Source organism: Dokdonia sp., assembly GCF_039945015.1.
Taxonomy (GTDB): Bacteria; Bacteroidota; Bacteroidia; order Flavobacteriales; family Flavobacteriaceae; genus Dokdonia.
Window position 1 is genome coordinate 1 of sequence record NZ_JBDUXP010000026.1, and the last position, 115,343, is coordinate 115,343.

General features: G+C 35.1%; 90 protein-coding genes (1 of these 90 running past the window's edge). 23 read left to right on the forward strand and 67 right to left on the reverse strand.

Annotated features, from left to right (window positions below; translation table 11 throughout):
* Positions 1–315 precede the first annotated feature (315 nt).
* The 10 genes from ABJD27_RS18815 to ABJD27_RS18860 form a co-directional block, all read right to left on the reverse strand.
* Positions 316–2,700, reverse strand: a complete 2,385-nt coding sequence (locus ABJD27_RS18815; RefSeq protein WP_348172006.1) for a T9SS type A sorting domain-containing protein — start codon at positions 2,698–2,700, stop codon at positions 316–318.
* A gap of 23 nt (positions 2,701–2,723) precedes the next feature.
* Entirely contained in the window at positions 2,724–3,611 is an 888-nt protein-coding gene (locus ABJD27_RS18820) for a hemagglutinin protein (protein ID WP_348172003.1), read from the reverse strand.
* A 145-nt stretch (positions 3,612–3,756) separates the two neighbouring features.
* Entirely contained in the window at positions 3,757–7,581 is a 3,825-nt protein-coding gene (locus ABJD27_RS18825) for a glycosyl hydrolase (protein WP_348172000.1), read from the reverse strand.
* A 64-nt stretch (positions 7,582–7,645) separates the two neighbouring features.
* Entirely contained in the window at positions 7,646–10,849 is a 3,204-nt protein-coding gene (locus ABJD27_RS18830; RefSeq protein WP_348171997.1) for a hypothetical protein, read from the reverse strand.
* 139 nt (positions 10,850–10,988) lie between these two features.
* Complete coding sequence (locus ABJD27_RS18835; protein WP_348171995.1) at positions 10,989–14,810, reverse strand: hypothetical protein; 3,822 nt, start codon at positions 14,808–14,810, stop codon at positions 10,989–10,991.
* Between the two features lie 409 nt (positions 14,811–15,219).
* Positions 15,220–16,857, reverse strand: a complete 1,638-nt coding sequence (locus ABJD27_RS18840) for a tetratricopeptide repeat protein (RefSeq protein ID WP_348171992.1) — start codon at positions 16,855–16,857, stop codon at positions 15,220–15,222.
* Positions 16,858–17,141: 284 nt separating this feature from the next.
* Entirely contained in the window at positions 17,142–18,452 is a 1,311-nt protein-coding gene (locus ABJD27_RS18845) for a DUF3570 domain-containing protein (protein ID WP_348171989.1), read from the reverse strand.
* 95 nt (positions 18,453–18,547) lie between these two features.
* Positions 18,548–18,760, reverse strand: coding sequence for a DUF4266 domain-containing protein (locus ABJD27_RS18850; protein ID WP_348171987.1), 213 nt, complete (start codon positions 18,758–18,760; stop codon positions 18,548–18,550).
* A complete protein-coding gene (locus ABJD27_RS18855) occupies positions 18,757–19,737 on the reverse strand; it encodes an FAD:protein FMN transferase (RefSeq protein WP_348171985.1) in 981 nt (326 codons plus the stop codon). Before ABJD27_RS18855 ends, ABJD27_RS18850 begins: the two co-directional genes overlap by 4 nt.
* Positions 19,738–19,741: 4 nt before the next feature.
* A complete protein-coding gene (locus ABJD27_RS18860) occupies positions 19,742–20,173 on the reverse strand; it encodes a thioredoxin family protein (RefSeq protein WP_348171983.1) in 432 nt (143 codons plus the stop codon).
* 134 nt (positions 20,174–20,307) lie between these two features.
* Here ABJD27_RS18860 and ABJD27_RS18865 point away from each other — a divergent pair, with 134 nt between their 5' ends.
* From ABJD27_RS18865 to ABJD27_RS18875, 3 genes are read left to right on the forward strand one after another with little or no spacing between them, the layout of a single operon-like run.
* Positions 20,308–20,829, forward strand: a complete 522-nt coding sequence (locus ABJD27_RS18865) for a sigma-70 family RNA polymerase sigma factor (protein WP_348171981.1) — start codon at positions 20,308–20,310, stop codon at positions 20,827–20,829.
* Positions 20,830–20,876: 47 nt separating this feature from the next.
* Positions 20,877–21,794, forward strand: coding sequence for a FecR family protein (locus ABJD27_RS18870; RefSeq protein WP_348171979.1), 918 nt, complete (start codon positions 20,877–20,879; stop codon positions 21,792–21,794).
* The gene (locus ABJD27_RS18875) at positions 21,766–24,465 is read left to right on the forward strand and encodes a TonB-dependent receptor (protein WP_348171976.1); all 2,700 of its coding nucleotides are present in this window, start codon (positions 21,766–21,768) and stop codon (positions 24,463–24,465) included. Before ABJD27_RS18870 ends, ABJD27_RS18875 begins: the two co-directional genes overlap by 29 nt.
* 76 nt (positions 24,466–24,541) lie before the next feature.
* Here the strand turns inward: ABJD27_RS18875 and ABJD27_RS18880 are convergent, their stop codons facing one another.
* From ABJD27_RS18880 to ABJD27_RS18915, 8 genes are all read right to left on the reverse strand, one after another.
* The gene (locus tag ABJD27_RS18880; RefSeq protein ID WP_348171973.1) at positions 24,542–26,932 is read right to left on the reverse strand and encodes a T9SS type A sorting domain-containing protein; all 2,391 of its coding nucleotides are present in this window, start codon (positions 26,930–26,932) and stop codon (positions 24,542–24,544) included.
* 63 nt (positions 26,933–26,995) lie between these two features.
* Positions 26,996–31,996 carry a BspA family leucine-rich repeat surface protein gene (locus ABJD27_RS18885; RefSeq protein WP_348171970.1) on the reverse strand — a complete coding sequence of 1,667 codons (5,001 nt, stop codon included), beginning with the start codon at positions 31,994–31,996 and terminating at the stop codon, positions 26,996–26,998.
* A gap of 161 nt (positions 31,997–32,157) precedes the next feature.
* Positions 32,158–33,807: a tetratricopeptide repeat protein gene (locus ABJD27_RS18890; protein WP_348171967.1), complete on the reverse strand. Its 1,650-nt coding sequence runs from the start codon at positions 33,805–33,807 to the stop codon at positions 32,158–32,160.
* A 142-nt stretch (positions 33,808–33,949) separates the two neighbouring features.
* Positions 33,950–36,349: a T9SS type A sorting domain-containing protein gene (locus ABJD27_RS18895; RefSeq protein WP_348171964.1), complete on the reverse strand. Its 2,400-nt coding sequence runs from the start codon at positions 36,347–36,349 to the stop codon at positions 33,950–33,952.
* A gap of 23 nt (positions 36,350–36,372) precedes the next feature.
* Positions 36,373–37,248, reverse strand: coding sequence for a hemagglutinin protein (locus ABJD27_RS18900; protein WP_348171961.1), 876 nt, complete (start codon positions 37,246–37,248; stop codon positions 36,373–36,375).
* The gene (locus ABJD27_RS18905; RefSeq protein ID WP_348171958.1) at positions 37,245–39,008 is read right to left on the reverse strand and encodes a tail fiber domain-containing protein; all 1,764 of its coding nucleotides are present in this window, start codon (positions 39,006–39,008) and stop codon (positions 37,245–37,247) included. The genes ABJD27_RS18900 and ABJD27_RS18905 overlap by 4 nt, the downstream gene beginning before the upstream one ends.
* 1 nt (position 39,009) lies before the next feature.
* The gene (locus ABJD27_RS18910) at positions 39,010–41,016 is read right to left on the reverse strand and encodes a tail fiber domain-containing protein (RefSeq protein ID WP_348171956.1); all 2,007 of its coding nucleotides are present in this window, start codon (positions 41,014–41,016) and stop codon (positions 39,010–39,012) included.
* Positions 41,006–43,216: a tail fiber domain-containing protein gene (locus tag ABJD27_RS18915; RefSeq protein WP_348171953.1), complete on the reverse strand. Its 2,211-nt coding sequence runs from the start codon at positions 43,214–43,216 to the stop codon at positions 41,006–41,008. The genes ABJD27_RS18910 and ABJD27_RS18915 overlap by 11 nt, the downstream gene beginning before the upstream one ends.
* A 214-nt stretch (positions 43,217–43,430) precedes the next feature.
* Here ABJD27_RS18915 and ABJD27_RS18920 point away from each other — a divergent pair, with 214 nt between their 5' ends.
* Together ABJD27_RS18920 and ABJD27_RS18925 are read left to right on the forward strand one after the other, a co-directional pair.
* Positions 43,431–43,991, forward strand: a complete 561-nt coding sequence (locus ABJD27_RS18920; protein WP_348171950.1) for a sigma-70 family RNA polymerase sigma factor — start codon at positions 43,431–43,433, stop codon at positions 43,989–43,991.
* Positions 43,984–44,694: a hypothetical protein gene (locus tag ABJD27_RS18925; protein WP_348171948.1), complete on the forward strand. Its 711-nt coding sequence runs from the start codon at positions 43,984–43,986 to the stop codon at positions 44,692–44,694. The genes ABJD27_RS18920 and ABJD27_RS18925 overlap by 8 nt, the downstream gene beginning before the upstream one ends.
* On the opposite strand, the gene ABJD27_RS18930 is transcribed toward ABJD27_RS18925, so the two are convergent.
* From ABJD27_RS18930 to uvrB, 3 genes are all read right to left on the reverse strand, one after another.
* A complete protein-coding gene (locus ABJD27_RS18930; protein WP_348171946.1) occupies positions 44,677–47,301 on the reverse strand; it encodes a CHAT domain-containing tetratricopeptide repeat protein in 2,625 nt (874 codons plus the stop codon). The two genes, ABJD27_RS18925 and ABJD27_RS18930, sit on opposite strands and share 18 nt — an antisense overlap.
* A 230-nt stretch (positions 47,302–47,531) precedes the next feature.
* Entirely contained in the window at positions 47,532–47,927 is a 396-nt protein-coding gene (locus ABJD27_RS18935) for a hypothetical protein (RefSeq protein ID WP_348171943.1), read from the reverse strand.
* 127 nt (positions 47,928–48,054) lie between these two features.
* Entirely contained in the window at positions 48,055–50,055 is a 2,001-nt protein-coding gene (gene uvrB / locus ABJD27_RS18940; RefSeq protein ID WP_348171940.1) for an excinuclease ABC subunit UvrB, read from the reverse strand.
* A gap of 252 nt (positions 50,056–50,307) precedes the next feature.
* On the opposite strand from uvrB, the gene ABJD27_RS18945 reads away from it, so the two are divergent.
* The 6 genes from ABJD27_RS18945 (at position 50,308) to ABJD27_RS18970 (ending at position 53,688) form a co-directional block, all read left to right on the forward strand.
* Complete coding sequence (locus ABJD27_RS18945; protein ID WP_348171937.1) at positions 50,308–50,592, forward strand: 2TM domain-containing protein; 285 nt, start codon at positions 50,308–50,310, stop codon at positions 50,590–50,592.
* A 13-nt stretch (positions 50,593–50,605) separates the two neighbouring features.
* Entirely contained in the window at positions 50,606–50,905 is a 300-nt protein-coding gene (locus tag ABJD27_RS18950) for a 2TM domain-containing protein (RefSeq protein ID WP_348171934.1), read from the forward strand.
* Positions 50,906–50,907: 2 nt separating this feature from the next.
* Complete coding sequence (locus ABJD27_RS18955) at positions 50,908–51,255, forward strand: 2TM domain-containing protein (protein ID WP_348171931.1); 348 nt, start codon at positions 50,908–50,910, stop codon at positions 51,253–51,255.
* Between the two features lie 21 nt (positions 51,256–51,276).
* On the forward strand, positions 51,277–51,621 hold the full coding sequence (locus tag ABJD27_RS18960) for a 2TM domain-containing protein (RefSeq protein WP_348171928.1): 345 nt from the start codon (positions 51,277–51,279) through the stop codon (positions 51,619–51,621).
* Positions 51,622–51,704: 83 nt separating this feature from the next.
* Entirely contained in the window at positions 51,705–52,835 is a 1,131-nt protein-coding gene (locus ABJD27_RS18965) for an amidohydrolase family protein (RefSeq protein WP_348171925.1), read from the forward strand.
* A gap of 94 nt (positions 52,836–52,929) precedes the next feature.
* A complete protein-coding gene (locus ABJD27_RS18970) occupies positions 52,930–53,688 on the forward strand; it encodes a LytTR family DNA-binding domain-containing protein (RefSeq protein WP_348171922.1) in 759 nt (252 codons plus the stop codon).
* A 14-nt stretch (positions 53,689–53,702) separates the two neighbouring features.
* On the opposite strand, the gene ABJD27_RS18975 is transcribed toward ABJD27_RS18970, so the two are convergent.
* The 7 genes from ABJD27_RS18975 to ABJD27_RS19005 form a co-directional block, all read right to left on the reverse strand.
* On the reverse strand, positions 53,703–54,731 hold the full coding sequence (locus ABJD27_RS18975; RefSeq protein WP_348171919.1) for a PQQ-binding-like beta-propeller repeat protein: 1,029 nt from the start codon (positions 54,729–54,731) through the stop codon (positions 53,703–53,705).
* Between the two features lie 129 nt (positions 54,732–54,860).
* Positions 54,861–55,505 carry an alpha/beta hydrolase gene (locus tag ABJD27_RS18980; RefSeq protein ID WP_348171916.1) on the reverse strand — a complete coding sequence of 215 codons (645 nt, stop codon included), beginning with the start codon at positions 55,503–55,505 and terminating at the stop codon, positions 54,861–54,863.
* Positions 55,506–55,556: 51 nt separating this feature from the next.
* The gene (locus ABJD27_RS18985; RefSeq protein WP_348171913.1) at positions 55,557–56,753 is read right to left on the reverse strand and encodes an LETM1-related biofilm-associated protein; all 1,197 of its coding nucleotides are present in this window, start codon (positions 56,751–56,753) and stop codon (positions 55,557–55,559) included.
* 189 nt (positions 56,754–56,942) lie between these two features.
* Entirely contained in the window at positions 56,943–57,215 is a 273-nt protein-coding gene (locus tag ABJD27_RS18990; protein WP_348171910.1) for an HU family DNA-binding protein, read from the reverse strand.
* Between the two features lie 181 nt (positions 57,216–57,396).
* The gene (gene fmt / locus ABJD27_RS18995; protein WP_348171907.1) at positions 57,397–58,365 is read right to left on the reverse strand and encodes a methionyl-tRNA formyltransferase; all 969 of its coding nucleotides are present in this window, start codon (positions 58,363–58,365) and stop codon (positions 57,397–57,399) included.
* Between the two features lie 59 nt (positions 58,366–58,424).
* Positions 58,425–60,320, reverse strand: a complete 1,896-nt coding sequence (locus ABJD27_RS19000; RefSeq protein ID WP_348171904.1) for an ATP-dependent DNA helicase RecQ — start codon at positions 60,318–60,320, stop codon at positions 58,425–58,427.
* Entirely contained in the window at positions 60,317–60,853 is a 537-nt protein-coding gene (locus tag ABJD27_RS19005; RefSeq protein WP_348171901.1) for an ATP-binding protein, read from the reverse strand. Before ABJD27_RS19005 ends, ABJD27_RS19000 begins: the two co-directional genes overlap by 4 nt.
* Positions 60,854–61,188: 335 nt before the next feature.
* Here ABJD27_RS19005 and ABJD27_RS19010 point away from each other — a divergent pair, with 335 nt between their 5' ends.
* Entirely contained in the window at positions 61,189–61,479 is a 291-nt protein-coding gene (locus ABJD27_RS19010; protein WP_348171898.1) for a DUF493 family protein, read from the forward strand.
* Between the two features lies 1 nt (position 61,480).
* On the opposite strand, the gene ABJD27_RS19015 is transcribed toward ABJD27_RS19010, so the two are convergent.
* Positions 61,481–62,134, reverse strand: a complete 654-nt coding sequence (locus ABJD27_RS19015; protein WP_348171895.1) for an SdpI family protein — start codon at positions 62,132–62,134, stop codon at positions 61,481–61,483.
* Between the two features lie 20 nt (positions 62,135–62,154).
* Complete coding sequence (locus ABJD27_RS19020; RefSeq protein ID WP_348171893.1) at positions 62,155–62,409, reverse strand: autorepressor SdpR family transcription factor; 255 nt, start codon at positions 62,407–62,409, stop codon at positions 62,155–62,157.
* A gap of 337 nt (positions 62,410–62,746) precedes the next feature.
* On the opposite strand from ABJD27_RS19020, the gene ABJD27_RS19025 reads away from it, so the two are divergent.
* The 3 genes from ABJD27_RS19025 (at position 62,747) to ABJD27_RS19035 (ending at position 65,454) form a co-directional block, all read left to right on the forward strand.
* On the forward strand, positions 62,747–63,391 hold the full coding sequence (locus ABJD27_RS19025) for a DUF4290 domain-containing protein (protein WP_348171891.1): 645 nt from the start codon (positions 62,747–62,749) through the stop codon (positions 63,389–63,391).
* Positions 63,392–63,413: 22 nt separating this feature from the next.
* Positions 63,414–64,727, forward strand: coding sequence for a UDP-N-acetylglucosamine 1-carboxyvinyltransferase (gene murA / locus ABJD27_RS19030; protein WP_348171888.1), 1,314 nt, complete (start codon positions 63,414–63,416; stop codon positions 64,725–64,727).
* Positions 64,728–64,953: 226 nt separating this feature from the next.
* The gene (locus ABJD27_RS19035) at positions 64,954–65,454 is read left to right on the forward strand and encodes an endonuclease V (protein ID WP_348171886.1); all 501 of its coding nucleotides are present in this window, start codon (positions 64,954–64,956) and stop codon (positions 65,452–65,454) included.
* A gap of 82 nt (positions 65,455–65,536) precedes the next feature.
* Here ABJD27_RS19035 and ABJD27_RS19040 read toward each other — a convergent pair whose 3' ends face one another.
* A complete protein-coding gene (locus ABJD27_RS19040; RefSeq protein ID WP_348171883.1) occupies positions 65,537–66,085 on the reverse strand; it encodes a hypothetical protein in 549 nt (182 codons plus the stop codon).
* A 262-nt stretch (positions 66,086–66,347) separates the two neighbouring features.
* On the opposite strand from ABJD27_RS19040, the gene ABJD27_RS19045 reads away from it, so the two are divergent.
* Both ABJD27_RS19045 and ABJD27_RS19050 read left to right on the forward strand, forming a co-directional pair.
* Positions 66,348–67,988 carry an ABC-F family ATP-binding cassette domain-containing protein gene (locus tag ABJD27_RS19045; RefSeq protein ID WP_348171881.1) on the forward strand — a complete coding sequence of 547 codons (1,641 nt, stop codon included), beginning with the start codon at positions 66,348–66,350 and terminating at the stop codon, positions 67,986–67,988.
* A gap of 139 nt (positions 67,989–68,127) precedes the next feature.
* Positions 68,128–69,876 carry an FG-GAP-like repeat-containing protein gene (locus ABJD27_RS19050; protein ID WP_348171878.1) on the forward strand — a complete coding sequence of 583 codons (1,749 nt, stop codon included), beginning with the start codon at positions 68,128–68,130 and terminating at the stop codon, positions 69,874–69,876.
* A 9-nt stretch (positions 69,877–69,885) separates the two neighbouring features.
* Here the strand turns inward: ABJD27_RS19050 and ABJD27_RS19055 are convergent, their stop codons facing one another.
* The 12 genes from ABJD27_RS19055 to ABJD27_RS19110 form a co-directional block, all read right to left on the reverse strand.
* A complete protein-coding gene (locus tag ABJD27_RS19055) occupies positions 69,886–70,383 on the reverse strand; it encodes a hypothetical protein (protein ID WP_348171875.1) in 498 nt (165 codons plus the stop codon).
* A 6-nt stretch (positions 70,384–70,389) separates the two neighbouring features.
* A complete protein-coding gene (locus ABJD27_RS19060; RefSeq protein WP_348171872.1) occupies positions 70,390–70,857 on the reverse strand; it encodes a VOC family protein in 468 nt (155 codons plus the stop codon).
* Complete coding sequence (locus tag ABJD27_RS19065) at positions 70,858–72,579, reverse strand: FG-GAP-like repeat-containing protein (protein WP_348171869.1); 1,722 nt, start codon at positions 72,577–72,579, stop codon at positions 70,858–70,860.
* A gap of 32 nt (positions 72,580–72,611) precedes the next feature.
* Positions 72,612–74,042, reverse strand: a complete 1,431-nt coding sequence (locus ABJD27_RS19070; protein WP_348171867.1) for an amidohydrolase — start codon at positions 74,040–74,042, stop codon at positions 72,612–72,614.
* 97 nt (positions 74,043–74,139) lie between these two features.
* The gene (locus ABJD27_RS19075; protein ID WP_348171864.1) at positions 74,140–75,036 is read right to left on the reverse strand and encodes a hypothetical protein; all 897 of its coding nucleotides are present in this window, start codon (positions 75,034–75,036) and stop codon (positions 74,140–74,142) included.
* A gap of 29 nt (positions 75,037–75,065) precedes the next feature.
* Entirely contained in the window at positions 75,066–75,422 is a 357-nt protein-coding gene (locus tag ABJD27_RS19080; protein ID WP_348171861.1) for a hypothetical protein, read from the reverse strand.
* 287 nt (positions 75,423–75,709) lie between these two features.
* Positions 75,710–76,369, reverse strand: coding sequence for a hypothetical protein (locus ABJD27_RS19085; protein ID WP_348171858.1), 660 nt, complete (start codon positions 76,367–76,369; stop codon positions 75,710–75,712).
* A 93-nt stretch (positions 76,370–76,462) separates the two neighbouring features.
* The gene (locus ABJD27_RS19090) at positions 76,463–77,773 is read right to left on the reverse strand and encodes a deoxyribodipyrimidine photo-lyase (protein WP_348172029.1); all 1,311 of its coding nucleotides are present in this window, start codon (positions 77,771–77,773) and stop codon (positions 76,463–76,465) included.
* Positions 77,774–77,813: 40 nt separating this feature from the next.
* The gene (locus ABJD27_RS19095; protein ID WP_348171855.1) at positions 77,814–78,512 is read right to left on the reverse strand and encodes an SDR family oxidoreductase; all 699 of its coding nucleotides are present in this window, start codon (positions 78,510–78,512) and stop codon (positions 77,814–77,816) included.
* A gap of 17 nt (positions 78,513–78,529) precedes the next feature.
* Positions 78,530–79,006 (reverse strand): SRPBCC family protein, encoded by a 477-nt coding sequence (locus ABJD27_RS19100; protein WP_348171852.1) that lies wholly within the window; start codon positions 79,004–79,006, stop codon positions 78,530–78,532.
* Positions 79,007–79,097: 91 nt separating this feature from the next.
* Complete coding sequence (locus tag ABJD27_RS19105) at positions 79,098–80,210, reverse strand: Gfo/Idh/MocA family oxidoreductase (RefSeq protein ID WP_348171849.1); 1,113 nt, start codon at positions 80,208–80,210, stop codon at positions 79,098–79,100.
* Between the two features lie 96 nt (positions 80,211–80,306).
* Complete coding sequence (locus ABJD27_RS19110; RefSeq protein WP_348171846.1) at positions 80,307–80,975, reverse strand: MIP family channel protein; 669 nt, start codon at positions 80,973–80,975, stop codon at positions 80,307–80,309.
* A gap of 171 nt (positions 80,976–81,146) precedes the next feature.
* Here ABJD27_RS19110 and ABJD27_RS19115 point away from each other — a divergent pair, with 171 nt between their 5' ends.
* Entirely contained in the window at positions 81,147–81,992 is an 846-nt protein-coding gene (locus ABJD27_RS19115) for a DUF2911 domain-containing protein (protein ID WP_348171843.1), read from the forward strand.
* A 132-nt stretch (positions 81,993–82,124) separates the two neighbouring features.
* On the opposite strand, the gene ABJD27_RS19120 is transcribed toward ABJD27_RS19115, so the two are convergent.
* The 22 genes from ABJD27_RS19120 to ABJD27_RS19225 form a co-directional block, all read right to left on the reverse strand.
* The gene (locus ABJD27_RS19120; protein WP_348171840.1) at positions 82,125–82,583 is read right to left on the reverse strand and encodes an OsmC family protein; all 459 of its coding nucleotides are present in this window, start codon (positions 82,581–82,583) and stop codon (positions 82,125–82,127) included.
* 122 nt (positions 82,584–82,705) lie between these two features.
* Positions 82,706–83,173 carry a hypothetical protein gene (locus ABJD27_RS19125; protein WP_348171838.1) on the reverse strand — a complete coding sequence of 156 codons (468 nt, stop codon included), beginning with the start codon at positions 83,171–83,173 and terminating at the stop codon, positions 82,706–82,708.
* An 80-nt stretch (positions 83,174–83,253) separates the two neighbouring features.
* A complete protein-coding gene (locus ABJD27_RS19130) occupies positions 83,254–84,309 on the reverse strand; it encodes an AraC family transcriptional regulator (RefSeq protein ID WP_348171835.1) in 1,056 nt (351 codons plus the stop codon).
* Between the two features lie 66 nt (positions 84,310–84,375).
* The gene (locus tag ABJD27_RS19135) at positions 84,376–86,082 is read right to left on the reverse strand and encodes a sodium:solute symporter (protein WP_348171832.1); all 1,707 of its coding nucleotides are present in this window, start codon (positions 86,080–86,082) and stop codon (positions 84,376–84,378) included.
* Between the two features lie 113 nt (positions 86,083–86,195).
* Positions 86,196–88,727, reverse strand: a complete 2,532-nt coding sequence (locus ABJD27_RS19140; RefSeq protein ID WP_348171829.1) for a PIG-L family deacetylase — start codon at positions 88,725–88,727, stop codon at positions 86,196–86,198.
* A 115-nt stretch (positions 88,728–88,842) separates the two neighbouring features.
* Complete coding sequence (locus ABJD27_RS19145) at positions 88,843–89,376, reverse strand: hypothetical protein (RefSeq protein WP_348171826.1); 534 nt, start codon at positions 89,374–89,376, stop codon at positions 88,843–88,845.
* Between the two features lie 63 nt (positions 89,377–89,439).
* On the reverse strand, positions 89,440–90,399 hold the full coding sequence (locus ABJD27_RS19150) for a septum formation inhibitor Maf (RefSeq protein ID WP_348171823.1): 960 nt from the start codon (positions 90,397–90,399) through the stop codon (positions 89,440–89,442).
* A 33-nt stretch (positions 90,400–90,432) separates the two neighbouring features.
* Positions 90,433–91,020 carry a Maf-like protein gene (locus ABJD27_RS19155; RefSeq protein ID WP_348171820.1) on the reverse strand — a complete coding sequence of 196 codons (588 nt, stop codon included), beginning with the start codon at positions 91,018–91,020 and terminating at the stop codon, positions 90,433–90,435.
* Positions 91,010–91,930, reverse strand: coding sequence for a geranylgeranylglycerol-phosphate geranylgeranyltransferase (locus ABJD27_RS19160; RefSeq protein WP_348171817.1), 921 nt, complete (start codon positions 91,928–91,930; stop codon positions 91,010–91,012). The genes ABJD27_RS19155 and ABJD27_RS19160 overlap by 11 nt, the downstream gene beginning before the upstream one ends.
* A 172-nt stretch (positions 91,931–92,102) precedes the next feature.
* Positions 92,103–92,765: a type II CAAX endopeptidase family protein gene (locus ABJD27_RS19165; RefSeq protein ID WP_348171814.1), complete on the reverse strand. Its 663-nt coding sequence runs from the start codon at positions 92,763–92,765 to the stop codon at positions 92,103–92,105.
* 10 nt (positions 92,766–92,775) lie between these two features.
* The gene (locus ABJD27_RS19170) at positions 92,776–94,488 is read right to left on the reverse strand and encodes a hypothetical protein (protein ID WP_348171811.1); all 1,713 of its coding nucleotides are present in this window, start codon (positions 94,486–94,488) and stop codon (positions 92,776–92,778) included.
* Positions 94,489–94,519: 31 nt separating this feature from the next.
* Positions 94,520–95,164 carry a hypothetical protein gene (locus tag ABJD27_RS19175; RefSeq protein WP_348171809.1) on the reverse strand — a complete coding sequence of 215 codons (645 nt, stop codon included), beginning with the start codon at positions 95,162–95,164 and terminating at the stop codon, positions 94,520–94,522.
* Between the two features lie 65 nt (positions 95,165–95,229).
* Positions 95,230–95,754, reverse strand: coding sequence for a hypothetical protein (locus ABJD27_RS19180; RefSeq protein ID WP_348171806.1), 525 nt, complete (start codon positions 95,752–95,754; stop codon positions 95,230–95,232).
* Between the two features lie 104 nt (positions 95,755–95,858).
* Positions 95,859–96,221, reverse strand: a complete 363-nt coding sequence (locus tag ABJD27_RS19185; protein ID WP_348171803.1) for a four helix bundle protein — start codon at positions 96,219–96,221, stop codon at positions 95,859–95,861.
* Between the two features lie 80 nt (positions 96,222–96,301).
* The gene (locus ABJD27_RS19190; protein WP_348171800.1) at positions 96,302–96,601 is read right to left on the reverse strand and encodes a hypothetical protein; all 300 of its coding nucleotides are present in this window, start codon (positions 96,599–96,601) and stop codon (positions 96,302–96,304) included.
* A 55-nt stretch (positions 96,602–96,656) separates the two neighbouring features.
* On the reverse strand, positions 96,657–97,895 hold the full coding sequence (locus tag ABJD27_RS19195; protein WP_348171797.1) for a DUF6638 family protein: 1,239 nt from the start codon (positions 97,893–97,895) through the stop codon (positions 96,657–96,659).
* A 310-nt stretch (positions 97,896–98,205) separates the two neighbouring features.
* Positions 98,206–100,167 (reverse strand): AAA family ATPase, encoded by a 1,962-nt coding sequence (locus ABJD27_RS19200; RefSeq protein ID WP_348171794.1) that lies wholly within the window; start codon positions 100,165–100,167, stop codon positions 98,206–98,208.
* Between the two features lie 3 nt (positions 100,168–100,170).
* Positions 100,171–101,223 carry a hypothetical protein gene (locus ABJD27_RS19205; RefSeq protein ID WP_348171791.1) on the reverse strand — a complete coding sequence of 351 codons (1,053 nt, stop codon included), beginning with the start codon at positions 101,221–101,223 and terminating at the stop codon, positions 100,171–100,173.
* Positions 101,224–101,423: 200 nt separating this feature from the next.
* Positions 101,424–101,894: a hypothetical protein gene (locus ABJD27_RS19210; RefSeq protein WP_348171788.1), complete on the reverse strand. Its 471-nt coding sequence runs from the start codon at positions 101,892–101,894 to the stop codon at positions 101,424–101,426.
* A gap of 374 nt (positions 101,895–102,268) precedes the next feature.
* Positions 102,269–103,618, reverse strand: coding sequence for a microtubule-binding protein (locus ABJD27_RS19215; protein ID WP_348171785.1), 1,350 nt, complete (start codon positions 103,616–103,618; stop codon positions 102,269–102,271).
* 488 nt (positions 103,619–104,106) lie between these two features.
* On the reverse strand, positions 104,107–104,634 hold the full coding sequence (locus ABJD27_RS19220) for an HAD-IIIA family hydrolase (RefSeq protein WP_348171782.1): 528 nt from the start codon (positions 104,632–104,634) through the stop codon (positions 104,107–104,109).
* Positions 104,618–105,382 (reverse strand): DUF2520 domain-containing protein, encoded by a 765-nt coding sequence (locus ABJD27_RS19225; protein WP_348171779.1) that lies wholly within the window; start codon positions 105,380–105,382, stop codon positions 104,618–104,620. The genes ABJD27_RS19220 and ABJD27_RS19225 overlap by 17 nt, the downstream gene beginning before the upstream one ends.
* A gap of 226 nt (positions 105,383–105,608) precedes the next feature.
* On the opposite strand from ABJD27_RS19225, the gene ccsA reads away from it, so the two are divergent.
* Positions 105,609–108,989 carry a cytochrome c biogenesis protein CcsA gene (gene ccsA / locus ABJD27_RS19230; protein ID WP_348171776.1) on the forward strand — a complete coding sequence of 1,127 codons (3,381 nt, stop codon included), beginning with the start codon at positions 105,609–105,611 and terminating at the stop codon, positions 108,987–108,989.
* On the opposite strand, the gene ABJD27_RS19235 is transcribed toward ccsA, so the two are convergent.
* On the reverse strand, positions 108,986–110,326 hold the full coding sequence (locus ABJD27_RS19235) for a hypothetical protein (RefSeq protein ID WP_348171774.1): 1,341 nt from the start codon (positions 110,324–110,326) through the stop codon (positions 108,986–108,988). The genes ccsA and ABJD27_RS19235 overlap by 4 nt on opposite strands.
* A 107-nt stretch (positions 110,327–110,433) precedes the next feature.
* Positions 110,434–111,828: a class II fumarate hydratase gene (gene fumC, locus ABJD27_RS19240; protein WP_348171771.1), complete on the reverse strand. Its 1,395-nt coding sequence runs from the start codon at positions 111,826–111,828 to the stop codon at positions 110,434–110,436.
* Between the two features lie 149 nt (positions 111,829–111,977).
* Between fumC and ABJD27_RS19245 the strand changes: the two genes are divergently transcribed.
* The 4 genes from ABJD27_RS19245 to ABJD27_RS19260 all read left to right on the forward strand — a co-directional run.
* Positions 111,978–112,151, forward strand: coding sequence for a hypothetical protein (locus ABJD27_RS19245; RefSeq protein ID WP_348171768.1), 174 nt, complete (start codon positions 111,978–111,980; stop codon positions 112,149–112,151).
* A 152-nt stretch (positions 112,152–112,303) separates the two neighbouring features.
* Complete coding sequence (locus tag ABJD27_RS19250; protein WP_348171765.1) at positions 112,304–113,395, forward strand: hypothetical protein; 1,092 nt, start codon at positions 112,304–112,306, stop codon at positions 113,393–113,395.
* Between the two features lie 202 nt (positions 113,396–113,597).
* Positions 113,598–114,929: a signal recognition particle protein gene (gene ffh, locus ABJD27_RS19255; RefSeq protein ID WP_348171762.1), complete on the forward strand. Its 1,332-nt coding sequence runs from the start codon at positions 113,598–113,600 to the stop codon at positions 114,927–114,929.
* Positions 114,930–114,979: 50 nt separating this feature from the next.
* Positions 114,980–115,343, forward strand: the 5' portion of a protein-coding gene (locus tag ABJD27_RS19260; protein ID WP_348171760.1) for a bifunctional 5,10-methylenetetrahydrofolate dehydrogenase/5,10-methenyltetrahydrofolate cyclohydrolase. 524 nt of this gene lie beyond the right edge of the window; the window shows 364 of its 888 coding nt (coding positions 1–364); the start codon lies at positions 114,980–114,982; its stop codon lies beyond the right edge, outside the window.

Below are 115,343 nucleotides of genomic sequence, written 5' to 3' on the forward strand. Positions count from 1 at the left end.
TACATAAGATAATGGTAAAGAGAAGAAGTGTCTTTTTGTTTTTAATGTAACGACCTTGAATACTATCTTTAGGATTGTTACTTAGTGTCTTACATACATTAGATAACGTATTTGAAAAAAAAGAGTCAGAAATAATATGGTTCAGTGTTTCCATGAAATTAAGAGTATAAATTATCTGCAAGGTATCTCGACCCTTCTGTATATGGAATACGCAGAAGTACGTATTATATACGTGTCAATACGTATATATAAGAAACAAAAAAAGGAGACTACTTAGAGTCTCCTTTCCCATATACTATAGTACACTGAATAAACCTACTTAATTATCAATTTTTGTACTATAGTCTCACTATTCGATTGAATTTGCATAAAATACATCCCTTTAGCTAGTTCACTAGTTTGAATGCTTTGTGAGTTATTAAAATTGGCAAGACTGATTGTTTTTATATGCTTTCCATTAACATTTGTAATGATTACTTGTTGTAATTGTTGTGCGCCCTGATAACTCAGTGTTACTTGGTTTGTAGCTGGGTTAGGGTAGAGGGTTACGCTTTCGCGAAAGCTACCTCCGTCACTTATCCCTAAAGCGTCACGTTCTTCAAATACGACTGTGAAACGTTCTGATTGTATGCCTCTAACAGCTATAAAAGAATACGCCTGTTCTTTTAAGTTGGTAGTTGTCCCTAATAGATGATCAATTAAGAATACAGGCGCATTCTCTATACCTATTCCTTCTAGATGATCAATACTAATGGTATGTGTTTCCTCTGTCTCTACTGTGGTGGAATATCCTAGTGTAAGTTCGATACTTGTGTCAAAAACTTCACGTCCTTGAATCGCAAGATATTGTCCATCTAGATTTGTAAATAACGAAAGAAAGGTTCCTAATCTCGGGCTGTCATATCCAGGATCAAATCCAGGGGTTGCATTTGGTGTAAACCCGATCGCCGTTTGTGATACCGCTCCTTCAAAAGCAGATGTTGTTAAGTTTAACCATAGTTTGTCTACAGTTGTTGTTTGTGTTCTAAAATCATCATTATTTCCAGTCACACGAATACTATTTGTAAAGACCACAGGTGTATTTGCCATGGCCTGTGCTTGATCTGCTTTGATTCCAAATCCTTGTCCAGATGCCATAAATTGTCCAGGCGCTGTTCCTCCATTTACGGCTGGAATTCCTAGTAATGCATTACGTATAGAAATATCATTCATAGAGAAGTTACTGGTTCCAAACCCTGGTAATGCAGCCGATGGATCAGTAAGATGTTCCCAATAGTATACTTGATTTACCGCATCATTGGCATTGATAAAAGCCTCTACATCAATCGCTGACGCATATGGATTTCCTAAAAGGTTATAATTATTAATAGTCGCAGGTCCATTGTAATTGATAGGAATAGAAATCGTTCCTGAGTTTAATGTTCCTTGCGTATAATCCAAATCATAGGCTGCCATAGGCGAGTCGTGAGAAGGAGATGGGAATACCAATTGACCGATTCCTGGCGTAGGTAACGGATCACTTCCTAAGGATTGTGATAGGAAATCATTGTCATCATCTAGGAAGTTTTCTGCAAATTCAAATTCTGGGAAAGTATCAAAGTCAATCGTAAAAGGCACAAAGTTGCTCGGGATGATATTAAATACAGCACGAGAGTTTGCATATACACCATCTCTTGTTTCTGCACTCATTGGACTACTCATGGCTACATAATTACGAGCGATGATAGAAGGTGTTGTTTTAGAAACGGTAATAGATCCATTATTGGTTGTAACGGCATCTTCCTCTACTTGTACAACACTTCCTTGATGATCTACAGTGAGTGTTCCATTGACAGTAATATCATTTTGAATATTGATGAAGTTTCCATCGGTTACGGTAAAGGTTGCCATGGCATCTATTGTAAGCTCACAAGCATTGATATCACCTAGTCCCATAGTAGCTGTACTATAATCTTCTGCAATGACAGCAGTCATGGTTGCATCTGGTGTTCCATTATCCCATCCACCCGCAATGGTATAGGTTGTAGTTCCTCCAGTACATACAAGTACTGGTAACGTAGACCCAGAACAGTCTGGAGTGTAATTAAGGATTTGACTTCCTGCTTCATTAATACAATCGGCATTTACAAAAGTGAATCCTACGAGTGGATCAAAAGGTCCACAAGCAGTAAAGAATTGATCATCAAAAGGGTTTGTAGCATCAAAGCAAAGATCTGGTGATACGGCAGATGCTCCATCTAAAAACTGTATTTTCACATGCACTAGTGCTGTAGGAGTATTGGCTGGGATATTCGTTCCTATCATACCACCACTTCCATTTTGTTGCCAAATGAAAGATACTTTAGAAGTCGTGGCATCATTGACAAAGAATGAATTGTAATGAGAGCCAAGAGGAATGATAACCCCTGGAGCAGCTTCTACGGTGGTTTGTCCTCCTAAGATGGATGTATCTGGGCGTTCATAGGTAATTCCTCCAGCACCATTAACAAGTGTTCCAAAAGCCGTTGCATTATAATCTAAGAAGAACTGTCCTGATCCTTGACTATATGCCGCATCACTAGTGATCATAACATCGACTTCATAAAAGTCGTTCATGCCATCATTGGTAACTTGAGGGTTTTCAAAAGAGAGCTCGATGTTTTGAGCATTGATAGAGATACATCCTAGAAGTATCACTACCCAAAGAGTAATTTGTTTCATTGAGAATTGATTTAAGTAGGTTATTAAAATTGCTGGATCCGTCCAGCGTTTGGTTGAATGATTAGAGCGATATCGGTATTTAATATATTTCCATCCATATCTGCATCGGCGCCAGTATAGACAGTAATTCCTCCCGATGCTGCAATGGCATTAGTGATATCTGTATTTAGAATACTGCCATCATTATTGACATCACCTGCATACATAGCATATAGTCCGTTGCCCATATCTCTTAAAGCTAATGACCCTCCTGTTGCTACTGCAACATCTGTACTGAGATCAAGAGTGGTTACTGCTCTGGAAAGTGCTAGAGTACTAGCGGTAAGAATTCCTAAATGGTTACGATGCTTTACAGCTACATAATAATCGCCAGATGTAACATCTATAGAAACTGCCGAAGTACCATCGGTAGCGACAATGTCTCCATCACGTTGTAATAAAGCCGATTGTGAAGCTATGATAATAACAGGATTTGTTGCATCTCTAAGTTCTATAAGTATCCAATCTACAATAGCATTTGTGCCAGAAGTTGTAAAAATAGCTGCGTCACAAGTCGTACTATCATACGGACTTGTTGTGGGAATGAGTATGGTACTTGCAATACGTAAATCATCACGCATCAGCATTTCTTCTCCTGTATTAGGATTGGTAAATGCTCCTTGTAAGAATACAATGGGGCTTATCTGGATTGCTAGATTTACTTCAGCTTGCTGAAATCCTTGTGTAAATGTTGTTGTTCCATCTGTTATGGTTGTTACGGCAAGTTCTCCCACAGTAAAATCAAGTGTTGTTGTTCCATTAGTGATCGTACTGCCAGAAGAGGCAATCACACTACGTTCTATGGATTGGCCATAACTATGGGTTATACATACCATCGCTAATACCATAAAGATAAGGGGGCACTTTATCATGGTTGTTTTGATTTGGGGTTGTATACGCTTTCGTACTTCGATTGGACTCAGCATAAACTTCATCGTCGTTATACTCCTTGAAAGTGTATAAAAATTAGTTTTTATTCTGTTATACATAGTTTAGACAGTTATACGTTGTTTTACCCTATTCTTGTTCTATTTTTCCTGCATTAGGTTGGATGATGAGTTGGATATCATTATTGAGAATAAAAGTGTCCATATTTACATCACTACTTAAATATCCAGAAGCTCCCGACTGTTGAAGTGCATTTAAAATATCTGTATTGAGAATACTTCCATCTGTATTTCCATCACCTGCATACAGTGCAAGTTTGCCACTAGCTAGATTGGTTACAGCTACGGTTCCTCCGTTAATAATTGTACTGTCTGCAGTAAAATCTATAGTAGAAGTAGTAGTACCTATCGTTATTGGGTTTGAGGTAGCTATTCCTAAATGATTACGATGATTAAGTTTAATATGATAATTGCCAGGAGTTAATGAAAAAGATAATGGAGAAGTGCCATCAATACTTACAATATTTCCATCTCTTTGTAATAGTGCAGATTGACCAGCAATAATTGTTGCACGATTACTACCATCTCTTAATTCTACCCATACCCAATCTACAATAGCATCAGTTCCAGAGATACTTAATATTGAAGGATCAATCGTCAATCCATCTGTATACGGACTTGTTGTAGGAATAATACCAGCTACTCGTAAATCATCTCGCATTAAATTTTCTTCTCCAGTTACAGGATTTACACCAGCTCCTTGTAAGTAAGCTACAGGACTTATTTTACTTACAATAGGAATTCCTTCTATTGTAAAGTCGTCAATGACCATTCCTTCTTGATTAATGACACTATCTGAATGCAGCGTAATTCTAAATATAATATTATCTGCTGTGGTCAGGTCGGTTTCTCCTAGGGTAGCATTTGCTGCAAAGTCATAGGCATATTCTGTCATCGTTGTATTAGTGCCTGTCCATTGCGCTCCTGGACATCCCGGACAATCAAAACTTGCTTCAGTACGATCACTATTGTACCAATTGGGTTGACTGTTTATACTTCCTAAATTGTTCCAGTTTTGTGCTCCATTTAGTGAATATTGTACGTTAGCCCAATCCCAATTTTCTTCAATATCAAATGCCATTTGGAATTTAAGTACTGGGCTTTCAATAAGCGTAAAATCATAACAATTAGATAGTAAACTTGCATTAGTATTTGTAGGATAGTTTCCTGATAGATTAGTAGCGTATGCTTGAGTTCCTGTAGCGGCAGTATTTAATAGGCTGCCGCTAGGAACTCCGCGCTCCCAAACGCCATTTTCTGTAAGTAATATATCAGAAGTGTTTTCAAAAGAATTAATACTATTTACTTCACCAGATGCATTGATATTAAAGTTTTTAGTACGTTGGTTATTGGTGGCAGTGGCATCATTAGGAATCGTAGTTTCTACTTCTAATACATGACTTCCTGCAGGAACACTAATACTTGGTAAATCAATGGTCGCTTCTTCATTAGATGCTAAAGATCCATTCCAAGTATAGGTTTGTGGCGTATCTCCAGAGACGCCATAAGTAACTGTTATTTCTGTAATGAGATTGATCCCATTACTACGTACTCTAATTTGTGGAGATACATCTCCGCAACTGGCACCTTGGGATGCATCAGGATTGTTGATGGCTACTAAACTTACATCATTAGGAGCTAGTTGTACTGGAATAGAAGATCTCCATAGTCCACGACCATAGGTAGCCGCTGTAATGGTTTGATCTAGTAAATTGATTTCTAAATCTTCAATTTTAGTATTTGGTAAGTTGGTCATAAATGGTTGCCAATCGGGACTACCATCATCTAAACGGTAAATTCCAAGGTCTGTAGAAACATAGAGTGGATTTAATGGATGGTCGCCTTGGTGTACAATATCTTCTGGATATTCTGTTGCTACAGGAAAGTTTCCTGTAATATCCACCCATGTAATTCCTCCATCTATTGTTTTAAAAATTCCTTTATTTTCATAATCTCCATCAGTGGTGATCCACATAATATCCGGATTGTCTTTATGTATTGCAATTCCTGCAATGGCATTTCCTACTACATTGGTGTTAAAATCTAAAGTTTGTCCACCATCTGAACTTACACGTAGATCTTGATGTCCAGATGATACAATCCTATTAGGGTCAGAAGGTGCTATTTCCATGATATCTGTATAACCTCCTAAAGAACCTACTAACTCCCATTCATAATTTGTTCTATTAAGCTTAAATAAATTGCTCCAAGCCGCGTATACATCTCCATTACTATCTGCAGATAAAGGTGCTACCCAAACTCCTTGACCAGAATTTGAAGGTTTAAAAACACGTGTAAACCAACCATCGCCATGATTGGAGACATATAAAGTGCCTCCATTTTGAATAAACCCATAATACGTATCATCATCGGTTGGCGTGATTAACGTATTTACTCCATCACCAGGATGATAAGCTCTCCATTCGCCATTGAACCCTACACCAAAACCACCATTGTCTTGTAAGCCTCCTGAAATGTTGTTAGAATTTCCTTGAGCAACTGCTACATTAAAAAACTCGCCAATTTGTAAATCTTGGTAGTGTGGTGTGAAGTTTGTACCGTTGTCTTGACTACTGTAAATTCCACCATCAGAAGCTACAAATACGTTGCCTTCATGAACACGAATGCTATGAATATCTGCATGGGTATATGCTTCTGTTAACTGATCCCAACGATTCAATTTATTCCAATTTTGTCCTCCATTGGTAGATCTCCAAACGTCCATAACACCAACATATAGTTCTTCAGGATTTGTATCAGAGACTCCCATGGCAAAATTGTACCATACCTGTCCGTTTCCTATTAATGTGTAACTGTCTTCTTGACGCGTTGAAAAACTTTGTCCGCTATTTGTAGATCTATAGATTCCGTGAACTCTATTGTCTGTAGCATCTGAACTAAAAATGTATACATAATTAGGATCTGCAGGCGTTACATCAATCACCATTCTACCTGTGTTGGTCGGTACACCACTGGTTATTTGGCTAAAGTTAGTTCCACCATTGGTAGAACGATAAAAAGTAGATGGACTTACACAGTATACAATACTAGCGTCACCAGGTTTAATTCTTAAATCACGAATATTTTCTCCAGCAAGTGTTTGTGTCCAAGTTGTTCCTGCATCATTAGATATATAAACGCCATCATCGGTAGCACATACTAATTTATTGGAGTTAGCTGGATCAATAAAAAGTTCCCCCATCCTGCTTGCATTTCCAATGGTATTTACATTTAGTCCTGTGGTATTCCAAGTACTACCTCCATCGATTGACTTCATAACTCCAATAGTAGGGGTTTGATCGGCATCATCATCACCAGTGGCAATGTAAATGATGTTGGAATTGTTATAATCAATAGCTATAGCAGATACACCTACTCTTGGTAACTGATCTGTCATCGGTATCCAATTACTTCCTGCATTGATTGTTTTCCATAGACCACCATTAGGTGATCCAACATACCAGATGTTGTTATTATTGGGATCAATAGTTACTGCATTTAATCTTCCTTGACCTGAAGGTTGTGCATTTGCTTGCACATGATTGTTTGGACCGATAGGCAACCAATTGCTTAGATCTGCCATTCTATTACCACTAGTTTGAAATCTATTTTTAGCTTCCCATGCTTCATAGAAATCTTTTCCATTAGGTAATGACCCATCTGCTTTTACACGACGTTTCCATAGTTGTTCCCAGCGTTTAAAAGGTTTGTAACCACTTCCTTTAGCATCTTTGTCATGGGTTTCCCAATATGCATTAAATGCTTGTTGTACTTCTTCAAAAGTGGGATCTTGTTGCCTTCCTTCGAAGGTTTTCATCCAAGGAGTGTCTTTATGTTGTTGGGAGATACTAATAGTACTCCAGAGCAGTAAGAGTAAAATGATTGGTTTTTTCATGAGTTAGTGATTGGGGGTTATAGGTATTGTATCTGAGTACGCTTTCGCGAAAGCGTACCCTTGATTATTCCTGTTCTATTTTTCCTGCGTTAGGTTGGATGATCAACTGAATATCACTATTGAGAATAAAACTGTCCATATTGGCATCATTGTCAAGATAACCTGAAGTCCCAGAGGCTTGTAAAGCATTTACAATATCTGTATTCAAAATACTTCCATCTCCGTTTCCATCTCCAGCTAGTAAGGCTAAATTTCCGTTACTAAGAGGTATTAAAGCAATTGCTCCTCCATTGGTAGTAGCTGTATCTACCGTAAAATCAAGAGTGGTAGTCATTGCATCTAAAGCAATTGGATTTGCGGTTGTAATTCCTAAATGACTACGATGATTAATCTTTATATGATAACTAGCGATTATTCCAGAAAAGGATAGTGAAGAAACACCATCTGTAGTCACAATATCTCCATCGCGTTGTAATAAAGCTGATTGCCCAGCAATCACTATCGTACGATCTGTAGCATCTCTTAATTCTACCCAAACCCAATCAACAATAGCATCATTTCCTGTCACAGTAAATACAACAGGATCTACAGTCAAGGAATCACTATAAGGACTTGTAGTAGGAAGTACTCCGTTGGTACGTAAGTTATCACGCATCAATGTTTCTTCTCCAGTGACAGGATTTATACCTGCTCCTTGTAAGAATACTTTAGGAGCAATATTAAGATCAGAACAAACATCTAATGTATCTGTGATCGTTACAATGGCTGTTTTTTCTGTGATATTCCCATTGGTGTCTGTAGCTGTAACAGTTACTGTATTTTCTCCTACGTTTGAGCAATCAAAAGTAGTTTGCGAAGCGACTAAGGTATCTACACCACATCCATCTATAATTCCAGAAATGGGTATAAAAGCAACCACATCATTTGTAGCAGACCATTGTGCTGCATTACGTCCAGGAACAAGGATAGCAGCTGTTCCATCTATATTTTCGAGACCTTGTGTTTTATCATCAGCTGTTAATGGAATAATAGTGGTATGAATTTCAATACGATTTGAAGTTTCAAATAGTTTTACCTGAGTAGTCGTAACATCATTTGAATCATCTATATGGGTAACGTTATCCCAATCCATTATTAAGGTACGGTTAGGAGAAGTTCCAATGGTTTCATAACGAATTGTACCTCCATCTTCAGGATTAATATCATTCCAATCAAAAGCAATCAAATTATTTGGTGTGGATATGTTAGGAAGTAATTGTCCATTACAACACCCATCATCACTGTTTGTCGTAAACGTGATAAACCCATTAGAAGAAATATAAAAATCGTTATATAAGTTTCCATAAAATGCAAATTCAAAACCAATAGGTAATGCTGATGAAACTTCATCATCATTAAGTATAATTTCTGTACCTGTTGTTGAAATATCTTCTCTATTAAGAGTTGCTGTTTGATCTACTGTATAATCAGGAGCCAAAGGATCTGGCCCTAAAAGATCGGTTGCGGTAAGAGAAGCCATTCCATTCATGGCAATATCTAGCGTTATATTTTGCGCTTCAAAAATAGGTCCATCTTCATCTATTACCGTCACATCATAACTACAAGATACTGTAGCGCCCATATTATCTAGAGTGTCATAGGTGAACGTAGTGGTTGTGCCCACATCTAAAAATGTTCCACTTGGAGGTCCAGCTGTAATGTTACTTGCGCAAGGGTAATTGTAAGTCACGCCACAGGTATCTGTTTCTGCTTGTAACGTTAGATCTCCAGGACATGATGGTATCGTAATCGTAACTGTTGTAGTACATGTTGTTTCATTACCTCCTTGATCTCTTGCAGTTATCGTAACCAAATTATCTCCGATATCTGCACACGTAAACACCGATTTATCTAATGTTACTTCTCCTGCACCACAATTATCTGTAAAACTCGCTAATAGACTATTTGGATCTAGCGTTACACTTCCTGTGGTATCTAATTCTATAGAGAAAGGTGCTACACATTGTATGATTGGAGGTACAGGATCTGTTAGTACAAAAAATAAGTTTTCAGTTGTTACATTTCCATTGACATCTGTTGCCGTAATGGCTACCGAATTAAACCCAATATTACTACAATTAAAGTCTGTTTGGCTAATGATTGTACTTGCAATACCACAATCGTCAGTAACAGCTGTGTTTAGTATTGTTAAATCTAATGTTACTTCTCCATTGCTGTCTAGTTCTACTTCAAAAAATGGAAACGTTGGAGGTGTATTTATGATAGGAGGGGATTCTACAATAGTGACAGTGGCATCTATGGTCACATTATTGTTTTGTTCATCTGTAGCAGTAAATTGTATGGTATTAGCTCCAATATCTGCACAGGTGAAATCGGTTTGACTTAAACTTATGTTGATGTTTGCTTCCGCACTACAATTATCAGTTACTACCAATCCAAAATCAGTGGGATTTATAGTGATATTTCCTGTAGTATCTAGTGTAGTGGTTAGTGTTGTTGTAGCTGTTGGTGAAAGATCTCCACGTACCCAAACACGATGAATTGTACTTTGGGTATTTAATGCACTATCATCAACTTCCCAACGATTTCCCAATCCACGAATTCCCCAGTGAAATTGCCCACTACGAAAAAATGGAAATTCTGTTAATGCGTTATCTCCTTGACTTGAGAATGCGTTAATAGCCTGTGCTGGTATATTAGCGGTATGTCCAGAGAGCGCTGTAAAATTAGTAGCATTCATAATGCTAGCAAAGTTGCCTAAACCCGTTTTAAGGTAGGTTAAAACATTAACGTAAGACGTTTTAAAGTTAATAATACGGCCATGTCCAGTAGTTTCTCCATAGAGACGAACTTCTTCAAAATCGATGGCAGTTGCTAGGGCATTACCCATGTGTCCCCAGTTTGCTGTTCCAGCTTCGTTGTCTCCAACAGTTGAAGAGCCTAATAATGGGAGGTCTGTATTTCTCACTGTAAGATCTGTATTATCTCCAGCTAGATGTACATAGTTGAGCACCATTAACCAACCACCACCATCGGTGTCGTTATCTAGTGCTCCCTGAAAAGTGCTCCCATTAAAATTAAAATAATAAGTCCCGCTTGGTACTCCTCCTACGGTAGCTAGTAATAAGTTTCTAAAAGGATTGGCCATTGTGCCATCGCCTGCATCTCCAAATACGGGGGCTTGGGTATCTTCACCAGGTCCGCATTGTGCGATACTGAGTTGAGGTAATAGTAAGGCAAAACATATAATGAGTAATAATTTTTTCATGCTGTATAGGTTAATTAGTCTTGGGGACTATGGTTATAAGTAAGATCTGATTGGTGAGAATTATTCTATTTTTATTTGAGAGTACGCTTTCGCGAAAGCGCACTCATCATGATTTATATCTTCAGTAATTTATTTTGTTTTATAATTTGTTTACTAGATATCCATTAAATCCAGATTCTATTTGAAGCGTAAAAACTGTATCTCCTGTTGATTCTACAAATACAGATACATAATCTCCAGCCTCAAGTTTTAGAATACCACTTACGTGTTGCGTGTCCCAATTTGCTGTTCCCGCATCTGCATTTCTAATAGAGTGTAAACCATTTCGAAAACCTTGTTTATTTCCATTTTTTACAATCATTAATCGAGAATATGCAGATCCATTTGCGCCATTAATTGCATCAATTCTTGTTTGTGCAGAGAAAAAATACAGTCCGTCAACAGGAGCCGTAAAACGACCATTCGTAATATTTAAATGACTTCCATCATTAAAAAGATCTGCATTCACAGAGCTATTCCAGTTGCCAACTTCTTTTGCTCCAGCACTTGTATATGCTGTAGCATTAGAGGTTACATTAAACGCGGGTAAGCTTGGTATTTTAACACTTGTTGCTTCTATAGTATTAGTCCAACTTGGAGTAGTCCCATCTGTTGTTAAAATTTTCCCTGATTCTCCTGTTTGTGTTGGTAATTCAATTTCATTAGTAGGGCTGTCATCTGCAATTACTTCACTGGCATCTAACCACTGTATCCCTGAGCCAGAAACACCAAGTAATTGCCCGTTAGTACCTCCTGCTGGTAATTCGGTGGGTGCATCTACCCATGAAGGAGATGCTCCGTTTGTAGATAACACTTTTCCTGATTCTCCTGTTTGAGTAGGTAATTCTATTTCATTGGTTGGATCATTATCGGCATCATTTACAGCATCGGTAACCCAAGCATAATTTCCAGACCCATCTGTTTTTAATAGCTGCCCATCGGTTCCTCCGCTTGGAAGCATGGTTCCAGCTGCCACTGCTGCCCAAGAAATATTTCCAGACCCATCTGTAGTCATGACTTGATCTGCAGCACCATCTTGTGCAGGTAAGGTATAGGATGCTCCAGCACCTGTATTATCTCCATCAATCGTTAATTCTCCGTTTAGCGTAGTATTACCATTTTTGAGTACCACTAATGCATCGCTACGAAATGAAGGCCCAGTACCATTTCCAATGACCATTAGACGATCTGTTGCCTGAAAATTATTTGTATTTAAAGGTGTTGCACTTGTATTGTATAACCCTAATGATATTTGTGAAAAGCTCTCTGCTGTTAAATTATTTCCCCAAGTCATTGACGAACTACCCGAAGCTGTTACGCCGCTTCCCACAGCAATAGATGAAAGCCCAGTAGCATTTGCGTTACTTCCAATGGCAACTGTAGCAGCACTGGATGCGTTTGCGTTACTTCCAATGGCCACGGAATTAGTAGCAGTTGCAGAAGAATTATTTCCAGCAACAAAACTACTTGTTCCAGAAGCGGTTGTGTTTAAACCAAAACCAGCAGAATAATCCCCAACGTTTGTCTCATCATATTGCGTTCCTGAAACACGACCAACTCTAAAGGCAGCTTTGCTTTTATCAAAATACATACGTCTATCATCATCCGTAGTATTTGTGTCATTTGCTAATTGCGAACTACCAAATACAAAATCATCTGTGGCAATTGTTCCATTTGCATTGCTAGTTACGTTTGCTGTAGTTGAGAATGTTGTACTTGATGCCATTGTTTGATCTACCCAACTGTACACTCCAGAACCATCAGTAGCTAGTACTTGTCCATCTGTTCCTCCAGCTGGTAGCGTTGTTCCACCACCAGAAGCAGCAGTCCAAGACACATTTCCTGAACCATCTGTTGTCATTACTTGATTTGCAGTACCATCTTGTGCTGGAAAAGTATAACCAGCTTCCATTTCTTGATTATCACCATCAATAGTCAATGTACCGTTTAAAGTTGTATTACCATTTTTCAACATAACCAATGCATCAGATGGATATGTCCCATCAAAATCGGCGGTACCATTACCAACAACCAATAGACGGTCTGTTTCTACATACGTATTAGCATTTCCAGCTACCGCAGTATTTCGATATCCAATACTGATCTGCCCAACGCTTTCTGCGGTTAAGTAGCCTCCTAGTGTTGTGGAGTTAATACCTGAAGCTGTATTATCTCTACCTAATGCTACCGAATAGTTAGATGAAGCTGTATTATTATCTCCCATCGTTAAACTATACCATCCTGATGATGTATTACGCTGCCCGCCTAACGTAGATGAGTAGAAACCTGAAGCAACATTTCGTTGTCCAAATCCAACAGAGAATGGGCCAATATTAGCTTCATCCATTCCTGTAAAACCATCTACATCATTACCTGCTCTAAAAGCACCTCTACTTTTATCAAAAAACATTCTTGAGTTATCATCGGCTCCTGATACATTATCTAGTTGGGTACTTCCAAAAACAAAGTCGTCTGTGGCAATAGTACCATTAGTATTACTTGTTACATTCCCTGTAGTAGAAAAGCCAGCTGTGGCTGTTTGGTCTGCCCAGCTGTATACTCCAGATCCATCTGTGCTTAAAACCTGACCATCTGTTCCTCCTGTTGGGATTTCATTTGGAACATCTTGCCAAGCGACAATCGTTCCGTTTGTAGTTAAGAATTTTCCTGATTCGCCAGTTTGAGCAGGTAATTCAATTTCGTTTGTTGGATCAGCATCTGTATCTTCATTGGTAACCCAAGACAATGCTCCTGAACCGTCCGTTGACAGTACATATCCATTGGTTCCTCCATTTGGAATCGCAGCAGCGGCAGGGGATACCCATGCTACGTTTCCAGCACCATCAGTACTCATAATTTGATTTGCCGTACCATCTTGAGCAGGAAGTGTAAAAGAAGCTCCAGATCCCTGATTATCACCGTCTATAGTTAATTGCCCATTTAAGGTAGTATTTCCGTTTTTGAGCATCACTAAAGCATCACTATTTAATGCTAGGTTGATATCTTCTTGTCCATTACCAATGACAAATAAACGATCGGTTGGTACCCACGTATCTGTCGAACCAGAAACAAAATTACTGTATTGCCCCAATTGAATTTCAGCCATAGAGTTCGCATTTAGTTGTCTTCCAATGGCAGTTGCATGTTGCCCAAAAGCCCTGGCATTAAGTCCAAATCCTTTGGCATAATCTGCAAACCCTCCTGCATTTAATCCAAATGCAAAGGCTTCATTACCAGTAGCATTGGCATTACGTCCCATAGAAAATGAATTACGACCACTAGCAATTCCTCCTTCTCCAAAACCAACGGAGTAATCTCCTATTTTATCTTCATCCCACGCATCACCGAAAGTAAATCCAGCTCTAAAAGCGCGTTTACTTTTATCATAAAACATACGAGCATTAAAAGGACTATTAGACGAGAAATGATCTAATTGACTCGCTCCAAAGACAAAGTCATCAGTTAAATTATTACCGTTACCATTACTAACTATAGTACTGTTTACGGAAAATACACCTGCATTTCCTGCTTGATTACTGTTTAAGGCATACATCGCATAGGGTACAAATCGTAATTCTGAAGTTCCTATCTGTGTATAACTGGTGCCACCAGAAAGATCTACTTGAATATCAATCCAATGATTTTGAGTACTCCAATCAATGGCTAAAAAATTAGCTCCTGAAGTTCCACCTCCAACAGGTAGTGTAATCACTCCTTGATCATTAGAAGTTACAGTATGTGCTTCATTATAGAGCACACTTCCAGTAGGGCTACCAGCAATGATTCTTACCAATACACCCATAGATTGATTGATAACTGGATCTCCTGAGGCATCTCTTACGACGGCCTGATAATTAAATGTTTGTGAAAAACTGAGGCTGTAGCATAGTAATGCTAGAGCAATGAGTAGATTTTTTTTCATGGTTAAGTAGGTTGTGAGTTTTATTGTGTTTTTTTAGACATACGTTATTGCAGATGAATAGTGTATGTATTGATTTGGGGTTAATACGTTTTTATCATTTGTTATTCTATGTCTAAGACAGTCAAAAATGAATACACCCTATTTTTATTTAAAAAAATGATTTGGGGAAAGGGGATATTATTTATGTTGTTATTTCCTTCTAGGCATTCTATTGCACGAGACGAAAATAGCCGTAGGAAGTAGACGATTTATACAAAAGTACCTATACAATTACATAGACAAAAATTTAAATATCTAATAATCAGCACTTTAAAATGAAATAAAATACTTTTACGCTTTCGCGAAAGCGTAAGATAGATTCATGAAAACCGATGAAAAACATCTATTTATAGATAATGTGAAGAGTAGACTATTCTTTGTGTAAGAAATCACTTTCGAAATAATCAACAATTGGAATCTCCTTTGGGGCATTTATTTTTTTACGTAATCGATACCTATTTGTCACAACACTATCAAAAGAAATCCCTAACAAATTTGCAATCTCACCGGAGTCTAAATTTAGTTTTTCAAGAGCGACCAATCGTTCTTCAGACTTCGTAAGTTTATATCCTTTTTTTGAGATGTTTGGAAAGAATAAAGGGTATACAGAAGTGAACTTTTGTTTAAATGTGTACCAATCTTCCTGAGTGAGTATTTTTGAGCTAGCGAGTTCTTGTAAACTTCGCATAGAAACTTTCTCGCCTACTTCTTGTTTTAAAACGTCCAGCTCTTTTTTAAACTGCTCTTGTTCTTTACTCTTTATAATCAAGCGATTCATAAATAGATGTAACTCTTCTTTCTTTTCTTCTAACTTAACTTGAGAGGCTTTTATTTTATTCTTATACATACGACGAATTAAGAATGTAATAATAACTCCAGCAATAACGGTTATAGTAAATAGTAAGAGATATAGATTTTTTTTAGCACTTTCTGCATTATTTTGTATTTCTAGTTCGCGTTTTTCGGAAACAAAGTGTAAACTATCGAGTGCTTTTTCTTTTTCATATTTAAAAGACTCTTCAAGCACGGTCATTTTTTTAACCTCTTTTATATCATTGCGTTTTTTTAGAAGTTTGCTATATGTTAGATAGGCACGATGACTTTCTTTATAATTTTCTAATCCATCATATGCTTTACTCAAAGCCAAGTATCTAAATGGTAATACAGCTTCGCTTTTTAATGTGTTACAAATCTCAATGGCTTGTTTTAAATAGGGAATGGCTTTCTCAGGTTGTCCAATTTTAGTGTAATGAATCCCTAACGCATATAAACCAGACTCTAATCCAATTTGATTATTGCCTTTTTTATGTAGTTTGATTGCCTTTTGAACGTAAGGCATTCCACCTTGATAATCACCAAAACGTCTCAGAATACTTGCATAGTTAGCATATATGGTAGCTTTCTGATAATCAGTTCCTATAGAGTCAACAAGATGTAATGACTTGTTATAATACGTCATTGCATTGAGGGTATCTTTTATTGCTCCATATGCAGAGCCGAAGGAACTATATATTTCGAGTAATTGATTTTTTTGTTGGTATTTTTCGGCAACTTTTTCAGCGACTTTAAGTTGTTTGACTCCTTCATCTATAGAGTTTAAAACAGCAAGCCAAGCTTTGGCTTTTTGATGATAAGAAGTCGCTAGTAAAGAATCTAACTCATTTGCAATTTTTATATCGATACTTTTTTGAGCAAGTAATGCCGCTTCATCATAGTTATTTTCTCTACGTTCATAATAACTTAAAAAATGATATGCATCTGCTTTTCTTTTATTAAAAAACAGATTCTTTGAATGCCTTAATGCAACTAGACTATCAATGTGATTTACGAGTTGGTATAAATACTTTTTAGCTTCTGTTGGATGTCGATCAGAGTTTTTGACCGCAAGGGCATAGATTTTTTCAACCTCTAGACTATCTAGAGTATGAATAGTTGAAGCATTTTGTTGTCCATAAACACTAGAAAATGTATAAAAAAGAACGCAAAAAAATAGTAGGGGAAACCTCATAATGACAAAAGTGCTATAGTTTAGTTTTTTACTATGGATATACATTGGTAAATGTAGTTTATCTATAATGGTTTTGTTGTTTAAATACATATACAAAAACATATACAGTCGTTACCTAGAAATTTTATATATAAGCGTCTTTATACGTTTTCACACTTCGACGTAGTTCAGTATAAACTTCTTCGTCACTATGTTCCTAGAAAGCGTATAAAGCGTATTTTATTTAAAACCAAAACCTGCCCCATAGCAGTGAGGCAGGATCATCATAAACAAATCAACTCGCCTTAATCAAGGTTAAACTTAAATCCAGTAGTAATAATCGTTGAGCTAAAAGAAGTGTCTCTATCATATTGATACACTTTGAGATCTATGCTTTTAAGTCCAATCTTCCAAAGTTTTAATTTTGTCAAAATATCAGTGTAACTTATTCCAAACCCAAATTGATTCGAACTATAGGTAGACAAATCAAAATCTGAAGTATAGAATTGAGCAGTAGACAAATGCTGATTATATGGTTGAAAATAATCTGCTGCCGTTTGTTGATAATAACGGTAGGATGGATAGATGGTAAATTTATCACCTAGTTTGATCGGTATTTCTATACTTGCGGTATGAGAAGTAATCCCCCAATCATCAAAATAATATCTATAAAAACTACGTACAGTAACTACTTCATTAATGTAATAATTAAGACGACCTCCTACAGCTACTTTAAAACGAGTATCTGGTAGACGCTCAATATCTTCTGCAAGATGAAAATCTTCTATAAACGAATCTTCTATATCTGAAAAATAAACTCTCTGAAATGGGGTGGATAACAATCCATTTTGACTTACAAAGTCCAATGCTAATGATCCTTGTAATTTTTTGGATAAAATTTGAGAGAATCCAAAACCTAATGAATATGAATTTCTCTTGTCTGTTGGAAGCGCTACAAAATTAGGTGCATAATTTGTATTTCCAGTAATTGTAAAATTATTAATGTCAAAATCATCATCATCATCTCCGCTTCCTGGAGCTCTTAATTCAGCAGGGGAAATAATACTCCAAGAATCTAGATATGCATTTGCACTAATACTAAGTTCTGTATTTTTCTCATTGAAAAGCTTTGTAAAACTTCCTCCAACACCAAATGAAAAATAATCATACTCGGCAGATATGGATACTTTTCCAGACCAGAGCGTATTACGATCATCTGAGCTATGACTGTATACTCCTGTAATATTAGACCATACATCTGCGCCAGAAGCTCCTGAAGAAGCAACAAAGGCATTGGCAACTCCTGAGCCATCAAATGGATCTACATTACTGGAAGATGCAGAAGTATAGGCTGAGATTCCAGCATCTATAGTTAATACATCATCAGCATTTAGTGGAATTGAAATGACAACAGTTGCTGTTGCATCTGTAAGTTCTTCGGTCCCGATACCACCACTTACCGCGGCATTATCTCCATCTTGTGTGTAATAACTACTTAGAAAATCTATTTCGGCAGTTTCAAGTACTCTCTTTTTATATTGAGAATCTTGTGTTTGTGCTACGCAGTGAACACTGAATAGTATACAAATACATATACAAATTGTTTGATACTTCATTAATTAGAATGTCTTATAAATGGATAATCTATGAGATGATTGGTTATTTGTTTATTAGATATAAAAAGGGGTTGTGGTTTTGCTGTTTTTTAAGGCTAATTACAACCACAACCACCTCCTGTTTTTCCACCATTGGCACCTACAGCAGCTTCCCTGTATGCATGGGATGTACTGAGGTTACGATCACATTTTTTATCGGCTAGAATCATATCTGGATCATTGATTGCTACTTTTTCATATTCTTTCACAACTACACAGGATTGTATGGTTAACAAAAGAATGAGAAGTAAGAAGATGGGTTTTTTCATAGGGTATCGATTTTTATGTTTTTTGATGTATGAACATTTCCAGAATCATCAATGATGATACATTCTATGTCAGGAAGTTGATTAATGCGATTAAGACCTGTATCGATTCCCATCACAAATAGGGAAGTGGCAAGTGCATCTGCGAGTTCTGCTTTTGGAGCAAATACAGTGACACTTAAAATTCCAGAAGCTGGATATCCTGTTCTTGGATCTATAATATGTGTGTAACGTTTTCCTTCAAAAGAGACATATTTTTCATAATTCCCCGAAGTGACTACGGCTCCTTCATTAATAGGAAGTAATCCAAAATTCTTTGTCTTATCCATTGGATTAGTAATGGCTACTTTCCAAACATCACCGTTAGGTTGCCTGCCCCAAGTATTCATATCACCAGAGGCATTAATGATCCCTGCCGTTGCACCTTCTTTAATTAAAAGCGCTTTTGCCATATCTGCCGCATAGCCTTTACCAATCGCCCCAAAACCAATTTTCATGTTTTTGTTTTTAAGGAATACATTATGTGTTGTTTTGTCGAGTATAATATTTTCGAACCCTACATTAGTTACAGATGCATGAATAGCTTCTTCAGAAGGCATTTCCTTCATACTTCCATCAAATTTCCAGATCCGATCCATAGATGCATAGCTTACATCAAAGGCGCCATCTGTAAGTTTAGAAATACCTAATGAGCGTTGTATAAGATTAAATAATTCAGGATCTACTTGTATAGCAGCGATTCCCGCTTGTGCATTAATAGCACTTGTTTGAGAAGCAGCATCCCAAGATGAGATGAGTTTTTCAATACGTGTAATCTCATCGATAGCTATATCAATATACCTGTTGCCAGTCGCTTCATCTTGAGCAACAACAATAATATCAAAACGTGTTCCCATTAATTTGAGCGTACGTTTGTAGGTTTCTTGAGAGATACAGATACTACTTAAAAGCAGTACAATACAGGTGAGTGTCGCTTTCAATAGACTATATTTTAAAAGATTCTATATGATTGATATATTCCTTTGGAGCTATTTTTTTATAGCTAGTTTGTCCTAGTACATTGCCTTTGGCATCTAGTACTACGACAAATGGAAAAATACCTTGTCTATTATATGTCTCTGCGAGTTGTGCATTAGCAGTAGCTTGCGCTTCTGGAAGTGCATTTTTCTTTTTTCTAGGGAAATCTGCTTGAAGCATGACATAATGATCTTTTGCGTAGGACTTAAAAATATCTGTACTCCAAATCTCTCGATCCAATTTGATACAAGGTGCGCACCAATCTGATCCCTGGAAGACCAAAATGATCTTTTGTTCTTTAGCAATTGCTATTTCTTTTGCTTCTTCAAAATCAGTAACCCAGTCTTGACCATAGCTTATAGTAGTTATAAAAAATAGGAGATATATTATGTTTTTCATGTAGTAAAGAGATTGCTTATTACTAGTAAGACCGTTAAAAAAGGATATACCCTATTTTTTTAACAAGTTTTATAAATCATAGATTTTAAATACACTAAAGGAATGTTTATTTTTGCGATTCTATAACCCCCCACATGTCTGATAAAGAACCTTCCATATGTGAAGAAAAAAACTATAATCAGCTGTTTCATAAGTTTTATGAACCAGTCACTCGTTATATTTATTATAAGTGTGGTAGTTTACAACAGGCAGAAGATATTGTTCAGAATGTATTTGTAAAACTTTGGCAGTTATGTGAGACTATTGCTTTCGCGAAAGCAAAATCATATATCTATACCGCGTGTACTAATATGTTTAGAAATGAAGTTGCCCATCATAAAGTGGTTTTAAAACACAAACAAAGCAAGGTCGAAAATACAGATCATGAAAGCCCTGACTTTTTAATAGAAGTCGATGAGTTTAGAGAAAAACTAAAAACAGCAATTGCAAATCTTCCTGATAAAGAACGTGAAGTATTTTTATTAAGTAGAATAGAAAAGAAGACTTATAGAGAAATTGCAGAAATTACTTCACTCACAGTAAAGGCTATAGAACGAAGAATGAGTAAAGCATTATTGCAATTAAGAGAAGAATTAGGAAAAGAAATCAAAATATAACTAGGGTAGTTCCCTTTTTACTTGTCTTAATATAAACGCAGGTATGAATGATGAAAAATTACGAAACAGATGATACTTTTTTAGGACGATGGATAGCAGGGGAGCTTTCTGAGGAAGAGCGTATTGCCTTTGAAAAATCAGAAAGCTATAAGCAATTTGACCTTATTAATAAAGAATCTCAATTATTAGAAGCCCCAAGTATAGATACAAATGCTGCCCTACAAAAAGTAAAAGCAAGATTAGGAAAACAAGAGAAGAAACCTAAAGTAGTTTCTATAAAGCGATGGTATGCTATTGCTGCTACTGTTATTATACTTGTTGGGTTAGGTATCTTTTTACAATCTTCAAAAACATATACCACAGGTATAGGAGAGAAGATGACAGTGACTCTAGCAGATGGATCTACAGTAGACCTTAATGCAAATTCAACGCTATCACATAAACGTTTCTTCTGGGATAGTAATAAAGAAGTTTCTCTTATAGGAGAAGGGTATTTTACAGTAACAAAAGGCGATTCTTTTAAAGTACATACTTCTCAAGGTACAATAGCAGTTTTAGGAACCCAATTTACAATTAAAGACCGATCTATTTTTGAAGTAAAATGTTACGAAGGGCGTATACAGTTTACAGATATAAATGATACCTTTACTTCTAAAATATTAACTAAAGGGATGAGTATTAGTATTGTAGATGATACATTAATTGAAGATTCCTTTGAAGAAAATGCCCCAATATGGAAATCTGGAACATCTGAATTTATAGATCAACCTATTTCTGTAATTTTAGAAGAGTTAATGAATTATTATCCTATAACATTTGAGTATGCTACTATAGATGCGACTCGATTATTTACAGGAACTTTTACTCATAATAACTTGGAAAAAGCATTACAAGCAACCCTCGTACCTATGGGAATTACGTACAAAAAATCTGCCCTTGAAAACACCCTTATTTTATCAGACTAATCTGAGTAAAATTCTTTTTTATTGCCTTGTTTTTTTTGTCACCTTTATAAGTAGTGCACAAGAGGAACAAGATTTTGTATATACTAATGATTCATTAATTGATATCCTTAATGACCTTCAAGAACAGCATGCTATTCGCTTTTCGTATGCTACTGAAGCTATCGAGGGTAAAAAAGTGACACTTACAATAGATCGAGTTACTTGGGTAGAATTACTGCCTATACTAGAAGCGCATACAGGATTGGTATTTAAGAAAATTTCAAATACTCAAGTAATTATTACTCCTAGAGCTTCTAATGACCAGTTGTGTGGATACTTAATTGATTTAGAAACACAGCTTCCACTTACGTATGTTTCGGTGGCAATTTCAGAAGATATACACGTACTGACAGATAATACTGGTTTTTTTGCTTTCGCGAAAGCGGACTCAGGATCAAATACCTATACCATAAGTAGTCCAGGATATGAAGAAATTAATTTCATACCTACAGAAGGATGCTCGCAGGTATTTGTATCCCTTAATAATGAAGCCTTGGATGAGGTGATTATTACAGGATATGTTACCTCTGGTATCGATAGAAATAAAGATGGATCTCTTGATGTAACACAAAAAACATTAGGCATCTTACCAGGACTAGTAACCCCAGATTTATTACAGAGTATTCAATTGATACCCGGTGTGAGTACATTAGACGAATCTGCTTCTGGTATTCAAATACGAGGAGGATCGCCTGACCAGAATTTAATTTTATACGATGGGATCAAGTTATTTAATTCGGGATATTTATATGGGATTTTTTCAGCATTTAATCCATATGCAACAGAAAAGGCACGTATTTATAGATCAGGAACTAGTGCCATATATGGAGATCGTGTTTCAGGAATTATTGATATTTCTACAGGAGATAAAATTCCTAAAAAAACAAATTTTGGTTTTGGAATAGATGGCCTCAGTGTAGATGGATATGTAAAAACACCCTTATCAGAAAAAAGTGCGTTATATGTATTTGTAAGACGATCGTATACAGATATCATTGAAACACCTACGTATAGAGGATATGAAGATAAAATATTTACCAATTTTGGAGTCGTAAGAGATATTAACGGGAATATCCTTGAATTAGAAACGGATGATGATTTTAATAGAGAATCCAGTACTAATGATTTTTCTTTTGCAGATGTAAGTGCAAAATATATTGCAAAAATCAATGATAAAAATACCCTTTCTGTAAGTAGTTTGTACACTCGTAATCGTTTGGATTTTAACTTTACAGGAGGAGATGAGCTTATTGTAGATTCCTTAATTACACAAAATAAAGGCTTGAGTGTAGATTGGAAACATAAGACAAGTGATAGACAAAAAGAAAGAATCACTGCTTATTATTCTGATTACAATTCTTTTTATCAAAATAATGAGATAAAAGATGAAACAGGTGATGGTATTCCAGAGTTAGCACAAATTAATATCCGTGAGAATACCATAAGAGATATTGGAGTAAACTTTAGTGTCACTAGAGAAATCAAAGAAAGGCAACAACTTAATCTTGGCTACCAATTTTCTTATACAGACCTTGATGTTGTCATCCGTGAGGAAAACCCTATTGATAACGAGATAGAAGATTCAGGACAAGATGATAACAATCTAAAAAACGCTGTCTTTGGAGAGTATACGTTTAATTTTAAGAATAAAGGACATATCAGTGGTGGTATTAGATTGGTACACTATAATTCTGTAAATCAGTTTTTAATAGAACCTCGTATCAATTTGGAATATCCTATAGGTGATCGTTTTAGATTTAAAACAGCATTAGAAAGAAGGAATCAACCCATCTCACAATTAGTAGAGTTTAATAATACAGAACTTCGTCTAGAGAATAATTTATGGCGTCTATCTGATGATGAACAATTTCCTTTATTGAACAGTAATCAAATTTCAGGAGGATTATTATACTACCATAATGGATTAAATATAGATGTAGATGCCTATTATAAAGAATTAGACGGACTTACTACATTTACTAGCGGATTTAGTAATCCACTAGAAAACCTAGAGAAAGGAGAAAGTACGATCAAAGGACTTGATGTATTGGTAAAATATACATGGAATCAATACAAAATATGGGTAGGATATAGCTATAATGATATTACATTTCAGTTTCCTAATTTACCAGAAACCCCTTCTAAATTTCCTGGAAATAATGATATTACACACCAGTTTAGGATTTCTAATACATTAACACTAGATAAATGGCAGTTTTCTTTAGGATGGCAATATAGAACAGGAAGTCCTATTACTCCTGTAAATAGTTTTGATATTAATATTGATGCAGATGGTGAAAATGCAGGTGTCGTAAATTTTGGAGCTATTAATAGTGGTAGATTACCAGATTTCCATAGACTAGATGCCTCAATATTATATGACTTTCCAATTAATTTTGGTCGTAAACAACTCAAATCACAAATAGGTTTCTCGTTGCTTAATATCTATAACCGTGTTGTTCCTTTAAACCTTATATATAAGGCAGAACGTAAACCATTAGATGACGGTGGTATTGCAGTTCCTGGAACAGATGGTTCTTCTCCAGAAGAATTAGAACCTATTTTAGAACAAGTCATACAGCGTTTTTCATTAGGAATCACACCTAATGTTTCGTTTAGAGTGTTTTTTTAACTTGAAAACTACTTTGTATTATAAAAAAAGGAGACTAATCATTAGCCTCCTTTTTTTATGACATATTATTTATAGTTTACTTAATGATCAATTTTTGTACTATAGTCTCACTATCCGATTGAATTTGCATAAAATACATCCCTCTTGCTAGTTCACTAGTTTGAATGCTTTGTGAGTTATTAAAATTGGCAAGACTGATTGTTTTTATATGCTTTCCATTAACATTTGTAATAATCAATTCCTGTAATTGTTTTGTCCCTTGATAACTCAGTGTTACTTGGTTTGTAGCCGGGTTAGGGTAGAGAGTTACGCTTTCGCGAAAGCTACCTCCGTCACTTATCCCTAAAGCGTCACGTTCTTCAAATACGACTGTGAAACGTTCTGGCTGAATACTATTTGTAGTTACAAACGAATAATTGTTTTCTTTTAGATTCGTTATTGTACCTAATAGATGATCAATTAAAAATACGGGTGCATTTTCGATATTAATCCCTTCAAAATGATCTATACTAATGGTGTAATTTTCTTGTGTTTCTACAGAAGTAGCAAACCCTAGTGTAAGCTCTATAGCAGAGTCAAAAGCTTCTCTACCTTGAATAGCAAGTTGTTCTCCAGTTTCCAGCGTTGTAAATAGAGAAATGAATGTTCCTAATCTCGGGCTATCATATCCAGGATCAAATCCAGGGGTTGCATTTGGTGTAAATCCAATACCAGTTTGCGAGGTGACCTCTTGATAGGCATTAGTGGTTAAATTTAACCATAATCTGTCTATGGTATTACTTTCAGCATTTCTGAAATCATCATTATTTCCAGTTACACGAATACTATTTGTAAAGACCACTGGTGTGTTTGCCATGGCCTGAGATTGATCTGCTTTGATTCCAAACCCTTGTCCAGATGCCATAAACTGTCCAGGCGTTGTTCCTCCATTTACGGCTGGAATTCCTAGTAATGAATTGCGAATAGAAATATCATTCATAGAGAAGTTACTGGTTCCAAACCCTGGCAATGCAGCCGATGGATCAGTAAGATGTTCCCAATAATATACTTGATTTACCGCATCATTGGCATTAATAAAAGCCTCTACATCAATCGCCGACGCATATGGATTTCCTAAGAGGTTATAGTTGTTTATAGTCGCAGGTCCATTGTAATTAATAGGAATAGAAATCGTTCCAGAGTTTAGTGTTCCTTGTGTATAATCCAAGTCATAGGCAGCCATAGGCGAGTCGTGAGAAGGAGATGGGAATACCAATTGACCTATTCCTGGCGTAGGTAATGCCGTAGACCCAGTGACAGCTACTAAGTAATCTAGATCATCATCTAGGAAGTTTTCTGCAAATTCAAATTCTGGGAAAGTATCAAAGTCAATCGTAAAAGGCACAAAGTTACTCGGGATGATATTAAATACAGCACGGGAGTTTGCATATACACCATCTCTTGTTTCTGCACTCATTGGACTACTCATGGCTATATAATTACGAGCGATGATAGAAGGTGTTGTTTTAGAAACGGTAATAGATCCATTATTGGTTGTAACGGCATCTTCCTCTACTTGTACAACACTTCCTTGATGATCTACAGTGAGTGTTCCATTGACAGTAATATTGTTTTGAATGTTGATGAAGTTTCCATCGGTTACGGTAAGGGTTGCCATGGCATCTACAGTAAGCTCACAAGCATTGATATCACCTAGTCCCATAGTAGACGTATTATAGTCTTCTGCAATGACAGCAGTCATGGTTGCATCTGGTGTTCCATTATCCCATCCACCTGCAATGGTATAGGTAGTAGTTCCTCCAGTACATACAAGTACTGGTAACGTAGATCCAGAACAGTCTGGAGTGTAATTAAGGATTTGACTTCCTGCTTCATTAATACAATCGGCATTTACAAAAGTGAATCCTACGAGTGGATCAAAAGGTCCACAGGCAGTAAAGAATTGATCATCAAAAGGATTTGTAGCGTCAAAACAAAGATCAGTAGCTATTGTCGTCATTCCTGGCGCAAATTGCATTTTTACGTGGACTAGTACAGTAGGGGTATTAGCTATGATATTATCACCTATCATCCCTCCGCTACCATTTTGTTGCCAAATGAAAGATACCTTAGAAGTTGTAGCATCATTGACAAAGAATGAATTGTAATGAGAGCCAAGAGGAATGATAACTCCAGGAGCTGGTTCAACAGTTGTTTGTCCACCAAGAATAGATGTGTCAGGACGTTCAAAGGTAATTCCTCCAGCCCCATTGATAAGTGTTCCAAAGGCAGCAGGGTCATAATCTAAGAAGAATTGTCCTGATCCTTGACTATAAGTTACATCACTGGTGATGATGACATCTACTTCATAGAAGTCAATCATTCCTTCAGTAGTAATCTCTGGATTAGCAAAGGAGAGTTCGATGTTTTGGGCATTGATTGTAAAAACAGTGCATAAAGCAAGGAGAATAAGTGTAATCTGTTTCATGATAATTGTGTTAGTAATTTGAGGTTGTATACGCTTTCGCGAAAGCGTATATATTTTAATAGATTAGAATTGCTGAATACGTCCAGCGTTTGGTTGAATAATTAATGCGATATCAGTGTTTAGAATATTTCCATCCATATTGGCATCTGCACCACTATAGATGTTAATTCCTCCTGAAGTACCTATAGCATTAGAGATATCTGTGTTTAGGATATTTCCATCACCTGTAGCATCACCCGCATACATGGCATAGATACCATTGCCCATATCTCTTAAGGCAAGTGCTCCACCTGTTACAGTAGTAGTATTTGAACTAAGATTAACAACGGCTGTACTGGTAGAAAGTGTGATCGTATTTGAAGATAACACCCCTAAATGATTACGGTGTTTAACAGCTACATAATAGTCTCCAGAAGCCACTCCTATGGCTACCGCCGAAGTTCCGTCGATATCTACCACATCTCCATCACGTTGTAGTAAGGCAGATGTTGAGGCAAGAATAGTAGTATTATCTGTAGGATCTCTTAATTCTATAAGAACCCAGTCTACAATAGCATCATCTCCAGTAACGTCAAAAACAGTAGCGTCACACATAGCGCCATCTGCATACGGAGATAATGTAGGTATCAATCCTGCAATTCTCAAATCATCGCGCATCAATAGCTCTTCTCCTGTATTAGGGTTTGTATAAGCACCTTGGAGGTATACTTTTGTCGCTAATTGAAGGTCACACGATAATCCAGCATCTGTAATGGTCCAATTGTATGTTGATTCTAATAGATCTCTTTCAACTTGACTTGCACAATATTGAAGCTCTTGAGCACCTAAGTTTATGTTAGAAGGGATTTGTGTTTCGCTAGCATCTAGCGTTGCCCAACCAATTAAAGTAGTATCATAGTTTTCTATAGACATACTAGTGTTTTTAAGCATATTCTCCATATTGTTAACTCCACTAATATCCCAATCTCCTAAATCTTGATTAAAAGCTGTGGCATTAGCAAAGGTTCTATGTAGGCTTACATCATTAGAAAGTTTCCAGTTGTTTAGTGGTTGATTAAAGTATGAATTATCTTTAAACATAAAGCCCATAAATTCCACATTACTCACATTCCAATTATTAATATTTTCGTTGAAAGTTGAGTTCTGAAACATATATCCCATTAATGTAATATTACGAGTATCCCAATCGGGGATACGTCCTCCATTATCAGCAAAATTCCCTGTCTCAGCAAACATAAAAAGCATACTAGTTACTTCGCTTAAGTCAGGAATATCTGTTGCATTGACAACTAAGTTAGTACAACCTCTAAAGGCTTTTGCCATACTATTCCATTCTATAACTCCCCATTGTTCAACAGATAATATTTTATCTCTGCTAGCTGCTCCTTCAAAGTCTAAACTTGGAAACTCTCCTGTGATTTTTACGTCATATATTCCGGCTGTTGCATATTCGTGGGTTGCTTCTGCATTTTCAGTCGCTCCTCCTGTTTCAAATGTAATAGCCGTACCATCTCCCCAATCTACATAATAACTATAGTTATAATTGTTAGCTGGATTAGCAGAAAAATGTGTAGGAATAGTAATTGTTTCATTAGCAGTGGTAGTTTCCCATTTAGTGATAAAAGGTTCATCAGTTGGGCAATTGATTCCTGCATCATTTAGATTCCAGTTTAAATCAGTATCTAAATAATCGTGTTCACTAACGGCATTACAATAGGTTAATCCAGAAGCACCTAAGTTTATGTTTGAAGGTGTATTTGGATTGTTTCGCCAACCTGTTAAGGTTAAATCATAACTATTACTACTCAAACCAGAATTATTCAACATATTTGTCATATTGGTTGCACTAGAAAGATCCCAATCACCTAAACTTCTACTGAATGACGTTGTATTTTCAAACATCGTATTAAAGTTTTCCACCGTACTTACATCCCAAGTGCCCATTTTGCCACCTATATCTTCTAAACTATTACAGTTTCTAAACATATCCGATATATCAGTTATTTGGCTTAAATCTGGTACATCTGTCGCTGTAACGATTACATTATCACAACCATAATAAGAATCTGCCATACGTTCCCATTGTTGTGCGCCCCATTGCTTAATTTCATAGAGTTTTAATCGTGTAGATGTTCCTGGTGGTAGATTGTTATAGCGTAAACCTCCTATATAGCCTGAAATTTTAACTTCATAAGTTCCTGCTTGTGCGTAGGTATGTTCTGCATTTGATACTTGATCTATACTCGTTGTTCCATCTCCCCATTCTACGGTAAAGAAACGTGATCCGTTAACTTGAAGTCGAATGTTTTCATTTGCAGAAGTCGTTTTCCATACCGTGATAAATTTGTCTTCTTCTGGACAACCGATACCGTCATCGGTAATAGTCCAATCATTAAAAAATAATAAATCTCTTTTTGCTAAGGATGCTTGACAGAATTGTACTCCTGTGGCTCCTAAAGTAAGATCAGTAGGTATTTGAGTTTCATCAACATCTAGAGTAGCCCAACCAATCAGTGTACTATCATAGTTTTCAATAGACATGCCACTATCATTAAATATTCCTTCTAGATTATTAACACCACTAATATCCCAATCACTTAAATCTTGATTAAAAGCTGTTGCTCCTGCAAATACTTGAATAAGGTTTACATCTACAGCAAGCTCCCAATTATTTAAAGGTTGGTTATAATTGGTATTATTTCTAAAAACAAATCCTAAAAAGTGGGCATTACTCACATCCCAATTATTGATGCTTTGATTAAAATTAGAATTTTGAAATACATAACCCATAATTTCTATTGTACCTGTATCCCAATCATCAATACGACCACCATTATCTACTAATGAACTTGTGTTTGTAAACATGTAATTCATATTCGTCACATTACTTAAATCGGGAGTATCTGTAGCATTAAGGACTAGGTTTGCACACCCAAAAAATGCTCTAGCCATACTAGTCCATTGATTTGTACCCCATTGCTCTACAGATAGTATTTTGTTTTTATCTACTGCATTATTAAAATAGATACTTGGAAAATCGCCCGCTATTTTAACTGTATGAGTTCCTGCAGTTGTATAGGTATGCGTAGCATTGCCAGTTTGATTAAAAGCTACGGTACCATCTCCCCAATCTATATAGTAATTATACCCAGTTCCTTCTGTAGGAATGGTAATGCTTTCGTTTGCAGAGGTAGTTTCCCAAGTAGTAATAAAAGCACTATCATCGCAATTGACTCCTGCATCAGTAATCGTCCAAGAGTACGTAGTATCTAATAAATCTCGCGAAAATATTGCTTCACAATACTGAAGTCCACTTGCTCCAAGATTCAAATTCGTTGGTATTTGAGTTTCTCCGTTTTCTAATGTAGCCCAACCTGTTAATGTTGCGTCATAATTTTCTATAGAAAGTCCTGAGTTGTTTAACATCCCAGATAAATTTGTAACCGAAGTGATATCCCAATTTGCCAAACTTTGATTGAAACCTGTAGCATCTCTAAACATATCTCTCATGTTTTCTACTTTGCTAACATCCCAATTATTAAGAGGTTTATTAAAAGTATTGTTCTGTCTAAACATATCCCTCATGGAACTTACAACGCTTACATGTTCTCCTATATTCCAATTGCTAATATCTTGATTAAAAGGTGTTTGCTCAAACATTGAAGAGAAGAATTGTACATTCCCAACATCCCAATTGCTAATATCTCCATCAAAATTGGATACAAAAAACATCTGAGTCATTTCTGTAATGTTTGATACATCCCAATTATTTAGATTTGGACTTCCAATATTAAAACAACCTCGAAATGTGCTAAAAAAGGTAATGATATTAGTCAAATTGGGTGCATCTGTTGCGTTTAATACTAAGTTTTCACAACCATTAAAGGCGTTTGCCATCTCTTGCCAAATAATATCTCCCCACTGCTCAATACTCTTTATTTTTAATTTATCTCCTGAATTGTTAAAGTTAATTCTTGTAAATAAACCACCAATTTTAACTGTATATGTACCAGCGTTTGTATAGGTATGTGTAGCATTACCGCTAACTGAGTTTTCTGTAGCTCCATCTCCCCAATCTATGTAATATCCGTTTCCTGTTGATGGAATTGTAATAGATTCGTTGGCAGTTGTGGTTTCCCAAGTTGTAATAAAAAAAGCTTCATCTGAAACAGTACTACAGTCTAAACCACTATCTGTAAACGTCCAATTGAAAGGAGTATTTGACAAAATGGTTCTTGCTGCTTCGGAGGTACAATAAGTACTGTTATCAAATCGTATATTTAAATCTGTAGGAATTTGTGTTTCTCCAGGATCTAAAGTTCCCCATCCAATAACGGTTTGATCATAATTACTTGTAGAAACACCCGCTTGAGCAAACATCGCATCTGTACCGTTTGAAGTTAAATTACTAACATCCCAATTTCCTAGATTTTGATCGAAAGCTGGCGCATTTTGAAACATTCTAGTAAAAGTTTCGGCACTGCTCGTATCCCAATTGCTTATATCTTCATTAAAAACAGTACAATCTCTAAACATGAATCCCATTCTTTCAACAGTACTCATGTCCCAAGAACCTATTGTATTTTCTACATCTTCAAGAGATGTTGCTCCAAAAAACATCTTTTGTGTAGATGTTAGATTAGAAAGATTTGGTGTGTCTGAAGCATCTAACTTTAAATTTGAACATCCTTCAAAAGCACTTTCCATCGTTACCCATGGATTATTTCCCCAATTTGTAATAAAAGTGATTTTTAGTTTATCCGGACTATTAGAAAAATTTATTCTTGGAAACACACTTCCATCCAATATTCTAATAAGATAGATACCTGGATTTCCAAATGTATGTGTTAATTCACCTGTTTGATTGGTATAAGAAACAGTGGCACTTGGAACGAAGGGATTTATAACATCTGCATTGTAATTGTAAGTAAGAGAGCCATCAACAGGTATTGTAAAACTCTCATTAGCAGTAGTAGTTTCAATAAAAAACCCAAAGTGTTGCGCATTTGCAGTACTAATGGACAATGAAAAACATAAAAAAAGTAGGAGGAATAATCGTTTCATGAATAGGATTTATTAGAAAATATGAGGCGTGAAAAATAAGTATAGAGCGTTGATGATCATTTATTTTTGAACTATAAACAAAGTAACTTAAATCTAAAATTCTAGGATTAGAAATCAGGTGGACAAATAGGTGGACAAGCTGTTAAAGTAGTTGAATTTGTTTATATACCTGTCATATAATCAGTGAGTTGTTTGGATTTGGGTAGTTCTAGTTTTTTGCGAAGACGGTATCTAGTTTTCTTAACCGAATCTATAGTAACACCTCGAAGCGCTGCAATTTCTTTTAGCGAAAGCTGGAGTAAAGAATAGTGTGCCATTTCTATTTCAGAAGGAGTGAGGTTAGGATGCTTCTTTTGTAGGCGTATTTTAAAATCGGCATTTTTTTGCTGGAGTGCTTTCCTAAATAACAATAGTTGTTCAGCATCTTTGGTATCTGCTCGTAATGAAAGTAAAATTGTTTTTATACTCTTTTCTGAATACCCAGTATTTGCCAAATCCTGGATGTCTGAGGTTAATTGTTTTTTACTTTCTAATTGCTGAATAGAGTCTTGCATTAGATCTGTAATAACCTCTTCTTTTACTTTTATTTTTTCTTCTTGATTTTCAACCTTTTCTTGTAATAACCCATTTTTTAAATGAATAAATGCCAGACGTTTTTTATTATATAAATACAGTATTACTAATAAAATGAATAGAATGCTAATAATAAGATAATTACGTAACGCAGTCGCTTTTTTACTTTCAAGCTCTTTTGCTATTAATGCTTTTTCGCTAGTGAGTAGTAGACTGTCAGCTATTCTTTGTTTTTCAAGTTCATGTATATTTAGCATTTGCTGAATTTCATGACTCTTTTTCACCTTGTTTAAAGAATCAGATAATTCGTTGTATCGTTTTTGATCTAAAAAAGCTTCATCATACCTTTGAAGGCTTCGGTATATAGTACTTCTGCGGATGTACCCTTTTTTTTGCCGCTCTACTAATTGATGTTGCTCTGCAAGCTGTATAGAAGCATTAATGTGATATAATGCTTTTTGATATTGGTTTAACTTACCATAATTTACAGCAATGCTATAATGCAAAATAGAAGTACTTTCCTGTTCATTACGTTGGGTATAGTATTCTAGACTTTTTAATTTTAATGCTAATGCTTTTTTATAGTTCTTCTGCTTAGTATATATAGAGCCCATATTATTGAGCAATTTATAATACCCTTTTTCATAGTCTAATTCTTCATAGATTTTTTCTGCTTTTTTATAATAATACATAGCAGAGTCTAGCATTTTTTGATTTCTATAAACTAACCCTAATCGATTATAAGAATGACCTAAACCAGTATTTAAAGGTTTCTTTTCTCTTAAATCAATAGTTTTTTTTAAATAATGAGATGCTTTTGGGTACTCTTTAAGTTCATAAAAGATAACTGCTATATTATAATACGTAGCATCAATATCTGGATCTTGCGCTTGTTTCATAATGTCAAGTGCTTCCAGATAATAGCTAATGGCTTTTGTATAATCAGTTTTTCTTCGGGAAATTATAGCAAGTTGTTGATGTAGCTTTACAAGTTGTCTATATTTTTTATAAGATGTAAGCTGTGTTAATTTTTCTTTTTGCGCTAAGAGTTGTGGTGTAATATCTTCATATTTTTCATTAATGAGATAGGAGTTCAATTGTAATCTAAGATCAAAGAATAAAGAATCATTAGGAGCAGTCTCTATTCTTTTCTGAAAAGCAACAATTGTCGAATCTTCGGTTTGTCCAATAAGGTTTATTGTATTGATAAATAGGAAGATAATCCAAAGAGGGCGCATAGGATTTTATTAATTTAGAATGGTGATGCAATTTAAGGAAAAGTAAAATCACTTTGAGGAATAGATCTCTTAGGTTTTTAATAAAAACAAAAAGGAGGCTAATTATAGCCTCCTTTTTGTAATCTATTGTATCGTTAAGAACCTACTTAATGATCAATTTTTTTACTATAGTGTTTCTATTAGATATGATGTTTAAGAAATAGATTCCTTTAGCTAATTTACTAATATCAATTGCTTGAGAATTTTGGAAATTTTCTAGAGAAATAGTACGGATTATTTTCCCATTCATATCTATAATAGTCAGATTTTGTAATTGTGCCTGTCCTCCATAAGTAATCGTGACTTCACTTGACGCAGGGTTAGGGTAAAGGGTTACGCTTTCGCGAAAGCGTATTTCGTCTGTATCCAATACATCACGATCTTGAAATACTAGTGTAAATCGTTCTGACTGTATGCCTTTACTAGCTGTAAATGAATAATCACTTTCTTTTAAGTCTGTGATGGTATTTGTTAGGTTATCAATTAAAAATACAGGAGCTTGTTCAATATTAATACCTTCTAAATGATCTATACTAATAGTGTAATTCTCCTCTGTTTCTACAGAAGTAGAAAAACCTAATGTCAACTCTATCTCTGGATCAAAAGCTTCTCTTCCTTGGATAGCAAGATATTCTCCATCTAGATTTGTAAATAAAGAAAGGAAAGTTCCTAAACGTTTACTATCATACCCAGCATCATATCCCTCTGTTGCATTAGGTGTAAATCCAATACCTGCTTGAGATATTGCTTCTTCATAAGTGTCGGTAGTTACGTTTAACCATAGTTTATCCAGATTGTTTTCTGCGGTACTAGACCTAAATCCATCATTATTTCCAGTCACACGAATTCTATTTGTAAATACCACAGGAGTATTACTAACCATCTCTGCTTGATCTGCTTTGATACCAAATCCTTGCCCAGAAGCCATAAATTGCCCTGGTTCTGTTCCAGTACCTCCATTTACTGCGGCTACACCCATCATGGCATTGCGCATAGAAATATCATTCATAGAGAAATTACTGGTCCCAAACCCTGGTAAATCTGATGTTGGATTAGTCAAATGATCCCAATAGTATACTTCATTTACTGCATCGTTTGTGCTAATAAATTCCGTCACATCAATAGCCGAAGCATATGGATTTCCTAATAAATTGTAGTTATTAATAGTAGCAGGTCCATTATAGTTGATCGGTACTGTAATGGTTCCTGAGTTTAAAGTTCCAGGATTGGAAGTATTTTGAGTATAGGTAAGCGTATACGCTCCATCACCTACATGAGGTTCAGGTTGAGGAAATACCAATTGTCCAATGCCTGCATCAGGTAATGCTGTACTCCCAGTGACAGACAATAGATAATCATTATCATCATCCAAGAAGTTCTCAGCTCCTTCAAATTCTGGGAATGTCATGAGATCAATAGGGAAAGGGATGAAGTTATCAGGGATAATACTAAAGACCGCTCTAGAATTTCCATACACTCTATCTCTGGATTCAGCAGTCACAGGGCTACTCATCGCTACAAAATTACGATCATCTAGTGTTGGAGTTGTTTTTGCCACAGAGATAGATCCATTATTAATAGTTACAGCACTTTCATCAGTTTGAACAACGCTACCTTCATGTAATATGTCCAGTGTCCCATCTATAGTAAGATTACCCGTAGTTTGTAAGTGTCTTCCAGCTGTTACTGTGACAGTAGTTTCAGGATTAATTGTACACGAACAAGCAACAATATCAGCATCAACGACAGAGGTGTCATAGTTTGCATCCACCACAGCATTCATAGAACCATCAGGAGTTCCATTGTCCCATCCCATTCCGTTATATGTAGTTACTGGTAATCCAGCACATAGGGGAGGAGTAGGGATGGTACAATCTGGTGTATAATCAAAGATTTGGGTGCCAGCTACATTAATACAATCTGCATTTACGAAGGTGAATCCTACGAGTGGATCAAATGGTCCACAAGCAGTAAAGAATTGGTCATCAAAAGGGTTTGCTGCGTCAAAACATAGATCTGGAGATATAGAAGAGGCTCCATCTAAGAATTGTATTCTTACATGTACTAATACTGTAGGAGTGTTAGCTACAATATTATCCTCAATCATTCCAGCACTCCCATTTTGTTGCCAGATAAAAGATACTTTAGAGATGGTGGCATCATTGATAAAAAAAGAGTTGTAATGAGATCCAAGTGGAATGATGGTTCCTGGTGCTACTTCCACGGTAGTTTGTCCTCCTAAAATAGAAGTCTCTGGACGTTCAAAAGTAATTCCTGTCGAACCATTAATGAGTGTTCCAAAGGCAGCAGTATTGTAATCTAAGAAGAATTGTCCTGATCCTTGAGAATACGTTATATCACTGGCGATCATTATATCTACCTCATAGAAGTCATTAGCTCCATCATTGGTGATGGAAGCATTGGCAAAAGAGAGCTCGATATTTTGAGCATGGATAGTCATACATCCTAGAAATATGGCTATATATAGAGTAATTTTTTTCATTGATAATTGATTTAAGTAGGTTTTTAAAATTGTTGAATACGCCCAGCATTCGGTTGAATGATAAGTGCGATATCTGTATTTAAAATATTTCCATCCATATTGGCGTCTGAACCTGAATACATATTAATCCCTCCAGATACAGAAAGTGCATTAGTTATATCTGTATTTAGGATACTTCCATCGGTATTTACATCTCCTGCATACATAGCAAAAACTCCATTGCCCATATCTCTAAGAGCAAGTGCTCCTCCAGTTACAACATTGATATCTGCACTGAGATCAAGATTGGTTACAGTTTCAGAAAGTGAAACTGTACTCGCTGTAAGAATGCCTAGATGATTGCGATGTCTGACTGCCACATAATAATCACCTGAGATACTATTTATTGTAACTGGAGATGTACCATCAGTAGCTACAATATCCCCGTCACGTTGTAATAATGCCGATTGAGATACTAATACATTAGAAGCATCATTAGCATCTCTGAGTTCAATTAATATCCAATCTACAATAGCATTTGCTCCTGTAGTAGTAAAAACGGACGCATTGCAGGTAGTGCTATCATATGGACTTGTTGTTGGAATGAGTATCGAACTGGCAATACGTAAGTCATCTCGCATCAATAATTCTTCTCCAGTATTTGGATTGGTATATGCACCTTGTAAGAATACAATAGGATGTATACGTATGTTTATTAATTGAGGAACGATAAAACCTTCAGAAATAGAAAGTGTAGCCGCCGTACGTTCAGCGATATGTGCTTCACCTATAGTGTACACAATATTAATTCCTCCAGCGGTTGCACTTGCACCACCACTATCAATACTAAAACGATCAATGCTCTGTGCATTGCTTGCACAAAAAATGCTTAAGAAAGTAAGTGTAAATAAAATTCTCATCTGATGGCGGTTTTAAGAGAAGCTTCTAACTGAGTCATTCGGTTTTTTAATTCCGCTATTTCTGTAGTTTTTGCTTCTAAGGTTTCTATCTTGGTTTGCTGTTTTAGAATGATTTCTTGTTGTTCTTGTACTGCTTTAATAAGCACAGGAATTAAATCTGAATAATACACACCCAATCTGTCCAATTCTTTTTTCTGTAATGTTCCTTCCTCATCTACCGATACGAATTCATGAGTTTTAACGACTTCTGGAATTACTTTCAATAAATCTTGAGCAATCAACCCCAATTTCTCTCCTTGTTGCGGATTATTTTTCCATTGGAAACGCACTGGATCTAACTGAAGTACTTCTGTTAAGCCGTAATTGAGGTCTCGAATGTTTTCTTTTTCTCGTCTGTCGGATGTATTAATAGTTCCATCTTGTGACCAAACGGCATTCCAACGAAAGCTAGAATTACCAAGATTGAAAGCGCCGTCATTATCAGGAAAAAGGCCCGCATTAAATGACAATTGATTCGTACCTGTATCTTCAATGGTTTCGGTACCTATACGGAGTATATTATCAATACGTATATTGCCGTTAACATGTAATAACTCTAATGGATTAGTGACACCAATTCCAATATTCCCATTTTTTAGAATCATAAGTGCTGTGCTCCTTTCTGAAAAACTGGTGCCGTTTCCTATCTGAAGTAAAGGATCTCCTGGTAAGAAAATAGATTCACTCGTCCCAGGAATAATCGTATTGTAAGTACCTAGAACAATGGATTGATACGAATCAGACCAAACATAATTACCAAGGGTAATGCTGTTATTTGCTCTGTTTGCATTTTCAAAACCTAACGCAATAGAACCAACGGCATCTGGGAAAATATTATTACCAAATCCAGCAGAAAAACTGCTATCTGCTTGCGCTGAGCAATCAGAACCTAAGGCAACTGCATTAAACCCTGAAGCAAAAGCATTATCTCCTAAAGCCACTGAATAATCTCCGTTAGCGCTTGCTTCCGGACCGGCAAACGAATAATCTCCATCGGCATCGCTTTGGCTTCCTAAAGACATGGAATGTGCTCCTGAAGCCTCTGCCGAAAAACCTAGTGCCACACTATTATCTCCAGAGGCACTACTTTGGACGCCTTGAGCAAAACTATGAGTTCCAAGTGCTCCAGCAAAATTTCCAGGAGCGGCAGAAAAACTTATGTCTACCGCATGTAAACCAATAGGCCCATAATTATCTGGATTACTACCAGCTAACCGCCGTCCTATACCATTTCCTTCATCAAGTAGTTCAAGTCCAGATATATTTTCAACATCGATTGCTATGGTTGCTGTTTCAGCAAGTACAGCTGTTTCGGCATTTAAGGCTGTTTGCGCATTTGTAGCTGTTTGCGCATGATACGAATAAGGCACCGAATATATGGGCGTACTTCCCAGATCTATAAGACCACTACCAGGATCTATTTGCACGTTTAATTCAAATCGATCATTCAACCAATCTAACGAAGAAAATGTCCCATTAATAGGTGTCCCTTCACCAATGGTAAGCATCATAAGGCCATTTTCGTCGGTAGTTACCATATGAGTTTCTATATAGGCTGGAAAATTAATGGTTAGAATATTCAAGGTGAGATCTACCCTTAGTTCTTGATTGGCCATGACCGTTCCTGTATCGTCTCGAACAATGGCTTTATAACTCATTCCTATGGTTTGAGAAATAAGAGTGATAGGGAATAATAGGATTAAAAATAGATACTTTTTCATGTTAGTTTACTTGTTTGTCCTCTAATTGAGATACTCGTGAGGCAAGCTCTCTGAGAAGGTTTTCTTGCGTTCCAAGGGCTCCTTTTTGTGTTTCAATAACCTTTTGCTGTTCCTGAATAGCTTTGATGAGTACAGGAATTAAATCTGAATAATACACCCCTAAGCGATCTAATTGTTTTTTCTCAAGAGTTCCTTTCTCGTCTACAGCGACCATTTCATGGGTTTTGACGACTTCAGGAATGATTTCTAATATATCTTGTGCGATAAGCCCCAATTTTTCTCCTTGTTCTGGTTTTGCTTTCCAGCGAAAACGTACTGGGTTGAGGTTTAAAATTTCGCGTAAGCCATAATTTAAATCTTGAATATCTCTTTTTTCTCTACGATCTGAGGTATTGATAGTTCCATCTGTTGCCCAAACCGCTTCCCATCGTAAGGCAGAGCCTCCCAATTGAAAAGAGTCATCGGTATCGGGAAAAAGACCACAATTCCATTCCAAACGATTAGATCCTGTATCTTCTACAGTTTCAGTTCCTATACGTAGACGTCCATTAGCCACATGAAACCGTTCTTGAGGACTGGATGTTCCAATACCTACATTTCCGTTTTTGAGAACGGTAACGGCATTACGTCTATCATCTGGAGCAGAACCATTACCAATTACAAAAAGGCGATCACCGCCAGAGTAATTTATAGTAGATGCAGGTGTGTATAGGGTATTAAATAAACCAACTACTGTTTCTCCAAAGGAAGGTGCATTTGTAGCAGTACCCATAGCTATAGCAGAATTTCCAGAAGCGTTTGTTGCAATTCCTAATGTTATTGCACCACTTCCAGAGGCTACTGATGAAATTCCTATAGCGATAGATCGGTCTCCAGATGCTTGTGTTTCAAACCCTAGAGCTGTAGAACGATTTCCTAATGCTTGTGAAAAATTCCCCATAGCGGTTGATGCATCTCCAGATGCCAATGTAAATCTGCCAGACGCAAAAGATTGATCTCCCGAAGCTTCACTTTCTTCACCTACTTGTAAAGCACCATTTTTATACAAAATCAATGCATCTGAAGCATTATTTGCAGCATTTCCATTTCCTACAACAAGCAAACGATCACTTGCATTAAAGTTTGTGGTGGAGACTGGCGTATATGATGTAGTATACGTACCTAAAGCAACCTCTCCAAAAGAACGAGCATCGACATTATGACCCAATGTAATCGAATGCCTTCCTGTCGCTGATGATTGAGAACCCAAAGCCATAGATCGATCTCCACCTGCAAATGTTTGTATCCCTATGGATACAGCTCCTTCTCCTTGTGCTGTAGCACTACTTCCTATAGCGACAGCACTTATCCCTGAGGCTGTTGATTCATTACCAAAAGCTACAGAGGAAATTCCTGAAGCTGTAGTATCAAATCCGCCTACGATAGCAAAACTTTCTGCTCGTGTTCTAAAGCCAAAAGCAACAGCGTTAGAACCTAGGGCTCCATACTCAGCAAAATCACTATCAGACTGACTAAAGTCGACAGCTCCTGAACCGATATCTCCAAAAAAGTCAGGATTTCTTCCTACCAAGCGCCAACCAGTTGAACCATTCTCAGTAATCGATTCCAAACCATTCACATTTCCAGCAGTTTGTGCGCTGATTGCATACGGAACGGTTAAGAATTGTGTTGTTCCTAAATCTATAAGACCTCCTCCAGAATTGACCTGAACATTTAAAAAGTGAGTGTCAGATGGCCAATCAATAGTTGCATAATCTCCACTGAGTACCGTCCCTTCTCCGATATTGAGTACGACAAACCCATTGGCATCTGTAGTTGGGGTGTGATTTTCGGTATATACAGTCGTTTGAGTATCACCTTGCAGAATCGTAAATTGAATAACAATCAATTCATTGGATAAAGGAATGCCCTGGTTATCGCTAATGACTGCTTTATAATTCATGCTACTCTGTGCAATACAGGTCAGCGAGAAACAAAAAGCAAGTATAAAGAATCCCTTAGTTTTCATAATGTATGTTTTGAAGTTGTTTAGTGATCAGATGTAGTTGTGTTTGTAAATCTGCGATAGCAGTTTTGCTTTCTTGTTGTTCGTTTTTATAAGATTGAATGATTTCTTGTTGCTCTTGGATAGCTTTGATAAGTACTGGAATCAGATCTGTGTAATAGACACCGAGTCTATCTAATTCTTTCTTTTGTGGAGTAGCATTTTCAGTATCTTCAGTATGAACATATTCATGGGTTTTAACTACTTCGGGAATAATTTCTAATAAATCTTGAGCGATAAGCCCTAATTTCTCTCCTTGTTCGGGTTTTGCTTTCCAGCGAAAACGTACTGGGTTGAGGTTTAAAATTTCGCGTAAGCCATAATTTAAATCTTGAATATCTCTTTTTTCTCTTCGATCTGAGGTGTTAATGGTACCATCGGTAGCCCAAACGGCTTCCCATCGTAAGGCAGAACCACCCAATTGAAAGGAATCATCGGTGTCTGGAAAAAGACCGCAATTCCATTCCAACCGATTAGACCCCGTATCCTCAACCGTCTCAGTACCAATACGTAGTCTACCATCAGCAATATGTAAACGCTCCTGAGGAATAGAGGTGCCTATACCAGTGTTCCCATTTTTAAGTACGGTAATGGCGTTACTTTGATTAGAGATACTTGAGCCATTACCTATCACAAAGATTCTATCGGTTCCTGCAAGGCCATTGGCAGAAGGTGTATATAGTGTATTATAACGACCAATCACAAATTCAGAATCAGAGGAGGCAATAGCGCTTGTTCCCATAGCAAAAGCATTATCTCCAAAAGCTTGTGAACCAAAGCCTAGACCAACGGCATTATCCCCAAGAACAATAGTTTGATCTCCGCCAGCTATAGACTGGTTACCAGATGCATTGGATCTATTTCCCAATACAAAAGCATTTGTGCCAGAAGCACTTGTTTGAGTTCCTGTGGATATTGCTGAAAAACCTGAAGCTACTGTAGCATTGCCCATGGCGACTGTATTAAAAGTTGTAGCTTCTGTATTGCTTCCAATAGCAAATGATGTTGTTCCTGAAGCTTCTACAGAAAACCCCATAGCTACTGCGGTAGGACCTGTTGCTATGCTTGCAATACCAGTAACAAAAGAAGCATTTCCAGAGGCTCTTGTCTGAGTTCCAAATGCGACAGCAGATTCACCGCTAGCTTCAGTCTGTTCTCCAGCTGTTAATGTATATTCCCCATTAGAAATGGTATTATGACCTAAGGCAATAGCCAATTCTCCTGTAACACCATCTGCACTAATCATAGAGTCAGCCATGGCAATATTCCCATTTTTAAAGACGGTTAATGCATTGCTATCATTACTACCTACAGGAGAACCATTCCCTATTTCAAATAAAGGGTCTGTAGGTACCCAAACTAAAGGATCTCCACCTCCTATATTACCGCGACCAAAAGCGGCAGAGAGATACCCATCTGTATGTAATCCTATACCTGATGCAAAGGAGACATTCCCTATGGCTTGACTGGTACTTCCAAAAACAAAGGTTGCTGTTCCAGATGCTGTATTTGCTCCTCCTCCAGCAAAAGAGAAAGATCCAGAGGCTTCATTTGCAGAACCGATGGCAAAAGAGGTATCTCCAGATGCAATGGTAGAAACACCTACTGCAAATGCTCTAGTTCCTGTAGCACCTCGGTTTGTATTAGGAGAAGTAGTACTACTTAAATCAATCGCATTTTCACCAATGGGCCCATAATTATCAGGATCACGATCTTTTAATCGCCATCCAATACCATTACCTTCATCAATATCTTCCAAGCCTATGGTGTTTTCTGCTGTTTGTGCATGCATTGCATAAGGGACAGATAGAAACTGAGTAGTTCCCATATCAACAAGTCCGCCTCCAGTGTTAATCTGTACATTCAAGAAATGATCGGTTGTAGCCCAATCAATAGTTGTATAATCCCCACTGAGAACTGTTCCTTCACCAATGTTTAAAACAATAAGTCCATTTGCATCTGTAGTAGGAGTATGATTTTCTGAATAAACATTTGTAGTACCTTCTAGAATAGTAAACTGAATAATAACAAGATCATTGGCTAGTATAGTTCCAGCATTGTCCCTAATAATGGCTTTATAATTAATAGATTGCGATTGTGCTATTCCTATATAGAAGGATAGTATACAACAGCATATAAGCAATGGTTTTTGAAAAGCTTTCATAAACGATATTCGTTAGTGTATCTATTCATGTCACCATTTTAAAAAGGTAAACAGTATGAGTTACTTTTTTTAATAATTTAAATTTATAATACTTATTATCAGTGTTTTATATGTGAAATATAAAAATTGTGTGTATGCAACTTTCGGTGTACGAAATCTTTTTTAGTACTTTTAGCTAAGATGATGTTTACTTTATCTTCTCTAATGCACTAATATGAAAAAGCAACGCCTTATTACTGGATTAAAAGAAGATCGACCAGAAGCATTACGCGACATATACCTTGCACATCGCAAGGCCTTCCTGCGGTATGCAAAGAAATATTCTATTACAACATCTATGGCTGAAGATGTATATCAAGATGCTATTATCATTTTAAGAGATAATGCACGCCAAGGAAAGCTTGATAATCTAAAAAGCGAACTACGAACCTATCTTTTTAGTATAGGTAAATATTTAATTTATACTCATTTACGTAAACAGAAGAAGGTACATCTCGTTGAGGATTTTTCAGCCATGTACCATGAACATACCTTAATGACAGAAATTGTTGAAGCTACCATTCAGGATGACGAACAACAACATCAAATGAAGCTAGCATTAGAACAATTAGGAGGGAAATGCCGCGAAATCCTGTATTTGTTTTACTACCGCGGATTTAATCTTGATGAAATTGTAGAGAAGCTTGGGTATAGTAGTAAGGATGTAGCCAAAAGTCAAAAATCTAGATGTCTTAAAAGCTTGAAGACACTCGTTCAATCCCCCAATTATGGATAAAGACCTATTAATTCAAAAATATTTACAAGGAACTTTAAGTGAGTCTGAAGAACAATTGTTTCAGGAGTACATAGAGAATGATCCTTCTTTTGCAGATGATATTCCCTTTTACGAAGGGCTTAATTACGCTTTCGCGAAAGCGGACTACGACCAAACAAAAGCACAGTTACATTCTTTTTATAAAGAAGAACAAAAATCCCGATGGAGAAGATGGTCAGTAGCTGCTACTGTTTTAGTACTTATAGGTTTAGGTAGTATATTCTATTTTAATAGTACAGATTCTACGGAATCGCTATATGCTCACTATTTTGAACCTTATAAAAATGTAGTGCAACCTATCGTTCGGGGCGAAGTAGTAAAGACGACAAAAGCGCTGGCTTTTATGGCATATGATGATGGGGATTATACAAAGGCAATTAAACATATAAATGACCTTTTAGAAGAGAAACCTGAAGCGATACTAGCGTTGTATAAGGCTAATGCCCAACTGCAAATAGATCAAACAGAAGCTGCTATTGAAACCTTAGAATCTCATGTTGAAAAAACAGATACTATCTATGCTCAAGCACAATGGTACTTGGCATTGAGTTATTTAAAATTGGATAATAAAGCAACAGCAAAAAGCCATTTGAATATACTGCTTCAAACAAATTCAAGTTTCAAGAACAAAGAAGCCATTGCGTTATTAAATTCGTTGGAATAACCGTTTTTTAAATACAAATAATAGTATAAAGATACTTCCTACGATAAGTGCCCATTTTTTCCAAGCCAGCTCTTTCTGATAGATAGCTGTAGCATCTCCAGAAATCACAAAACCAGACCAGTAATAGGGGTGTTGTAAGGCAGGATAATCTACATTGGAATTTAAGTAATCTAATTTAGATTGACGAAGTGCTTCGTCTTTAGCCATGCCTTCATTAAGGTATTTATAGAAACTTGTCATGATAATCATAGTTTCTGTATCTGGTACTTTCCAAAGACTCATAAGTGTACTAGAAGCACCGGCATGTGTAAAAGCATTGGACATACTTTGTATTCCTTTTCCTTTAATTTCTTTACCTATACCCGTTTCGCAAGCACTTAAAGTGACCAAGACAGCATTCAACTTTAGATCATAAATCTCGTTTAGTTTCAAACTAGTATGTGTTGGACCCACGCTTTCTTCTTCATAAAACTGAATGTTACTTTGTAATGGATCTTCTGTATTTGCAGTGGCATGTGTCGCCAGATGAATGATAGAAGCCGAGGTTACTTTGTCAAGAAAAGATGCTTTAGATGCTTGTTGATCTAGATAGGCATCATAGTCAAAATACTGCCCTATGGCTTTTATTTCATCGGCACTTTTAGGAAGACGGTTATTGAAAACTCCTTGTTGTGTAGCAAAAGGAGCCATAAGTAACGCCTGATAGGATGTTGGTGTTTCTCTTTTAGGGATAGTGGTTGTTATATGTACAACACTAGTTTTATCTAATAGATAACGTTCTTCTTCTTCAATCCATAAAGAAGTTATAGGAATAAGATGTAATTTATCATCTAGTAATATTGCCGTTTTTACATCTGGTTGTATGTATTTCTCAAATAATGTTTTGTATATAAGTTGGTGTGCTTCCTTATGTATGGGTGTATCTATTTTTCGGACTCCAGAACTTACTTCGTCAATGGCTGTTTCTAACGCCGTTGTTAATGGGATTTTATCAAAGTGTTGTGTCGTATCATTTTCGTTTAGCACATAGATCGCATCTTGCCCCCAGAAATAACATAGTGTATTATACCCTTGATAGGTTTCTCTCAGATTATTTATAAATGGTATGGAGGTAATATCCTTGTGTTGTTGCGCACTTTTAAGTTCGTTAAGGATTGTAACATATTGACTCTGTAGGCGTAATTGTAATGCATTCTCGAAAACCTTTTTAACTCCTGCCTTTTCCCATTCTCCTTGATAGATGTTCATTAAACTGCCATACACATTTTTGAATTGCGTTTCATCTAAGAAAGCATCTTCATCACTGATTCCTCCCATTAATTTAATTAACTCGTGCGCCGTTTGGTAGGATTGTTTTTCTGTTTTTAGATAGGTGCTGCCTTCTGTGCTGAGATATAATTCTTTAGCAAGCTGGGCCTTAAATAATAGATTGTCGAGTAATATATTTTTATGCGCTTTCTCAATATTGTTTACATCAAGAGGGGTGTGAAATGAAGTGGTGTCACTCTTTATTTCGGTATTTATACTAAGTGCTTCTTCACTATAGTATTGGGCATTTTTATAGTCTTTAAGATCCAAATAATTTTTAGCTAATTTTATAAAGAGTGCTGCTCTTTCTGCATTTCTATATTCTAGAGATTCTTGTAATGCTTTGGTACTTAATAGTTCATTAATTGCCTGTTGATAATCTCCCTGATAACTATGGATGTCAGCAATACGTTCACTTAAAAACCATTCTGAAAAATGGGACTTGAATGCATCTGTACTAAGTAACTTTTTTAAAGCTAAAGATTGATCCAGAGCACTATCATAAAAAGTGTTTTTTATTAAATAATCTATATGATATGAATAAAAATCATAGACAAAGAATAGAGGTTGTGTCTGCGCATAATTTTCAGATTCAAACTCTTGTACCATGTCTATAATCTTCTGATGCTGATTGGTAAAAGTGTATATTTTAAATAACCCAGCAAAGCTTAAATAGAAAGGTGTTTTATGTTCTCTAGCTTTTTCTAAAGATTGTAAGTATAGACTTTCAGCTTTCTTGTAATTATGTCTATGTTCTTCTACCTTTCCTACCTTATATAAAACAGAATTATAGTATTCAAAATACTCAGGGTCTTCAGCCAAACTACCTTCTTGGAGTAGGTTTAAGGCTTTGGTTCCGTAATAATAGGCAATCTCTGGCTGATTATTAATATTTGCATTTGTACCTAGTGCAGAGTATAACTTTACTTTAGCCATACTAGGTTGTTTTAAGGCCTTTTCAAAGGGCAAGGCTTGGTATAATGGAATTCCCCATTGGGATACAGGTTTTAAAAAATTCAAACATCTATATTCCAAAATTTTTGCTTCTATGACCTCTTGAGGAAGTACTAGTTTTTGATATATAGAATCTGCGGTATAAATAAGAGGAAGTGCTGTTTTTGTATCTCTAGTCTGTAATGCAATTTTTGCTTGTTCTAGATAACTGTCTGCCATTTTGCGATCTATCTGATTCTGAGAAGGAGATGCTGTTTGAGCAGAAGTTTCTGTTGTACACCAGGTAAAACCTAGAACACATAGTATGGAAAAAAGTAGAAGTCTCGTGAAGGGCCGAGTATGCATCTTTATAATGGAGGTTGGTTTATGTACGTATATAGTTATTGACTAATATACAAACAACCTAAGACTCTGATGATTTATAGTAATAAGCTTTTTCTTTTAAATTAGTTCTTTACCTGTCTATAAATTAGGGAGGTATTTTTTTCTTAGATCAATACCATCTCTAAAATATTCTTTGTTCGGATTTTTGATTATTGTATTTCGTTCTGCAACTCCTAGTAGTGAGTCAATATTTAAAATGTATCACCAAATATGGTATGTATTTCTTTCCACATTTTTTCTTCATAACAATAAGGATCAAAGTAAGGACCCCAAAGACAACCATAGTTGTATTGTTTTAAAATTATATTATGCTTGGCTAGTAGAGGAGACATTTCTTTATGTAACCATTCTTGAGAATTAAAATAGATAATATTTCCTTGCTTAATATCTGTTCTTGCTCTTTTACGTTGATTAATACAATGAGTATCTATAACCTTTATTTTTATATTTTGATTTTCTCGCCACAAGGTTGTAAAAACAGCCTCATTGTATACGATAATAGTATCTTGAGAATCCCTTGTGTTTGAAACTTCTTTGTATTTACAAGAAGTCAATAACATTAAAAAGAAGAGGAATCTTAATCTCATAAGATTAAAACAAGAAAGTATCGCGTATTATTGTTTGTAAGATAGTATACGCTTTTGCACTTCGACATAGCTCAGCATAAACTTCTGCGTCACTATGTTCCTAGAAAGCGTAAAAAGCAAGTATCCTCTAAGCGAGTGCTTTCAACTTTTGTTGCAGGGCTTTGATATGATCTCGGAGTTTTGCTGCTTGCATAAAGTCCAATTCTTTTGCAGCAGCTTCCATGGCTTTACGTGAGTCTCTGATGCTTTTTTCTATCTGTGGTTTGGTTTGATAGGTCGCAGCATCTTCGGCGGCAAGGTTTATAAGAGCTTCTGCTTCTAAAGAATAGGTGGCTTTACGTGTAAGGGCATTGTCCAAACTCTTTTTAATGGCTTTTGGTTTGAGGCCGTTTGCGGTGTTATAAGCGATTTGTTTTTCTCTTCGGTAGTTACTACCATCAATGGTTTCTTGCATGCTTCTTGTGATCTTATCTGCATACATAATGGCTTTCCCGTTTATATTACGAGCGGCACGTCCTATGGTTTGTGTAAGGGATCGTTTGCTACGTAAGAATCCTTCTTTATCTGCATCAAGAATCGCTACCAGTGAAACTTCGGGTAAATCCAATCCTTCACGGAGTAGGTTTACACCCACTAATACATCATAGAGTCCTTTACGTAAATCTTGCATAATCTCAACCCGTTCTAGCGTATCTACATCTGAGTGAATGTATCGGGTACGGATATCAATACGCATCAAGTATTTAGTCAGTTCCTCTGCCATACGCTTGGTCAAGGTCGTCACGAGAATACGTTCATCACGTGCGACTACTTTATTAATTTCCTCGATGAGGTCATCTATTTGATTAAGACTTGGTCTCACTTCTATAGTCGGGTCGAGAAGCCCTGTAGGTCGTATGATTTGTTCTACATAGGTTCCTTCCGATTTTTGTAATTCATAATCGGCTGGAGTTGCAGATACATAGATGATTTGGTTTTGGAGCATTTCCCATTCTTCAAATTTTAAAGGACGATTATCCATAGCTGCAGGAAGTCTAAACCCGTATTCTACAAGGTTTTCTTTACGACTACGGTCTCCACCATACATGGCACTTACTTGAGATACGGTCACATGGCTCTCATCTACAATCATCAAGTAATCGTCTGGGAAATAATCGAGTAAGCAGAAAGGGCGCGTCCCGGGATCTCTACCATCTAGATACCGAGAATAGTTTTCTATTCCTGAGCAATAACCAAGCTCTCTAATCATTTCCAAATCAAAATTGGTACGTTCATTCAGACGTTTGGCTTCTAAGTGTTTTCCTATTTCTTTAAAATAGTCTACTTGTTTTACGAGGTCTTCTCCTATATTATTAATGGCGCCTTGGAGGACATCGGGAGAGGTTACAAACATATTTGCAGGATAGATACGTAGTTGCTCGTATTTCTCAATGACTTCGCTTGTTTTGGGGTCAAAAGACTCCATTTCTTCTATCTCATCTCCAAAGAAATGAATCCGAAATGCGATATCTGCATATCCTGGAAAGATCTCTACAATGTCTCCTTTTATTCTAAAGTTTCCTCTGGTAAACTCGGCTTCGGTACGACTGTATAGTGCTTGTACAAGACGTTTAAGAAGCATGGTGCGCGCAATGACTTGATCACGCTTAATCTCAATCACATTTTTTTGAAACTCAGCAGGATTTCCTATTCCATATAGACAGGATACCGATGCAACTACAATAACATCTCTTCGCCCAGAAAGTAGCGCAGAAGTGGTACTTAATCGCATTTTCTCAATCTCTTCATTAATTGAGAGATCTTTTTCTATATACACTCCTGAAGAAGGAATAAAGGCTTCAGGCTGGTAATAATCATAATAAGAGACAAAATATTCAACCGCATTTTCTGGAAAGAATGCTTTAAACTCGCTATACAATTGTGCTGCGAGCGTTTTGTTATGTGCTAGGACTAACGTAGGCTTCTGGGTTTGCTCAATAACATTGGCGACCGTAAAGGTTTTTCCACTACCGGTTACTCCCAGTAGAGTTTGATAGGTTTCTTTGCTATTTAATCCATCTACGAGAGATTGGATAGCGGTAGGTTGATCACCTGTGGGTTTAAAGTCGGATTGCAGTTTGAATTTCATAGGAATAGAAGCTATGCTAAAGTAGGATTTTTTCCGCTTTCGCGAAAGCGTAATGCGTATTCATATATAACATAATTTAGATGAAACCGAAACAGATTATCTTGTTGATAGTCTATGTTCTGTATTCTTTTTTCTGTACAAAAAACCTCCAATCAACAATTCATCCTCAAAAAATAACAGTTGAGTGACTCTTAGTTTATAAGAATCTTAGATTGTATCATATTTACATTGTAATTTTAAAACAACGTAATTATGAATGATATAAATAACGAGTACACAAAATATGACAGAGCAAAGGCTCATGTTCATGAGATAAGGGAGTTTTATACACACCTGATTACCTATATAGTGATGGTCCCTATATTTTTAGTGATTAATTATTATACGACATCATTTCCTTGGGCTATATTCCCAATTGCAGGATGGGGAATAGGCGTTTTAAGTCATGCCGCATGTACATTTAATTGGAATCCGTTTTTTAATAAAGATTGGGAGAAGCGTAAGATAGATGAGTATTTAAGAGACGATTCATTTTAAAAAAACATATATTATGGAACATCAAGAAAGTAAATATCACAGAGCAGCTACAAGGGTAGCGACCATAAAGAAGTTTTATGGAAAACTAGGGAGTTTCCTTTTATTTGGAATCATTTTTCTAGGATTGAATTATTATACGAATGGATTACGACATCCTTGGTTTTTATGGATCGTTGGGTTTTGGGGATTAGGGATCGCTATCGAAGCTTTTAAAATTTTTGGAACCGAGATTCTTTTTGGTAAGAATTGGGAAGAACGTAAGATTAAGGAAGAGATGAATAAAGAAGAGAACAATAGATCAACATGGTTATAGTTATGGAAAGTGATCAAGAAAAATTTGAACGTGCAAAAAAGCAAGTAGAAGAGGAAAAGGGCTGGTATACACATTTGTTTATCTATATCGTCATTAATACCCTTTTGCAATTGTTTTACGGAGGTGTATTTGATGATGGAAGTATTACAGGTCATATGCCTTGGTGGGTGCACTTAACAACTCCTTTTTTCTGGGGAATTGGTTTACTCGGACATTGGATAAAAGTATTTAAAGGAGTACGTTTTAAAAAGTTTTATAAAACTTGGGAGGATCGTAAAATCAAGGAATTTATGGAGGAAGAAGAAGAAGAATTTGCACAAAGAACTAGAAATAGAAGAACTGGAAAATAGAAGTACTAAAATATACTCAAAATGGAGGATCAAGAAAAGTATGACCGTGCTAAGAAACAAATAGATCAGGAAAAAGGTTGGTATTCACACCTCTTTGCTTATATCGTTTTTAGCACAATAGAACAGTTGTTTTATGCAGGTGTTTTTGATGATGGAAGATTTACAACTCATATGCCTTTTTGGGGCCGATATATTACACCGACTGTTTGGGGGATAGGCTTACTATTACACTGGTTGTATGTGTTTAAGGGAGTGCGTTTTAATAAGCTCTATAAAACTTGGGAGATTCGTAAAATTAAAGAGCTTATGGAGAAGGAAGAAGAAGAATTTGAACAAAGAGTTAGAAATAGAAGAACTGGAAAGTAACAATTGAATAAAGAACAAGACGTATCTTGCAAATTGATAAAACAACAATACATACATATCCTAATTTATATATCATTATATCTATGAAACTACGATTAACCTTATTGTGCATATGCATTTCATTTGTCACATATAGCCAAGAATCTTTTCTAGTTAAGAACGTAACGCTTTTTGATGGAGATGTTGTTATAAAAAAGACATCAGTTCTTGTAGAAGACGGTCTTATAAAAGAAGTTGGAAAAAATATAAAAGGAGATTATACTGTAATTAACGGTAAGGGTAAATTTTTAATGCCTGCACTTACCAATAGTCATGTACATGCCTTTGCTGTCGAACAATTAAAAGAAGCTGCAAAAGCGGGAGTGCTTAATTTACTCGATATGCATGGATTAGAAATTGTGCAACAATATATGACTGCATTACGAGATTCTACAAATATAGCTCGTTTATATAGAGCTGGGTATGCAGCGACAGCACCAGCAGGTCATGGAACACAATATGGTTTTGATGTTCCTACATTAGAAAAACCAGAAGATGCAAAACAATGGGTGACAGATAGAGTTGCTGCTGGAGTAGATCATATAAAAATTATAGTTGAGCCTTGGAAGGCTACCATTTCACATGAGATTGCAAAAGAAATTATAAAAGAAGCACATGCTAAAAAGAAGGTGGCTGTGGTTCATATCTCAAAAGAAGAAGATGCCTATAAAGTACTCTCTAATGGAGCAGATGGGTTAGTGCATATCTGGACAGATATAGATATGCCACAAGCACATCTAGATGACCTAGTTAAGAATCACGACTTTTTTGTCATTCCAACAGTACTAACCAATGTGTTGGTACAACCCATGTTTTATGGTAAAAATCAAGAAGAGACAGATTTAGTAGAAATTCAAATCCTCAATGAGATAAAACGATTGTATGATGTTGGAGTTCCTATCTTAGCTGGTACAGATCCACCCAATGCAAACATTAATATGGGAACAGATTTGTACAAAGAACTTATCTTTTTAAGTAGAGCTGGGATCCCTAATGTAGATGTTTTAAAAAGTGCAACATCCCTTCCTGCTACAAAATTTGATATAGGGAATGTAGGATTTATAAAAGAAGGGTATATCGCGGATATGCTTTTGTTGGATAGTAATCCTATAGATGATATGTATAATATCGCGACTATCAAAAGAATATGGAAAGCTGGAATGCTTGTCAAATAATACATTTTAAATATTCTTATATATAGTATATTTAAATACGCAATCAATCAACCAATATAATTCTCGTATTGAGAATACCTAGAATATGCATCCTATGAATGTACTTATAATAGAAGACGAGAAACCTTCAGCACGTAGACTTAACAGAATGCTTGCAGAACTTGATGTAACTGTAAGCGAGATGTTACATTCTGTAGAAGAGGCTGTGACATGGTTTAAAAATAATACACATCCTGATTTAATCTTTCTAGACATTCAATTATCAGATGGGTTGTCTTTTGAAATTTTTGATCAAGTAGAGGTAAAGAGTGCTATTATTTTTACCACTGCTTTTGATGAATATGCATTACAGGCTTTTAAGTTAAATAGTGTAGACTATTTATTAAAACCTATTGATGATGAGGATCTAGAAAAAGCGGTAGCAAAGTATAAAGAACGTATTCCGAAACAACAAGATGTAGCGCTTAATTTTGAAGATATTAAAAAATTACTAGGAGTTACTGCTGTAGAACGAGAGTATAAAAGACGTTTTACAACAAAGATTGGACAGCATCTTAAAATGATTCCTGTAGATGAAATAGAGTGTTTTTATAGCGAGAACAAGGGCACCTACGCCGGAACAACAGAAGGAAGGAATTATTTGCTAGATACGACCTTAGAACACCTAGAAGATGAACTAGAGCCTAAAACATTCTTTAGAGTAAGTAGAAAGTTCTATATCAATATCAATGCTATAAAAGATATTATCTCCTATACGAACTCACGTTTACAAATCAAGTTGAATAATTGGAATGAACAGGAGATTATTGTAAGTAGAGAGCGTGTGAAGGATTTTAAAACGTGGATAGATTGATAGGTAGATTAGAATTAGTTTAGTTTAATTTTATAGACATGGCCTTTAGCAACTGAGACAAAAACATTTTCCTTATCTAAAACCAATCCCGAAACACCAGCTTCAGCTTTTGTGTTGAATAGCCAAACTAATTCACCAGTAAATCTATCTAAACAAATAAGTTTGTTATCATCATTAATAAACAAAACTTTACTTTCATTTAAAACGGGAAGACTTTCAATTGTTCCACTTGAATTGTATTCCCATAGTTTTTTTGCAGAATACTTTATTTTTCCAAAAACGTTTTTCTTTTCAAAGATTTTTGTCCCATAAAAATTACCTATACTATCACCAAAGTATAAACAGTCTTTGTGAGCGATTATTCTACTTATTGATCCCATATTTTGCTCAGAATATTGCCCCTCAAGTTTGCCGTTTTTTAAATTGTAGAAATTAATATGACCTTTTCCTCCCACAACAATGGATGATTTAAAATAAATAGGGTTGCGTACATAACCTCTTTTTTCTTTTGAGTTCCATACTTGTTTTCCAGAATCTAAGTCGAAGCAAGTAATTTGATGTTCTGCACATTGCAACACGCTATTCTGTATGATAAGTGGGATTGATGAATGGCCATTATTTTCTTTTGTCCATTTTATCTTTTTATCAGACAGACTAAAACAGGTAGTCTCTTTAGTTCCTTGAATTCCTCCTACCGCTATTAAGTCGTTGTAAATTTCTGACGTACGTCCACAGCGATCAATATTCAGTTCGTTACTTGAAAGGAGCTTACCATTAATGGCATCTAATTCAAGTAAAACACCATCCATGGTACAAGCAAAAAGTATTTTATTATGAATAATTAAATTATTCATAATAAACGGGTACTTATATTCCCATACAACCTCAAAACTATTCTTAGTAAGACATATTATTCTGCTTTCAAAATAGTTTTTATTATATGTGAATAAGCAGTATAGATGGTCTCCATCTAGTATTGGATTTTTTGAAGAAATATTTCTTTCTCCTTTGAGTTTATATTCTAGCAGTTTTGTTGCTTTCATTTCTTTAATTAATGCTAACGTACTTCAGTAACTAATTTAGCAAATACAAACTAAATAGAAAATCTGCGAGGATTTTTGTAAGTAGGCTAGACCCAGGCAATTAATTACACCTTGTGTTACCTATAGTTTTTATTCCAGATTATAATTCCCATTCGCCCATTTTATTGTTGGTTTAATCCATTCTTTTAGAGATTTGAACAAGAAACCGTGTCCCATTCCTGTATTTAGTTCAATTTCTTTAAAGTGCTTTATTTCACATCTCGAAGTTTTCTTTCGTTCCAATGCAGAAACTCCAAAAGGGTCGGACTTCTCATAAATCGTTAAAATGTTTCCGCAATAGTTGATTTCAGGTATATTTTGAATGTCATTATTCCTAAAACTTGCAACAAATACAAAATTCAAATCTTGATTATTAGCCATAGTCGAAACATATTGAGCAATATATCCGCCTTTTGATGTTCCTATTACAGTTATTTTTTTGGACTCAATTCCTGCTTTTATTAAGCTGTCTATTTGGTTTATAATTCCAATTGCGTATTCTCTCGCATTTACGTTTCCACTTCTTTTCTCGCTGATAACGTTTAAACCACTTTTCTCGAATTCGGCAATAATTTCATTGTATTCAACTCGTCCAAATTCGGGATGTAATTCTGATAATTCATGTTCCTCTAAAAATCGATTGTGAAGAAAAAAAATAAATCGGTCATCATTTTCAATTTTACACCCAAATAAAGTAGCGCAAAAAAGGATTCCGATAAATACACTTATTTTCATTGGTTTATGATATTTCTCAAATTATAAATTAACAGCCACCAATTAAGAATTTTACTCTATTTTATTCTCATTAAAAGCACTTGGTAATAGGGTAGGGATATACTTCATCAATATAGGAAGTAGGATGGTACCACCAGGTAATAAGAAAATGGCAAGCGAAGGAATCGTTTTGCAAATATCTAGTAACTGATTTCTAACGACCTTTTTTTCATCATCGGAGAGATCTCGTACGGTAGAGTTTCCTAATAAAACAACTAAGTCCTTACTTTGCGTGATTTCTTTTACAAGGCGTTTCTTGTTACGAAGTATAAGTGTAGATACCGTTCTAGTCGTTTGGTTGTAAAAATGCATTACAGGGTTGCTATAGTTCAAATAGGCAATATCTTCCTTATGTTCTGCGATGAATGAAGCGACTGCTTTTAAAGAATCTTCTTTTTGAGCACTTGGAATTTGTAATTGTTGAGAGATATCTCTCATAAAGATTTCTTCTTGTGTATCTATTTTTTCATCATCCCATAATGATAAAGCACATAAATCTAAGAGGTACAATTGTTCTAATGGCTGGTTTACGGCTTGTTTTTGAATATCTTCTAGAGAGAGGTTTTCACTTTTAATGGTTGTATTATACCGTATAGAACTCTCAAAAAGCTTAATGAGGAGTTCATTGTAATGATCTTTATTCTCTTTTTGTCTAAGTGCAAGCCATACTACTTGAGTAAGGTTTTTTTCTAGACATACAGCATATGGTAATGGGTCTTCTCCAGAAATAAGATAATGATCAAAACTTAGTACGTCTAAAAATAATAGCGCATTGGTAATAATATGGCTAAAATTCTTTTTAAATAAAGGCTCGTTGGTTTGGATGCGTTCTTGAATGATCTTTTCGAGTATCCGGTAATTTGCATCTGGAGATGATCCTAGTTTTATAGAAGGACCACCTTGATTTTTATTGAGTTCACTGTAAAAAGTAATCATACTCTTTACACAATCTATAGCACTTGCATTTTCTATACAATCGTAATAAGTAAATGTTAATGCATCAAATAGGTTGACCTTTGTTTTTTCTTCTTCTGTCCATTTAAGTTGTTGACTTTCCTCGTCACAAAGTGTTTTTATAGATGTGCCGTATATAAAACCGTTTGTTCTAAGTCTAAGATACATTTCATCTTCATCCATCGTATTTGAGGATAAAAACTCTAAGAAGTACGGAAGGTGTTTTTTTATCCAGCCTAGCGCAGAAGGATTCATAGGTGTATCACTTTGTCACAAAGTTACTTTTTTTGTTTAAAGTTGCTGTATTTTTAAGGTTATTATTATGTCTTAGAATTGAAGCATTAAAAAAGCTCAATAATACATAGATTATTGAGCTTTTTAATACTTATATCTAGGTCTTTTTTTTACAGAAAAATCTAGATGTATAACTATATCAAAGTTTGATTAGTTTACTGAATTTCCTAATTCAGAACCAGCTTTGAATTTCACTACATTTTTAGCAGCGATTTGGATTGTTTTTCCAGTTTGAGGATTTCTTCCTTCACGAGCATTACGCTTAGATACAGACCAAGATCCAAAACCTACAAGAGAAACACGTCCTCCTTGCTTAAGTGTTCCTTCAACGTTACCTAAGAAAGACTCTAATGCTTTTTTTGCAGATGCTTTAGTAATTCCTGCGTGCTCCGCCATTCCATCAATTAATTCTGATTTGTTCATAATGTAAAATTTAATTATTGTTAGTTAAACCTTGTGTTTAATTCTGTAACAAATTTATACGGAATATTCTCTCATGCAAGTAATAGCAAGGGAAATCGGCGATTTTGTTAATAAATCAAGGCGATTGTTAATAAAGAAGGGGTTTTTTGGGGTCTTCTGTGACCCCAATGATAGTGCGGGTTTAGCGCATTTTGGCATTTTTTTCAAAATTATAACCGTTCAAAAGTGACTTTACATCCATTTTTCGCTTGCCTGGAAGTTGTATTTCGGTAATATATATGTATCCATTTAGGGCTGTGACTTTTAGGTTTCCATCTTCTATTTGGATGGTTCCTAATGGTAGTTTTGTGTCTTTTTCTTGAGATGTTTCATCATACGCTTTCGCGAAAGCGTTATAGATTTTTACCCGTTCTTCTTTATCATTATTAATAAGGTAACACCAAGATCCTGGATATGGACTTAATCCTCTTATGTGATTATGTATAATTTCTGAAGAAATTTCCCAATCAATTTTTGTGTTTTCAGGGAACAGTTTATACGCTGTTTTGAGGTCGCCAGATTGCGGTTGAATTTGAGTCGTAATTTTGTCATTTGCAATGGCGTCTACGGTCTTAGAAACTAGCTCTGCCCCAAGGTGCATTAATCGATCGTGAAGGCTCCCTGCATTTTCGTTTTTTCCTATAGATAAACGCTCCTGAAATATAACAGCGCCAGTGTCTATTTTTTCGTCTATAAAAAAGGTGGTAACTCCAGTTTCTGTTTCTCCATTTATAATAGCCCAGTTAATTGGTGCGGCTCCTCGATATTGTGGTAAGAGCGAAGCGTGTAGATTAAAAGTACCATATTCTGGCATTTGCCATACTACCGCTGGTAACATACGGAAGGCAACTACGATTTGTAAATTGGCTTTAAGTGCGGCTAGCTCATCTACAAAATCTTGGTTCTTAAGATTGGTAGGTTGTAATATGGTAAGTCCTTGTGACTCGGCATATACTTTTACGGCACTTTTACGAAGTTTCTGACCTCGACCTGCTGGACGGTCTGGCGCTGTGATAACTCCTACAATGGTATATTCTTGTGTGACTAATGTTTCTAGTATGGTTACTGCAAAGTCTGGAGTGCCCATAAAAACAATACGTATGTCTTTCATCTATTTAAAAATTTTTCTTTCAGAAGAAATGAAACAAATTAAATTTATTTACGCTCATTTCATGCTAATTGATATGTGTTTGCTGGGGTGAGTGTAATCTTTTTTTGATCTAAAAGCAATTTTATTGTATTAATAATTTGGCTTTCTGTGTATGGTAAGTCTGTAAGTTCTCGAGAACTTTGTTCTTTTATAGTAAGTGCTTTTAAAATAGCTTGACTGACTGTGTTTGTAGGTTGTATTTCTGTTTGGCTATTTTGTTTACAAATATCACAGTGACCACAAGATATTTGTATCTCTTCTCCAAAATAGGAAAGAAGTTGTATGGTTCTGCACGTGGCTGTCTCGGTAATATACTTCTTTACAGTCTCTATCTGTTGCTTTTTAAAATTGGCTTGCGTTTTAATATGTGAAGCAATCACATTAATGGTTCGCTCATCTTCTCTAGGAACTAGGAAGGTAATAGCTGTATCATAACTTTGATATTCATAATCTATAATATCGTCTTTTGCTAAGGCAAGTAATGTATTATGTACTTTATCTGTAGATGTCCCAGATTTATTTGCAATAATACTATAGTTTATAGTGACGATTTGTTCAAAGATACCTCCGTAAGTTCGTAATATTGTTTTTACAATGTTATCCCATTGTGGATTCTTAATAAGGTAATAGGTGAGTGCTACATCAGATATTTTAAAAGTAACGGTTGCTTTTTTTGTAAATTCTTGTGATAAACTGATAACGCTATTACGATCAAGAGCAAGTAATGCATTATAGGTACGCATTGTCTTTAATTTATATGTTTGACAGAACGTACTGAAGTTAAATCGATGATTGGTTTCTTCTCCTTCGCCATAGGAGATTTGAAAATAATTGTTAAGTCTGCTATAGATTTCTTTTACATAAGATACACTAGGGATTACACTTAAAAACTGATTGTCTAATCTCAGGATGTCATTCTCATTATATATAAGGACTGCTTTTGAGTCTTGTCCATTTCTACCTGCTCGTCCTGCTTCTTGGAAATAGTTTTCTAAACTATCAGGTATTTCTAGATGAATAACGGTATCTACATTTGCTTTGTCTATGCCCATTCCAAAGGCATTGGTGCTTACCATTACTTGTGCTTTATTGTCGCGCCAGTTTTTATAATGTTTGTGTCTGTCTTCTCGAGACATACCTCCGTGATAATAGGTGGCTATGATATTTCTACTATTTAGAAATTGAGCTGTTAGGATGGTTGCTTTTCTATTACGTACATATATAATGGCGCTTTGTGTTGTTTTCTTTAGTATTTGCTCAAGGCGAAAATTCTTATCGGCGCTATTAATAAGGGTATAGGTTAGGTTTTTTCTATGATACGAACCTTTACAAAGTACTGGGTCATTAAGCTGAAGCTCCTGTGTAATGTCTTGTAAGACGGTATCTGTCGCTGTTGCTGTGAGCGCGATGATAGGTGTGTTTGGTTTTATTTCGCGTAAGCGGGCAATTTTACGATACGCAGGTCTAAAATCATGTCCCCATTGTGAGATACAATGTGCTTCGTCTACAGCAATGAGAGATACATTCATTTGCTTGATACGCTCTATCACAAGTTCTTGCTGTAATCGCTCAGGAGATAGGTAAAGGAGTTTGTAATTTCCATAAATACAGTTATCGAGTAATGCATCTAAGTCTGTATATCGTATTCCACTTGTAATGGCAAGTGCTTTAATTCCTTTTTCTTGAAGGTTAAGAACCTGATCTTTCATTAATGCAATAAGGGGAGAGACCACAATGGCAATTCCATCTGATGCTAATGCTGGGATTTGATAACATAAAGATTTACCACCTCCCGTAGGAAGAAGAGCAATGGTGTCTTGTCTTTTTAAAATACTCTGGACACAATCTTCTTGTAATGGTCTAAATGTATCATATCCCCAATAGGTTTTTAATATGTCTTTTGGGGTATCCTTCAACCCTTTAATGTATTTATAATAAATGTGGCTCTCGAAGCTACATCACCTATAGGAACTTCAATAGGTGTGTATCCGTAGTGTCTATATGTTTGCAATAAATGTTTTTGAATTTCTTGTGCTTGTTCAAAATTCTCATAACGTTCTCCATCTGTTTGATGAATCTCTTTCCATAAGGGTAGTATAAAAACAACATCATAGATATAGGTTTTACAATCCTGAATAAACTCCTCTGTGTAGGTTTGTCCTATATAATCCATATATGCCACAGTGTCAGGAATCCCTCTGTCTATAAATACGAGATCGGCATCAAAAGTAGTTACTTGTTTAAACTGCTCGATACGAGCATCTTTTAATAACTGACTGAATAGTAGAGGCTTCTCAAGGAAGAGCTGGTCTACACCTTCGCTTTGGGCCTTTTTTATTACGTCTCTTGATACTTCCTCAAGACAAGGATGTCCTAGGGTTTTAAGATGGTTTATAAGTGTCGTTTTTCCTGTGGAAGGGCCACCTATAAGTAAAATGCTTTTTGGCATAAAATTGGTACTAGTTTTAATACAAACAATACATGCTATATTATGGATACGTTGTGTTAGTAACGTTCATAATATCGTTTTAATATATTGTATAGAATATCGCAAAATTAGGCAAACCGATAATAACTGCAAATTTTACCAGTTATGGATTGAATTTGCTAGAAAAGAAAATGATGATTTTTTTCTTTATATGAGAAAACAAACTAAAGCATAGCCTTAGTTATGGTTTCTTTTTCTTTTGAAATAGAGAGGAAAAAAGAGCATTTTGTTATAGTAAATTTAGTTTATAGATGGTATTGTAGCTTGTGTTATCTTTGCCGCCTTAAATAGATTATATGAGTGTAGATAAAAATTCGGAAGAATTTTATGCCAAACTAAAAGAGCAGCTTAGTGATACATCACTATGGCCAGGACCTTATTTATATAAATTTATTGTTCCTTCTAATACATCTAAAATAAAAGAAATAGAAGACATCTTTGATCATATAGGAGCTGTTATTACTAGGAAAGAATCTCGTACAGGAAAATACACAAGTGTTTCTATAAATGTACGTATGAAAAATCCAGATGCTGTTATCGCAAAGTATAAAGAAGTAGGAAAGATAGAGGGAGTTATCTCCCTCTAGACTATCCTATTGCTTCCTGTTTCTCCTGTTTAAACCAGATATAAGAATACAGTAAAGGAATGATTGTAATAATCGCTATGGTTGCAATAAACGCAATCAAGTTTTGAGGTTGTGATAAGATTAATGAAAATACTATAATAGCAAGCCCTCCAATCACCCAAAGTTTCCCAGCAAGACGATGTGTTTTTTTCCATACCGTAGCACTTTCTAGTGTCCAAGGTGTACGTAATCCTATAAAGTAATTAGGCTTTACAGAAGGCAGGTAATTACCTAAAGCTGTAAAAAACACACCTAATAGAATGTAGATAATCTTAGGACTAGACATCGATTGTTGTTGTGTTGCATATAGGATATACAGCCCTAAAGTTGCTAAGAACAATACGATGATAAATTTGAGTTGATAGAACTTAGCACCCATTTGTTTTATTTGTCCTTTAGGATCAATTTTAGGAGCAAGACTCAGTAGTATATACCCTAGGAAAGAAGTCGCAAAAGGAATGATCCAAAGCATGCTTTTTGATCCCCAATCATCTATTTCTCCTCGCATGTTCCAATGTGTAGGAACGGTTTCTGGTAAATCGGCATATAGATATCCTAGATATAGAAAAGGCAATAATACAATAATAAGTAAAGGAAGGTCTTTGCGTAGGTTCATAATCATTCTGTTTTAATTTGTTATTTCTTTAATTGTATAATCCACTGCATCACTTCTTCTAGGATGGTTGTGTTAAGACTATACACTACATACTGTCCCTTTTTAATACTACTTACTAGGTTTGCCTGTTTAAGCAAATCAAGATGATGAGAGATGCTCGGTTTTGAAATGTCAAAAGCGGCTGCAATTTCTCCAGCAGTAAGATCCTTTTCTTTTAAAAGATTGAGGATCTCCCGACGGGTTTCATCATTAAGAGCTTTAAATAGTGCGTTCAAGTAATTAAGTATTTAGACAAATATCTAATTAATAGACGCAACTTCCAAAAAAATGTTACATCATTTTTTTAAAATTGATATAAAAAAGAGGGGGAGGAGTTTAAAAATAGTTGAATTGTTCTTTTTTTTGCTTTCGCGAAAGCGTGAGATTAAATATTTGATACGTAATTATTTAAATATAAAATAATGGTCTTGCCTTGTTAAAAATATGTAATTTGGTATAGAACCATTTAGATATGTTAAAAGACAACATATATTTAAAATGAGAGTTTGCACAATTTTTAGTATTTTGCGATAGTTTATATATAGTAGACAAACTTCACTTAATTTTTTACAGTTGATAGATCAATTAGAATACAATACAGAGAGAGATCACTTGATCATTCCAGAATATGGACGTCATATTCAGAAGATGGTAGATCAAACGATCGTGATAGAAGATCGCGAAGAGCGCAATAAAGTAGCAAAAGCGATTATAGCTGTGATGGGTAATTTACAGCCCCATTTAAGAGATGTGCCTGATTTCCAACATAAATTATGGGATCAATTATTTATCATGTCTGATTTTGAGTTGGATGTAGATTCTCCATATGGGAAACCATCTAGAGAAGAACTCGCAGAGCGTCCTGAACCTTTAGGATATCCTCAAAACTTCCCTAAATATCGATTTTATGGTAATAATATCAAACGTATGATTGATGTTGCTGTAGGTTGGGAAAAAGGAGAAATGCGTGATGCACTTGAATATACGATTGCAAATCACATGAAAAAATGTTTCCTTAACTGGAATAAAGATACCGTAGAGGATGATGTGATTTTTAATCATCTTTTTGAGTTGAGTCAGGGAAGTATTAATCTGCGAGAAAAAGATGAATCTTTACGTGATTCTGAAAAACTGATTAGAGCTACCAAAAAAGCAAAAGCAGCAGATCATCCTGTCAAGAAATCTAAAAATAACTACACTCGTAAAAAGAGATACTAACACCTTATTTTTTACATACTACATGGGTACATTTCAAATAGAAGGAGGCCACCAACTTAAAGGCGAAATCCAACCACAAGGAGCAAAAAACGAAGCATTACAAATTTTATGTGCTGTATTACTGACTCCCGAGAAAGTAACTATTAATAATATTCCTGATATAAGAGATGTCAATAAACTGATACATATTTTAGGGAATTTAGGTGTAAAAATTCAAAAACTAGGAAAAGGATCTTATACATTTAAAAGTGATGCACTTCAACTTGATTATTTAGAAAGTGAACTTTTTAAAGAAGAAGGAAGTGGTTTAAGAGGATCTATTATGATTGTAGGCCCTTTACTTGCTCGTTTTGGAAAAGGATATATTCCACGCCCAGGAGGAGATAAAATTGGTCGTCGTAGACTAGACACGCATTTTGAAGGTTTTATTAAGCTTGGCGCAGATTTTAGATACAATAGAGAAGAACGTTTTTATGGTGTAGAAGCCCCAAACGGACTTACAGGAACGTATATGCTTCTTGATGAAGCTTCGGTTACTGGTACGGCAAATATTGTGATGGCAGCTGTTCTTGCAAAAGGAAAGACCACCATTTATAATGCAGCTTGCGAACCATATTTACAACAGCTTTGTAAGATGCTTAATAGCATGGGCGCAAAGATTACTGGTGTAGGGTCTAATATGCTTCATATAGAAGGTGTAGAGGCTTTAGGAGGTTGTGAGCATCGTATTCTTCCAGATATGATTGAGATAGGTTCTTGGATTGGACTTGCCGCCATGACACAGAGCGAAATAACAATTAAGAACGTGAGTTGGGATGACTTAGGTGTGATTCCAAATACATTTAGAAAACTAGGAATAAGTCTTGAACGTAAAGGAGATGATATCTACATTCCTGCACATACAGATGGATACCAAATAGAGAGCTATATTGATGGTTCTTTTATGACCATTGCAGATGCTCCTTGGCCAGGATTTACCCCAGATTTATTAAGTATTATTCTTGTCGTAGCAACACAAGCTAAAGGAGAAGTAATGGTACATCAAAAGATGTTTGAAAGCCGTTTGTTCTTTACCGATAAGTTAATAGATATGGGAGCAAAAATTATTCTTTGTGATCCGCATCGTGCTACGATTATAGGACATGACTTTAAGTCTATGCTTAAAGCAACCACGATGGTATCTCCAGATATCCGAGCTGGAATCTCGTTACTTATAGCAGCATTAAGTGCAAAGGGAACATCTATTATTCATAATATCGAGCAAATCGATCGTGGTTATGAAAATATAGATGAACGACTTCGAGCTATCGGAGCAAAAATTATTAGAACAGCATAGATTTTCAAAAGATAAAAGAACATAGACTTAAAATAGAGTAATACTCTAATTTAGAGTGTTACTCTATTTTTAAAAATGATATTATTTTAGAACTATTCCATCTCCTTTGAGAGAAGGCTAGGATGTGGGAAATTAGATGCTTTGTTATTTATAAATTCTGTATACGCTTTCGCGAAAGCGTATAAAAAAAACATTCCAGTACTATGAATGTAGATAGTATACGATTATGATTCTCGCCTTTGATACCCATTATTTTGAAGAAAAAGCAAAAACGGTAGCTGTCCAGTTTAAACATTGGACAGATGAAGTGCCAAATCATGTGTATAACGAAACACTAATGGGCATCGCTGCTTACGAATCTGGAGCATTTTACAAGAGAGAACTTCCTTGTATTCTGAGCCTTTTAAAACAAATTGACCTTACGGTTATAGACGTGATTGTAGTTGATGGTTTTGTGGTACTTGATGATGAAGGTGCCTTAGGATTAGGCGGGTACTTATATGAAGCCTTAGATCAGAAAATTCCAATTATTGGTGTTGCCAAAAATAATTTTGCAAAGATCAATGCGTTAAAAATGCCTGTATTTCGAGGCGATAGTAAGAAGCCATTGTATATTACTTCAAAAGGATTATCACTACAAGAAGCTGCATCTCATATTCAAGAAATGCATGGCGAGTATCGTTTTCCAACACTCCTTAAAGAAGTAGATAGTATCGGGAGGGAGTAATTGGTACAAACAAATAATGAGAGGCATCGTGTAGATACCTCTCATTATTGAGTAATTATTTTTTACTTCTCTAGAGGTTAGATTACCCCATAAGTGTTTCTAAAGGTGTTGATAGATCTCCTTTTATTCCATCACCGTCAGCGCAACTTCCATCAGCGCAACAATCAGGGTAAGATTCTCCATCTTCGTCACAACTGTTTGATATAACACATACAAAAGAACAATCATCAAGAACACATTCATCAGTAATGATCACGCATTCTTCTCCAGAATTATCACATAGCGCTTTAATATCTCCCGCAACAATATCATTATTAAAATTACATGACGGTCCACTAAAAGACATCCCTTTTAATCTCTTAATAATATAGATGGTTTGTATCTGTTTTTTCTTAGTGTAATAGGTGAGTGCGACTACTTTTTTAATCTTCATACTTTTTGCATTAAGATTGTTTTTAGCTAAATATCTTTTATAGTCTTTTAGCGTAATTGCTTTTACACTACTCACTTTAGCATAATCTGCAAGAAGTATGTTCAATGCTTGATCTACAGATCTCGTTTTGTTTTTTTGAGCATGTCCAATACATGTAAATGCAAGAAATAATACAATGGTAAGTTTAATGATTTTCATAATGTTTGAATTAAAGTTTAACATGGATAACTATTAATAGTTTTTCTATTTGATGTGTCAAAAGTAGTATGGCTCTTTGTTCTAAATTGTAGCTAAATGTCTTTTTATGAGTAGTTTAAAGCCTTATTTTTTTTCAATGAATTCATTGATTTTTTTATTTTATGTGATTACTAGTTATGGCATTCTTATATGAAAAGTTGGAAGGGCTATATGTAAGAACCTGTGACTCTTTTGCCTATTTTTGCATCCTTAAAATAAGTACATGATTGCAGTAGATAATTTAGCCGTAGAGTTTAGTGGAGATACCTTGTTTAGTAATGTGTCATTCTCTATTAATGAGCAAGATAAAATTGCCTTAATGGGAAAAAATGGCGCAGGAAAATCTACAATGATGAAAATCATTGCAGGTGTTCAAAAAGGAACGCGCGGCCATGTACGAACTCCTAAAGATGCTGTGATTGCTTATTTACCACAACATTTGCTTACAGACGATGATTGTACGGTGATGGAAGAAGCATCCAAAGCATTTGCTCAGATATTTGAAATGAAGGAGGAGATGGATCGCCTTAATAAGGAATTAGAAACCCGTACCGATTATGAATCTGATGCCTATATGGATATCATTACAAAAGTATCTGATCTTGGAGAGAAGTTTTATGCAATAGAAGATACCAATTATGAAGAAGAGGTAGAGAAGGCATTACGAGGTTTAGGATTTAAAAGAAGTGATTTTAATAGACCCACAGGTGAGTTTAGTGGGGGATGGCGTATGCGTATTGAGCTTGCCAAAATCTTACTTAAAAAACCAGATCTTATCCTTCTAGATGAACCTACCAATCACGTGGATATCGAATCTGTAATCTGGCTAGAAGATTTCTTGTTAAATAAAGCAAAAGCGGTTATTGTAATTTCTCACGATAAGGCCTTTATAGATAACATTACAAATCGAACGATTGAGGTTACGATGGGACGTATCTATGATTATAAAGCAAATTATTCTCATTATCTAGAACTACGAGCAGACCGTCGCTCACACCAAATAAAAGCATACCAAGAACAACAAAAATTCATCGCCGATAATATGGCATTTATAGAGCGTTTTAAAGGAACGTATTCTAAAACAAATCAAGTATCCTCTCGTGAGCGTATGCTTGAAAAATTAGAAATTATAGAAATAGATGAGATTGATACATCTTCTTTAAAACTTAGATTTCCACCAGCGATGCGTTCTGGAGATTACCCTGTAAAAGTAGAAGGCTTGACAAAAACTTATGATGATCATGTGGTTTTTAAAGATGCAAATATGTCTATCGCTCGAGGCGAAAAAGTATCGTTTGTAGGTCGTAATGGAGAAGGGAAGTCTACCATGATCAAAGCTATTATGGGAGAGATTGAGTATGAAGGGGAGTGTGAGTTAGGACATAATGTAAAAGTTGGGTACTTTGCTCAAAACCAAGCTGCATTACTAGATCCAGATCTTACTGTTTTTCAAACTGTAGATGAGGTGGCAAAAGGAGATGTTCGTACACAAATTAAAAACATATTAGGACGTTTTATGTTTGCTGGGGATGATATCGATAAAAAAGTAAGCGTCCTTTCTGGAGGAGAAAAGACACGACTTGCGATGGTAAAACTATTACTAGAACCTGTGAATCTATTGATACTCGATGAGCCTACCAATCACCTTGATATAAAATCCAAAGATGTATTGAAAGAAGCATTACAAAATTTTGATGGGACACTTATCTTAGTATCTCACGACCGTGATTTCTTAAGAGGTCTTTCTAAAAAAGTATTTGAGTTTAAAGAAAAACGGGTTATTGAGCACTTCGAAACCATTGATGATTTCTTAAAACGCAATCGTATAGAAAACCTCAAAGACATCGATTTGATGGCTAGGTAATAGTATCGTAAGTTCAAAGCGTTCTAGAAGCTTATTTATGTAGTCGCGTAAGCAAAATCACCTGTGTCTGGCGTTGTTAAAAGAGCTCGTATTCCTATTCAAAGGAAATTTATTAACTTACCAGTTCTAAACTCAAGGTATGAAGAAAATACTACTCTCTTTCGTCAGTTTGATATGTTGTTCTAATTTTTATGCACAATCTTATTTTGAAAACGAATCTGCAGCGCTTGGTGCAGATATCGCATTTGAAGGATATATTCTAGGTGCAGGTATTTCTTTTTATGATTATAATGGAGATGGCCTAGATGATATTACGCTAGCTGCAGCACAGGATAATAATCACAAATTCTTGAGAAATGAAGGGGGTTATTTTGTTGAAGATGATTTAGGGATTTCTAATGGAGGAGAACAAGCAAAGCAAGTTAATTGGGTAGATTATGATAATGATGGAGATGCAGATTTTTTTTCAGCAAGTGATCAAAGTAAGTGCCGCCTTTATCGTAATGATGGAGATGGAGTATATACCGAAGTGAGTGAAAGTAGTGGGATACCGAGCACTGTTTATGATTTCTTTGGCGCATCTTGGGGAGACTATAATAATGATAGTTTTTTAGATGTATTCTTAAGTGTACGAGATCCTAACCAGGTTGATTTTAATATGTTATATAAAAATAATGGTGATGGTACTTTTACAAATGTAACAGAAGAGGCTGGTTTACATCTTACAGGTTTTTTATCTTTTTGTAGTGCTTTTTTTGATTATGATAAAGATGGTTTTCAAGATATTTATATAGCCAACGATAAATTCTTTACTCCTAATTTATTATATCATAATAATGGAGATGGAACTTTTGAGAGTGTAGGAGTAGCTACTGGGACAGATCTTTATATGGGAGCTATGTCTACTACGATAGATGATTATAATAATGATGGATGGTTAGATATTTATGTGACAAATTTTTACCCTCCAGAAAATGATACTGGAGTCGTAGGAAATGCTTTTTTACGTAATAATGGTGATGGTACTTTTACAAATATTGCAGAAGAAAATGGAACCCGATTTGACAGTGTAGGTTGGGGCGCTGTATTCCTAGATGCAGATAATGATACCGATCATGATTTATACGTTAGCGGAAATATAAGTGATCAGAGTGAGTTTCTTGAAGCTGCTTTTTATGAAAATCAAGGTGATGGCACTTTCTTGATTCCGGAGACAGCTGGATTTGATGGGGATAATGGGAGTAGCTATTCTAACGCAATGGGAGATGTAGATAATGATGGTTATCCAGAAATTATAGTAATGAATAATGCATTTGAAGAAATTTACCTTTGGAAAAATGAAACTCCTCAAAATAATAATTGGCTAAAAGTTAAATTAGAAGGGACCGAGAGTAATCGTATGGGCATAGGTTCTTGGATTCGCATAAGTGCAGGAGGTCAAGAACAGTATCATTATACACTTTGTGGAGAAGGATATTTAGGACAAAATAGTGCCTATGAATTTTTTGGGCTAGGTGACGCTACAGTAATAGATTTTATAGAAGTTACTTGGCTAAGTGGTCACGTAGATTATTATGAAAATATAGATGCTAATCTGTCTTTGACAATTGTAGAAGGTGAAGCTCTTAATGTAGAAGAAGCAGTAGCTACAAATAACTTTCGTCTATATCCTAATCCAGTAAATTCTAATGGTACATTCTTTTTGGATGCTAAAAACCCTATAGAAGGAAATCTTACTTTATATAATACAATAGGAGAAAAAGTGTTGAGTTCTTCGATGGAAGGTGTCTCTACACAACTTAATGTACAAGGTTTATCTTCTGGTTTTTATATTTTGAAAGTAGAAACTCAAAATAATATTGAATCTTTTAAGCTAATCATTAAATAGTAGTCTTATTTAAGAATCAAATTTTTTTTCAGGATTGCGGAAGTGTACTTCATCTTCTGGAGTTAAAGTAATCGCACGTTCTATTTTATCTTTTGACGGGATCATCATAATTAATAAGATCATAGCTAATCCTGCGATCAAAAGAAAGAATAGATTATTGGTAGTAAGGTATGTGAGCGCTGCAAATAACCCAACACCTTCTACAGTAGCAATACGAATAAGATGTGTTGTTTGATATAATCCTAATTTCTGTAATAAGGTTTTAGGTTTTTTATTGTTATTTAAAATAAGTTTCGTCAGAAACTTTCCTAAAATGATGGCTCCAATCAATGATAACGGAATTATAAATTCCATAGGTTGTTGAGTAAAAGATAAAGACCCTAACCGTCTTGATGAATAGATTGCATATCCTGAAAAAACAGCTAAACTTAGCATGATCCCATAGTGAAGGAAGTATATCGTTCTTATAAAAGCTTTTAAGTTTGATGCAGATTGTTGTTGACTCATAAATAATTAGTTATAACGTTTTTCTCCATCATTAATTTCAATCCAATATCCATCAGGGTCTTGAATATAGATCTGTTCTATACGATCTGGTCGGATAGATACCGCGTTCTTTTTCCCTGGCCAATCATAATAAGGAATATCTAATGTGTTTAGATGTCTTATAAACAATGATACGTCTGCTGTTGTAAGTGCTATATGTACTCCTTTTGGAATAGTAAGCTCTAGGTTTTTTACAGAAATAATATGTAACTCTTGATGTTTCCCAAGTCTAAACCATTTAATATGATCTTTTTCTGTACCATCATATATTTCTTCTATTCCAAAGATGCTTTGATAAAAATTTACACTACGGTCTAAGTCAGTTACATTAATAGCATAATGATCAATAGAGAATTTCATTTTGCTATCTTTTTCTTGCCCATAAGAAGTATAGATACTGCTTATGAGCAAGATAAAAAAGGATAGTTTATTCATTTATTTTTTGATGAATTTCTTTACGGTGTCTCCTACAGAAACAAAGTATACTCCAGCTGTTAACTGAGATACATCAATAGATTGATCTCTAGTTGCACTTGGATTTTGTGTAAGAACTTGTCTACCTACAATATCATATACATACATCGTAGATACATCTGTAGTACTATTCATTGTAAAGTTTATGACAGTAGAAGTTGGATTAGGAAATAAAGTAGAGATTTCTGATACATTAGATACATCATCTATACTTAATAAACCTTCTCCTTCCCGTATTGTTAACGTTTGGTTACCATCTACAACATTTACAATATCTACAATTCCAGATGGCCAACTTACAGTAATAACATCTATTGTAGTGGCAGTACCAAGTCCGAAATGAGTAAGTAGTGAGTTTTGAGTTCCATAGCTTTCTCCTGCACGTACTTCACGTACTTGCGATCCCCAAGCACCTTGAATCTCTATGCGAGCTCCGATACCATTGCTATTACTCTCTACACCTTCTAAATCAATTTTACTCCAGTTGTTGTCGTTTCCATCATTCATAAACACTCGGTCTACGATTCCAGACGGATTATTAAAACCACTTGCATATCCAGCAATAAGATCTATAAAACCATCATTATTTAAATCACCTACAGCAGCACTTTGTATTTGATTGTCAGAAGGAAAAGGGTTTGAAACTGAAGTAAATGTATTATCTCCATCATTTAAAAGCAGTAGATGGTTTCCATTTCTAGTGGTTAGAATAATATCAATAAATGTATCATTATCATAATCCTCCATCATGACCTGGATGCCTAATCCTAATGAGTTAAGAGCTCCAGCAACTCCAGAATCTGTTGTAATGTCTGTAAAGGTAGCATCACCATTATTTTCATAAATTTGACTTCTTACATCGTGATTTATCATGACTGCATCAAAATCACCATCATTATCAATATCTTCAAAATTAGTCGCCCATGTTTGAGTCAAAGGACGAAGTCCAGCAATATCGGCAACTTCTGTAAAGTTATTTGAACCATCATTTTGATATAATACATTTAAGCGACGTGGATCATTAGGGTTTCCAGCTGCTTGTAATCTACATTTTGAGATAAAAAGATCAAGATCCCCATCATTGTCATAATCTGTCCAGATAGACCCGTAGTTTCCTGAGTTGTCAGAATCACCAGCAGTTACTGCATTGATCATATCAAGATCATACGTAAATGCACCATTTCCATTATTTCTATAAGGAGAAGAAATTCCATCATCGTGACACGCGAAGTAGTCGATTGCACCATCATTATTAATATCTGCAAAATTGGTGTTTTGAACAAAAATATTTGGACCTCCTAACATTTCTACCGTAAAGGCAGTTCCGTCATTATTTGCTTTGACAAGTCTAATACCATCATAAGAACCTCCTACAATAATATCATTAAATCCATTTTCGTCTACATCGGCAATAGAAATACCCCATGGGCTTCCAACATTACCGATCACCAATCGTTCAAAGGTTCCATTTGTTTGTTGGTACTCTATTTCTAAACTAATTCCATTGTTTAATCGTACAATGTCATCTAGTTTGTCATCATTCATATCTACGACAGCAAGGGCGACTCCTCCAAATAGATCTTCATTTTCTAGAAGGTTTGAAGCATCTGTAAATGTTACTTGCGCTTTCGCGAAAGCGGAAAAAAGAATAATCCCTGCAAGGGCTAGTAATTTATGTTTCATAATGATTGTGTGTAGTTTTAAATGTGAGATTTTTAATTTCCGTTGATTGGTGGTGGTCCTGGAGGCACAATGGCTTCATAAACGGCATCACCTTTACGTTCTTTATATTCATCTTTTACTTCTTGTAAAAGGGTAGGATTTTCAAATAAATCAAGCATGGTCATTCCCATCGCTTTACTCGCATAGACCATTCCTTTATGACCTATAGACATACCACCGCAGGCAACTACTGCCCATGAGTGCCAAGGCGTGTCTTTGGGAGCGGTTGTTACACCAAGGTTGATGTTTGGAACATTCCAACTTACATCACCTACATCTGTACTTCCTCCACCTGGATGCTCTTTGGTATCCTCCAATGGGTTGATATTACTATCCATTCCTACTTGAGGTTTTCCAGTGACTTCTTGGATTTTTTTTCCAAAAGCTTCTTCTTCTGGAGTATAGGTGATAGGACCTAATAATTCTAAGTTATTTTGCATGGCTTGTCCTCCTGATCTATTGACGAGTACTTCATAAATACCAGAGATAAGAGATACTTTATAATCTACGTTTGCCATAATTGCAGCACCTTCTGCCATTTTTTGTACACGTTCATATACTGGCATCATTCCCTCACGTTTGGTATCACGTACACGCATCCATAATCTAGAGTAATCAGGAACAACATTTACTACTTGACCTCCATCCTGTATGTGATAATGCATACGTACTGTAGGTTTTACGTGTTCTCTATAATAGTTTATTCCAGTGGTATAGATTTCTAAAGCATCAGAGGCACTACGCCCATTCCAAGGATCTGCGCTTGCATGTGCTGCTTGTCCGAAAAATTCAATTTTAAAATCGACAAGCGCTAGTGAACTTTGTACATCTGCTTTTGTAGACGCCGATGGATGCCAAGATACATTTGCATCTACATCATTCCAGAGGCCTTCACGTACCATCCAGATTTTACCAAAGAATTTTTCTTCAGAAGGTGTTCCCATAAACTTTACGGTTCCTTTTATTTTTCCTGCTTCTATAAGTTCTTTAATAGCAATAGCAGAACCAAGGCTTGCTGCACCAAAAAGGTTGTGACCACAACCGTGTCCAGCAGCGCCTTCATTGAGAGATGCTTTGGTAGGTTGTGCTTTTTGAGAAATACCTGGTAAGGCATCAAATTCTCCTAGTACACTAATTACAGGACTTCCAGAACCGTAGGTAGCAACAAAAGCAGTAGGCATACCAGCGACACCTCTTTCTACTTTGAATCCTTGTTTCTCAGCATAGTCTGCAAGAATTTTACTGGACTGTGTTTCTTCAAAAGCTGTTTCGGCTAATGCCCAGATATTATCTGAAATTTCGATAAGCGCTTGTTCGTGTTTTTCAACAGAAGCAATGACCGCTTTTTTGTTTTTTGATAATTTTTGTGCCGTTGCCCCAAAAGAGATGAGAAGTGCGCACACAATAAGGTAAAAGTGTTTCATAAGAAGCTTGAGTTAATGATGGCTTCTAAGATAAGGAAAAGCTAGGAGTAATTAGGTAATAGCTTCTATCATGATATAGATTAACTATTTAGTGATTTTAATAATATGTAATGTCGTAATTTCTAGTAGATCCATCTGATGGATCATTTTCTATTACAGAAGTAATTTGATTGTCAGAATTACTAGTATATGCAAATGTACTTGGTGCTCCGTTATTAAATGTTATAGCAGTTAGATTATTAGGAAGGTATGGGAAATCATAATAAATACTATCACTAAATGACCAACCACTTCCCCAAAACCTATATATAAACTCGGGTAGGTATATAGATTGTAATTGATTAAAAAAGGGATTGGAGTCTGTACTGTATGTATATTGGTAGGTTTTTGTTAGTTCATCTGTATCGCTATTAAATTCTTCATTTAAAATCAAATTTCCTTGAGAGTCATATGTGAAGATCTTATAAAGATTACTAGTTTCTAATCTAACGACTCTTCCTAATTGATCTAATTCGATAATTACTTGAACAGAAGAACCAAAATCAGCAATTATTTGATTGTTTTGATAGGATAGGGTGGCATATTCTCCATGAGTATCATCGCCAAATCGAATTAATGTCCCGTCTGTATTATATTCATAAATGTATGAGATTTCATAACTCATCCCAGGATCTTGATACTCAGTAAGGTATTTGGATGTGATATTTCCATCATTATTGTATGTATACGCATTATTAATAGTTCTATCTGGGTCATTTCCAGATGCCGTGATTAATTTATCACCATCATATTCATAGGTGATTTTAAAACCATCATCTATTGATCTGACTAATCCAGGATTTGAATTGTTGTCTTCATCAATTTCTTCCTCTATTTCCATTTCCTCCTCCATTTCTTCTACTATAGGATCTACATCATCATTACTTGAACCGCAGGAAAGTATTAGAAATATAGAGAGTATTGTAAAAATAGATTTTGAAACTTTAAAATTCATTTTAATATTTTTAAAAATTACTTTCATTTTTACTTCTTAGTAGGTTTTGGTTTTAATTCAGAAACATAGTTCAAACTTTTTTGGAGGTATTCAGATAGCTGTTCTGTATCTTGTAATAGATCATTTGGTACTTTAACATATTCCTTCATAACCCGTCCGTGTTGTTCCATTAATTGACTCTTAAAATGTTGAATAAAGCCGCCTCTATCTTTTTCTGAAAGTCGTAATCCCATAGTCCCATCTTTAGATAAAAAAGAAAACATATGTCCGTTTATAGAAGTATACGGAGTTGTTTTTCCTTTTCTTTCAATTTTTGGATTGTCTCCAATAAGGCTGTTATAGAGTTCCAGTTTTTCTACAGGGATTTCGATTTTTGGTTTACTCATAGGTAGATTTTCTAATGTGTTACAACTAGTATCTAAAAATAGAGCTGTTGTTTCATTTTTATAAAGCTGCCTCTAAAAGTACATTTTTTAGATTGTAATGAATAGATATCGGATTGATTTATTTGTACTAACCTACCATCTCTATCTCTTTATATCCTTTTAGATAAAGCTCTGGATTGTTTATATGATCTACTAGAGAAGTAGTATTAATTATCTTTTGGTATCATCATATCTGCTAGACTCAAGACGTATGTTAATTGAGGATATGTAAAATGCACATTCATATTCTATTGCTTGAATTTCTGTGTTTTTTCTAATTCTTTTCCAAAACTAATTTCAGATTCAATTTGTCGTAGAGATGATCTTAGTAAACTTAATGGATGATTTGGAAAGTCAGTGTCATATTGTTCTTCTTCAGATATGTTCATTAATACACCTTCTTTTATACCAGGATTATAAGGATCACTGGTCCATCCTTCATATCCTTGATCTCCGGTTGTTATTTTTCCTTGATTTAAAAGTATCATAGCAATTGTATTATCTCTCATTCCAGAAATCCCAACTTCTGTAGCCTGTACCTTGATCACATAACTATAATTCTCAAATGGGATAATCAGTGAGGATAAATAAGCCATTCCTACAGGTTGTTGAGGAAATTTAAAAATTGATTTAAGAGTAGGATGTCCTTTTAAATCTATAATATCAATTTGAATGAGCCCTCCATTATTTGCAGAGATTCTTTCACGGTAAAAATCTCTCATTACTTGTGCATTTTTTATAGTTGGGAGATCTGGTTTTTTATCAAAAAAATTTACTGATAAAGATATTCCTTGTTCTACGTTAGTCCATTGTTTAAAATGACGTTCATCATTATCTTTATTCCAATCAAAACTGGGTATAGAAATAGAATTGATATTGATTTTGTTTCGCTTGAATAGTTTTATCATCTATGATCCCTTATTGAGGTTAATATTGATTTTATTGAATAAAAATCAATACCCTCTAAAAATACATTTTTTTAAACATTTAATAACATCGTATCAGCTCACTGCTTCTTTATACACTTTCAAACAACGTTCACGCGCCATTTTATGATCGACCATCATAGGAGGGTAGGTGAGTTCTTGTAGTTCTGGAACCCACGTATTGATATATTCTTTTTGTTTATCAAACTTCTCGATCTGTGTCATAGGATTAAAGATTCTAAAATAAGGCGCTGCATCTACTCCAGAACCAGCAGCCCATTGCCAGTTTCCTACATTGGCACTCATATCATAATCCAGTAATTTTTCTGCAAAATAGGCCTCACCCCATCGCCAGTCTATCAATAAATGTTTACATAAGAAACTGGCAACAAGCATACGCACGCGATTATGCATAAATCCTGTCGTATTTAATTCTCGCATGCCTGCATCTACAAAAGCATATCCTGTCTGACCGTCGCACCATTTTTTAAATTCTTCTTCATTGTTACGCCACTCGATACGATCGTATTTAGGTTTAAAAGCCTTGTCTTTTGTATGTGGGAAATGCCAAAGAATTTGCATGAAAAACTCTCGCCATATAAGTTCGTTCCAAAAGATTTCATTCTCTTGGGCAATGGCTTTTTTTGCCATTTGGCGTATGCTTACTGTCCCAAAACGAAGATGAGGTCCCAATCTAGAAGTTCCATTCTCTATGGCAGGAAAATTACGCGTAGCTTCATAATTTTCTATGAGTTCTTCTGTAACAGTATACGGAGGGACTTTAATCACTGATTCTTTAAATCCCATATCTTCTAAAGTGAGGTTGGGTAAACGACTGTCATCTATAAGATTTCCTAGACTTATTAATGGAGAATGATCTATAAGATGTAATTCAGGATTAAAGCGCTCTTTCCATTTATTTTTATAAGGCGTGTATACGACATAAGGAAGACCATCATTTTTCACAATCTCATTTTTTTCAAAAATGACTTGATCCTTATAGGTGTGTAACAAAATGTCTTGCTCTTGTAATTGTTCTTTTATGTCAAGATCTCTTTGTAATGCATAGGGCTCATAATCGTGATTTGCATAAACACCTTGTACATCATATTGTGTACATAATTTTTTGAAAACAGCTTCTGGACTACCGTAATATAAACCTATTGAACTATTATAATTACCTCGAAGTGTGTTACGCATTTGTTGAAGCGTCTCAAAAATAAAAGGAACTCGTGCATCATTTTCAGGTAATTTATCGAGAATATTTTTGTCAAAAATAAAAATAGGAAGCACAGGGATTCCTTGTTGTAATGCTTTTGTAAATGCGGTATTATCTTCTAGGCGTAGGTCTCGTCTAAACCAGAATAGGATTACTTTTTCCAATATACATTGAGGGTGTTTGTGTATACGCTTTCGCGAAAGCGTACTAATTAAGATTTAATGTACTGGTTCCTCCATCTACACCCAGTACTTGTCCAGTGATCCAACTACTTTCATCACTTAGTAAAAAGGCGGCAACATTTGCAATATCTTCAGGGCTTCCAATACGCTTCATAGGGTGTCTGGCATTCATTAATTCTTTTTTCTTATCATTATTTAATAGGCGTTTTACCAAAGATGTATCTGTAAGGGAAGGAGCAATGACGTTAACTCGTAATTTTGGAGCATACTCAGCAGCTAGGGCTTTTGCAAATCCTTCGATAGCACCTTTTGCCGCAGCTATACTAGTGTGATACGGCATTCCTACTTTTACAGCAACGGTACTAAAAAACACAAGACTCGCTTGATTTGACCTTTTAAAATGATCCATTACTTGATGTACCGTTTTTACCATGCTTAAGAAATTAAGCTCCATGTCACTTCTAAACACCTCGGTAGATAGCGCTTCAAAAGGTTTGAGATTAATAGTACCTGGACAGTATACAAATCCATCTATATGATCTGGTAAAGCGGTGAGGTCTAACTCATCTTTTTCTGCATCATATGCTATATGATTTACATCCAGATTTCCTAAAGTTTCATTAGTACGAGAGGCCACATATACGGTGTGCTCTGTATGTAGTTTTTGGGCAATTTCAAACCCTATTCCGTGACTACCTCCTATTAAGAGTATGTTTTTTGACATAATTTCCTTTTACTTGGTTATACTAGTGGTGTTTTAAATTCACCATATAATTCGGTTAACTTTTGTTTACGATACGCAAATATTTCATCCAATTTTGGTTTTACAAGAAATGGATGTACGAGTTGTCCTAAAATTCCCATGGGTACTTTGTAATCTATAATATCTTCCATCTCAACGCCTCCAGGAATTTCTTTTATAAAATGTTTATGATGCCATAGTGCATAAGGACCAAAACGTTGCTCATCTACAAAGTACTGACGATCCTTGACATGTGTGATTTCTGTGACCCATTTGGTTTTTATACCCAAAACAGGAGTTACTATATATTGAATAATTTGACCAGGATACATAGGACGATCTGCTCCTGATAAGATATGAAATCCCATATAATCTGGAGTAATTGTCTTTAGATTCTTTGGGTCTGAAAGCAAATCCCAAGCTTGATCTATAGTGATAGGGAGGTTTTGTTTTGCCTGTAATGTATATATTTTCATCGCCTATATAATTAGTATAGACTATAAAAGTACAATTATTTTGTTTAATGAAAAATAATTAATGTTAAACAAAATAAAAAAAGAATATGATTTATAAATTTAAAGGTATTTTTTTACCTCCTTGCTCAATAGATTGATAGATGGCTTCTACAATGGTAAGATCTCTTAATCCCATGCTTCCAGGTACTTTGTTAGGAGTTCCTTGTAATATATGTAGCGCAAAATCATCCATTTGTAACGCTTGTTGTCTTTTATGAGGGAATGTGATTTCACTTCCTTCAGAAGTACGCCCGTGTAATGGACCATAGGTATAAGCTACATCAAGTTCATACCAACCTTTATCGCATGAAGCATATAATCGATCTGCCCTTGCATTATGGGATGTATATATAGAGCCTACAGCGCCACTTGGAAATTCAAATTGGGCGGTGATGGTCTCGTCTGTATCCTTAAAATAATCAGGTTTGGTACTAAACTCTTGCGCAGTTACTGATATAGGATTTTCTCCTGCCCCATAAATAGCTCCTTGAATAGCATATACCCCCATATTCATCAAAGCGCCTCCTCCAGATAACGCTTTATTAAGTCGCCATTGGTTTGGGTCTGGATTGCCATAGGATGGATATCCTGCTTCGGCAGTGACAAAATTAACCTTCCCAAATTCCTTTTCTTTGACAATGCGTTGTATTTCTTGCGTATGTGGTTCTGAATGCAATCGATACCCTACAGATAATTTTACGTTGGCTTTCGCGCAAGCGTTAATAATAGCTTGACATTCGGCAACACTTACAGCCATAGGCTTCTCGCAAATAACATGCTTACCAGCTTTTGCGGCTCTTATACAAAAATCGGCATGCATCGCATTGGGTAATACAACATATACAATATCGATACTATCATTATGTATGATGGTATCAAAATTGTCATAATTGTATATATTTTCTTTTGGAATTGTATATTTTTCTGTCCAAATCTTTTCTTTTTCAGGAGTGCCTGTTACAATTGCTGCAAGGTGACAATGCTTAGTTTCTTGTAAAGATGGCGCTAGCTCATAGGTGCTATAGGTACCTAAGCCTACTAAGGCAATGCCTAAACTTTTTTGATTTCCTGAACTTTCAAATGCGCACGCTAATGGGACATTACTCATAAGGGCAACACCACCGATTGCTTTTGAAAATTTGGTATTAAAGGTTCTTCTATCCATATCTTCTTTTTTAAAAAGCCATAAGAAAGTTAGGCAAATTTTATAGAAGATAGGTCGATATCATTAGGAAGACATAACGTTGATAGTTACTTTATATTAACAATCGTCATCACAACATTGCTCATCTTTGACAAGTTTACAACTTACAACAGCAAGAAGCGCTCCTATAAATGGGGCAGTAAGGTATAGCCACATAGGTTCCCATTTTCCTGAGAAAATTGCAGGTCCAATAGAACGCGCAGGATTCATGGATGCATTTGTCATAGGTCCTGCAAACATAGCTTCGAGTAATACAATACCACCAATAGCAATACCCGCGACAACACCTATTTCTTTAGCTCCTGTTGATACGTTTATAATCACTAGCATTAAGAAGAAGGTGAGTAAAATTTCTAAAACAAAAGCTTTATAATGATCAAAACCAACGGCGGGAACGGTACTTCCCAGAGATTCGCTTTCAGGGAATAAGAACCATAACATTGCTCCAGCAAGTATAGCTCCTACTACTTGTGCAATAATATACTTTGGCACTTCACGCCAGGCAAACTTTTTTGCATATGCAAAAGCGACAGTAACGGCAGGGTTAAAATGAGCTCCTGAAATATCTCCAAAAGCATAAATCATTCCCATAACAATTAATCCCCACGTAATAGCTACGCCAGGATGTGTTACAGCTCCGTTTGTAATCTCATTAACGGCCATAGCTCCACAACCACAGAAAACCATAGAGAACGTACCAATAGTTTCGGCGATATATCGCTTCATATATTTTTTAATTTTTAACAAAGATACGTGTTGTGATATTAAGATTTTGTTAACATTTGATAGATGTGGGAATGGTATTTTTGTAAGAACATTAACGCTGGAGTTTATACAGTGATATCAAACTACAAAAGCGTATATAGTCATATAACTCTTTTTAAAACTAAAATTATTATGAAAAAATTACTCCTTATTGCAGCGATGGCTCTATTTACATTAGGATCATATGCTCAAATCAACACACCGGCACCAAGCCCATTTGCAAAAATGGAACAAGTTGTTGGATTGACAGACGTTAGCTTAGAATATTCAAGACCAGCAATGCGTGGAAGAACTATTTTTGGAAACTTAGTTCCTTACGGGAAAGTTTGGAGAACAGGAGCAAACCAAAGAACTAAGATTACGTTTTCTACTGATTTTACAGTAGGAGGAAAAGAACTTAAAGCTGGAACATATGCTATTTTTACAAAGCCAGAAGCTACATCTTGGACAGTATATTTCTATACAGAGTACCAAGGAGGTGGAGCGCCAAGTGAGTGGGATGATTCAAAAGTAGCTGCTATGGTAAAAGTACCAGTACAACAAATGCCTATGGACATTGAGTCATTTACAATGACGTTTGATGATCTTAAGAGCGATGGAGCAAACCTTGGCATATTATGGGAGAACGCATATGTAGGAATCCCTTTTGGAGTTCCAACTGATAAGACGGTTTCTGCTCAAATAGAAAAAGTAATGGCTGGACCAGGTGCAGGAGATTTTTATGCTGCAGCTGTATATCTTTCTGATAATGGAAAGGATATCAATAAAGCTAAAGAATATATGGACAAAGCAATGTCTATGATTGAAACACCTCGTTTCTGGCAGTTGCGTCAGCAATCTCTTATACTTGCTAAAAGTGGAGATAAGAAAGGAGCTATCAAAGTTGCTAAAGCGTCACTTGCTGGAGCAAAAGAAGCAGGAAATACAGATTATGTTAAGCTTAATACTGATTCACTTAAAGAATGGGGAGGGCTATAAGTCATCTTTATGATTTAAGAAATATCTTACTATAAGAAAAACGCCTTCGATCATCGAAGGCGTTTTTTGTTTTAATGAATATGTTCTGTATTATAAATTATATTTCTTTAGTAGATATAGAAATCTTAATTATTAGATACTCCAAGTACTAACGATGTTACAACCACCTGATCTAAGTAATCCTAAAATAGGGCAACGATTGTCTACTTTATTTCCAAGTTCTTTCACTTGTTCTTGTGTTACATCACCATGTACAGTTGCTTTAAAACGTACTTCTTTATAGCTTTTTTCTGAGGTATCAGTAACACCCATAAAGCTAGATAGATCCATGTCTATTTCTAAGGTTATATCAATCTTGTTGATCGTTATACCTAGCTCTTCGGCTACTACTTGGGCTTGTTCATTTTGGCATCCAGCTAGAGAGGCTGCAAAATACTGCATAGGATTTGCGCCACTATTGGTCCCACCTTCTTCTGTAGGTTCGTCAGTTTGTAACACCCATTCTGTATCTGTAATATTTATTGTGGTTGGCCATCCATTCCCTTGAGCTGTGGCTTTAAAAGTCTCTACATGTTGATTTTCTTGTGACATATTTTTAGATTAAAAGATGAGTTATTCAAATATCGTTACTTAAATAGTCGTATAAGTCAATGGACTTTACTCTTTTTTTTATAACTGTCGTCTTAAGTATCTTTTTTAAGAATCAATGATTCTTATGAGTTTTGAATTTTTTGTAAAATAGTAATGATTTGCTTTCCGTGTTTTGTTCCTACAAAGAATTCTGTATTCCTATTTTTTGTTTTGATTAATAATGCAGTACCAGGTTTTGTATTAAAGAAAGTGCCTCGTAAACTTATTCTATATCCTATACCTGCATACCAAGGTAATTGTACAATCTCTGCGGTAGATAGATCAAGGTCTTGCACAGGAATTTGCCTCTTAATCCACCCTATACCAAATTTGACACTAGCTAATTCTGTATCTATTGTAATTTTCATATTATATAAAATCAATATTGGAAAAAATATAATACTGGCTAATAAACCACCTGCACCCCAAGAGGGAATAGGATTATTTCCTAATCCGAAAAAGGTAGATAAAATGATGAGTATGGTAATGACACTAAAAAAAATAACAAACCAATACATGTGTTGCGTTTCGGTATATTTTATTTGTTTCATACATATTTATTTTCAGAAAACTATTTATAATACTTACGTAATGCTTTCTAAATTTTATTCCTGCATACATTCTAAAAACACTAAAGAGTATACTTTTTTGATTTGAAATCGGATGGCGTTACGCCTGAATAATGTTTGAAAAATCGAGAGAAATGATTAGGTTCTTCAAAACCTAGTCTAGATGATATAGAGGTAATGCTTTCCCCTTCTATAAGCATTAATTTTGCTGTATTTATAAGCTCTAATCGTATTAACTTACCAAGCGAAGTGTTCATTTTTAGTTGCACTTTTTCTGATAATGTTTTTATTGAGGTATTCATTTTGTTAGCATAGAATTCAAGTGATCTTTCCTTAGTGTGGTATTCTTGAAGTAATTCTATGATATTCTGAGTAAATAGATCTTTATTTTTATAATCAAAGTTTTCTCTAAATTGTTTAGGAGTCTGTCCTGTTGAGTTTTTAAAAACGCGATTAAAATATGCGTCATCTTTAAAACCAAGATCATAAGAAATTTCTTGAATATTTTTATCGGTAAATGCAATTTCTTTTTTTCCTTCTTTAAGTCTTTTTGCACTTAACAGGTGTTTAACCGACATGCCTATTTTATCTTTTATTAGAGTTTGTGCATTATACCCTCTATCATTAATTAAACTGACCAAATCAGCACTTGTAAGATGATGTGCATACTCTGTATCGATAATGTCTTTTGTGTCAAAAATAATCTGATATTCTTCTTTATTGGCCTTAAATGGATTTTGCCAATACCACTGCTTTGAAGAAACATCAATAATATTAGAAGAATCTTCGGTAATTACAGATTTAGAGAGAAATTCATAGCATTCTTCACACTCCATTAAATCAATATATCCTAGAGAGATAAGGTGTTTAAATAAAACACGTACATTATCACTATAAAACTTCGTTTCGTTTGAAAATTCGATTTTACGAACAATAAAGTTATCAGATAAGAATTTGATGTATTGTCCTTTTTCTAAGAAAATAGCCTTCTCTTGCCAATCAAAATAATTTTCAAAATCAACTTGGATACTTCCTTTTCCAGAAAGGATATGAATTAACGTATGACTTTCTATAAAGTATACCTTATTGATTTCTGGAGAAAATTTTTCAACGTTCAATGTCGTAGTATTTACTGATGAAATAGGTTACAATATACTGTTTTGTGTTAATATTTTTAGCACATTTTATACATTTTCAATAGATGGAGTCTTATGAGAAGGAGATATTATTTGTATAAGTACAGCAATTCCCATCACAAGAGCACAACCAAATAGGTTGAGCCATAGGTATGGCATCCAATCATTGAAATACCCAATAAGTACAATAACCTGAGTGATAAGTGCGGCAACAAATACAGCATTACTACGCACATATTTAATGAAAAATGCAAGTAAAAAGATTCCTAAAATGTTACCATAAAAAATTGAACCTATAATATTTACAAGCTGAATTAAATTTTCAAAAAGACTAGCTGTACATGCAACAATGATAGCAAGTATTCCCCAAAGTAATGTAAACCCTTTTGTAGCTTTTACATAATGTGCATCTTCTTTTTCACCTACATTACGTTTGTAGAGATCAATGGCTGTGGTGGCACCTAATGCGTTAAGTTCTGACGCGGTAGATGACATAGCAGCAGAAAGAATTACAGCGAGTAATAATCCAATAAGCCCTTTTGGTAGGTTGTTTAAGATAAAATGAATAAAGACATAATCTTTATCATTATTTTCTACTGTGTCGTTTGCTTTTTCTATAAGTCCTTTTGCTTCAGCCCGTAATTCTTTATCTACCCTTTCAAACTTGGCAATATAAGATAGTTGTTCTCCATGTTCTTGATAAACATCATTATTTGGATCTTTCGCAAAATTGTATGCAGCTCCTTTTTGGTATTTCTGATTTGTTTCTAGTCGTTTTTCTAGAGCTTTATATTCATCAGCATATTCTGATGCATACACAGCTTCTGTAGCAATTGGGTTAAAGTTTAGAGGAGTTGCATTAAACTGGTAAAAAACAAAGACCATAACTCCTACAAGTAGGATAAAGAATTGCATTGGTATTTTAAGAATACCATTAAAAACTAATCCAAGACGCATCTCACGTATATTTTTTCCAGATAAATAACGTTGTACTTGACTTTGATCTGTTCCAAAATACGAAAGCATTAGAAATGTTCCTCCTATAATTCCACTCCAGACGGTATATCTATTATCCAGATCAAATGAAAAATCTAACAATTCCATTCTATCTCCTGCGCCAGCAATGCTCAATGCATCTGTAAAAGAGATTTCATCTGGCAAGTAATCGAGAATTAAAAAGAAAGCAATAAACATCCCAATAAAAATGACTGCCATTTGTTGCTTTTGAGTAACACTCACGGCTTTTGTACCACCAGAAACAGTATAAGCAATAACAACAATCCCAATACCTATATTAAGTAGTGTGAGATCCCACCCTAGTACTGCCGAGAGAATAATAGCGGGCGCATAAATTGTAATTCCTGCGGCAAGACTACGTTGAATTAAAAATAGAATAGCAGCGAGCGATCTTGTTTTGAGATCAAATCTACTTTCTAAATATTCATAGGCAGTAAATACTTTAAGTCTATGGTAAATAGGGATAAAAACAAGACAAATGATCACCATAGCAATTGGTAATCCAAAATAGAATTGGACAAACCCCATTCCGCTATAAAACCCTTGTCCTGTAGTAGACAAGAATGTAATAGCACTAGCTTGGGTAGCCATAACTGATAATCCTACAGTCCACCATTTTGAGGTGTTACCACCTCGTATATAATCTTCGACGTTTTTGCTTCCTTGTGTTTTATAAACACCGTAAAGCACAATAAAAACCAATGTTGCTCCAAGAACAATCCAATCAATAATTTCCATATTAAGCGTATTGTTTCATTAAGAAGAAAAATAAAATAAAATATACCAGATTTGCAATTAAGACAACGGTATATGATTTTTTCCAAGCATATTTTGGTTCGTCACTCATCGTATTATCCTTTAATTTTTTGAGTTTTTTCTTTCCCTAATGACAGCATATTTGCAAAGATGCGATACGCTCCAGAAACACCAGCAGGAAGTTCTCTAAAGAAACTTAATCCTGTGTAAATGTAATGTCCTTCTCCATATGGGGCAACCAATAAACTTCCATCTTTAGGAGTTTCTCCTTTATCTTGCATAGATAAAATAGGAGTGTACTCATCAGACCACTCATTTGGGAAATATAATCCACGTTCTTGTGTCCATCCTTCAAAATCTTTTTGAGTAATTTTATTTGGGAAGTTCATAAGTGGGTGATCCTTTGCAAGAATTTTTACATCACTATATTCATCAGTAACACGATCTCGAGAGAGCTTCATAGGATAAGGAGGTCCCGTTTTAGTACTTGCCCATCGACCACTTGTATTATATTGTACAATCATAGTACCACCTTCTTTTACATACTCTAGTAAAGTAGGTTGTTTACTTTGTAATTCATCTATTACATTATAAGCACGTATTCCTACAACAACTGCGTCAAATTGTGCTAATCTTTCTTTCGTAATTTCTTCAGGCTTAATAATAGCGACTTGATATCCTATTTGTTCTAGGTTTTGAGGAACTGCATCACCAGCTCCTTGAATATAACCTATATAATCTCCTTTACGTTGTATATCTAGACGTACCACTTTTGCTTGTGCAGGTAGAAATAGTGATTGTAAAGGGATATGGCTATAATCTATTGTTACGAGTTCTTTATCATAGGTTGTAGCTCCTATTTTTATTTTTGGTGTGATTACGCCTTCACTTTGTTGTGAAGGAGGCGTTACTATAAAATCAATGATTTGCTGTTCTCCTTTTTTTGCAATGGTGATAGTTACATTTTTTGGTGATACAGTCCAATTACTAGGAATGTCTAGAGAAAGTGTTCCGGATAGTGCATCTTTATGTGCCGTTACTGTAACGGGTATTTTCTTTGCATCTGCATTTGAAAAGATGAGTACTTTATCTGCAATACTAGCAGACGCCTCAGGGACAATTTCAAAGTATTGATATACTTCTCCTTTTACACGGTCATTGTATTTATAAACGATTGGTTTTTCAAAAGTGATGGATACTCCAGAAATCATTATTTCAAAAGAAGCCGTATTTACTCTTGGAGTTTCTGGTTTTCCTATCAGCTTACGATCATCAACGCGGTACATTCCTAATGTTCCAGGGTTCTCTAACCAATAGGCATTTGTAGATGCGATATCATTTGTGATAGATAATGTACCCTCTCCTTTGTATCCTATATTGTTTTTAAGCTCACTAGAAACAGTTACTTTTTTTCCTGTAGGCAATGTCACATGTTGAATGGTCATTCCTATAGGACTTCTATTAATTCCTTCTAGTTTTATCGTTACTTCTTCTCCGGTAGTTGCTGTAGGTGTATTTGCAACAGCTTCTAGATATAATCCAGAACAAGCAGCAATTAGGTTTTTAATTTCTTTACTCTTGATTGTTTTCCAGTGTTGATCATCTAGTTTTTGAAGTTCGGTATATGCTTTTACAAGCTCAGGAATACTTTTTGCAGGATGCGCCTGATCAAAATTTGCTTCTACAGATTTTAAAAGAGTAGCAACCGTAGCACTTCCTTTTACACGCCCCCAAGAAGTATCGATTCCTTCAAAGACATCATTGTTTGTTGGCATGGTACCACGTAACAATTCAAAATACGTGTCACTAGTACCACGTGTTCCTGTATTTCCAAATCCTTGTGATTTATGCTGACTACGACTTAGCGATGAGATTTCTGTATTTGACAAGCCATATCCAGGATAATAGGTACCTACATCTACTTTTACAAGGTTGGATTTGTCCGCTTTCGCGAAAGCTTCTCTCCCTCCATAAAACCACCAACTAGTATTAAAGAATTGACGCGTTGGTTGCCAAGTGTCAGTATACTGTAATTGGTCTGCATATTTTGTAGGATCATTTACAAGATCAAATGCTTCTACACTAAGCATCGCACTAGAAGTATGATGTCCATGTGTTGATCCTGGTGATCTATGATCAAAACGGTTTATAATGACATCTGGTTTGAAGGTACGTATTGCCCACACAACGTCACTTAATACCTCATCTTTATTCCAAATAGCTAGCGTTTCATCTGGATGTTTTGAGTACCCAAAGTCATTGGCTCTTGTAAATCGTTGTTCGCCTCCATCAGTAGCACGAGCGGCTAGTAACTCTTGTGTGCGAATCACACCGAGTAACTCACGTAATTCAGGTCCTATGATATTTTGGCCTCCATCACCACGTGTCAATGATAGATAAGCTGTACGTGCTTTTACTGTATTTGCAAAATAAGATATAGCGGTTGTGTTTTCATCGTCAGGATGTGCCGCTACATATAAAACAGTACCTAAGAAATTCAACTTTTTAATATCTTCATAAATTTCAGAAGCTGTTGGTTTCTTTGGTTTTAATGTAATTCCTTGTGCATTTATTTTCGCGCAAAGCGAACAAAAAAGTATAGCAAAGACAAAGGTAATTCTACGCATTTTGTGTGGTGTATTGAGTACACTCAAATATAACCAAAATGCGAGTGAGCAAAAATCCTTTAAAGTTTCTTTAACAAAAAGGGAAATTTGGATAGTAATATCTTTACGAGAAGCATTAGAAATTTATCCTTTTAATAGGGTTCCCCCATCCACTATGTTCAGAAAACTTAGAAAATTGAAATTTATTTATATCTGGAATCTCTTTTAATACCGATATGGCTATTTTATGGACATCTAAAGTAGACGCTAAAGTTGTTGGGCTATATTTTTGGGTTCCCCCATACAGATTACCTATCCCAATTTCAATAGTATTCTCAATTAAAAAAATAAACTTTTCATCAGCATTTATGTAAAAAGTTTTGAGTTCATAAAATGCTGTTTCTGTTAATAGTTTATAATCTGAGGGAAAATTTTCTGGATGAGGATCTAAAATATTTGAAGGGTCTAAATCACTTATTTTTTTCTCCCAAAGATCGAGTCTTTCTGATGTTGTAGCTTCCCAAAGTGTATCTACTAACATAACCATATATTGATTAACAATATTATTTTCGGTTAAATAATTCTCAATACAATTTATACCAAAAGCCAGCCTTCCTCTAATAGATATTTTTTTAATCTTACTTTCTAAAGTTGTTTGGAAAATTTTCAATCGATTATTTTTAGGTTAGTTATATGTAAAAGTAATCAAAACAACCACCTCGATTTACCTGTATTATTCCAATCCAAGATCTGTTCTTAATCCAGCATCAGCATTACTGTTCTTAGACCAATATGGGCTTTTGATGGTTTTGATGCGTGTTGCTTTTGTAGTGAGCTCTTTTGCGTTTGATCCAAAACCACTTTTAAATGATTCTTCCCAAGCTTCAATAGTATATGGGAAAGCTTCGGAAAAATTGATTGTTAAAGAACGATTGAGTTCAGGATATTCTAGTGTATACGTAGTAGCTGTTAGGGTCCCTTTTGCATCATATGCTTTTAAAGGAACGTGTTTCATACGTGTAAATGAAAAGTCTGGAATCGCTTTAAAATTTCCTGTTGGCAACGCTTTTGGATCTATACGGAGTTGTGCCCATAATTCGTTTTCTAAAGTCGCTTTTGGGATAGAAAAACTTTTGTCAGCCTCTCCTTCAAAGTATGAATGTGACTTAACTTCAAAAGTGTCATGATTATTGATTTGTGCATATTGATGTCCACACCATTCTTGCATACTTTGAGATACCTTTAAGGCGTGCTGCTCTTTAAAAACAGGATAGAAGGTACTGGTCATTACCGAGTATGGATAAATACCAGTATTGAAATTTTTAGTAGCATTTACTTTTAAGACTGGAATGTTGCTTTCATTCTGACGATCTGCTTTTACCTGTATTTCAGGAAGGAAATCTTCAGTAACAAAAATGAGAGCAGCAGTGCCATCACGTAATTCGCCATAGCGAGCTTGTTCAAGTTTATATGATGAAATTTCTGCTTTTCCTTCATACCAATAATCTTTAAATTCTTGAGAAACATTTCTGTTTTTTGTAGTCTCTAAGATACTATTTGCTACAGGCATAGTGTTAGTGTCTGTAGATTCAGAATTGCCTTTACAATTTGCCAAAAGAGCAATAAGTGCAACAGCAATCATTAAGAAATAAAAAATGCGATCTAGTTTGAATAATTTACGAGGGAAAGACATAGCTTCTAGTTTTACGATAAAATTACTAAAAACTTAGGATGTAGCAAGGCTTATTAACGTTTCGTAAACTTTATGTGTTGGTAACCCCATTACATTAAAATAAGATCCTTCTAGACGTGTAACAGCAATATACCCGAACCATTCTTGAATCCCATATCCACCAGCTTTATCGTAGGGCTGAAAGTTGTCTATATAGTGATTGATCTCCTCATCTGTAAGCGATTTAAAAGTGACTTTTGTCGTGTCATTAATCGTAATTTGTGTATTAGGAGACGTAAAGCAAACACTTGTGATGACTTCATGAGTATGACCAGAAAGACTTGAAATCATGTGAAATGCTTGATCTCGATCTTGTGGTTTATTAAGCGCTTTATCATTAAACCATACAATAGTATCACTTGTAATAAGAATATCATGACTCTGTAAGGTATTAAAAGCAGATGCTTTTAATTGTGCTAGATGATCTGTGATTTCAGTTCCTTTTAAGTGATTAGGAAAAATCTCATCTATAGGTTTAAGCTCAATAGTAAAATCTAATCCAAGTTCTTTAAAAAATAATTGTCTACGTGGAGAGCCGGAAGCGAGAATGATATTTTTATGCTGTAATCGTTTAGATAGCATTATGTATGGTATGTGATATTAATGGAATAGCCATAATGCCAATAAGCATTGCTATTTTTAAAATAAGTGATAATCTAGTAAACTGACTTTTTTTATCAGCTTCCCAGAGTTGTGTAGAGACATATCCTAGAGGTGCAATGACTCCAAAAAAGAGAACGGCTACAGTGATCTTATGATCGTATAAGTATGTAAATGTATACCAAGAAATAAGAGTGAGTGTTATAAGTCCAATTATAGATGCAATACGTGCTGTTCTTTGTGCACCAAGTATAACTGGTAAAGTGCGGTATCTGGCTACGTGATCTCCTTGGATATCTTCTACATCTTTTGTGATTTCTCTAATAAGGTTTATTAAAAATGCAGCAACCGATATATCCTTAATGAATCCTAAAAGAAACATTTTAAAATCACCATCAAAATCATTATCAATAGGGAATAACTCAAACATACCTACAATCACAATAGAAATTGCTATCGTAAAACTAACAATAACATTACCAATTAGTGCTTTCTTTCTAAAGAATCGAGAATATAGATATAAAGCGAGTGCAGTACCTGCAAAAATTAAAAAATAGAGGGGTTCATCTACTACAGCAGATAACGTAAAGCCAAAACCTATCCCCACAAACGTAAGTAGGTAATATATGAATTTTGCACGCTTAGGGTCAATAGAAACACCTATTGTTCTACGTTTAGGCTTATTTATTTTATCTGCGGTAACATCAATAATATCATTGATAATATAGCCTCCCGCAGCTATAAGAACAGTTGCTAGGACTAAGAAGAGGAAGCCTAACCAACTTAATTTTAACTCAACGTCAAAAGGTTTAAAAAAACCATATCTAATAACACATTGCATAATGACAAGCATCAATAAATTTGGTAAGCGAATAAGACGTAAATAGTTCACTGTTTTGTTTAATATGATATTAATGTTAAACAAAATAACGTAAATAAATCACAGTTATGAAAAAACTAATGAAATTTTAACGTGTATAAATAGTCAATCTTTTTAAATAGCATCCTTTTTAAGGAAATAGTCTGACCTAATCTAAAAAAAACAACTGCTTACTTTTTTGAATTTACATGATGGTCGCCATTAAATTCCAAAAAATGTGAAATATAATTGAAGGTCCTAGTGATTTAGATTTATAATACAATATTCCAGAAAGTAAACCTCCAAAAAATGTTAGATAAAACAAGTGCCAATCCTGAAGATATTCAGGTGAAAAGAAGTCTAAGTAGGGCGCATGAATAAAAGCAAAAAGAATTGATGCGGTTAGAATAGCAACTATTGGAAACGTTTTTGATTGTAAGTTTTTTTGAATATAGTCTCTAAAGAACAATTCTTCTCCAATAGGAATTAGTAAAATAATAGCTATATAGTTAATATTTAGAAGATTACTTAATCCATCAAAATTATAAGTTATATAATATGCTGTATTAAATAAAGAATTATATACCCATTTTAGCGGCGTTTGGACAAACACAAAAGAATTGCCTATTATAAAGGCAAATAAATACCATTTATAATGTGTTTTTCTAATAAGTCGTTTGAACTTATATCTTCTTATAAAGTATAAATATAAAAGAACAATAAGTAATTGAAGAGTTCCTTGAATAAGGAGGTAATAATTTAAATAATCCTCTATTTTAAATACCTCTATTATATAAAACCAACTCCCAATAAGTTCTATGACTATAATGTAAAGGATTGTAGCCAGAATCGCTTTAAGTATATTCATAAGTTTCCTACTATTTTATAATAGTATCCAGAACCACTTCTTTTACTTCTTGAATCACAGAATCTGCTTTTGTTTCGATTGTTTCTTTGAGTGTATTTTGTGTTGCTTCTATAATAGAAGTCAAATCTCTGGAGCCTTCCATATCTATTTCCTTTTTAGTAGGATACAGATCTTCATCGGTAAGTCCTTCCGATTTTTTCCAAGTTTCTCCCAATTGTTTTAAGATGGTATCTTCCCATTGAGAAGGGTGTTTTGCATCTACCCAAATCACATCACGATACTCTACATCAATTAAGGCAAGATCTGGTGTGGCAGCACCATCAAACTTCTTACTATCATCACGCTTGGCAGCAACAGTACTAATCACAAACATGCGTTTACGACCCCCTATCTCTTTGACAAAAGGACGAAACTCAACGGGTTTATTGACAGACCAATCATACTCTTTGCGAGATTCTACTACTTTTAAAGGCATTGCAGAAACCCCAGCGAGACCTTCTTTTTTTACCGCATGATTATAATAATAAAGCTTGTCTGTCCCATCGCCAGGAATTAAAACACTAAATGATAAACTCGTACGCTCTTCTCCTATAGGCTCTAATCCAAACCAATGGTACAAACCACTATAGGCTTGCGTCTCTATACCGCTCCAATTAAAATCGGTCACAAATGGTTGTTGATTTTCATCATCGGCAAGGTCTGGTATTTTTACAGCCGTTTCCATATTCCAAGGTAATGGATCTGTAAATCCACCAAGAAACTGTAATGACTTCGCTTGTAATCGTGATACCTTTTCGCTTAACGTGTTTTGCTTTGTTAAGAATGGATAGTCCTGAGTCTTAGAAGGAGGGACGTACGTTCCCTTTCCTATAGTAATACGCTCTAAATAATCTGTAACAGAATGTTCTCCAGCTTCGATAATCATCACTCCTCCATACGATGGATATGGAAAGAAGAATCCTTTCCACTTAATGAGATTAACAACCTGCACCCATTTGCCATCGTCATTCTTCATATAATACACTTGGCTAGGCTCTAGCGTAAATAACTGAAAGAAATTAAAACGCTGTACAACGGCATTGTATGTATTTCTACTAAAAGCCAAAGACTCTCCTATAGAAAACGTTACAGGAATTCTATTTTTATCAGCAAAACGAGGAAATGGTGATGTACTTTCTACCGTAAAGAGTTCTTCTGTATTGTCATTCATACGTTGGAACATATACTCCTTTGCAGGTTGTACCGCCATCGTCCATTGATTTACGGTATCGATACGCACCAATTGAGGAGGAGAGACTTCTTGTGTTTCACCTATAGACTCATACGCCATCGTTACAATATTATTATACGGCTGGATACGCTCGTTTTGTGTAAGCGGTAATTCGTGTATCTCAACGAGATTTAAGTTATTATAAACATTATACGTTTGCATATATTGATACAAACCAGTTTTCCATCCAGCAAACCATAAGATGCCAAAGAATGCGGCAATCCCTACTAGGTATAAGATTCGTTTTCCTATTTGTGCGCTTGCGCGAAACTTGCGCAACATAAACCATAAGAAAACAAGACTTATCAATATAATGAAAACATACTTACGTAAAAATAATAACGCAGGCTGATAATCATCTCGCAAGAAAAATAATAGCAATACCAACGCAATCGCACTGATGATCACAATACGTTTTTGTTTTCCTCCTTTTTGCCAATATGATTTTATCATAGTTTTTGTTTTGATTGGTTGGTGTGTTCTTTTAAAAACTGTTTTCTAATACGACAATTCTTTTGTGAATGTAATTATCAAAATCCGGATTATAATATAATATCCCTTTTGCAAATCGATTACTAGCCATAATACCAGATGCCTCTTTCACTCGAAAAAAGTTTTTCACAAGGCTGTCTCTGTCTTTAATAGCGTACAATGCTCGCATATATTTTCCAATAGGGTTTGCTACATATATACTATCTGGTTCAGGAATTGCAATTTCTTTATTAAGAGAAGTAGAAGGCGGAGGCGGGATATATAAATCAGGAATACCTTCTATCTTTTGGTGTAAAGGTTCTTTAGTATACAATTCTTTATATAATGAACTTGCTCTAAAATTTTCTAGTGACTTCTCAGATTGATATACTACTAATATAGAATCATTACGTGTGTCTTGATCACTTATATCTTTTAATAACTGTGTATATGCTTCTGTCGTTGTAAGATCTGAATAATGTTTATGTAAATGATCTTCAAATTCTTCTATAAGAAGGTCAATCATAGCAATATTTTCCTTACCAAGTTCTTGTTGAAATAGAACAATATTAGGATCTATACTCTTTTGCGCACAACTTGAAAGAAGCACAAAACTAGCAATACTTAGAAAAATAATATGTTGTTTTTTAATATTCAAGTTCTTTAATTATCTGCTTTCGCGAAAGCGCACTCTTTATATTTTTAATTTTTATAATCTCCAAATTACTTAATCATCCCCTTATCCTTAAAGCGATCCCTAGCACTTTTTTTAGGCGCTTCTTCTTTAGGCGTTTCTTTGGTTGCCGTAGGTGCTGGTTCTTCCTTAGATTCAAACGTTTCTTTTACATCTTCTGTAAACTCGTTCACCAGATCTTTCCCTTTGTCAAATACCTTTTCAAAGTTCTCCTTCTTAGTACTATTCTTTGCAAATAAAAATGCAGAAGCGATATATGTTCCAATCAATGTCCCTACAATTGCTGAAACAAAGTATTGAACAAAAGCTTGAATAGGAGTCGCAAACTGTAGAATAATAGCGGCTATTATAAATAATAAACTCACATATACAAGGCGCATTAAAAAGGGTTGTAAGTGTATAAAACCTTTACGATTATCTGGTTTCATTTGTAACTCATCATTATGAGTGAGCTTATTGATAAACCGATAGATTGCATTGCTTTTAGATTCTCTCCAATACAACACGATTCCTAAAAGGATAGAAAGAACAAATATGATGATTTCAAAAGTCATTTTTTATAGATTAGAAAGTGTTAGTATTCTCTTATATGTAGTGTTTATAGGCTTTTTGTTACTGTTTTTTAAAGATATTAGAAAAAAGAGTAGAGAGCAGAGGCCTAAAATTTTAGGTTATTTTGAAAACCCATGGTCATTCGTTGCCACTCAGTTATTTTTTCTTCTAAACCTTCTACAGTTTCCTGTTTAATATATTTTTTATGTTTTGCGATGAGTAGTTGTGTTCCCAATTCAAAAGAGGAACCTAGCGCAATATCTATAAAATGGTTAAACGATTTATCTGTTCTAGCCGATCCTTCAGAGATATTACTAGGTATGGAAATAGAGCATCTACTCATTTGAGAAGTCAAATCATATCTTTCATGTTTTGGAAACTTTTCTATTTGGTCAGAAATTTCTTTTGCTATTTCTAAACCAACTTTCCAAATTTTTAGATTCTTATAATTATGTCTTTGTCTACTCATCTCTTTTCTCTTTTCTCTCTTCTCTCTATTCTTTTTTCTTTTTACATCAAGAATTCTTTTCTTAAAATCAAAGGATACTACTAGTAACCAAATACACTCATCAATAATGGGAAACCTCCAAAAAGCAATATTCCAATGGCAGCAATCCAAAACTGATAATTCCTCTTTTCTTTCTTAACGAGACTTAAAATAATGAATAATAAACTTAACACTAATAAAAGTGTTGCGACAAGACCAAGTCGTAAAACTACCTCTCCAGTGTTGTGATTTGTATTAAATAAACTAGCGGAAGTGGTTAGTAGGTAAACGGTTATGATATTTATAATGATAATCCATATCATAAAATGGAATGCCCACTTTTTAAAATTAACCTTATCCATGATTATTTAATATCCCTTTTTTACTCATCTTTCCTCTCTATTCTTTTTTCTGTTATCAAGAATTTTCTTCCTGAATAAGTTGAATCACCCAATCCTTATACGTTTCTGGCCATGTTGTATACGCCTCATAAAACTGTGCTTTATCATACCAATATAAGTGCAAAGGATCATTAGGTTGAATCTTAATTAACAACTTCCAAATCAAATCTGCTTGTTCTTCCTCTAGAGAAGAATGTGGTTGATGTAATGCTTTATAGTAAACAGTGTCTATATACTCTTCTTGTTTTATCTCTTTGTTAATGATACTCTTCTGGAAGAATAACTCCACACCATTCAGTTGTTTCTGAATGTCAATATCAAGTTGTGTGACATATTTTTTAAACAGAAAATGACTATCCAGAATCTCTGTATATGGATGCGTTGTCTCGCTAGATGCTTTTACAAAACGATGTTTCTTGATACGATCAAAACGTTTAGACTTTGAAGCCTTTTTAAGATCACCATCTATTACAAGATGACTCGTTAAGGTGTCCATAAGCTCATCGTGATCTTTATGAAATAACGTTACGTCGTGTCCAGTATCTGCAATCGCTTTATCATACACTGCCTTATCTTCAAAAATCATAATGTCTGTAATAAAATCTTTTAAAACAAACACACCTCCAAAAGCACGTGTGTAAAAAGAACTCACCTTTAATTGCATAGGATCTATAGCCAACTTACGATGGCGTAAATCCCCAAAAGTCTTTGCACTTGTAATTAGTTTTTTATGTAGTTCACGATTGATGAAATTATTCCCCTTTTGAAATTCTGTGATCAATTCATTTTGCGCTGCCTGTTTTTCATCTAACTGATCTAACAGATCAAAAGTAACGGTAATCGTATCATATCGTAACAGATCAAAAGGATCATAAAACGCATCTATCTTTTGATCGATATGTACACAAATAGCAGCATCTTTGGTAATATCTCGTATGGTTCTCACATTGGCAGTAAAGACAGCTTCCATAAGATCTCTATCAAAACTATGACTCGGCATTTGTACCGGTTTATACCGTTGTTCTGGAGAGATGATAATTGCATTTGTATTGGCCTCCCCCATGTTGAGGTAATAATTATCTCCTTTTTCGATAGCAATTTCAGGACTCCATCCCATCGCATCTATCGCAAAATTAGTGAGTGAAGTAGGAGAGACCCCAAGCATAGCAAGACAGTCGTTATAGCGTTGTGCTAGCGATCCAGATACGGGAACCAATGCTCCTCTAAATAATCCTGCTTCTTTTAATTTTTTCATTGTTCATGTCCGCGAAAGCGGATATCTCATGGTTATTAAATTCTAATCTTTCTTAGTACGCTTTCGCGAAAGCGGACTCTTGATATTCAAAATAGAGTAGTGCTCTAATTTAGAATGTTACTCTATTTCTATTCTATATTTCTTTTAAACTCGGTAATTTCGATACAATTTTCGCGAAAAGCGAAAACCACTCAATCACCTTACTTTATTTTAAATCAACAATCGTTATTCATGATACGCTTTCGCGAAAGCGAACTATTTAAAGTCTATATTCTCTTCTCTCTCCTCTTTATTCTCTATTCTTTTTGAGTTATTCCCCACTTTCAAACTGACGTCTCGCTTCCAGTTGTACATTCATATCATGAATACGACTATCTACTTTACGTTTAAAATCAGTGTCGGCAATGGTAGCAACATTATCTAGATAGCGCACTACTTCCTGGCGACGTATGTCTGAGAAGTTCAGTCCTTGCATGTTTTGTTTCATCAAGTCTTGTAACATCACCAGTTTACTGTCATAATCCTTTTTAAAATACGCTGTTGGATCATCAAACCATTGCTCAGGTAGATCAAAATCTGTAAGACGCAGCGAGATGGCACTCTGAATATTACGGATATCTCTCGAAGAGAAAAACGGAAATGCTTTCTGAATCTGCTTATACAACTCAGCAAAAAATAAATGCTCTGTATGTTTATGTTTGGAAGCTACACGCTCATAAATCTCTAGGACTTTGGCTTCGGTAGGCTTTTCACTTTGGTTGAGGATTTCTCCTAAATTCTTTGCAAGACCTTGTTCACTTAAGAAAGTATATTTTTCAGGATCAGTCATATTTACAAAGTCAGGCATCGACTTTTCTAACTTGTTCCACCAGATGTAATCTTGATCTATAAAATCAGGAATCGTACGTGCTCCATCTATTTTAAAACGACCTTGCACACGTGAGATGACTGCTTTGTCCAGCATTTCAGGAAGGTTGGTAAATAATCCGATAGAACTATTTCCGTAATTAATAGCATAGGCTCCTTCTGTGTATCTCAGAAATACGCCAATCACTTCTTTAACTCCAGCAGATACACCTTGTGCCGTACGCTCTTGTAAATTATTCTCTGCATCATCGATAGGCGCAAAGATCAATTTTGAAGGATCTTGCATCGGTTTCATCCATTGTACCATTTTTTCGGCAGATCCTCCTTGGAAAGTAGAGATCAGCGTATCTGGCATCGGATGAAATAAAAACGGAATGTCGAGATGATCACAATGTTCTTTTAATCGTGTAGCAATTGCCGCAATAAGCATGGATTTTCCTGTTCCTGGGATTCCATATCCCATAAAGACAGGCATAAAACCACCCAATTCTTGAAACGGATTTTGCTTTGCTTCAAAATCATAACTTAACATCCGTTCTGTAAGACGACGTGCAAAATGTTTTGCATCACGATTTCCTACAATCTCTTCAAATTGTATTTTATTAAACTCAACACTTACCGCAGTTCCTTCAAAAACGTTTTCCCATCCAGAAACTGCAAATTCGCTTTTTTCTAGTTTATACGTTCTATCGGTAACCGTATCTGTATATTCTAAAGAACCGATACGTTGCTGTATCTCACTAATGATGGCTTCAAAGAAAACCACCGTAAAGTCCAATACATCAGTATCAGATTTTATAACATCTGGATGACTTAGGTATTTGTCATAATAAAAAAGCATACAAGAAATTCCCTTAAGCGGACTCAAAAAAGAGACCTCAGGAATACCCGCAAATTTGTTTTTCATGACACTGAGATCGTCAGAAGCAGCTTCTTTAATGTCAAATAATATTCTATACGCAATCCCGTGTAGCATAAATGCGGTAGCGGTATGCATTTTTGATTCGTACTCACGTCTTCCTGTAGTATCTAGTGAAGATCTACGCTCATTAAGTGTAGAAAGTCCAGAAGCATCTGTGTAACTATCCTTCAACCAGATTCCCATAGTGATTCCTTCTTGTAATGCAAATAATGCCTGATTAAGATGCAGCGGAATAGCAACAGAGTCGGGAAGGAGTCGCTTTTTTAGCGCAAGAATCGTTTTAGAAACCGATGTGACATCGGTGCCTCCAGAACCATTTGCCTTAGATAAATATAATAAGATAGATTCATCCTTTTGATTCTTATCACGGCGTTGCGCTTTACTTCCTTGTTCCCATTGTACTCCTTTAAGGTAGGAAGTCGCTTCATCACGAAGGGTAGCAAGTTCAGTTAATTTTATAGGAAATGTTGTGTTGTGCTCCATAGATTATAATTTAAGTGTTGCAATTTCGATAGGATCTCTTGTCAGTCCGTAGACTTTATCAGGGATCTTATCATATAGTAATTGCATCACTCTGTGTGATGTAAATAGATAGTTTTCTGGTCTTTTGTTCTCCCAAACTTGAAGGTGTTGTTTACTGAAAAAGCCTCCTTCTGTCATGCTGTCTTTTGATGCAGTTTCATTAATAGATAATGAGACTGCATAGGCAGAAAGGTCTAGGCTTTTATCTACAATAGATTGTAAAATGGCATGCGTAACTTGCAATTCGTCTTTTGCAAAAACACTATGTATAGGACCAAGGTCTATTTTCTTAATTTTTTTAGGTAATACATTAACTAATTTTTTATCGATAGCATATGCCATACTATCAAGAGTAATACTACGATCTGCTGTAGTTTCTAAGACTTTATAAATCTCATCGATATAGTTTTCCATAGCTACTTTGTAAAGATCAAAATACATAAAACAGATAAAGGGTCTATTGTGCCCTACGTCATAAAACGCCCAACTTACCATATACTCTGTCTCAGATGAACTAGCTGTTTTAATCACCTTTCCTTGGATGTATCTTTTAAATAAGAACTGACTCTCAACAGAGGTGTAGTATACAATAGACGAGGCTTGATGTAGTTTCTTGTCTGAAATAGGTTCTTTGTGCTTTAAAAGAATTTCTAGAAACTCATCCTTTAAGGTTTCTACCTCAGGAAGTTTTTGAATGTATTCATTCTTAAGTTCCATATCGTTTACAAGATATCGAAACTCCGAATAGTTAGGAAGTCCAGATTCTGTAAGATCGACTTTCATTTTTTCTTCATCGTCAAAAAGATATTTGACTCTAAAAGCTTCGAGTGTATAGGTCAATAAATCACAATACTGCTTTACATAGGTAGTCTCAGATGGGCTACATATTTTTTCTTCCTTAATGGCTTTGACAATTTCTGCAAAAGCGTGTTTTACAATTTTAAAATACACCTTGTATTGCTCTTTGGTTTCTAAAGTAGCACTGTCTAGTGGTGTTATGATTTCGTTTATGGGCATGTAAGAAGTAAAATATTATTGGTGTTGTTTATCAATTATTGTATTAATTAAGTTTTTGTTTTTTAAACGGGATGAATTTTAAAATAAACCCCAAACCAATTGCACATAGAGCCCCAGAAAGTGTGGTCAATATATTATTGTCAGTAAAAAAAGATGTCGCTATTCCAATAAGCATTATCCCGATTCCTATACGTTGTGTTTTATTCATATATTTTTTTATGTAGTCTGTCTAAAAAAGTTCTTGGACCATCACTCTGATACTCCCAGTTTATTAAAGGCTCAGGAATCTCTTTAAACCAATTATCATAGGTTTGATCAACTTTCATTAGCCACTCATAGGTGTAATCTCCAAAGACTTCAAAAGAAGCATGAATCGTTGCATCATACCAATAGAGTTGTTTTAAAATAGCTTCAAATTTTTCTAACCAAATATGCCATTCATATTCTAACGTTTTATAACTCGCACCAAAGGTGATAATTTGGTCTCTGAAAACTCCTTGTTTGTTTGGAATTGAGAACATACTTCTATTAATCCAAGGATATTCGGAATCGTCATTTTCAGGCAGTGAATTAATAATACTCTTATTTAATTCGTGTAGTTTATAATAATCGTCGCCGGCTCTTCCAAAAGCACCGCAAATGTGACCATATATAATAGTATGATGCGCCATGGTTTTGTATAAAATATGTTTATAGATACTCTACTTTGATGTATTTAGTATACGCTTTCGCGAAAACGTATACATTTTAAAACAATGTAGGAATAACTTTAAAAACACACCCCTCAATCCCCTCTTTCTAGAGGGGAGGTTTTAATACGAGGTGCTTTTATGCTTTAAAATAAACTGAATAGTATGTGCGATCTCTCTTGCTGTCGAGATGACTGAAGATTTCAAGGACACCTATCTTACGTCTATTTTCTATATTCTTTTCTCTTTTTGAAATCAACAATTGGTAATTTCGATACTATTTTCGCGAAAAGCGAAAATCATTCAATCACCTAACATCGTTTTAGACGTTCAACAATCAAAAATCAACAATCAGATTATCCTAAAAGATCATCATCGCCAGCATCATCTTTCTTTTCTGGAGTAGGTTCGCCATCATCACCAGAAGGTGCATCTCCGTCTGAAGCATAATACTCTTCAAAGATTTCTTTCATGTCAATACCATAACGGTTTGCAAAATCTTTCTGAATATTGGCATCCTTCTCCCGAATTTCTTGCAATGACTCTGCATAACTACTATACACACCTTGCATTACTTTTTCATGTACTGGGATGTTGTCCATCATTTCCTGACGTGCTTTTGCACTAGCGGTATGCATAGAAGCAAGTGTCTGTCCAATGTGCTCATCTGTTTTTACACCTAAGTGTTCTAGGATGGCAGCAAATTCTTGATCGGTACGTGCTTTTAATGCTACTACATATCCATCATAGTACTTTAAACGTTCATCAGTATCACTTTTCAGTTTTGCTCTGTGCGTTTGTAGGTTACTACGTAGGGATGTCAATACTTTAATCGTCAGGTTATGCTTGTGTACAAAACTATCTTTACTGGCAGCTAGTGTTGTATATGCATTTTTAAGACCTTCTAATTCTTCTACTTTTTGCTCTATAATTGTCACCTTCGAAATCGCTTCAGAGTAATCTGTAGATTGCTTATCTGCTACTTCTTCTAGTGCTTGACGTGCTTGTTTAAGCAGTGCATATTGCTCTTCTAGTTTGTCTTCGGTTTCTTTTTTCTTCTCAAGCGCTTTGTTGTGATTCTTGCTAGCCTCTACAATAGCTACTTGAAGTTTGTCTTCTACTTCTTTAATCTCTACCTCACGATCTTTAAGACGTGTTACGGCTGCTTGTGATTTATAAGAAAGTTCATTGAGTAGTGTTTGAATATCTGCCGACTCAATACGTTCTTGGAACATTTGCTTCGCCTTCATGTCTGCCCCATCACGTATTTTTTGTTTGGCAGCAAGTTCTTCTACTTTCTTTTGAATTTTTGCTTTACGTCCCCAAAGGTTATTCCACCAGTTGTCCTTTACATTTTCTGCATCTTCAAGTTCGATCTTTGCACGCTCTAACCCTTTTTGAGCATCATCTATTACTTTTTGCTCATTGGCATTCAGAGTAGAGAATTTCTCAAAAATGATTCCTACCTCATCTTGGTAGTCAGTAAGGTCTTTGATGGCATCAAGAAGGGATGTTCTGTCTTTTTCTGCCATGCCTACAACATCATCCAAGGTCGCATTTAGTATTTTCTGACGCATTTCTGGGTCATCTTCCTGAGCAAGCTTAGATTTCATAGTATCTACAGCTTTACCCCAGTTAACATCTACCTTTTCGGATTCTTGTTTGGAAGCGTCATTGGTTTCTAATAAGTCAAAATCATCAGACATAAGTATGGCAAGTTTTTATTGTTGGACATAAAATCAATGATAATTTAAAATAGACGTAACAATTCGTTTCTATTGCACTCATATTTCAACATAAAATAAAACCGTAGCTATGGCTATGCTTTCATTTTCTATTTCATCTGAGTATTCTATAATTCAAATTGTTTTAAGTCCATTTCAAATCATAATTAATTTGAATTAAATTGGATGTTCAATTTCGGTAAAAAAATTGATTTACGGAATTCCTTTTTTAAAAGCTTTATTTATTAGTGTCAAAAATCGCAAATTGTTACACAGCATGGGGGATTACACGTTTTTTTAGGAACGTATACTGCTGTTTTTTAGGTGGTTTTCGCTTTCGCGAAATCCCTCTCTGTCCTTTGGACATCCCTGCTTTTGCCTGCAGGGATGTCTCCCAAGGGGAGAGAATTAATTAGATCATGTTACATACGATACCATATATAACTATTTTTCTACCTCAAAATTAAACCCTAATGTGCTCCTGCATCAAACTCTCGCATCCATTTGCCTTGTACTTTAAGTACTTGCTCGATGACATCACGTACACACCCTTTTCCGCCATTTTTATGTGAGATGTATTTAGACACTTCTTTAATTTCCTTTACAGCATCTTGAGGGCAAGCAGGTAAGCCTACCATGTTCATTACTGGGTAATCTGGTAAATCATCTCCCATATATAAAATGTTCTCAGATTGGAGATTGTTGGCTTTTATATACGCTTCGAGCTGCGTTACTTTATGATGTGCTCCCAAATGGATATTGGTAATGCCAAGTCCTTGTAAACGAATACGGACGCCTTCATCGGTGCCACCAGAGATAATACATACATTATATCCTTCATTAAGTGCTGTTTTTAAAGCATATCCGTCTTTTACATTCATCTCGCGATGCATTTGACCATCGGAGGTTATTTTAAGTGTACCATCTGTAAGAACGCCGTCTACGTCAAAAATAAATGTAGTAATCTGATGGAGGTATTCTTTATAACTTTTTTCCATAATGTGATATAATCGATGCGGTGAGTGTATTATATATTGATTTGTGATCTTCTTCTTGAAGCATGTCTAAATGCTCTTTGATAACTTCTTTATCATTGCGTTTTGCAGGCCCTGTTTGTACATCACTAGGAGCATGGTCTATTGCTTTTTGTGCTGTTTTTTCTAGTAAAGCATGTAATAATTCAAAAGGAATATTGTCTTTCTCGCAAAGTTCCTGAGCAATGGTATAACAGTGATTTGTAAAATTATTGACAAATACTGCTGCAAGGTGTGCTTGTTTGCGTTGATGACTATCTATCGTATGTACTTTTGTGCTAAATCGTGTTGCTAAATTGTATAATCGTTGTACATCCTCTTCATAAGAAGCTTCTATACAAATAGGAATCGCAGAAAAATCTACGTGATCATGTTTAGAAAAACTCTGCAATGGATAAAAAACACCTTTGCGCTTTTGAGGGATACGATCTATAGAAACACTACCAGAGGTATGAACAATGAGCGTGTCCATTTCTGGGATTTGAGAAGCTACTCTTGTAATCGCGTCATCTGCTACCGCAATTATTGTAATGGAAGCTTGCTTAAGTTCTTGAATAACTACAACTTCTTTGGTAAGATGTTTAAATCGTTCTAGCTTTTCTTTGGAACGTCCAGCAATTTGAAGTAGTATACATTCAGAATTCTTTGCCAAGTGATTTGCCAAGTGCCAAGCAACATTTCCAGTCCCGATAATATTTATAGTAATCATCATGGTAAAAATAGTGCTTTTTCCTGTGTTGATGTCCTGCCTTTGATACAATTTGTTACCTGCTTAGGCTAACTTCCTCAGATTGTCCTTTTTATTTGAAAATGTTGTTTAATAGGTCTAAAATACTTGAAAATTTGAGTGCTTTTTTTTTGAATAATTTAACAGAAATTGATCCAAGGTTATTAACGTTCTGTGGGCTATCTTTGCAATCGGTAAATTTAGCGTCACTATGCAAAAGAAAATTGTAAATTTTTTGTTCTCCACTCGATTGTTAGGAGTACTTTTTATAACCTATTTTGTCGCAATGGCGGTAGGTACTTTTTTAGACCGCGGACAAGAAACCTCTCCGACACCTTATTCTAGAGTATGGGTATACAACTCTTGGTGGTTTACATTAATCCATATCATGTTTGTTATAAACTTTATTGGAAACATTTTTCGTTTTAATCTTTTACGAAAAGAAAAAATAACCACGTTAATTTTTCACGTTTCGTTTATATTTATTCTTATAGGTGCAGGAATTACACGTTATATAAGCTATGAAGGAGTGATGCCTATTACAGAAGGATCTTCTGAAAGTACTTTTTTAAGTGAAAAAACATATTTAGAATTATACGTAGATGGGCAGATAGACGAGCAGGAAATGCGAAGAAGTCTAGATAAAGAATTATTATTATCACCACGTCTTAGCAATACATTTACTTGGGAAACAGATTTTAATGGCGACCCTATTAAGATAGCATTTAATAAATTTATAGATGGTGCAGAAGATGGATTTATAGAAGATGAAGCTGGAGAATACCATCTTAAGGTTGTAGAGACTGGAGATGGCGGAGGAAGACATGAACACTATATTAAAGAGGGTGAACTTGTTAATATGCATAATGTCTTATATGCGTTTAATAAACCTACAGATGGGGCTATTAATATAGGATACGACGGAAATAATTATACCATACGATCTCCTTTTGATGGAGAATATAAGGTCATGGCAACACAGGCTGACTTTGAGTTTGTAAAAGATAGTGTGCAACCATTAAAACTACGATCTCTTTATAATTTGCAAGGTATTTTATTTGTAATTCCAGATGAAGCAGTAAAAGGGAGAACAGGTATTGTCGCAAAAGAGGTGAAGGAAAAGAATCAACAAGATGGATTATTTGTAGATATCACAGCAAATGGAGAAACCAAAACAATAGGGTTGCTAGGAGGAAAAGGATATAGTAATGACAAAAAACTTATTGAAATAGGGGGATACAAAATGTACCTTTCTTATGGAAGTAAATCTATCGAGCTTCCTTTTTCTATACGATTAAAAGACTTTATAGCCGAGAAATATCCAGGCACACAAAGTAGTTATGCTTCCTTTAAGAGTGAGATTATTGTAGAGGATAAAGATAATTTTGATTACGATATCTATATGAATCATGTATTAGATCATCAAGGATATCGTTTTTTTCAGGCAAGTTTTAAAGATGAGGAACGTACCACAATTTTATCAGTAAGTCATGATTTTTGGGGAACTTGGGTAACATATATTGGATATTTCTTAATGTATTTAGGAATGATGCTTATTCTTTTTGATAGTGGGTCACGTTTTGGATACCTTAAAAGAAGACTAGATAAGATCAAAGCAAAGAAAGCAGCTATACCTGTTCTTCTTTTGTTATTCGCTTTCGCGAAAGCGGAAACAACATACGCACAAGAGATTAACACATCTGCTGTTGTTATACAAGACACGATGTCTGTAGCTGTCCAAAAAGAGGAGCCTATTATTCCTGTATTGCCTATTGATAATGATCTGGACCATACCAGTGTCAATAATGAGATGCCTACAAAGACTCAAATAGACTCTGCTATTGTTGTAAATGCTGCATCTCTTGAACATGCGGCTAAGTTTGGACGCATGGTGGTACAAGAAGACGGAGGACGGATGATGCCAATCAATACTTATGCGAGTATGTTATTACGTAAGTTAAATCGTAGAGATACGTATGCAGGTCTGAATGCAGATCAAGTCCTGCTCTCTATGATGGAAAATCCACAAATATGGAATTATGTAGATATTCTATACCTCAAGAAAGGAAACGATAGTATACGTAATGTCATAGGAGTGCCTAGTGATGTAAGTAGGTTTAAAGTGTTTGATTTCTTTACAAATGATTTGAAGTACAAATTAGAGCCTTATTTACAACAGGCATTTAGTGAGGCAACACCGAGTATTATAGATAAAGAATTTAGAGATGTATCACTTCGACTAGGGCTTCTGGATAGAACACTAGCAAAGGCAAATTTAAGAATACTTCCTATACCTAATGATCCTAATAATAGATGGTTATCTCCGATAGAAGTAAGAGATGGAGGGTATCGTGCTACAGATTCTGTGATAGCATATCAGATATTCCCTGCTTATTTACTAAGTCTTCGTAAAGCAAAAATGACGGGAGATTATACAGACGCAGATAAGATATTAGAAGGAATTGAAAAATTCCAAAGACGCCTTGGAGGAGATATTATGCCTTCTGTAGAAAAAATAGATGCAGAGGTTTTATATAATAAATATGACTTGTTTAAGAAATTGTACTGGTTATATATGCTAGCAGCTTTATTTACCATGATCTTTGTGATTACACAAATTTTTAATCCTAACAAATTTGTGTCGCTTATGGTGAATGTTGGAATAACCATTATTATGGTCTTATTTTTATTACATACTGGAGCATTGATATGGCGTTGGTATATATCTGGTCATGCACCTTGGAGTAATGCGTATGAATCTGTGTTATATGTGGGTTGGGCGACTATGTTTTTTGGACTGGCTATTTCTATTCAGAAATGGGTATTTACAGAAAAGGTATATTCTATACAAAAGACAAGCAAACTCTTATTGCCTTTTGCAATTATAGGGGCTACAGTAGTTTCTATAGGAGATTTTCTAATAGGAAAAAAAGGATCTAGTCTTACGGTTGCTAGTACAGCTTTTGTGGCAGGTTTTATTCTTTGGGCAGCTAGTATGAACTGGATGAATCCAGAAATAGAAAATTTACAGCCTGTTCTTAATAGTTATTGGCTAATGATTCATACCGCAGTTATTGTTGCGAGTTATGGACCTTTTACATTAGGAGCTATTTTAGGAATCGTGTCTTTATTCTTAATGATCTTTACTACAAATTCTAATAAAGAGAAGATGGATCTTAGTATTAAAGAACTTACTGTTATCAATGAGATGGCACTTACCGTAGGTATGGTGTTACTCGCTATAGGAACTTTCTTAGGTGGTCAATGGGCAAATGAAAGCTGGGGACGTTATTGGGGATGGGATCCTAAAGAGACTTGGGCACTTATCTCATTAATAGTATATGCTTTTGTAATCCATATGCGATTAATTCCAGGTTTGCGAGGAAGATGGTTCTTTAACTTGTGTTCTATTATAGCACTCGGAAGTATCTTGTTTACGTATTTTGGTGTTAACTTCTATTTGTCTGGATTACACGCCTATCAAAGTGGAGGAGCTATTGCCAACCAAAAGATTGCGATGAGTGTTGGGATTATTATTCTTTTAGGAGCTTTCTCGTATTGGAAATACGCAAAGTATTATAAAAAATCTTAAGTAAATAAACCAGTAGCTTCTTGATCAGACTCAATACCAAGTTTACCATATAGACTTGAAGTTACTATTTTTAATCGTTCTATAGATAGGTTATGCTTTGATGCGATGCGCTCATTTGTTAACCCTCTAGAGATGCTATCAAGTACTTTTACTTCTATGTTTTCTAATTGGAATTGCCCAATAAGAGACTCTATATATTGATCATTTGAATCTTGTATATTTTTATAGTTGTCTAACTGAGAAAGTCGTTCTAGATGCATCTTTATTTGATGCTTCATAATAACTGTTTTACCTTGTATTCTTCTAAAACTAAAAATTAAAGAGAGTGCAATAAATGTAAAGTTTAGTAAAGAAATTAAGCTTAAATGGAAAGAGGATAGATTAAAAATACTGATCCCTAGACCGTGTAGTAAAAAAGCATCTATCATCACAGTAATATCTATAATATAGATGATACTCATAATCAATAAGAAATTGATATTCCTAGTATAATAAAGTGTAAAACACCATAATAATAAAACACTTAGTACAGCTGTAAAATCTGCCAATAAGAAACTCCAATGTGTGTTTAAGATTAAATAAAGACATAATGAAAAAGCAGAAATGCTACTAATGATTATAAATATAGATTGTATAAGTTGCTTGTTTTTTTTGATTTTTAAATACCGAAATACATACCCAGTAGCAGAGAGTCCAACTAGAAAATGACCAAATAATTCTATATTACTTATAATTCTAGGTTTGGCATTAAAGAAGTATAATATGTTATCTCTTGTTACTACGGTTATGCATATCGCGGTAATTAATATTCCATAAAATAAGAATTGCCTATTTTTTGTGATAATAAGAAATATAAGCGTTGCTAATAAAAGAGCTAATGCTGTTCCATAAAAAAAACCAATACCTAGAAGACCTTTATTTTGATTTGTAGAGAATTCTTTTTCCGAAAAAATATGAATAGGAAAGTTTGCTTCAAGAGAGAAATTTGCTTTTAAGTAAAGGGGGTATGTTACTGTTTTATTAGTAATGAAAAATGAAGGATACCGTGTATCTCCCATTAAAAAAATCTCTTTATTAGTGCTATCGTGTAATGATACTTGATCTGCATGAGGGCTTTGTAATTCTATAATCGATCTAGATAGATTATTATGTTCGATCTTAAACCAATAAGTACCATTATCTGCACCTAGATTTGTATCATCTATTTTGGAAAATGTGATATCCTTTAGGTCGGATACATGAATCGTATCTCCTACATCTTTATAATAGGATATAGGTTCTTGAGAGTTTCCTATAAAAGTAGATAGAAAACATATTAAAAAATATACGTAACGCATTAACATCGATTAAATAACCGCTAATATACTATATAATAACGATAAAATAGTATTTAATCGATGTTTTTGTGTATTTTATCTGTTTTTGATAAATTCTTGTAGGAATTTTAAAAATCCCCTACCATATCTTCAGGTTTTACCCATTCATCAAATTCAGATTCACTTACATAGCCTAGGTTTACAGCTTCTTCTCTTAGTGTAGTTCCATTTGTATGAGCTGTATTTGCAATTTCGGCAGCTTTATAATATCCTATTTTTGTATTAAGTGCTGTAACAAGCATTAGAGAATTGTTTAGTAATTCTTTAATTCGTTTTTCATTAGGTTGTATTCCAGAAGCACAATGATCTGAAAATGAAACGCATGCATCTCCTATGAGTTGGGCAGACTGCAATAAGTTTGAAGCCATAACAGGTTTAAAAACATTGAGTTCATAATGACCTTGCATACCGCCTACACCAATGGCAACGTCATTACCCATAACCTGAGCACATACCATCGTTAATGCTTCACATTGTGTAGGATTAACCTTACCTGGCATGATAGACGATCCAGGTTCATTTGCTGGGATTGTAATCTCTCCAATACCACTTCGCGGCCCAGATGCCATAAGGCGTATGTCATTTGCAATTTTATTAAGAGAAACCGCAAGTTGTTTAAGAGCTCCATGTGTTTCTACAATAGCATCATGCGCAGCCAATGCTTCAAATTTATTATCTGCTGTACGGAAAGGTAATCCAGAAAATTGTGCCATATACTCAGAAACGCGTTTTGAATATCCTTTTGGAGTATTTAAGCCAGTTCCCACTGCAGTACCTCCAAGGGCAAGTTCGGCAAGATGTTCTAGTGTGTTTTCTAAGGCTTTAATCCCATGGTCTAATTGTGATACATATCCAGAAAATTCCTGTCCAAGTGTTAGTGGAGTGGCATCCATAAGGTGTGTACGTCCTATTTTTACAACTTTTTTAAAATCTGTAGCTTTTGATTTTAAAGTATCTCGGAGTGCTTTTACACCAGGTAATGTAACCTCTACTATTTTTTTATACCCAGCAATATGCATTCCAGTTGGAAAGGTGTCATTAGAAGATTGAGATTTATTTACATCATCATTAGGTTGTAATGTTTTTTCTCCTTCTCCAATTATTTTTCCAGCGATTTGATGAGCACGATTTGCAATAACTTCATTTACATTCATATTGCTTTGTGTCCCAGACCCTGTTTGCCATATAACAAGCGGAAATTGGTCATCATGCTTACCTTCTAATATTTCATCACATACTTGTGCAATCAAATCTCTTTTTTCTATAGGTAGTCCTCCTATTTCACAATTGGTATACGCAGCCGATTTTTTTAAAATAGCAAACCCATATATAATTTCTAAAGGCATAGAAGCTGGAGCTCCTATTTTAAAATTATTGCGAGATCTTTCTGTTTGGGCTCCCCATAATTTATCTGCGGGAACTTGAACTTCTCCCATCGTATCTTTCTCAATTCTATATTCCATTTGTGATCTATTTATTTTTGATTAGCAAATTTACAAATTTCGCCTTCAATTTACTTGTCAATAACCTGTCAATAAATGTGAAATTTCTATTGTGAAAATAAATTATTATACGGTATCTTTGACCAGAAATTTGAAAACACATAATACTCATGTTTGATTTTGATCAATACTTAGGATTCTTAGCCTTCTTAACTATATTAACTATTGGCTTTTGGTTAATGATATTCTTATTAACTTTTGTAATACCTTATTGGGTAGGAGGAACTATTGTAGAAATGGTAAAGGAAAAAATAGAGGCTCGTAAAGCAAGAAGAGAAGCATAATAATAAAATCATTATATAGATATAAAAAAGACTAACAATTTTGTTAGTCTTTTTTTATGCCTATTTTAAAACAAATATTCTAATCTCTAGACGCAACCTTTTATAATAGTACGCGATATAGTAGTATATTAATTAAAGTAATACATCATTTTATGAAGTTAAGAAATATCATTTTAGGAATATGTGCTGTTTTCTGTTTAGTAAGTTGTGGAGATGAAGATCTAGATGATCTTTTTCAAATAACAGAAGTAGATTTAATTGCCGAAGATTCAGATTTGTTTTCTCTATTAGATAGAGTTACAACAGATGACCCTAGTGCAACAGATATTACATGTATTGATTTTATATATTCATTTACAGTCATTATTTATAATGAAGATATTGAATTAGTATCTTCTCAAATAGTGAGTAGTGATGAAGCATTTAGTAATATTTTAGGAACCGTTGAGGATGGACAATTTATCAATGTTAGTTTTCCTATTACAAGTACTTTAGAAGATGGAACTAGCTTTGAGATTGCAGATAAAGATGAATTACGAGCGGCTATAGATGCCTGTGTAGAAGAAGAACAATTAACAATTATTGGAACTTCGACTGCTACAGCTATGGAATGTGTATGGGAAGTTCAAATCCCTGATGATGTCTTATTTAGTACATATACCGATGCTGTATTTAAACTTATTAACGCTGGTGTTGTTGAGTTCTTTTATAGAGGAGACCTTTATCATGGTACTTGGATTTTCTATTTTATAGAAGATGAACTTCATATAAATATCAATTTAGATACAGAGGAAGTAGTTGGAGAAGATTGGAATTTTGATTGGAAAGTGAATGCTATAAATAACGCTATAATAGATATAGAAATAGATGATGAAACTCGTTTTATTCTTGAGAAAGAATGTGAATCAGGTGCATATTGTACGACATTGACATTTGAAGAGTGTGAGCTTGAAGATTCCCCAGGAATGTCATCTTTTATCTTAGATGATTATAAAGAGTGTATCGTTATTATTGCTGCACCGCAACCGGAACTAGATGCTATGGGAGAATTACCAGATCCTATAGATTGGCAAATTACATTTTATCAAACACAAGAAGATGCAGATACAAATGTGAATGCAATACTATCTGATGTAGCTATAGAAACAGATATGCAAGAAGTATATGTGCGTATAGAAGATCCTAATACTCAGGAATTCACAACAACACTTATCACCTTGTTATCTATAGAATGCGAAGAATAGTTTCTTAACCTTCTTGTTTATATAAATTTTAGAGATGACCATACTATTTTTATAGTGTGGTCATTTTTTATATAGAAATGCTCATAAGTAATGGAAAACATAAGTATATAATACTGTAATACGACTATGTATATACGCTTCAAATCATTAAATTTGTAGCTTCGATATCAATTTCGAGATTAAATTTTTCAGTAGTTAAGATATGTTTGATAATTTAAGTGATAAGTTAGATAAAGCCCTCCACGTCCTCAAAGGTCATGGTAGTATTACAGAAGTAAATGTTGCAGAGACACTTAAAGAAGTACGCCGTGCACTTATAGATGCCGATGTAAATTTTAAAATTGCAAGAGATTTTACAAATAGAGTAAAAGATAAAGCATTAGGAGAAGATGTACTCACTACATTACAACCTGGCCAATTAATGGTTAAGATTGTAAAGGATGAACTAACAGCTCTTATGGGTGGTGATGCCTCGGGAATAAACCTTTCTGGGACCCCGAGTGTTATTTTAATGTCAGGACTTCAAGGTTCTGGTAAAACGACTTTTTCTGGTAAACTAGCAAATTTCCTTAAAACTAAAAAATCTAAAAACCCATTACTAGTTGCTTGTGATGTATATCGTCCAGCTGCGATTGATCAATTGCATGTTGTGGGAGAAGCTATAAAAGTAGATGTCTTTTCAGATAGAGATAATCAAGACCCAGTAGCTATTGCTAAGGCAGGTGTCGCTTTTGCAAAAGCAAACGGACACAACGTAGTGATTGTCGATACAGCCGGTCGTCTTGCTGTAGATACTGAAATGATGGATGAGATTGCAAATATTCATAAAGCAATCCAACCTCAAGAAACATTATTTGTTGTAGATTCTATGACTGGGCAAGATGCTGTTAATACAGCCAAAGCCTTTAATGATATCCTTAATTTTGACGGAGTTATCCTTACAAAATTAGATGGAGATACACGTGGTGGAGCAGCGATTTCTATTAAATCGGTAGTAGATAAGCCTATTAAATTTATAGGAACAGGAGAAAAAATGGAAGCGATAGATGTATTCTATCCTTCTCGTATGGCAGATCGTATCTTAGGAATGGGAGATGTGGTTTCTCTTGTAGAACGTGCTCAAGAACAATTTGATGAAGAAGAAGCACGTAAACTACAAAAGAAAATTGCTAAGAATCAATTTGGTTTTGACGATTTCTTAAAGCAAATCCAGCAAGTAAAGAAGATGGGTAATATGAAAGACCTTATGGGTATGATTCCTGGAGCTGGTAAAATGCTCAAAGGGGTAGATATCGATGATGATGCTTTCAAGCATATAGAAGCCATCATTCATTCTATGACATTAGAAGAGCGTACCAATCCATCTGTAATTAACTCAAGTCGTAAAAAGCGAATAGGAAAAGGGTCTGGAACTTCTGTACAACAAGTAAATCAATTACTCAAGCAGTTTAATCAAATGAGTAAAATGATGAAAATGATGCAAGGGGGTGGAGGCCGTAAGATGATGCAGGCGATGAGCAGAATGCAGAAGTAGTAATACTCTCATTAATATATTCAAATCATACAAACCACAAAACTCATACTATGACTATTCTTGACGGTAAGAAAACTTCAAATGAAATCAAAAATGAAATCAAAAATGAAGTTGATAAGATGAAAGCTAATGGAGAAAAAGTACCACATCTAGCAGCAATCATAGTTGGTGAAGATGGCGCTAGTCTTACATATGTAGGTAGTAAAGTAAGAGCTTGTGAACGTATCGGATTTGAATCTACACTTGTGAAGATGTCAAATACAACAAGTGAAATCGAATTACTAGATAAAATAAGAGAACTTAATGCAGACTCAAATATTGATGGATTTATTGTACAGTTACCATTACCCCCACAAATTGATACACAAAAAGTATTACTAGCTGTAGACCCAAATAAAGATGTAGATGGATTCC

What these genes read in the sequence shown, in the direction of transcription:
- ABJD27_RS18815 (WP_348172006.1), bottom strand. Translation starts at nt 2,700, where the DNA reads ATGAAACAAATTACTCTTTGGGTAGTGATACTTCTAGGATGTATCTCT.
- ABJD27_RS18820 (WP_348172003.1), bottom strand. Translation starts at nt 3,611, where the DNA reads ATGATAAAGTGCCCCCTTATCTTTATGGTATTAGCGATGGTATGTATA.
- ABJD27_RS18825 (WP_348172000.1), bottom strand. Translation starts at nt 7,581, where the DNA reads ATGAAAAAACCAATCATTTTACTCTTACTGCTCTGGAGTACTATTAGT.
- ABJD27_RS18830 (WP_348171997.1), bottom strand. Translation starts at nt 10,849, where the DNA reads ATGAAAAAATTATTACTCATTATATGTTTTGCCTTACTATTACCTCAA.
- ABJD27_RS18835 (WP_348171995.1), bottom strand. Translation starts at nt 14,810, where the DNA reads ATGAAAAAAAATCTACTCATTGCTCTAGCATTACTATGCTACAGCCTC.
- ABJD27_RS18840 (WP_348171992.1), bottom strand. Translation starts at nt 16,857, where the DNA reads ATGAGGTTTCCCCTACTATTTTTTTGCGTTCTTTTTTATACATTTTCT.
- ABJD27_RS18845 (WP_348171989.1), bottom strand. Translation starts at nt 18,452, where the DNA reads ATGAAGTATCAAACAATTTGTATATGTATTTGTATACTATTCAGTGTT.
- ABJD27_RS18850 (WP_348171987.1), bottom strand. Translation starts at nt 18,760, where the DNA reads ATGAAAAAACCCATCTTCTTACTTCTCATTCTTTTGTTAACCATACAA.
- ABJD27_RS18860 (WP_348171983.1), bottom strand. Translation starts at nt 20,173, where the DNA reads ATGAAAAACATAATATATCTCCTATTTTTTATAACTACTATAAGCTAT.
- ABJD27_RS18865 (WP_348171981.1), top strand. Translation starts at nt 20,308, where the DNA reads ATGTCTGATAAAGAACCTTCCATATGTGAAGAAAAAAACTATAATCAG.
- ABJD27_RS18870 (WP_348171979.1), top strand. Translation starts at nt 20,877, where the DNA reads ATGATGAAAAATTACGAAACAGATGATACTTTTTTAGGACGATGGATA.
- ABJD27_RS18880 (WP_348171973.1), bottom strand. Translation starts at nt 26,932, where the DNA reads ATGAAACAGATTACACTTATTCTCCTTGCTTTATGCACTGTTTTTACA.
- ABJD27_RS18885 (WP_348171970.1), bottom strand. Translation starts at nt 31,996, where the DNA reads ATGAAACGATTATTCCTCCTACTTTTTTTATGTTTTTCATTGTCCATT.
- ABJD27_RS18890 (WP_348171967.1), bottom strand. Translation starts at nt 33,807, where the DNA reads ATGCGCCCTCTTTGGATTATCTTCCTATTTATCAATACAATAAACCTT.
- ABJD27_RS18895 (WP_348171964.1), bottom strand. Translation starts at nt 36,349, where the DNA reads ATGAAAAAAATTACTCTATATATAGCCATATTTCTAGGATGTATGACT.
- ABJD27_RS18900 (WP_348171961.1), bottom strand. Translation starts at nt 37,248, where the DNA reads ATGAGAATTTTATTTACACTTACTTTCTTAAGCATTTTTTGTGCAAGC.
- ABJD27_RS18905 (WP_348171958.1), bottom strand. Translation starts at nt 39,008, where the DNA reads ATGAAAAAGTATCTATTTTTAATCCTATTATTCCCTATCACTCTTATT.
- ABJD27_RS18910 (WP_348171956.1), bottom strand. Translation starts at nt 41,016, where the DNA reads ATGAAAACTAAGGGATTCTTTATACTTGCTTTTTGTTTCTCGCTGACC.
- ABJD27_RS18915 (WP_348171953.1), bottom strand. Translation starts at nt 43,216, where the DNA reads ATGAAAGCTTTTCAAAAACCATTGCTTATATGCTGTTGTATACTATCC.
- ABJD27_RS18920 (WP_348171950.1), top strand. Translation starts at nt 43,431, where the DNA reads ATGAAAAAGCAACGCCTTATTACTGGATTAAAAGAAGATCGACCAGAA.
- ABJD27_RS18925 (WP_348171948.1), top strand. Translation starts at nt 43,984, where the DNA reads ATGGATAAAGACCTATTAATTCAAAAATATTTACAAGGAACTTTAAGT.
- ABJD27_RS18930 (WP_348171946.1), bottom strand. Translation starts at nt 47,301, where the DNA reads ATGCATACTCGGCCCTTCACGAGACTTCTACTTTTTTCCATACTATGT.
- ABJD27_RS18935 (WP_348171943.1), bottom strand. Translation starts at nt 47,927, where the DNA reads ATGAGATTAAGATTCCTCTTCTTTTTAATGTTATTGACTTCTTGTAAA.
- uvrB (WP_348171940.1), bottom strand. Translation starts at nt 50,055, where the DNA reads ATGAAATTCAAACTGCAATCCGACTTTAAACCCACAGGTGATCAACCT.
- ABJD27_RS18945 (WP_348171937.1), top strand. Translation starts at nt 50,308, where the DNA reads ATGAATGATATAAATAACGAGTACACAAAATATGACAGAGCAAAGGCT.
- ABJD27_RS18950 (WP_348171934.1), top strand. Translation starts at nt 50,606, where the DNA reads ATGGAACATCAAGAAAGTAAATATCACAGAGCAGCTACAAGGGTAGCG.
- ABJD27_RS18955 (WP_348171931.1), top strand. Translation starts at nt 50,908, where the DNA reads ATGGAAAGTGATCAAGAAAAATTTGAACGTGCAAAAAAGCAAGTAGAA.
- ABJD27_RS18960 (WP_348171928.1), top strand. Translation starts at nt 51,277, where the DNA reads ATGGAGGATCAAGAAAAGTATGACCGTGCTAAGAAACAAATAGATCAG.
- ABJD27_RS18965 (WP_348171925.1), top strand. Translation starts at nt 51,705, where the DNA reads ATGAAACTACGATTAACCTTATTGTGCATATGCATTTCATTTGTCACA.
- ABJD27_RS18970 (WP_348171922.1), top strand. Translation starts at nt 52,930, where the DNA reads ATGAATGTACTTATAATAGAAGACGAGAAACCTTCAGCACGTAGACTT.
- ABJD27_RS18975 (WP_348171919.1), bottom strand. Translation starts at nt 54,731, where the DNA reads ATGAAAGCAACAAAACTGCTAGAATATAAACTCAAAGGAGAAAGAAAT.
- ABJD27_RS18980 (WP_348171916.1), bottom strand. Translation starts at nt 55,505, where the DNA reads ATGAAAATAAGTGTATTTATCGGAATCCTTTTTTGCGCTACTTTATTT.
- ABJD27_RS18985 (WP_348171913.1), bottom strand. Translation starts at nt 56,753, where the DNA reads ATGAATCCTTCTGCGCTAGGCTGGATAAAAAAACACCTTCCGTACTTC.
- ABJD27_RS18990 (WP_348171910.1), bottom strand. Translation starts at nt 57,215, where the DNA reads ATGAACAAATCAGAATTAATTGATGGAATGGCGGAGCACGCAGGAATT.
- fmt (WP_348171907.1), bottom strand. Translation starts at nt 58,365, where the DNA reads ATGAAAGACATACGTATTGTTTTTATGGGCACTCCAGACTTTGCAGTA.
- ABJD27_RS19005 (WP_348171901.1), bottom strand. Translation starts at nt 60,853, where the DNA reads ATGCCAAAAAGCATTTTACTTATAGGTGGCCCTTCCACAGGAAAAACG.
- ABJD27_RS19010 (WP_348171898.1), top strand. Translation starts at nt 61,189, where the DNA reads ATGAGTGTAGATAAAAATTCGGAAGAATTTTATGCCAAACTAAAAGAG.
- ABJD27_RS19015 (WP_348171895.1), bottom strand. Translation starts at nt 62,134, where the DNA reads ATGAACCTACGCAAAGACCTTCCTTTACTTATTATTGTATTATTGCCT.
- murA (WP_348171888.1), top strand. Translation starts at nt 63,414, where the DNA reads ATGGGTACATTTCAAATAGAAGGAGGCCACCAACTTAAAGGCGAAATC.
- ABJD27_RS19035 (WP_348171886.1), top strand. Translation starts at nt 64,954, where the DNA reads ATGATTCTCGCCTTTGATACCCATTATTTTGAAGAAAAAGCAAAAACG.
- ABJD27_RS19040 (WP_348171883.1), bottom strand. Translation starts at nt 66,085, where the DNA reads ATGAAAATCATTAAACTTACCATTGTATTATTTCTTGCATTTACATGT.
- ABJD27_RS19045 (WP_348171881.1), top strand. Translation starts at nt 66,348, where the DNA reads ATGATTGCAGTAGATAATTTAGCCGTAGAGTTTAGTGGAGATACCTTG.
- ABJD27_RS19050 (WP_348171878.1), top strand. Translation starts at nt 68,128, where the DNA reads ATGAAGAAAATACTACTCTCTTTCGTCAGTTTGATATGTTGTTCTAAT.
- ABJD27_RS19055 (WP_348171875.1), bottom strand. Translation starts at nt 70,383, where the DNA reads ATGAGTCAACAACAATCTGCATCAAACTTAAAAGCTTTTATAAGAACG.
- ABJD27_RS19060 (WP_348171872.1), bottom strand. Translation starts at nt 70,857, where the DNA reads ATGAATAAACTATCCTTTTTTATCTTGCTCATAAGCAGTATCTATACT.
- ABJD27_RS19065 (WP_348171869.1), bottom strand. Translation starts at nt 72,579, where the DNA reads ATGAAACATAAATTACTAGCCCTTGCAGGGATTATTCTTTTTTCCGCT.
- ABJD27_RS19070 (WP_348171867.1), bottom strand. Translation starts at nt 74,042, where the DNA reads ATGAAACACTTTTACCTTATTGTGTGCGCACTTCTCATCTCTTTTGGG.
- ABJD27_RS19075 (WP_348171864.1), bottom strand. Translation starts at nt 75,036, where the DNA reads ATGAATTTTAAAGTTTCAAAATCTATTTTTACAATACTCTCTATATTT.
- ABJD27_RS19080 (WP_348171861.1), bottom strand. Translation starts at nt 75,422, where the DNA reads ATGAGTAAACCAAAAATCGAAATCCCTGTAGAAAAACTGGAACTCTAT.
- ABJD27_RS19085 (WP_348171858.1), bottom strand. Translation starts at nt 76,369, where the DNA reads ATGATAAAACTATTCAAGCGAAACAAAATCAATATCAATTCTATTTCT.
- ABJD27_RS19095 (WP_348171855.1), bottom strand. Translation starts at nt 78,512, where the DNA reads ATGTCAAAAAACATACTCTTAATAGGAGGTAGTCACGGAATAGGGTTT.
- ABJD27_RS19100 (WP_348171852.1), bottom strand. Translation starts at nt 79,006, where the DNA reads ATGAAAATATATACATTACAGGCAAAACAAAACCTCCCTATCACTATA.
- ABJD27_RS19105 (WP_348171849.1), bottom strand. Translation starts at nt 80,210, where the DNA reads ATGGATAGAAGAACCTTTAATACCAAATTTTCAAAAGCAATCGGTGGT.
- ABJD27_RS19110 (WP_348171846.1), bottom strand. Translation starts at nt 80,975, where the DNA reads ATGAAGCGATATATCGCCGAAACTATTGGTACGTTCTCTATGGTTTTC.
- ABJD27_RS19115 (WP_348171843.1), top strand. Translation starts at nt 81,147, where the DNA reads ATGAAAAAATTACTCCTTATTGCAGCGATGGCTCTATTTACATTAGGA.
- ABJD27_RS19120 (WP_348171840.1), bottom strand. Translation starts at nt 82,583, where the DNA reads ATGTCACAAGAAAATCAACATGTAGAGACTTTTAAAGCCACAGCTCAA.
- ABJD27_RS19125 (WP_348171838.1), bottom strand. Translation starts at nt 83,173, where the DNA reads ATGAAACAAATAAAATATACCGAAACGCAACACATGTATTGGTTTGTT.
- ABJD27_RS19135 (WP_348171832.1), bottom strand. Translation starts at nt 86,082, where the DNA reads ATGGAAATTATTGATTGGATTGTTCTTGGAGCAACATTGGTTTTTATT.
- ABJD27_RS19140 (WP_348171829.1), bottom strand. Translation starts at nt 88,727, where the DNA reads ATGCGTAGAATTACCTTTGTCTTTGCTATACTTTTTTGTTCGCTTTGC.
- ABJD27_RS19150 (WP_348171823.1), bottom strand. Translation starts at nt 90,399, where the DNA reads ATGTCTTTCCCTCGTAAATTATTCAAACTAGATCGCATTTTTTATTTC.
- ABJD27_RS19155 (WP_348171820.1), bottom strand. Translation starts at nt 91,020, where the DNA reads ATGCTATCTAAACGATTACAGCATAAAAATATCATTCTCGCTTCCGGC.
- ABJD27_RS19165 (WP_348171814.1), bottom strand. Translation starts at nt 92,765, where the DNA reads ATGAATATACTTAAAGCGATTCTGGCTACAATCCTTTACATTATAGTC.
- ABJD27_RS19170 (WP_348171811.1), bottom strand. Translation starts at nt 94,488, where the DNA reads ATGATAAAATCATATTGGCAAAAAGGAGGAAAACAAAAACGTATTGTG.
- ABJD27_RS19180 (WP_348171806.1), bottom strand. Translation starts at nt 95,754, where the DNA reads ATGACTTTTGAAATCATCATATTTGTTCTTTCTATCCTTTTAGGAATC.
- ABJD27_RS19185 (WP_348171803.1), bottom strand. Translation starts at nt 96,221, where the DNA reads ATGAGTAGACAAAGACATAATTATAAGAATCTAAAAATTTGGAAAGTT.
- ABJD27_RS19190 (WP_348171800.1), bottom strand. Translation starts at nt 96,601, where the DNA reads ATGGATAAGGTTAATTTTAAAAAGTGGGCATTCCATTTTATGATATGG.
- ABJD27_RS19195 (WP_348171797.1), bottom strand. Translation starts at nt 97,895, where the DNA reads ATGAAAAAATTAAAAGAAGCAGGATTATTTAGAGGAGCATTGGTTCCC.
- ABJD27_RS19200 (WP_348171794.1), bottom strand. Translation starts at nt 100,167, where the DNA reads ATGGAGCACAACACAACATTTCCTATAAAATTAACTGAACTTGCTACC.
- ABJD27_RS19205 (WP_348171791.1), bottom strand. Translation starts at nt 101,223, where the DNA reads ATGCCCATAAACGAAATCATAACACCACTAGACAGTGCTACTTTAGAA.
- ABJD27_RS19210 (WP_348171788.1), bottom strand. Translation starts at nt 101,894, where the DNA reads ATGGCGCATCATACTATTATATATGGTCACATTTGCGGTGCTTTTGGA.
- ABJD27_RS19215 (WP_348171785.1), bottom strand. Translation starts at nt 103,618, where the DNA reads ATGTCTGATGATTTTGACTTATTAGAAACCAATGACGCTTCCAAACAA.
- ABJD27_RS19220 (WP_348171782.1), bottom strand. Translation starts at nt 104,634, where the DNA reads ATGGAAAAAAGTTATAAAGAATACCTCCATCAGATTACTACATTTATT.
- ABJD27_RS19225 (WP_348171779.1), bottom strand. Translation starts at nt 105,382, where the DNA reads ATGATGATTACTATAAATATTATCGGGACTGGAAATGTTGCTTGGCAC.
- ccsA (WP_348171776.1), top strand. Translation starts at nt 105,609, where the DNA reads ATGCAAAAGAAAATTGTAAATTTTTTGTTCTCCACTCGATTGTTAGGA.
- ABJD27_RS19235 (WP_348171774.1), bottom strand. Translation starts at nt 110,326, where the DNA reads ATGCGTTACGTATATTTTTTAATATGTTTTCTATCTACTTTTATAGGA.
- fumC (WP_348171771.1), bottom strand. Translation starts at nt 111,828, where the DNA reads ATGGAATATAGAATTGAGAAAGATACGATGGGAGAAGTTCAAGTTCCC.
- ABJD27_RS19245 (WP_348171768.1), top strand. Translation starts at nt 111,978, where the DNA reads ATGTTTGATTTTGATCAATACTTAGGATTCTTAGCCTTCTTAACTATA.
- ABJD27_RS19250 (WP_348171765.1), top strand. Translation starts at nt 112,304, where the DNA reads ATGAAGTTAAGAAATATCATTTTAGGAATATGTGCTGTTTTCTGTTTA.
- ffh (WP_348171762.1), top strand. Translation starts at nt 113,598, where the DNA reads ATGTTTGATAATTTAAGTGATAAGTTAGATAAAGCCCTCCACGTCCTC.